A 114,407-nucleotide genomic window follows, 5' to 3' on the forward strand; every position below is an offset into this window, starting at 1 on the left:
TCGGCCGCGGAGCCCGCGAGTTAGGGACCTCTGGCAAGGCACTATGGCGGCTGCATTTCCCCTGGGCAAATGATCAATTCTGGACTGAGCCATGAGAAAATGTTGGGCTTGGAATCGCCGACAGCTCGGCATTGAGCATGCTTGACAAAAGGCTGCTCGAGACGCAGCCCATCGGCGATTACAGCTTCGTGAGCAGAGCAACGACGATGAAAGTGGACTTCACTGATCTTCTACTTGCGTTCGAATTCGTGAGCTTCGACGGAAGCGGCGTGAACAGGGCCTATCTGTGCAGAGAGACAGGCAAGATCTATTGGAAATCGCAGTGGGACGATGATGTCGAAGAACTGCCGGACGATCTCGGGGCTCCCGCGAAATACCTCGCCATTCCGGACAAGAGACAGCTCGATCTCGGCAAACCGTGGTGCTGAAATTCGCGCGCGACCACCTGCCGGACGACTACGATAAAGTCTGGGAGATTTTCAGCCGGTCAGGTGCCTATTCCCGCTTCAAGGACCTGTTGGCGTACCGGCACGCGGTTGATCGATGGCACGCCTTCGAGCAGGAAGCTACAGAGCAGGCTTTGAGGGACTGGTGTGAGCTTCATGAAATCGAGGTCGGCTGACGCGGAGCTATCGCAAAAGAACGCCCTTATTCCGCCGCTACCGCCATGCGCCGCACGCGCGTCATCATCGAGCGCAGTGCCGCCGGCTTGACCGGCTTGTTGATGACGGGCACGTCCATCGCCTGGGCGGCGGCGCGGACCTCGCCTGAACGGTCGGCGGTGATCAATATAGCGGCCGTCTCCGCGCCATGGATCGCGCGCAGCTTGCGGATAGTGTCGAGGCCGGTCTCGCCGTCGAGGTGGTAGTCGGCAAGCACGACGTCCGGCGCCGGCAGGATAGCGCGCTGTGCTTCGAACGCGGCCGAGCCCGCGAAAGTCCAGACCCGGCAATCCCACCGTTCGAGGAGCAGGCGCATGCCGTCGAGGATGCGCGGGTCGTTGTCGATGCAGAAGACTGCAAGCCCGTTGAGCGCTGCACCGGTATGCATCTCGGGCCTGGCCGCGACTGTTTGCGCGGGCTCGCACGCAGCCGCCGGCACGATGACAGAGAACTTCGTGCCCTTGCCTTTCTCCGAGAAAATCCTGATCTCGAGCCTGAGCACGCGCGCGATCCTGTCGACGATCGAGAGGCCGAGCCCCAACCCCTGCGCTTCGCGCGCGCCTTCGTCGAGGCGCGTGAACTCGCGGAACACGGTGCTGAGCTTCTCCGGCGCAATTCCGATGCCGGTATCGATGACCTGCAGCTCGACCAGCTCGCCGCGCCGGCGCACTCCGACGAGCACCCGACCCCTGCGGGTGTATTTGATCGCGTTGGAGACGAGATTCTGGACGAGGCGGCGCAAAAGGCTGCGATCCGTGTTCACGGCGATGGAAGAAGGAACGATGCGCAGCTCGAGCTTCTTTTCGGCCGCCATCGGCATGAAATCGGTCTCGATCTGCCGCATCAGCCCGCCAAGCTGGAACACGCTTTCAGACGGCTTCATGGCGCCGGCGTCGAGACGCGAGATGTCGAGCACTGCTCCGAGGATCGTCTCGACCGATTCCAGAGAGGACCCGATCCTCGTCGCCGCCTCGCCGACTTCGCCCTTGCCGGCCTTTTCCATGAGGGACGCGCAATAGAGCCGCGCCGCATTGAGGGGCTGGAGTATGTCGTGACCTGCTGCGGCAAGGAAGCGCGTCTTGCCGAGATTGGCTTCCTCGGCAAGCATCTGCGCCTGCGCGAGTTCCTCGTTGACGCGGGTGAGTTCGGCCGTGCGGCTCCTCACCCGCTGCTCCAGCGTCTCGTTGATGCGTTTCAGCGCGAGGTCAGCCCCCACACGCTGGGTAATGTCGGCATAGGTGGCGACCAGTCCGCCGTCCGGCATCGGATTGGACCTGATCTCGATGATGCGGCCAAGCGACTTCAGCTCGATCTGCCAGGGTCGTGCATTGAAATCCGTCAGTCGATCGAGCAGCGGAGCGATGGCATCGTGCCTGAGGTCGCCGCGTTCGGCCAGGAAGCGGAGCATATGGTCGAGCGAGACGCCCACCTGTCCCATCTTGTCCGGCAGGTCCAACAGCGCGCGATACTGCCTGTTCCAGCAGGTCAAGCGGAAGTCCTTGTCGAGGACGGTGATACCTTGCTCCATCTGGTCGAGTGCGATCTGCAGCAGATCGCGGTTGTGCTGGAGCGCCTCGGTAGCATCGTCGAGCAGGCGGAAGGCGTCCTTCGCGGTCTTGTCGTGCCGCTGGAAGAGCAGCGACAGGATCAGCCGCGCCGAGGCCGAGCCGACGGCGCTCGCAAGTAGTTGCTCGGAGAAGCGGACGAGATCCATGCTCGCGGGCTGGTTGCCGGCGAGCTTGCTTCCGCCGATGCTCGTCTCGAAGGTCTGGAACGAGCGCTCCGTCCGCTCTACCCCTAGAAATCGCGAGATTGTGTCCTTGAGGTCGTTGACCGTGACCGCGGTGCGAAAGCGCCGGAGCGACGGCACCGGATTGGCGTCGCGGGGCACGAAGATCGAGGCCTGGATGCGTTCCAGCGGGAGCGAAGCGCGCGACAGCGAGCCGAGCACGAAGAACAGCGTGTTGATCGCCAGGCTCCACAGCACGCCGTGGTTCAGCGGTTCGGCAACCGTCCCGAACAGGGCTTGCGGCCTGAGCGCTTCGATGCCGAAGAGGCCCTCCGTCAGCATCGATGTGTCGGGCGCGGAAAGCGACGGCAGCATCAGTGTATAGAACCAGACCAATATGCCGGCGGACATTCCAAGGACGGCCCCCCGCGCATTGGCGCGGCGCCAGATGAGGCCGCCGAACAAGGACGGCGCGAACTGCGCGATCGCCGCGAACGACATCAGCCCGATCGAGGCGAGGTGGGCATCGTTGGTGCTCTTGCGGTAGTACAGGAAGGCGACGAACAGGATGACGAAGATCGAGGCACGGCGGATGTTGAGGATAACGCTCGACCAGTCCTCGTTTTGGCCGCCGCTATGCTTGAGCAGCCGCCGCATGAAGAGCGGGATCACCAGATCGTTGGAGATCATGATCGACAGTGCCACGCTGGCGACGATGACCATGGCGGTTGCGGCCGAAAGCCCGCCGATGAAGGCGGCCATGGCAAGGAAATCGTAGCCATTGAGCAGCGGAAGCGACAGCACGTAGAGATCGGCACTGGTACGCTCGCCCACCTTCGCTGCGCCGGCGAAGGCGAGCGGGATGACGAACAGGTTGATCGCCACGAGATAGACGGGAAAGACCCAGCTCGCGGTCTTGAATTCGCTCTCGCTGCGGTTCTCCACGACGGTCACGTAGAACTGCCGCGGCAACATGATGACGGCGAAGCCGGAAAGGATCGTCGTTACAACCCAGGTGCCCAGAGAGGTGCGATACTCCACCGCCGCCTGCACTCTCGGGCTCGCCATCACCGCATCGACCAAGCCGGCCGGCGAGCCGAACAGGAAGAAGGTTGCCGTCGCGCCGACGGCAAGGAAGGCGGCGAGCTTGACGACCGATTCGACCGCGACCGCCAGGACCAGCCCATCCTGGTGTTCCGTCGCATCGGCATGACGCGTGCCGAAGAGTGAAGCGAATATCGCAAGCAGGATCGCGACCATCAGCGAGATGTCGTTGGCGAGCGGATCGAAATTCACCGGCATTTCCGAATAGTGCTCGACCATCAGGCTGACCGAGCCGGAGATCGCCTTGAGCTGCAGCGCGATATAGGGAATCGCGCCGATCACCGCGATCAACGTTGCGATCAGGCCGACATGAAAGCTCTTGCCGTAGCGGGCGCCGAGGAGGTCGGCGATCGAAGTGATCTTCTCGGCCTTGGCGAGCCGGATCACGCGCTGCAGGAGTGGCCTGCAGAACACGAAGACGAAGATCGGTCCGATATAGATCGTCAGGAATTCCGGGCCGCGCTCGGAGGCAAGGCCGACCGAGCCGAAGAAGGTCCAGGAGGTGCAGTAGATGGCGAGGCTGAGCGCATAGATGTAAGGCCGCGGCTTGCCGGCGCCGTGCGCGGCCGCACGGCGGTCGCCAATGCTCGCGATCGCAAAGAGCAGCGAGACATAGGCGATCGCGATGAGCGCGATAGCCAGGCCCTGCACGCCATTCCTCCCTTGACGTTGGCCAAGAACAGCTCCCTGGCGATGCTTGCTCGCCTGAAACTGTCATCCGAGCCGCACAATAGCGCCTCTCGCTCAACCGTGCCAATCGGCAGATCAACCCTAAGTCCTTCTTTCACGTCGCAGCCTTTTTGCTATGGTCGCCACGGCAGAGGTTTTGTCATGGCGAGATTCGCGATGCGCGGTCCGTTCGGCTTTTGGGAGGATACGATGCTGAAGGAATTCCAGGAATTCATTGCCAAAGGCAACGTCATGGACCTTGCCGTCGGTATCATTATCGGTGGCGCGTTCGGCCTGATCGTTAATTCACTGGTCAACGACATCGTCATGCCGATCGTCGGCGCGATCTTCGGCGGCTTCGACTTCTCGAACTACTTCCTGCCGCTCTCCCACAATGTGAATGCGACCTCGCTGGCAGAGGCGCGCAAGCAGGGCGCTGTGTTTGCCTATGGCAACTTCATCACGGTAGTCATCAATTTCCTGATCCTGGCATTCATCATCTTCCTCATGGTGAAGGCGGTGAACACGCTGCGCCGCCAGATTGAGCGGGAGAAGCCGGCTGAAAAACCCGCAGCGGCCCCGCCGGAAGATGTTCGGCTCCTCACCGAAATCCGGGATTTGCTGGCGAGGAAATAAGACAGGCGACATTTTCTCCTGCAAATTGCTGGCTGGGAGGCAGTTGGGATTACCGCGGATAGGCCCGCGGGACAGCGCCCCCCTCTGTCCTGCCGGACATCTCCCCCACAAGGGGGGAGATTGGACGGCCGCGATGATTTCGCCGACCTGCAGCGTTTGCGATTGTTGAAACCAACGATGACAGCCAATCTCCCCCCTTGTGGGGGAGATGTCCGGCAGGACAGAGGGGGGCAACGTAGGGCGCCAGGTCTTCCGATATCTCGGAAGAAGAAACGCCGCTACTTCGGCGTCTCGCCTCCGCCTGCACCAATCGATCTTCCTCGCCTAGCACCAGCCAAGCCGCTATTCGAACTTCACCAGCGAAATCCGGATCATGCCATGAGCATTCTCGATTCCCTCAGGGATGAAGCACGTCGCGCGCCGTCGAGCGGCATTGCGGCCGTATCGGCATACGGGCGTGGCCGGCCAGGCATTATCCCGCTCTGGGTTGGCGAAGGCGATCTCCCGACGCCGGGCTTCATTTCCGAAGCCGCTGAGAAGGCGCTGCGCGACGGTGAGACCTTCTACACCTATCAGGGCGGCATTCCGGAGCTGCGCGATGCGCTTGCCCGCTATCACACACGCCATTTCGGCCGGGCCTTCTCGAGCGAGGAGTTCCTGGTCGTCGGCGGCGGCATGCAGGCGATCCAGCTTGCGCTGCAGGCGACGGCAGGGGCCGGGGATGAAGTCCTCTATTTCTCGCCGGCCTGGCCGAACTTCCCGGCTGCGGCCGAGGTTGCCGGCGCACGGGCGATTCCCGTCGCATTACAGCGCTCGGGCAATGGCTGGTCCTGCGACGTCGAGCGCCTCACGGCCGCAGTCACCAGCCGCACGCGGGCGATTTTCGTCAATTCGCCGTCGAACCCGACCGGCTGGACGGCCGATCATGAGACTCTGAAGGCAATCCTCGATCTCGCCCGGCGCCGCAACCTCTGGATCATCGCGGACGAGATCTATTCGCTGTTCCACTACGGCGGCAGCCGAGCGCCGTCTTTTCTTGACGTGATGGAGCCGGAGGATCGCATCCTCTTCGTCAATACCTTCTCGAAGAATTGGGCCATGACCGGCTGGCGCATCGGCTGGATCGGCATTCATCCGTCACTCAAGACGGTATTCGAGAACCTGATCCAGTATTCGACGTCGGGCGTTGCGCAATTCATGCAGCGCGGCGCGGTCGCTGCCCTCGACAATGGCGACGAATTCGTCGCGGGCCAGATCGAGCGGGCGCGGCAGGCCCGCGATCTGGTCTGCGATATTCTCGGCAGAACGGGGAGGGCGCGCTTCAGCGTCCCGGCCGGCGCCTTTTACCTGTTCTTCTCGGTGGCGGGCATCTCCGATTCCCGGCAGGCGGCGCTCCAGATCATCGACGAAGCCAATGTCGGTCTGGCGCCCGGCACCGCATTCGGAAAAGGCGGCGAGGATTCCTTCAGGCTCTGCTACCTCCGCCGCCTCGACCAGGTCGAGGAGGCCGCGCAGCGCCTGGCAAAATGGATGATGGGCTGAAAGGCGCGGCGTCGGTGCCCCCTCCCCACAAGGGGGAGGGGGGCACAAGCGCCGCGCTGTTCACGGCAGCGCAGTGCCAGTGTTGGTCGCGGGACAGGATGCTGTCCAACTCGCCTCTTATTTCTCCACCACCCATACCGCCATCGAGCCCTGGCCCCGGTTGTTCCAGAGATAGTAGGGCAGGGCGGTGAGTTTTGCCGGTTCCTCGGCCGGCGGCTCGTCTCGGTAGAGCTTGCCCTTCCAGTCGTCGCCGCGAATGCGCGAGGCCTCGGCTGTGAGCGTCACCACGCCGTCGAAGAGATCGTTGCGCTGCTCGACCCTGATGTCCGACTGCCGCGGCAGTTTTAGCCGCTGCACCGGCCCGCCGGGATTGTCGGTCTCCTCGACACAGTAGAGGAGGGGGCCACGCTTCAGCGCCACGCGCCCGAGATCCGCGCGCACCGACGGATGAGCGTACATCCGCTCAGGCGGCATCGGCAGTTCGAGCTGGACCGTATCGCCTCGCTGCCAGCGCCGCGCGATGGTGAGGTAGCCGTTGACGCTGTTCGGCTCGACTGCGACGGCTTCGCCGTTGACTGATGCCTTCGCCCCGCGCGCCCAGCCCGGGATGCGCAGCTTCAGCGCAAATTCTGCCGACGCTTCCGGATAAACCTCTATGCAAATGTCGCCGGACCAGGGATAGCTGCTCACCTCGGTAAGCAGCACCTTACCGGATTTCAGCGCGACCTCGGTGGAGATCCCGCCATAGAGATGGAAGGCAACCGCATCCTCGCTTGCGGAGACGAAATAGCCGCCCACCGAGGCGACGAGCCGCGAGGCGTTCATCGTGCAGCACGGGCAGGTGTGCCAGAGCCAGCGGCTGTGCCGGCCGTCGCTGTCGAGCGGATTCGAGTAGAAGTAATGCTCGCCGTCGCGGGAAAGGCCGCCCAGCGCATTGTTGAACAGCGCCTGCTCCAGGACGTCTGCATATTTGCCGTCGAGGTCGAGATGCAGCATGCGCTGCGCCCAGAAGATCAGCGCCACGGAGGCGCAGGTCTCGGCATAGGCTGTCTCGTTGGGCAGGTCGTAATCCTCGGTGAAGCCTTCGTTCGCCGCCGCCGGTCCGAGCCCGGAGGTGATGTAGATCTTCGACGACATAACGTCCTTCCACAGCACCTCGCAGGCGTGTTTCAGGCTGTCGTCCTTCAGCTCGGCCGCGAGATCGGCCATGGCCGAATACATGTACATGGCGCGCACTGCGTGGCCAACGACCTTGTCCTGCTCGCGGACGGGCTTGTGGGACTGGTTGTATTCGTAGCTCTTTGCCCAGAATTTCTTAGGGTCCTCGCCGCGCGCGATTGCCTCCTGGTCGAAATAATGCGGCTGCCTTCCGCGCTCGTTGATGAAATAGGTGGCAAGGTCCAGCTGCTTCCTATCGCCGGTGAGCCGGTAGAGGCGGATCAGCGCCAGCTCGATCTCCTGGTGGCCACAATACCCGCGCTTCTGCCCCGGGCCCGTGCCGAAGGTCGCGCGCACATGGTCGACATAGCGTTCCAGAATATCGAGCAGGCGCCGCCGGCCGGTCGCCAGGAAATAGGCGATGCCGCCCTCGATCAGGTGGCCGAGATTGTAGAGCTCGTGATTGTCCCGCATGTTGGTCCAGCGGTTCTCGGGCTCGCGCTGCAGATACCAGCAGTTGAGATAGCCGTCCGGCGCCTGCGCCTTCTCGAGGTCATCGATGATCTTCTCGATCTTGGCCTCGATGTCCGGGTCGCGCCGGTGTGAAAGCGCATAGGAGGCCGCCTCGATCCATTTGCCAACATCGGAATCCCAGAACACCTGCACGGTGAAATCGTGGTCGTTGCGCGGAAAGCGCAAGGGCGGCGGCGGGTTCGGCAGGGTGAGCGATTCCAGAATGCCGTGAGCGCCAAGCTGGACATGCTGACTGGGGATCGTGCGTGTCAGCACCGTCTCCAGGCGCTCGCGCCAGAACTGGCCTTCGAGATGAACGTCCACGAAGCGCACCGGTAGAAACTTGCTCATTGCTTATCCTTAAGTGTCATCGCCCAGTCGACTCCCGCACCACCAGCGAGCAGGGACGGCGCTGCAGGCCACCGAGCTTCTCGCCGGAGATCATGTCGATCAGTCGCTCGCCGGCCTCGCGGCCGAGCGCCTTCAGGTTCATGTCGATGCTGGTGAGCGGAGGGCGCGCCGCAAGCGTCATCACGTCCCAATTGTCGAAGCCGACGATCGCCACGTCGGAGGGGACGTCGAGCCCCCGTTCGCGCAGCGCGTCGGCCGCGCCGCGCGCGATCTGGTCGTTGCCGCAGAACAGCGCGTCGGGGCTCTGGACCCTTCCGTCGAGGAGCCGCGCCACAGCCTCGCGGCCCCAGGCTTCCGACCAAACGCCCGGCAGGTAATAGGCATCATCCCGGGGGAGCCGGGCCGCCGCGAGCGCCGAGAAATAGCCGGCGCGGCGCAGCCGCACCGCCTCGAAATGCTCCGGCCCGGTGATGTGTGCGATGCGCTTGCGCCCCAGTTCCGCGAGATGTTGGACTGCCAGCACCGCGCCCCCTTCGTCGTCCGGAAGCAGCGACAGCGCGTCGGGATCGTCCGCATGGCTGAAGACATAGACGATGGGCAGGCCGTGCGCGAGGGGACCGATCGGCGGACGCTTGTCGGCGCGGCGCGCCGTCACGACGAGCCCGTCGACCCGTTTGCCGAGAAGCGATTCCACGTGCTGTGCCTCAAGCGCCGGATCGTCCGTTGCGTTGCACATGAAGACCTGCATGCGGCGGTCGGTCAGGCATTCCTCCAGCCCTTCCATGATCGGCATGGTGAAGCGGCCAAAGGAATCGGTGGAAATCAGCCCGACGGTGAAGCTCTGTTTGCGGTGCAGGCTCTGCGCCAGGCTGTTCGGTCGAAAGCCCAGCTCCTTGGCGACGGCTATGATGCGCTCGCGGGTTTCGAGGGCCAGATTGCCGCCTTTGTTGAGCGCCTTGGAGACGGTGCCGATGCTGACGCCGGCATGGCGCGCCACGTCGCGGATGGTCGGCCTCAGCCGCTCCGGTCCAGTGACTTCCGCGCTACTCTTCGTCTCGTCGTCCATCACTTCACCGCGCCGCTGAGGAAGCCGGAGACGTAGTAGCGCTGCAGAAGCACATAGATGGCGACGCAGGGCACGATGGCGATGATGATGCCCGCCTGCAGCGCGCCCCAGTCGACCGTGCCGAAGCGCCCGAGCCGGACGGCCACCAGCATGATCGGCACGGTGAACGAGGTCTCCCTGCCCATGAAGATCAGCGCTGCGATGAACTCGTTCCAGGACTGGATAAAGGCGAACAGCACTACGGTCACCATGCCCGGGCGTACCGCGGGCAGAAATACCTTCAGCAGCGCCTGCCAACTCGTGCAGCCATCCATGATGGCCGCCTCTTCGAGCTCGCGCGGCACGGACTCGAAGTTATGGCGCATCAGGTAGATGCTGAAGGGCAGTTGCAGGACGGTGTGAACGATTGCGAGCCCGACATGGCTGTTGGTGAGGCCGAGCGGGGCGAACATCAGGTAGAGCGGCGTCAGCAGCGCCTGATAGGGGATCATCAGGCTGGCGAGCAGGAACAGGAAGATGGCTTCCTTGCCGGGGATGCGGAAGCGCGCCAGCCCATAGCCGGCCGGCACGGAGAGTGCCAGGCAGAACAGGATTGTCAGAAAGGCGACCGAGAGGCTGTTGAAGACATAGGTCGGCAGGCCTGCCTGGTAGTTGTAGACCTTGATGTAGTTCGCCAGGCTCAACGCGTGAGGCAGGTAATTCGGCGGCACCGCCACGGCCTCCTGCGGCGTCTTGATGGAAGCGAAGAACGAGACGACCAGCGGAAACATCATCATGGCGATGATAACGAGGCAGACCGCAGCCACCAGGTAGCTGCTGCGGGCTTTCGCCGTGCCGAGAGCAACGCTCCGATTGGCGGTGAGCTCGTGGGGGATCGCCGTCATGTCCGCTCGCCTCGCCTGGTCAGCACGATCTGCGTCGCCGTGCCGAGCACGATGATGACGGTGAGGATCACCGAGAGCGCCGAGCCGTAGCCCAGTTTGAAGAAGACGAACGAGTTCTGGTATATCCAGTACACCGACGTGAATGTCCGCCCCTGCGGTCCGCCATTCGTCATGATGTAGAACTGCTCGAAGGCAAGCATGGAGCCGATCGCGCTGATCAGGGTCGCCAACACGATCGTGCGGTAGCTGAGCGGCAGCACGATGCGAGCGACGCGTTGCCAGTAGCCGGCGCCGTCGATCATTGCCGCCTCATTGATTTCCTTGTCGATGCCTTGGATGTTGGCGACGAACAGGATCATGCCGAAGCCGACCACCTTCCAGACCACCGAGATGATCACCGCCCAGAGCGCCAGATCGGCTCGGGTGAACCAGACGATCGGCTGCGACAGGATGCCGAGGTCGACGAGCACGCGGTTGAACAATCCGACCTGCTGGTCGAACAGCCACCACCAGAGCAGGCTCGACGTGCCGAGCCCGATTACCACGGGCAGGAAGATGACACCTCGGGTGAGTTTCTTGAGCGGCGTGTTCTCGGCGGTGAGCAGCGCCGCCAGGAAGCCGAGCCCCATGAGGATCGGCGTGATATAGAGCGTGTACTTGATCGTGAAGAGCAGCGACGTCCAGAAGGTCGCGTCGTTCCAGGCCCGGACATAGTTCTTGATGCCGTCGAAACGGGCGCCGCCGAGCAGCGACGCATTGGTGAGCGACAGCCAGACCAGCCGGCCGAGCGGATAGGCGACGAACACCGCCACAAAGAGGATCGCCGGCGCAAGATAGAGCAATCCGACATATTTGCCCTTGACTGCGTTCATGGCTGCTCTTGGTCCCGACATCGGCATCTTCGATGCCGGCGCGGCATGCCCCCCTGCCGCGCCGGTTGGCGAAGCCGCCGGCCCCCCCGGAGCCGCGGCTTCGTCCGGTATCACTCGCTGGCGATTCCCTTCATCGCCTCCTTGGCCTTCGCGACCGCACCCTTGACGTCGCCCTGGAACACGGCGGTCTGGATCATCTGGATCCATGGGCTCGAATTGCTGTTGACCATGTCGTTGAAGTGGAAAACCCAGGGGACATAGCCGAGGCCGATCGCTTCGGCGGTGGTCACTACGCGGGGGTCCTCGAAATACTTGTTCTTGGAGAGGTCGGCGCGCGAGGGCAGGATGTTGTTCTTGGCAAGCCCCTCGAGCTGCCCCTCGTCGCTGAGCTGCCAGGCGATGAACTGCTTGGCGACGTCGAGATTCTTGGAGCCCTTCGGAATCGCGACCACGTCGCCGCCGACGAAAGCCGACTTCTCGCCCGCCTTCAAGCCTGGCAGGAAGGTGACGCCGAAGTTCATGTCGGGCACGTCGCGCTTCAGGTCGGAAATCAGGAAGCCACCGGCGCCCTGGATGCCGATCTTGCCTGTCTTGAAGTTGCCGACGAAGTTCTGGCCGTTGTCGGCTTCCGCGCTCGCGGGGATCAGACCCTCGCTCCACATATCACGATAGAATTGCAGGACCTCCTCGACGCCCGGGCCCTGCAGCGGTTCTTCATCCGCGGTCTTCGGCAGGATCTTGGCGCCGCTCGCCACCATCATGGGCGACATGGTGAAGATGTTGCAGCCGGGGCAGGCGCCGGAGAACCAGAAGCCGTAGGTGTCGCCGCCCAGCGCACGGATCTTCTTCGCCGCCTCATGGATCTCGTCGAGTGTGGTCGGCCCCTTTTCGGGGTCGAGCCCGGCCTTCTTGAACAGGTCCTTGTTCCAGACCAGCACTGAAACGTCGGGCGTGAAGCCGGTGCCATAGACCTTGCCCTCATAGGTGGCTAGGTCCTTGTAGGCCTGAGCGACCTTGGCCTGGTTCGGATCGGCGTTCAGGAAGTCGGTCAAGTCTTCCAGGAACCCGGCACGCATGAAGTCCGGCATGTAGATCAGGTCGAAGGAGATGATGTCCGGCACGTCGCCTGCCTGCACGCCGGTGGCAAGCTTGGTCACCATCTGGTCGTCCGGAATCACCGTGAGCGTGATCTTGTCGTCGTGCTTCATGTTCCAGAGATCGACGAGGTGTTGCGCAGCATTGGCGCCGCTTGCGCGCACCCACATGCTGAGTTCGGCTGCAGAGGCGGCGAAGGCCCCCGCGGCAAGCATCGAAACGCCGAGCGCAAATGCGCCGGCAAGCTTCACCAGTCTCATGACTTCCTCCCAGTTTGCTGCCGGCTTCCTCTTCCCGGCAAAAGCTCCCCTTCCGCCGGAGACGATCCCGGAGGCGTTTTTGGCTTAGGAAAAGCTTTTCCTTACTCTACACGAGTCGATTTTGCCGACAAGAGGGAGATATCTTCAAAAAAGAAAGGGCAGCGCTGCCGTTTCAGGCGCGCTGCCCCCTTGCGGCCGCCGGAGCCCCCCTCTGTGGCTCCAGCGCCCCCCGCAATGAAACTTCACATCACCACGACCTTGGTACCGATATCTACGCGCTCGAAGAGGTCGACCACATCCTCGTTGCGCATGCGTATGCAGCCGGAAGAGACATTGGTGCCAATCGTCCAGGGCGCATTAGTGCCGTGGATGCGGTAGAGCGTGCTGCCCAGATAGAGCGCCCGCGCGCCGAGCGGGTTTTCAGGACCGCCGGCCATCATGACTGGAAGCATACGGCCTTTGGCGCGCTCACGCGCAATCATCTCGGCCGGCGGGCGCCACTCGGGCCACTGGGCCTTCCGGGTGATCTTCTCTGTGCCGCTCCAACCGAAGCCCTCTTTGCCCACGCCGACCCCATAGCGCCGCGCCTTGCCACCATTGAGCACCAAGTAAAGGAACTTCTCGCCGCTGTCGATGATGATGGTGCCGGGCTTTTCCTGGCCGTCATAAGCGACCTCGCGCGGCAGGAACTTCGGGTCAAGTTTCCGCTGCATCTCCTGCTTGGTGTACATCTGCGGCTGCGGCGGTACCGCGGCGGTCTCCACCGCGTCCGGCTGCGGCTGCCATCTGACACGAGGATAGGTCTGCGGCGGCAGCTGTTTGGTTCTGGTCTGCCATCCACTGGTCCTGGTTCCCGAGCCGTAGGTCTGATCGGGTATCTGCCTCGTTCGCGCCTGCCATCCCGAAACGGGGTTGCGGCGAAGCTGCATCACCCAGGGCGCGGCGAGGTCGGGGCTGACGATTACCGGCGGACGCTCCGCATAGCGGTCGCTCGCTTCAGCGGGCAGCACTGGGGCGGCAACGGCCGCGGCCAGGCCAAGGAACAGGGGAAGTCTCATCGAACGCACTCTGGACTCTATCGTCGGATCCACCGGGCAGAGGGAATGCGCCCAGCTTCGTGAAGCATGTTGGCGGAGCGGCTGCAACTGAAAGGTGAACGGAAATCGCTAAAAAGTCAGTTTGTCAGTAAAGCTTCCGGTGTGGTTACCGCCCGGTTCAGGAATCTGGTAAAGCCGCCGTAAATCATGCCGGGAGAGGACGATGGAAGCACAAAGCGACGGGCTGATCGCCGGATCGGACGGCGTGCTGCGCTGCGCCTGGGGGAGCAGCGACGAGCTTTATCGCCATTACCACGATCGCGAATGGGGGCGGCCGGTTGCCAGTGATCAGCGGCTGTTCGAGAAGATCTGCCTCGAGGGCTTCCAGTCGGGTCTTTCCTGGCTGACGATCCTGAGGAAGCGTGAGAATTTCCGCGAGGCATTCGCCGGCTTCGATTTCGAGCGCATCGCCTCCTTCACGGAGAAGGATGTCGAGCGGCTTCTGCAGAATGCCGGCATCATCCGTCACCGCGGCAAGATCGAATCGACCATCAACAATGCGCGGCGTGCGCGGGAACTCGCCGACGAGGCCGGCTCGCTCGCGGCCTGGTTCTGGAAATTCGAGCCCGAAGCGCATCAGCGACCGAAGCTGATCGACCGCGCCACGCTGATGACTATGCCGAAGACCGAGACCTCGACGCTGATATCGAAGGAACTGAAGAAACGCGGCTGGAGCTTCGTGGGCCCCACCACGGTCTATGCCTTCATGCAGGCAATGGGCCTCGTCAACGACCACCTCGAGGGCTGCGTGTGCCGGCGCGAGGTGGAGGAGGAAAGGGAGCGGTTCAAGCGTCCGGGGTAGGGAGGCATCGGGGACAGTTTACTTTTTTCCGCAGAAAGGCTGTGCCGTTTCAAAGCTGGCGCGAGCGGAAAAAAGAAAACTGTCCCCCGCGCACTGCCTCCAGCGCGGGTGCTGACGAGTATCCGGTAAACATTGCCGGGCCTCAGATCGGGCCGGTCGAGCCCAGGAACCACATTCCCGCCAGTGCTACGGCCACGGAAGCGACGACCGGATAGATGATCAGCACCGCGGCGAGCAGCGTGTTCACCGGACTGTAGATGCGTTCGTCGAGTTCGGACGCGTCGAACGAGCCAGGCTTCAGCTCGGCCGCCGGTCTCAAGCCGATCTTGTGGCAAATGTTGGAATTTGCCGCACGAAGCAGCCGCTTGATCTGCCTGCGACTGCCCGTTTTACGACCGTTCATAATAGGATGAAGTCTCATTTTGCCCGAATCCTTGGTTTTGTGCTCGCGGCGTTATTCTTAGCGCCATGTATCCGGGCAATGTCGCGGCAATCCGCCGTTTGTAACCGCCTTGCCGCCGTCCACCTGTCGGGGTAGGGAGACCCCGCGTTTTGCCGACCGGCAAACCCATTCTTCAACATGCCGCAAAGAACGAGCCGAACTCCGATGGCCGACAAATCAGAAAAAATGAAAGCGCGGCTGCCGCGCGGCTTCATCGACCGTTCGCCGGAGGACATCCGCGCCGCCGAGAAGATGATGGCGAAGATCAAGGAGGTTTTCGAGCTCTACGGCTTCGAGCCGGCGGACCAGCCGCTCATCGAATATACCGACGCGCTCGGCAAGTTCCTGCCGGACCAGGACCGCCCCAACGAAGGCGTGTTCTCCTTCCAGGACGATGACGAGCAGTGGCTGTCGCTGCGCTACGACCTGACCGCGCCCATGGCGCGCTTCGTGGCGGAGAATTTCGAGCGGCTGCCAAAGCCGTACCGCAACTACAAGGCGGGCTGGGTGTTCCGCAACGAGAAGCCGGGGCCGGGCCGCTTCCGGCAGTTCATGCAGTTCGATGCCGACACCGTCGGCACCCCGGGCGTCGCGGCTGATGCCGAGATGTGCATGATGATGGCCGACGTCATGGAAGCGCTCGGCATCAAGCGCGGCGACTATGTCATCCGTGTCAACAACCGCAAGGTGCTGGACGGCGTGCTGGAGGCAATCGGCCTCGGCGGCGACGAGAATGCCGGGCGCCGGCTGACGGTGCTGAGGGCGATCGACAAGCTGGACAAGTTCGGGCCGGAGGGCGTGCGCCTGCTGCTGGGCCCCGGCCGCTGGGACGGCGGCAAGGAAGGCGAGGGCGATTTTACAAAGGGCGCGGGGTTAAGTCCGGCGCAAGTGGAACGAGTTCTTTCCGGTGCAACGGCCGTCGGCGATCTGGCCGAATTAAAATCGGCACTGGCGGACGTCGAGGCTTGCAGGCAAGGCATCGAAGAGCTCGAGCAAATTCAGGCCCTCGTTCAAGCAGCTGATTACCGCGACGACCGCGTCAAGATCGATCCCTCCGTCGTCCGCGGCCTCGAATACTACACCGGCCCCGTCTTCGAGGCCGAGCTGCTGGCCGAGATTCCCAACGAGGAAGGCCAGATCGTCCGCTTCGGTTCGGTCGGCGGTGGCGGGCGCTATGATGGGCTGGTCTCGCGTTTCCGCGGTGAGCCGGTGCCTGCGACCGGCTTCTCGATCGGCGTCTCGCGGCTGATGACGGCGTTGAAGAACCTCGGCAAGCTCGACACGTCTGATGTCGTCGCGCCGGTGGTCGTGCTGGTCATGGACAGGGACACGGAAAGCCTCGGCCGTTACCAGAGGATGGTCTCCGAGCTGCGCCAGGCCGGCATCCGCGCCGAGATGTATCTAGGCGGCGCCGGCATGAAGGCGCAGATGAAATATGCCGACCGCCGCGGCTCGCCTTGCGTGGTGATCCAGGGCGGCGACGAGCGTGCTGCGGGGACGGTTCAGATCAAGGATCTCGTCGTCGGTGCCCGCCTTGCCGCCAACATCGCCGGCCATGACGAATACAAGGAGGCGCGGCCGGGCCAGGTGACTGTACCGGAGGGCGAGCTGGTGGCTGCCGTGAAGCGCATACGCGATGCGCAGGCGGAGGAGCGTCGTGGTAATTAGGAGAGGTCGCGCCCTACGTTGCCCCTCTCTGTCCTGCCGGACATCTCCCCCACAAGGGGGGAGATTGGACGGCCGCTCTGGTTTCGCTATTCGCCAAATTCGGAGATTGGCGAAACCATCAATGACAGCCAATCTCCCCCCTTGTGGGGGAGATGTCCGGCAGGACAGAGGGGGGCGCCGTAGAGCGCCGACGTGCGCGAGCTGGCACCTACCCCAATGACCCTCCTCGCGCTCGACCACATCCAGATCGCCATGCCGGCCGGGCGGGAAGCCGAGGCGCGCGCCTTCTATGCCGGCGTTCTGGGTTTCGAGGAACGCGCCAAACCAGCCAATCTGGCGCGGCGCGGCGGTTGCTGGTTCGAGGCGGGTGCAATCAAGGTCCATCTCGGCGTCGATCCGGACTTTCATCCGGCCGCTAAAGCCCATCCGGCGTTCCTGGTAGGGGACGTCGCGCTGCTGGCAAGCAAGGCGGAAAACGCTGGCTACAGGGTAGCCGACGACGAGCCGCTCGAAGGCTATGACAGGCTTTACGTCTACGACCCCTTCGGCAACCGCATCGAGCTGATGCAGCGGGTTGCGCCATGAGCCGAATTCCGGTCTTCGCTGCCGATATCCTCGCCCTCTTCGCCGCGCTCGGCGCAGAGCCGATCGACGTGCCGGTGCTGCAGCCCGCCGATCCCTTCCTCGACATGGCAGGCGAGGATCTGCGCCGCCGCATTTTCCTCACCGAGAGCGAGACGGGCGAGGCGCTCTGCCTCAGGCCCGAATTCACCATTCCCGTCTGCCTGGACCATATCGCCAGCCGCGCCGGCACGCCGCGCCGTTATGCCTATCTCGGCGAGGTGTTTCGTCAGCGCCGCGGCGGGGCGAACGAATTCTTCCAGGCTGGCATCGAGGACATCGGCGAGGAGAACGTCGCCGAGGCCGACGCGCGCTCGGTGGCCGATGCCGCTGCGCTGCTCGAGGTCACGCTGCCGGGCAGGGCGCTGACGGTCACGCTCGGCGACCAGGCCGTGTTCGAGGCAGTGCTTGCCGCGCTCGGCCTGCCGCGCGGCTGGCAGAAGCGGCTGGCGCGCGCATTCGGCGCGCCGGACCTTCTGGAGGCCGCGCTGACCGATCTGGCGCAGCCGGCGAATGGGAATGTGCCGGACCGGACCTCTCCCGGGATCGCTACTGGCAATCCTGCCGCACTTGCCGATGAGGTGCGCCAAATGATGGAAGCGGCCGGCTTCCCGACGAGCAGCGGCCGCACGCCCGAGGACATCGCGCGGCGGCTCATCGAGAAGGCCGAACTCGCCCGTGTGCGGCTGCCCGATTCGGCTTTTGCCGCGCTGAAGGCTTTCCTCGGCATACACGTGCCGCTCGATCGTGCCGTCGACACGCTGGCGGAGTTCGCCAAAGCTGCCGGGCTCAAGCTCGATGGCGGCCTGGAGCTGTTCTCGGCGCGTGCGAAGGCGATCGCCCGTCATGCTGGGCCAGCTGCCGAGATCCGCTACGACGCGGCTTTCGGCCGGCCGCTCGACTATTACACCGGCCTTGTATTCGAGATTTCCGCAACAGGTGGGGCACGCCCGCTTGTCGGCGGCGGCCGCTACGACCGGCTGCTCACGCTGCTCGGGGCGAAAGCGCCGATTCCCGGTGTCGGCTTTTCGATGTGGCTCGACCGTATCGATGAATTGCGCGGAGGCGGCCGATGACGCTGACGCTTGCACTACCCTCCAAGGGGCGGTTGCGGGATCAGGCGCTCGATCTTTTCGCCCGCGCCGGCCTTGCCGTCGAGCTCCCGGCTGACGAGCGCAAATATCGCGCACGGCTGGCCGGCCGCGCCGATGTCGAGGTGTCGTTCCTGTCGGCTTCCGAGATCGCCGGCGAGCTCGGCCTCGGCAATATCGACCTCGGCGTCACAGGTGAGGACCTGCTGCGCGAGACGCTGGCCGAGTGGGACGCTCGGGCCGAGATCACGGCGCGTCTCGGCTTCGGCCGCGCCGACGTAGTGGTTGCCGTGCCCGACGTCTGGCTCGACGTCGACACCATGGCCGATCTCGACGATGTCGCAGCCGATTTCCGCCAGCGCCACGGGCGCCGCCTCAGGATCGCCACCAAATATTGGCGGCTTACACAGCAGTTCTTTTCCCAAAAGCACGGCATTCAGGTCTACCGCATCGTCGAGAGCCTCGGCGCTACCGAAGGCGCACCGGCGGCCGGGTCGGCCGACGTCATCGTCGACATCACGACAACAGGATCGACACTGCGCGCCAACCACCTCAAGGTGCTGACGGACGGCGTGATCCTGCGCTCGCAGGCCTGCCTGGTTGCGGCGCGCAAGCAGCGGGGCGCGGGGGAGGCTGGGGTGATCAGGGAATTGGCTGAGAGGCTGGCGAAGGCGGCTGGGTGACCCGCCTTTGAGTGCCGCGCCCTACGGCGCCCCCCTCTGTCCTGCCGGACATCTCCCCCACAAGGGGGGAGATTGGCTGTCACTATTGATTTCGCCAATCTCGAACCTTGGCGATTGGCGAAACCAAACCGGCCGTCCAATCTCCCCCCTTGTGGGGGAGATGTCCGGCAGGACAGAGGGGGGCGCGACGGGCGAGACTTCGCGGGATTTTCGCTCTCCAGCCGAAATGCTAACCTCCGGCGCCCATGGGGAGGACGCCAAGATGGCCATCGATCAGCACGAGCGCGATCATGCGCCCCGCCACGCCGACACCTTCATCGCACCGCGCGAGGGCCTCTCGCACGTCTCGGGCGATCGCTCCGTCCCGCTGCTGCACAAGACCATTCCAGCACTCCTTGCCGACACGGTCGCCAGATACGGCCCACGCGAAGCGGCGGTTTTCGTCGAACAGGGCCGGCGCTTTACATGGGACGGACTGGCTGAGGCCGTCGATGCTTTTGCCGCCGGGCTGCTCAAGCTCGGCCTCAAGAAAGGCGATCGCATCGGCATCTGGTCGCCGAACCGTTGGGAATGGCTGGTCACGCAGTACGCTACCGCCCGCATCGGCCTGATCCTCGTCAACATCAACCCGGCCTACCGGCTCTCAGAGCTCGAATATGCGCTGAACAAGGTCGGTTGCCGTGCGCTGGTCACGGCCGTGAAGTTCAAGACGTCGGACTATCTCGGCATGATCCGCACGCTGGCGCCGGAGATCGATGCTGCAGAGCCCGGTGGGCTGAAGGCGGCGAAGCTGCCGGATCTCGAGATCGTCATCCGCATGGGCGAGGAGAAATCGCCAGGCCTGTTCAATTTCGAGGAAGTGATGGCGATGGGCGGTCCGGCGGAGCGGGCCCGGCTCGATGCGATCACGGCGAGCCTGGAGCCCGGCGACGCCATCAACATCCAGTTCACCTCCGGCACGACCGGCGCGCCGAAAGGGGCGACGCTCTCGCACGACAACATCGTCAACAACGGGAACAATGTCACAGCGGGCATGAGATTCACGGCCGACGACCGGCTGTGCATCCCGGTGCCGTTCTATCACTGCTTCGGCATGGTGATGGGCTCGCTCGGCTGCGTGTCCAAGGGTGCGACGATGGTGTTCCCGGGCGAAGGCTTCGATCCAGGCGCGACGCTGAAGGCGGTGTCGCAGGAGCGCTGCACGGGCCTCTACGGTGTGCCGACCATGTTCGTGGCGATGCTCGGCAATCCCGAGTTCAGGAATTTCGATCTCACCACGCTGCGCACCGGCATCATGGCCGGGGCCCCGTGTCCGATCGAGGTGATGAACAAGGTCGTTTCACTGATGCATATGTCCGAGGTAACGATCGCCTACGGAATGACGGAGACCAGCCCGGTTTCCTTCCAGAGTGCCACGGACGATCCGTCTGAGAAGCGCGTTTCCACCGTCGGCCGTATTCATCCGCATGTCGAGGTGAAGATCGTCGATGCCGACGGCAACATCGTGCCGGTCGGCGGGCGTGGTGAGCTCTGCACGCGCGGCTATTCCGTGATGAAGGGCTATTGGGACGACGAGGAGAAGACGCGTGAGGCGATCGACGCCGAAGGCTGGATGCACACCGGCGACCTCGCAACGATCGATGCGGATGGCTACTGCAACATCGTTGGCCGCGTGAAGGACATGGTGATCCGCGGCGGAGAGAACGTCTACCCGCGCGAGGTCGAGGAGTTCCTCTACAGGCACCCCAAGGTGAAGGAGGTGCAGGTGTTTGGCGTGCCGGACGAGAAATACGGCGAGGAGCTCTGCGCCTGGATCGTCACGCTGCCGGGCGAGACGATCACGGCGGAAGAGATCCGCACCTTCTGCGAGGGGCAGATCGCCCACTACAAGATCCCGCGCTACGTGCGACAGCAGACGGAACTGCCGATGACGGTGACCGGCAAGCCGCAGAAGTTCCTGATGCGCGAGGCGATGATCGACGAATTGGGGCTGGTGCAGGCGAAGACTGCTTAGAGCCGCTGCTTCTCGTTAGCGCGACCCACCTATCCAAATCTGGCTCTAAGGGCAGCAGCCGCCGCTACCACCCCCACATGGAATCCAGCGAAAGCCGGCCCGCCCCGAGCATCGCAAGCAAGATCATGCCGCCGGCGACGGCGACGTCCTTGAGCAGCGCCTGGTTGTGCGTGAAGGTGGCCGCCGGGTCTCCGCCGCCCTGGCCGTAGTGGCCGAGATAAGTCGCCACGATGGTGAATACGGCAAGCAGCACCGCGACTGCGCGGGTCTGGAGCCCGATCACCAGCAGGATGCCGGTAACAAGCTCGAAAATCCCGACGGCCCACGCCAGCACGGGCGCGGGCCCGAGGCCCAGCCCGGCAAAATAGCCTGCGGTTCCCTGAATATCGGCAAGCGCCGAATAGCCGCTCGCAAGGAACATCGCCGCGAGCAGCATGCGCGCGAGAAGTAGTAGTGCGCTCGATGCCATGCCGTACCTCGAGCCTATCGGTGCCTACCTGCCAGCCCCAGACTAACAACGAAAAAAGGCCCGGAATAGTCCGGGCCTTTTACAACCGCACTGAATGCAGCTCGGTCAGGCAGTAGCGAATGTCGCACCACGGCGCGCATCGATGGAAAGCGCGCCAGGCCCGTAGGTCGCGAGCACCAGGAAGCCGCCGGCCATCGCGAGATTCTTCTGGAAATTGATGAGCTGCATCAGGTCGGCGAAGTTGGTGTGGGCAACGAGCGCGCTCGCGACCGAGAAGACGGCCAGCAGCCACGCCGCAATCCGCGTCTGGAAGCCCAGGAGGATCGCAAGGCCGCCAACGAATTCGACGAGGCCGACCACGACTGCCGTCGCCGCGCCGCCCGGCAGGCCGTAGCTCGCGAAATAGCCGGCTGTTGCCGAAATGGCGGTCAACTTCTGGAAGCCGGAAAGGATGAAGATGATCGACAGCAGGATGCGGCCGATAAGGACGACGACATTGTTCATAGTGTTCTCCTCGCGGCTGGAATGCCTGCATCTCCCGTCTATCCGACGAAAACGCATTTGCGAACCGATTGTATCCGCGACGCTGCGTTCATGATTATCGAACGCAGCCCGCACCGTCGCAGATGGCGCGGGCTCCAGCGCACAGGACCGAACCGAAGGACCGCGTCAGCGAAAACTGCGCCGCCGTTTTCGGAAAAATCCGATCGATGAACAACGACTAGCCCGGATGGACCATGTCCTCCGGCCTTACGAGCCGGTCGTATTCCTCGCCGGTCACCAACCCGCTCTTCAAGGCTTCCTCGCGCAGGGTGGTGCCGTTCTTGTGCGCGGTCTTGGCGATCTTGGCGGCGTTGTCGTAGCCGATTTTCGGCGCGAGCGCCGTCACCAGCATCAAGGATCGTTCGAGGGCCGCCTTGATATTGTCTTCCCGCGCTTCGATGCCGACCACGCAATTGTCCGTGAAGGAGACCGACGCGTCCGCGAGAAGCTGCACTGACTGCAGGAAATTGTAGGCCATCAGCGGATTGTACACGTTGAGCTCGAAATGGCCCTGGCTGCCGGCAAAGGTGAGAGCGGTCTGGTTACCGAACACCTGCACGCAGACCTGAGTCATCGCTTCGCACTGGGTCGGGTTGACCTTGCCGGGCATGATGGACGAGCCGGGCTCGTTCTCCGGCAAGGCGAGCTCGCCAAGGCCCGAACGCGGGCCCGATCCGAGCAAGCGTATGTCATTGGCGATCTTGAACAGCGCCGCTGCCGCGGCATTGATCGCGCCGTGGCTGAACACCATCGAATCATGCGCGGCGAGCGCCTCGAACTTGTTCGGCGCGCTGACAAAGGAGATGCCGGTGATCTTGGCGATCTTGTCGGCGACCAGTTCGGCAAAGCCGACCGGCGCGTTGAGCCCGGTGCCGACTGCCGTGCCGCCTTGGGCGAGCTCGCAAAGTCCGGGCAGCGTCAGCTCGATACGCTTGATCGAAGAGGCGACCTGCGCGGCGTAGCCGGAGAATTCCTGGCCGAGCGTGAGCGGCGTCGCATCCTGAGTGTGCGTGCGGCCGATCTTGACGATATGAGCGAATTCCTTGGCCTTGGCGTCGAGTGCGCCATGCAGGTGCTTCAGCGCCGGCAACAGGTGATGAATCACCCGCTCCGCTGCGGCGATATGCATGGCCGTCGGATAGGTGTCGTTCGACGACTGGCTCATATTGACGTGGTCGTTCGGGTGCACCGGCTTCTTCGAGCCCATCACCCCGCCCAGCATCTCGATCGCCCGATTCGAGATCACCTCGTTGGCATTCATGTTGGACTGAGTGCCTGAGCCGGTTTGCCAGACCACCAGCGGGAAATGCTCGTCCAGCTTGCCATCGATCACTTCCCGAGCGGCCTTCACGATCACTTCACCGAGCTTCGGGTCGAGCCGTCCGAGCTCCATATTGGCCTCTGCCGCGGCGCGCTTGACGATGCCGAGTGCACGCACGATCGACGCGGGTTGCTTCTCCCAGCCAATTTTGAAGTTGCCGAGCGAGCGCTGCGCCTGCGCGCCCCAGTAGCGGTCGGCCGCCACTTCGATGGGGCCGAAAGTATCCGTCTCGGTTCTGGTCTTCTTTTCTGCGCTCGCCACCACTGCCTCCGCCATTCGGAACGGCAGTGGCCTATCGCAGGCTCGGCACCCCTTCAAGCGGTCAATTGTTGAGGGGCAGGATCAAATCGTTTGAGTTCCCAGGGGAAAGGCTCAGCCCCGCCAATCGACGGCGGGGCTGCGCTTGTTGAGCATCTTGCCTCAGCAATTGCCGGCCGACTGATCCGTGGAGCAGCCCTTTGTCTTGCCCTGTGCTCCGGGAGCAGCACCTTCCGGCTTCATGCTGTGCTCGGCGCCCCCCTGTGCGCCATTGCGCTTGCCGCCGGAGATCGCGCCGGTCGTTTCCTCGGACGGGCTTTGCTGGAGCTTGCGTGGGCCCTTGCCAGGGGCGCTCTGAGCCTCACGGGGCCCTTGCCCCTCCGCCTGACTCTGGTCGGCAGCCGCACCCTTGTTGCTCTTCTCAAGGTTCTGCGCGCCCTGGTTCCCTTCAGCGGGTTGCTTCTTCAGCTTCTTCTGAGCCGATTTGGCAGCCCCGTTCTCCTCAGTGGTGCCCTGAGCTTGGCCACCCTGATCCGATTTGGCGGCGGGAGCCTGACCTGACTGGGTTTCGCCAGCGCCTTGCTCGATCTTGCGCTTGGTCTTGGACTGCTCCTGTCTGGCCTGCCCCTGCTCCTCGGCCGTGCCGTTCGACTTGGCCGACCCGGACTGCTCCTGACCGGTTGCGCCCTTTGCGGTCTTGTTCTGCCCTTCGAGCTTCTTGGTGCTTGCCGTGGCGCCGTTCTCCTCTCCGGTCGCGCCCTTTGCGGCCTTGTTTTGCTCTTCGAGCTTTTTGGTGCTCGCCGTGGCGTTGTTCTCCTGACCGGTTGCGCCCTTGGCGGACTTGTTCTGCTCTTCGATCTTCTTGTTGGTCAACGCGCCGCCGTTCTCCTCACCGGTCGTGCCCTTTGCGGACTTTTCCTGGTTGGTCGCCTGACCCGGGGCCGTGGCGTTTGGCTGCTCCGTGCCGGCCTGATTGCCGGTGGTCGCGTTGCCGCCGGCCCGCTGGCCACCGGTCGCCTGGCCGGTACCGGAGGGTTGCTCGTTAGGCAATTTCTGCTGGCCGCGTTGTATGCTGCCCGTCGTCTCGATGTTCTGGCCGACAGTCGGAGCCTTCACCTGTTTCGGCTCAACGGCCTTGGTTGGCGCCACATCATTGCTCGGCTTGGCGAGCTGGCCCTCGAAGGCAACGACTGTACCCTGACGGGCTGCCTGCCGCGCCTGGATGGGGTCGTTCACGACCTGGACTTTGGTCGTCTTCACCTCTTGCCCACTCTCCTGCCGGATGAAATCGACGTCGATCACGTTGTTCACGACGACGTTGTTCTGCACCTCGACAGGGCCAACCACCTGGGTCTCTTCGTATGGGGTTTCGTCACGAATGATCACGGTCGCGAGGTCCGGTTTCAGGAATTCGCGCGCCCGCACGAAATGCCAGTAGCCGCGTGGCGGCTCTTGCGACGAGATCTGTGTGGTTACAGCAAAGCCTTCGCCTTCCGGCGGAAGCGGGGCCCATCCAACCGTGTCATGGCCGCGTCGCCAGCTGACCCAGGCCGGAGCCCAGGTCGTTCCGGGAACCCAGAACCAGCCGATGTCCGGATCATAGCCCCACCGGCCATAGTGATAGACTGCCCAGGCAAATGGCTCGTCCGACACGAATGTCCAACCAAAGCGGTCTGTATGCGCCCAGTGTCCATGGGTATAAGGCGCCCAATCGCTGGACACGTTGCTCGGCACCCAGACATAGCGGTATGTCGGGTGCTTGACCCATTCTCCCTGATCGCTCAGCGTATCAAAGAAGACGTTGATGGAGACGTTCTTTTCCTGCGCCTGCACGGCAGCAGCGCCGAGCGGCAAATTTCCTGGTTGAGCGACCGGAAGCGACAGAAGCGCCGCCGCGGCGACGCCTGTTAGCAGATTTCTCAAGGCCATCTTCGGCTCTCCTTCGACTACGATCCCTCAAGATCGGAACGATGGCTGATCGCATTGGTTCCGGCTTGCTGGATGCTGGCTGACCGGATTTTTCTCGCTATGGTGGCATTGCCTGGAGGAGAGATCGGATCCCCGGACCGGACGGCTCAAGCGGGCTTCCCTGCAGCCCGTGGGCGCCTATCTTAGGCCTGAGCTCAGGAGGAGGTCTTATGAACGCTGCAACTTCGTCGCGCCCGCTTGCGGGCAAGGTTGCGCTCGTCACAGGCGCATCGTCCGGCATCGGAGAGGCGACCGCCGCGGCGCTCGCAGTCGCGGGCGCCAACGTGGCAGCTGTGGCGCGCCGCCGCGACCGCCTCGAAGCACTCGCCGGGAAGTTCGAAGAAGCCGGCGGCGCTGTCCTGCAACTTGTTGTCGATGTCACGGAGCCGGCCGAAATCGATCGCATCGTCGAGAAGACCGTGAGCGAGTGGGGCCGCCTGGATATCCTCGTGAACAATGCAGGCGTCATGTTGCTGTCGCCGCTTGCCGAGGCCCGCCGTGAGGACCTCCGGCATATGGTCGAGCTCAACCTGACAGCGTTGATGGATCTCACCCGGGTAGCGCTGCCGCATCTCAGGAAAAGCCAGGGTCATATCGTCAATATCGCCTCCGTCGCCGGCCGCGTCGCAAATGCCGGCGCATCAGGCTATGCGGCGACGAAGTTCGGCGTAGTCGCGTTTTCGGAAGCCGTGCGGCGCGAGGTCTATTCCGACAAGGTGCGCGTGACGGTGATCGAGCCCGGCCTGGTTCTCACCGAGCTCGGCGACCACATCACCAATCCTGCCATGAAAGCAGGCTTGGAGCAGCGCAAGACGGCGATGGAGGGGATGCTCTCCGAGGATATCGCGGCCGCCGTGCTTTATGCGGTGACGCAGCCGCCGCGCGTGAGCGTCAACGAGATACTCATCCGCCCGACTGATCAGGAGCGCTGACTCCGCAAAAGCAGCCGACATTGACTATGCCTCCGGGCGCGCATAATATGTAACCAAATGGATACGCATTATGCAGGCTGCTGAACAGGAGCGCTCCGTCTTCCGGGCGATCGCCGATCCCACTCGCAGAGCGATCCTGGATCGGTTGCGGCGAGGGCCGGCGCCGGTCAACGAGCTCGCATCGGAATTCTCGCAAAGCCGGCCTGCGATCTCAAAGCATCTTCGAATTTTGCGCGAGGCGCGGGTCGTCTCAGAGGAGCGTTCCGGCCGCGAGCGGCTCTATCGTCTGGAACCGGAGCAACTGAGGGAGATTGCCGACTGGATCCTCCCTTACCGCGCCTTCTGGCAGGTGAGCCTAGGGAATCTGAAAACCTATCTGGAGAGCGAGAAATGAGCGACGGCCAGCCCCGCGCCATAGCCGATGTCTCGGCTGGACTGATCCTTGCCACGGTGACGATCGCAGCTAGCCCCGAGCGCGTGTTCCACGCGCTCACCGATCCGACGGAGCTGCCGCGCTGGTGGGGTTCCGACGAGCTCTATCGCACGACGAACCATGTCGCGGATGTCCGGCCCGGCGGTAAGTGGCGCTCCGAAGGCAAGGGCTCCGATGGCGAGCCATTCGCCGTCGAGGGCGAGTATCTCGAGATCGATCCGCCGCGCAGATTGGTGATGACATGGAAGCCGGGCTGGGACGAGGGAAGTGTCACCACCGTCACCTATCTGCTCGAGCCGACCGCGAACGGAACCAAGCTGACGCTTCGCCACGAAGGCTTCGGCGAAACGGCATCGTCCTGCTCCAATCATGCGACCGGCTGGCCGCTTGTGTTCGAGTGGCTGCGCGCCTATCTCGAGCCTCAAGCTGCCCTGCAAGTTTTTTTCTGCCGCCTGAAACCGCCGCGCCCCGATTTCGCAACAACGTTGACGGAGAAGGAGGCGGCCGCGATGAAGGCGCATGGCGAGTATCTGAAGGGCCTCCTCAGCGGCGGCACCGCCGTGCTGTTCGGCCCGGTTGCCGACCCCGCCGGCATCTGGGGCCTCGGGATTTTCAAGGCCTCGGACGAAGGCAAGATGCGTGCGATCAGCGAAGCCGATCCGGCCATCAAAGCAGGCATCGGGCTACGCTATGAGATACTGCCGATGATCGCGGCTGTGATGTAGGGCCTTGCACCGGGCGACCTCTGGTCGGCCCCTGACCCTAGGCCAAAAAAAAGTGCCCCTGGGCGAAAAAAGTGCGCCCTCGGAATCCTTGCGAACTCCGGGGGCGCCTTATCCATGGCTTTCCAGTTGGATTTCTCCAGCGAATTGCCTTGGATGCGAACCAACGCCCCATCCGCGATCCGGTTCCAAGGCGAAGCAAAAAAATTAGCCAGCTTCTGTCCTCTCAGTCGGCTTTTGAACCTGCCTCTGAAACAAAAAGCTCCACCAGCCCCAACGAAAAGGGCGGCATCGCTGCCGCCCTTCGTGTGATGGTCTCGGACAGGCTGGACTTAGAAGTCCATGCCACCCATGCCGCCCATGCCGCCGCCCGGCATAGCCGGAGCCGCTTCCTTCTTCGGAGCCTCGGCGATCATGGCCTCGGTGGTCACCAGCAGGCCGGCGACCGACGCAGCGTCCTGGAGCGCGGTGCGCACGACCTTGACCGGGTCGACGATGCCCATGGTGATCATGTCGCCATACTCGCCGGTCTGGGCGTTGTAGCCGAAGGTCGCGCCCTTGTTCTCGAGGATCTTGCCCGCAACGATCGAAGCCTCTGCGCCGGCATTAGCAGCGATCTGGCGAGCCGGGGCCTGGATGGCGCGCTTCACGATGGCGATGCCCGCATCCTGGTCCGCATTGACGCCCTTGGCCTTGATCGCCTGGGTGGCGCGCAGCAGTGCGACGCCGCCGCCGGCGACAATGCCTTCCTCGACGGCCGCGCGGGTCGCGTTGAGGGCGTCATCGACGCGGTCCTTCTTCTCCTTGACCTCGACCTCGGTCGCGCCGCCGACGCGGATCACCGCGACGCCGCCAGCGAGCTTGGCAAGACGCTCCTGCAGCTTCTCACGATCGTAGTCCGAGGTGGTCTCCTCGATCTGCTGCTTGATCTGGGCGACGCGGCCCTGGATCTCGGCCTTCTTGCCGGCGCCGTCGACGATCGTGGTGTTCTCCTTCTCGATGCGCACCTTCTTGGCGCGGCCGAGCATGGCGAGCGTCACGTTCTCGAGCTTGATGCCGAGGTCTTCCGAGATCACCTGACCGCCGGTCAGGATCGCGATGTCCTCGAGCATGGCCTTGCGGCGATCACCGAAGCCCGGAGCCTTGACGGCAGCGATCTTCAGGCCGCCGCGCAGCTTGTTCACGACGAGTGTGGCAAGCGCCTCGCCCTCGACGTCCTCGGCGACGATCAGCAGCGGCTTGCCGGACTGAACGACGGCCTCGAGAACCGGCAGCATCGACTGCAGGTTGGAGAGCTTCTTCTCGTGGAGCAGGATGTAGGCGTCCTCGAGCTCCGCGATCATCTTGTCGGGGTTGGTGATGAAGTACGGCGACAGATAGCCGCGGTCGAACTGCATGCCTTCGACGACCTCGAGCTCGGTCTCGGCGGTCTTGGCCTCTTCGACCGTGATCACGCCCTCGTTGCCGACCTTCTGCATCGCCTCGGCGATCATGCCGCCGATCGACTCTTCGCCGTTGGCCGAGATCGTGCCGACCTGCGCGACCTCTTCCGAGGTCTTGATCTTCTTCGCTTTCTTGACGAGGTCGGCGACCACGTCTGCCACGGCGAGATCGATGCCGCGCTTGAGGTCCATCGGGTTCATGCCGGCGGCAACCGCCTTGGCGCCTTCCTGCACGATCGACTGAGCGAGCACGGTCGCGGTCGTGGTGCCGTCGCCGGCCACGTCATTGGTCTTCGAGGCAACCTCGCGGACCATCTGCGCACCCATGTTCTCGAACTTGTCGGAAAGCTCGATTTCCTTGGCGACGGTGACGCCGTCCTTGGTGATGCGCGGCGCGCCGAACGACTTGTCGATGACGACGTTGCGGCCCTTGGGGCCGAGGGTGACCTTCACCGCGTCGGCGAGGATGTTGACGCCGTTGAGCATGCGCTCGCGAGCATCGCGGGAGAATCTTACGTCTTTAGCAGCCATGTTGCTTCAGCTCCTGGGTTACCAGAAAATCAGATTGGATGGTGAAGTGAGGGCGATCAGCCGATGATGCCCATGATGTCGGATTCCTTCATGATCAGAAGGTCCTCGCCATTGAGCTTCACCTCGGTGCCCGACCACTTGCCGAAGAGCACGCGGTCGCCGGTCTTGACGTCCAGCGGAACGAGCTTGCCGGCCTCGTCGCGAGCGCCCGAGCCGACAGCGATGATCTCACCTTCCTGCGGCTTCTCCTTGGCCGTATCCGGGATGATGATGCCGCCTTTGGTCTTTTCCTCGGATTCGACCCGGCGGACGACCACGCGGTCATGAAGCGGGCGGAACTTCGTCTTTGCCATATTGCTTTCCTCGGTGGGATGATATTGAAGATGTCCTCCGTCCGGACAGCCGGACCTTGTTAGCACTCATCGGGGGAGAGTGCTAACGTGCCGCGCAAATAGTCGCTAGCTTTCACGCTGTCAAGGCGACGCGGACCGCATTGCTCACAATAGCCGCCCCCAAGGTTAATCTTGGCCTTGACCGCGGGGTGGGGATGGCCTGGACGAGAGTGGATTGCGACGACTGGCGACCTGCGGAGATCGGCTCGGGTTGGCCGATCGGCTCTGAAAGGAACACGGCTTTGGCCGGCGGCAGGGCGCGATGAAGAACTACGACCTCGCTGTTGTGGGCGCCGGCATCGTCGGAATGGGCGCCGCGCTTGCCGCGGCCCGCAAGGGCAGGAGGGTCGCAGTCATCGAGCGCGACGCGAGCTGTGTCGGCGCGTCGATTCGCAACTTCGGTTTCATCACCGTGTCCGGACAGCGCAGAGGCACCCACTGGCAGCGAGCAAAGCGAAGCCGCGACGTCTGGGCAGAGATCGCGCCGAAGGCCGGCATCGAAATCGTCCATAGTGGGACGACAATCCTGGCGCGGCGCGCGGAGGCAGTTGCCGTAGCCGACGCATTCCTGCGCACCGAAATGGGCGAGGGCTGCCGTCTTCTCTCGGCGAATGAAGCGGGCGAGCTAGCCCCAATTCTGCGGCGTGCGAGGGGAGCGGAGATCCTTTACAGCCCGCACGAACTGCGCGTGGAGTCGCATACGGCGATCGGCAAGCTCGCTAAATGGCTTCAGTCGGAGATGAAGGTCGACTTCTACTGGTCGACTGCCGTACATGAGATCGCCTTGCCGTGGATCCTCACCAGCCGCGCCGAGATTAACGCCGATACCTGCATCGTTTGTCCCGGACATGACCTTTCGACGCTTTATGCAGAGCGGCTGGGCAAGGCTCAACTCGAGATCTGCACGCTCCAGATGCTGAGGGTCACGGCGTCCTCGCCGCCCCCGCTCCACGCGGCGGTAATGTCGGATCTGAGCCTCGGCCGATATGACGGCTTCGCCGAGCTGCCCGAGGCCGCACCCTTGAAGGCAAGGCTCGCACGGGAGGAAACGGAGGCGCTGGCGGCCGGCGTTCATCTCATCGTCGTGCGCTCCGGCGACGGCTCGCTGGTCGTCGGCGACAGTCATATCTATGGCGACGCACCAAAGCCCTTCGCGTCCGACCGCTACGACATGCTGATTCTCGCCGAAATGGAGAAGGTGCTCGATATTTCTGGCTGGTCGGTCAGCGAACGTTGGACTGGTAGCTACGCTTCGTCGAAAACGGATGTGGTCTTCACCGATGCGCCGGAGGAGCATGTGCGTATCGTCTTGGTGACCGGCGGGACGGGTGCCTCGACGGGCTTCGCGCTCGGTGAGGAAGTCGTCGGCAGTCTGGGACTGTGAGAAATGCGGGCTAGGTTCAAGGCTGTGGTTTTTGACTGGGCCGGCACAATGATCGATTTCGGCTCATTCGCGCCGATGGGCGTCTTCGTCAGGACCTTCAGGGAATTCGGAGTGGACGTCACGATCGCCGAGGCGCGTGGCCCGATGGGCCTGCCGAAATGGCACCATATACGGGCGATGCTCGACGAACCGCGGATCGCCGCCGAATGGGCGAAAGTGCATGGCGCAGAGCCGACGGACCGCGATGCCGACGCAATCTATGAGGTGTTCGTGCCCATGAATGAAGAGGTCGTAGCGGACTATGCCACGCTCGTGCCTGGAGCGCTCGATACCGTGCTGGCGCTCCGCGCGAGAGGGCTGAAGATCGGCTCGACCACCGGCTACACGCGCTCGATCATGGAACGGGTGATGCCGCTGGCAGCGGCGCAAGGTTATCGGCCGGACTGCGTGATCTGCGCGGACGACATGCGACGCGGCCGGCCGTCGCCGATGAATATGTACCAGTGCTTCATCGAACTCGACGTCTGGCCGGCCTCGGCTGTCATCAAGGTCGACGACACGGAGCCCGGCATTGCCGAAGGCGTCGCTGCCGGTTGTCTGACTGTCGGTGTCGCACTTTCGGGAAATGCCGTCGGCAAGACGCCGGAACAGCTCTCGGCGCTTTCACCGGCTGACCTTGCCCGGTTGCGCAAGGGCGCGACAGCGAGGCTGAAGACCGCCGGCGCCGACCATGTCATCGACACGGTCGCCGATCTGCCGGATCTCCTGGAGCGACTCGAACAAGCTTAAGACGGTCTGCTTTCAGGCCCAGACATCTCTGCGGGCTGCGACAATTGCGCATTGCACCTATGCGCGGGCTGCAATTGAATAGTGAGCACGCTTATAATATATCTCGCTCATGACTTCTGAAGGCACCGATAGGCTCGGGTTTCTAATCCACGACGCCCAGCGCCTGATGCGCAAGCGCTTCGAGGCGCGTGCTGCAGATTATGGCTTGTCGTCTGCGCAGTGGCGGCTCTTGGCCAGGCTGGTCAAGGACGAGGGTGCGCCGCAAGCTCGGCTCGCGGAATTTCTCGAAATCGAGCCGATCAGCGTTTCCCGCCTGCTCGACCGCATGGAGGCGGGGGGGTGGATCACCCGGCGGCAGGACGCGAACGACCGCCGCATCCGTATGATCTTCCCGACCGACAAGAGCCGGGCGGCTTTCGCGGCCGTGAAGGGCATTGCCGGGGAAGTTTACGAAGAGGCGCTGACCGGGCTTTCCGGCGAGGAGCGCCGCGCTCTGGTCCATGGGTTGGTGCGGATAGTCGAAAACCTTTCGGTCGGCGAGATGCCGTCCATCGAACATACGAAAGTCAAAGGGGCTGTATCATGAACGCAGTGGCCAAAGTTGAACAGGAGACCGCCGAGGCAGCGCCGACGCCTCTTCCGGTGACGGCGGTTCAGGCGGTCGAGCCACGGCCAATCGCACCGCGGCCCAAGCGCAGGCGTTGGCTGCGCCTGGTTCTGATGGTGTCTGTCCCGCTGCTGCTGGCCGCCGGCGGCGGCTATTTCTGGGTGACCGGGGGCCGCTATCAGCAGACCGACAACGCCAATGTCCGTCAGTCCAAGGTCACGATCGCATCGGATACGTCCGGGCGCGTCGTCGACGTGAATATCGCCGAGAACGTGCCGGTGAAGAGGGGCGAGGTGCTCTTCAACATCGATCCGGAGCCTTACAAGATTGCCTTGGCGCAGGCGGATGCTTCGCTAGCAGCCGCCCGCCTGGGAGTCGAGCAGCTGCGCGCCGCCTACAGCCAGGCCGTGGCGCAGGAGCGCATGGCCGCCAACGAAGTCGATTACCTGAAGACACAGCTCAAGCGACAGACCGAGCTTGACGCAAAGGGCGTCAATACGAAATCCGCGCTCGACGAGGCGACACATAATCTCGCCAAGGCTGAGGACGAGCATGCGGCCGCGCTGCAGGCCGTCGCCGCCGCCCGCGCGGCGATCGGCGGCGACCCGGACATCCCGACCGACAAGCATCCTTCGGTCCTCGCCGCGCTTGCGGCGCGCGACAACGCCGCCTGGAACCTCTCCCAGACGACCGTGCGCGCCCCGGCTGACGGCGTGATCTCGCAGTCGACCGCCTTCAAGGCAGGCCAATATGTGACGGCCGGCACGCCGCTCTTCAGCCTGGTCGAGACGGGCGAGACCTGGCTCGAAGCGAACTTCAAGGAGACGCAGCTCACCAAGATGAAGCCGGGCCAGGAGGCGGAGGTGGTGGTCGATACCTATCCCGGCCATACCTTCCGCGCCGTGGTGGAAAGCATCGGCGCCGGCACCGGCGCTGAATTCTCGCTGCTGCCGGCGCAAAACGCCACGGGCAACTGGGTGAAGGTCACACAACGCATTCCCGTGCGGCTGAAGGTTCAGGACCCCGACGCGGCCTTTGCCTTGCGCACCGGCATGAGTGCGGACGTCTCCGTCGACACGGGCCATAGCCGCGGCTTCGCGAGCCTGTTCGGAACGGCCCACGCCGCGCAGTAGCAGGTCTCTCCGGGCAGTCCTCTTGCGGATTAGACCGAAAGGCGCAGCGGAACAAAAGGATAGAGCGGCGTTGCGCCGCTCTATCTCACAGGAACAAGGCAATGAGTCAGGCCGAACCCTTCAAGGAAGTCCCACATCGCGGGCTGATCACGCTTTCGCTCATGCTGGCGACCATCATGCAGGCGCTCGACACGACGATCGCCAACGTCGCGCTGCCGAACATGACGGGCGACCTTGGCGCATCCCAGGATACGATCACCTGGGTGCTGACCTCATACATCGTCGCTGCCGCGATCATGACTCCGATGACCGGCTGGCTTTCCGACCGCATCGGCCGTCGCGAGCTGTTCCTCGTTACAGTGATCGGCTTCACCATCGCATCGATGCTTTGCGGAATGGCCTGGGATCTGAATTCCGCCGTCGCATTCCGCCTCCTGCAGGGCATGTTCGGCGCGGCCCTCGTGCCGCTTTCGCAAACCGTGCTGTTGGACATCAATCCCAAGGAGAAGCACGGCCAGGCCATGGCTATGTGGGGTGCCGGCATTATGGTCGGCCCCATCGCCGGCCCGGTGCTCGGCGGCTGGCTCACCGACACCTTCAATTGGCGCTACACTTTTTTCGTCAACCTGCCGGTCGGCATTCTGGCCTTCCTCATCGCTGCCGCTTATTTGCCACGTGTTCCCAAGCGGCTGCGAGGCTTCGACTTTTTCGGCTTCCTGATGCTCTCGATCGCAGTCGGGGCGTTGCAGCTGATGCTCGATCGCGGCGAGCAGATCGACTGGTTTGCATCACCCGAGATCTGGATCGAGCTTGGCCTGGCGATCGCGGGCCTTTGGGTCTTCATCGTCCATCTGCTCACGGGCAAGAACACCTTCATCGACCCGAAGATCTTCCTCGACCGCAATTTCGCGACGGGGCTCCTCTTCATCTTCGTAATCGGCATCATCCTGTTCTCGGGCCTGGCGCTGCTGCCGCCCATGCTTTCGAACCTCTTCAATCATCCGACGGTCACGACGGGCATCGTGATGGCGCCGCGGGGTGTCGGAACGATGATCTCGATGCTCCTGGTCGGAAGGCTGGTGCGTATTGTCGATGCGCGGATTTTGGTCATTGCCGGTCTGCTCCTCACCGCATCCTCGCTCTACGACATGACGGGCTTCTCGCCGCAGATGGATGATTACCTGATCGTCACCAGCGGCGTCATCCAGGGCCTTGGGCTCGGTCTCGTCTTCGTGCCTCTGTCGACGATCGCTTTCGCAACACTGGAGCCGCGGTTCCGCGCCGATGCGGCCAGTCTGTTCAGCCTGGTACGCAACATCGGCTCGGGTATCGGCATCTCGATCGTCACGGTGGTGCTGACGCAAAGCGCACAGATCAATCACACCGAAGTCGGGGCGGCGATCAACCCGTTCAATCCGAACCTCTGGGCGGTGTCGCCGTCGGCGGCCTCGGGCAACCTCACCGCGCTCGCGCAGCTCGATCAGCTCGTGAACCAGCAGGCGATGATGATTTCCTACGTCAACGACTTCTGGCTGATGATGCTGGTGACGCTTCTGGCAATCCCGCTGGCCCTCATGCTGCGCAAGCCGAAGACGATGCCGATGGCAGGCAGCGCTCCCGCCGTTCACGCCGACTGAGCGGCGGTCGAAGTCTCAGCCGACGATCCTGAGATTGGACAGCTCGTCGGCGATTTCCTTGAACTTTTCGGCGAGATTGCTGCCAGTCGCGTTCCAGAACAGCTTGGCGGGCTTGCCCGCCGCATCCTTTCGGAAGCGCGAGTCGGACGCGCATTTCGTCAGCGCCTGGATGGCCTTGTTCTCGCTTGAGTTGCTGGTCGAGAGGTCGAGCGAGACGGTCATGACCAGCACATTGGCGGCCTTCGCGTTGGCGCACACCTTCGCCAGATGGTCGTCCAGAGCGGCGGTGTAGTTGCTGTTCGTATAGTTGAATTGTCCTGCACTCGTGCCGAGCAGGAGCCGACCGACGCTGCCTCCATTATAGCCGGGCTGCAAATAGCCATAGGCCGCATAAGTGGACTTGTTGCCGGCAGGGTCGGAGGAGGGGACCGAATAGGTGTTCGCGCCGTCGGTCAGCACGATGACCACCTTGTCATTGCCCTTCTCATTGTCCGGCCGTCCCTCCGTGAAAGGCTCGCCATGGGAAACAGTCCGCCAGCCCCAGGCGAGGCCTTCCGGAACGTTGGTGTTACCGTTCGGCTTCATGCGGTCGATCGCGGCAGTGAGGGCAGTGAGCCCTTCGGGGGTGGTTACGTCGGTGAGCGGCGTGATGGGCTCCGTTGTGCAGCTGTAGTTCGGACCGGCTCCCGCAGGCAGAACCGGCGCGTCGATCGGCCTCGGCATGAAATACTTGGCCATGTTCGTCTCGCGCGTCCGGCCGGTCGTGCTGGATGGGTCGTCGTTCCACCAGCTATTCGCAGCCCCATACTTCACCGGATTGGCTTCCTTGGGATCCTGCGTCACCTTCCAATGGTTGCCGGGTTCATCGGGCGCGAACATCGGCACGAACATGCTGGCGGGATCGCCAAAGCCGATGCCGGTGTTGTTGGAGCCGCCGGAAGCGGGGGCGTCGTTCACATTGTAGGGATAGGGCCGGGCTTCCACGCAGCCCTGCCAGCTCGCGAATGGCCCGTATGTGTCGATGTAGTCGTACTCGTCGTGCCTGCTCGTGCAGACATGCTTTTTGTCGTACTCGTCGCAAACAGTGCGTTTGCTGCCGGCCACGCGCTCATGGCTGGTGACGACCTTCATGTCCTGGTAGAGCGCGAACCGCGTGAGGGTCTCGCCCTCTTGACCGCCCCAGCCGCTCCCCTTCTTGTACCAGATGCCGCCGATTTTCTCGGCGCGCTTGTTCGGGTCACTGAGCGTCGTCCAATCGAAATTCTCGTGGTGAATGGGAGAAAGGCCATCGATATCGATCCAGGACGCTCCGGCATTCTGTGGGCCGACATTCACGGATGCCGCGAATGGAACGAGCGAGAACTGGACCGGCTTGTTCACTTGCTTGATGAGCTTTGCTTGATCCGCCAAGGTGCTGACGAGCTGCTTGGCGGCCGCCTTGAGGAGCTCGATGCGTTTCTGGCCGGCCGCGGAGTAGTTGTCCATTGACCCGGAATTGTCGAGGACCAGCGCGACTTCGAGCGTATTCTTCAAACGGATTTCGCTCTTGGTAGTGAAATTGATGTCAGCGTCCGCCACGCCTTCCGTCTGGCCGATGAGTGTGGCAAAGGCTGGAAAGAAGAGGGGCTTGTAGTTGAGCCGGGCGGCCAGTTTCAGCGTGCCGCCGCCGTTCTGCTTGGTCGGCAGCGTGACGGTAAGCGCGGTGTCCGCGGGCTTCACATGCGAAAGGTTCGCCTCGAAGAACTTCTTGGCATAGGCCTTGAGCTCGTCGTCGGACGCACCCGTCACGACTTGCCGGGCCGTCGCAATTCCGGCCGCGTCGAGCGCATTCGCGACCGCCTGCTTCTGCCGGTTCATCTCCGAATAGTCGACAGCCATGGCGACGGCGCCCATCAACGGCACCATCGCGACCGCCGTCATCAGGGCATAGTTGCCCCGACGGTCCGCCAAAAATTTGCGCATCGCTTTCGCGACCCCAAGCCGGCATTTTCCAGAATGAAGAATTGCAGAAAGCTTTGAACGAGCCGTGAGGGAAACTTTTCGAATTTTCCCCCGCTCGTTCACAATCGAGTAACCCAGCGCTATCTGCTGGGCGACTTGCCAGCGGCCCTTGACCCGCTACTTTTGGTCGCTGCGCGCAACAGATGCGAACCGTTTGACTTTCCCGAGAGGGTGGCGCATGGACGCGACGGGCTGCAAAAATTCCGCCCAACCCCATCGACAGAGACAGGAACCATGAACCCCGACGGTCGAAGTTCGACTTTCAGAATAAGGCTCTGCGCCGGGGGTTGACGCATCGGCTCCGGCGCGAAAAGCGCATGAAGGAGCAAGCGATGCTGCGTCTTTTCGTCCGAAGCAACGATCATCTCGAGGTTGCCGCCTGCGATCTCGCCGGCATTCCGGCACGGCCCGAGGGTGCGGCGTGGTATGACCTCCTGAAGCCCACTCCGGAAGAAGAGCGCTTCGTCGGAGAAAGCCTGGGCATCGACATTCCCACGCGTGAGGAGATGCAGGACATCGAGCCGTCGGCCCGCCTCTACAAGGAAGCCGGCGCCGAGTTCATGACCATAACGGCGATGACCAGGCTCGACACGGACGAGCCGGTGAAGACCCCGGTAACCTTCGTGCTGAGGGACAATATCCTCATCACGGTGCGCTATGCCGATCCTAAGCCTTTCAAGCTCTACGCCATGCGCGCGGCCAAGCCTGGCGGCATCATCCTCGCCGGAGGCGAGGCTGTGATGATCGGTCTTCTCGAAGCCTTCATCGACCGCCTGGCCCACGTGCTGGAGAACGCCAGCGATGAGATCGACGTGATCTCGCACGAGGTTTTCCGCACGCGCGCCGGCGAAAAGCAAAGGCCGCAGGATCTCCAGTCGGTGATCGAGAGCATCGGACGCAAGGGCGAGCTCTTGACGATGGCCCGTGAAAGCCTGCTCAGCATCATCCGGCTGACCAGCTTCCATCAGGTCGGAGGCGAGGGCAAGAAGGCGACGGCTGCGTTCCGGCAGGAAGTGAAGACGCTGCAGCGTGACGCCACGGCGCTTGCCGACCACGCTGCCTATCTGTCGAGCAAGGTGAACTTCCTGCTCGACGCAACGCTCGGGCTCATCAATCTCGAGCAGAACCAGATCATCAAGATCTTCACAGTGGCTTCGGTCGCCTTCCTGCCGCCTACGCTGGTCGCCTCGATCTACGGCATGAACTTCAACAGCATGCCGGAGCTGCACTGGGACTTCGGCTATCCCTTGGCAATCATGATCATGATCTTCTCGGCAATCCTGCCATTCGCCTATTTCAAGCGGCGCGGCTGGCTCTGAGTGGCGGCAGATGAAATGACAAAGGCCCGATAGAGCGGCGTGCGTTCAGGTTGGATCGCCACGCCGCTCTATCTCTTTGTTTATGCATCGGATTTATCCGAAAACCGCTTCACACTTTTCGGTCCGATGCTCTAGAGAGCAGGCCTTTGCTTATCTCGGACGTCAGTTTGCGGGTCAGCCGACGATGCGCAGGTTCGAAAGCTCGCTGGCGATATCCTTGAACGTATCGGAGAGATTGCCTCCGGTCGTGTTCCAATAGAGCTTGACCGGGTTGCCGCTCGAATCCTTGCGGAAGCGGGAATCCGAAGCGCAGGCCTTCAGCGCGTTGATAGCTTTGTTCTCCGAGGTCACGCTGGTCCTGAGGTCCAGCGACACGGTCATGACGATGATGCCGGCCGCCTTGGCATTGTTGCACAGCGTCGCGAACTGCTGGTCCATCGCCTTGGTGTAGTTCGTGCTGGAATAATCGGCCGTATTGACCGATGTGCCCTGAAAGATGCGCGACGTGGAGTAGCCCAGGGTTTTAAGGCCGGCATAGCCCAGGGCTGCGTAGGTGGACCTATTATTGGCACCAGAGGAGTCATTGACGGCAGAGTAAGTATTGGCGCCGTCCGTCACTACGATGACGACTTTGTCGTTGCCCTTCTCTGTTTCTGGCCTGCCTTCGCTGAAGGGTGGCCCATGCGAGAGGACGCGCCATCCCCAGGCCATTCCTTCCGGGACGTTGGTATTGCCGGTAGGTGTCATTGCGTCGATGGAGTTCTTGATTGCGGTTTTACCCGCCACAGTGCTGACGTCCGTCAGAGGCGTGATTGGGCTCGTGGTGCAGCCCAAATTTGGGCCCTCGTCCATTCCAGCTGGCGTTGTCCTGTAGGGGGCGACGAATCCACCCGACCCGATGTCGAAATATTTTCCAGGGTACTGCTGCTTGGCTAAAGGGGTGCCGGTAGGGAGTACATCGTCCCAATAATATTTTGTTCCATTATATGTGAATAGGTACCAGTTGTTATTGGCGCCGCTGGTCTCATCCGGTGCAAACATTGGTACGAATAGGGTCGCGGGATTAGAGGCAGTCGGGGCCGTATCGTCGATGTTGTACGGATAGGGCCTTGCCTCCACGCATCCATACCATTTCGTGTATTTATCCTTCGTGGTTTGCAAGTTGTTCGTATAATACTTCATGGACTCAAAAATGGAAAAGCGAGTTACGGTTTGATTCTTCTCAGAAGAACTCCAGCTCTTTCCCGTCTTTTGGTAAACTCCATTAACCAAGGTTACTTCATAACCGCTTGGCATGCTCTTCCAGTTAAAATTCTCATGATGGACCGGTGAAAGACCGTTCAAGTCCAGCCAAGTAGCCTTGTCATCGTAGTACTTAGGTCCGACATTGACCGACGCCGAAAATGGCACGAGGCCGAATTGCACTGGCTTGTTGATCTGCTTCATCAGCGCGGCCTGGCCGGCGATCGTGTCGACAAGCTGTTTGGAGGCATCCTTGAGAAGGTCGATACGCTTCTGGCCGGAGCCGGTACCCTTGTCGTTCATCGATCCCGAATTGTCGAGGACCAGCGCCACTTCGAGCGTGTTCTTCAGCCGGACCTCGGAACATGCCGAAAAGTCCTGGTCGGTAGGGCCGGCTCGGCCGATCAGCTTGGCGAATGTCGGGAAGAAGAACGGCTTGTAGACAAGCGAGGCGCAGAGCTTGAGCGTGCCTCCGCCCGTATTGTTCTGCGGCAGCAGGACAGAGAGCGTGGCGTTGGCCCGATCGACCGAATTGAGATTGGCCTCGAAGAATTTCCTGGCATAGGCCTTGGCTTCGTCGTCGGTGACGCCTTCGATGATGCGGTGCGCGGTGGCGGTACCGGCCGCGTCGAGCGCATTCAGTGTCTGCTGCCGCTGCTTGGACATTTCCGTGTAGTCGACCGCAAGCGCAAGCGCGCCCATGATCGGCACGATTGCGATTGCCGTCATGAGCGAGAAATTGCCGCTGTCGTTGCGGAAAAACCTGCGGAACATGCCTTGGGCCCCCTGCAAACCCGGTTCGCAGCGGCCAAATTCGCACAAACCCGTGAATCACCCGTTTTCTCGGAAGATTAAAAGACTCTAATGCACTTCAAGCCCGGTTAACTATCGCTTCGGCCCAGGATCACTGCCTGCATGCCACTCATTCTGCTTCAGCCGGATCAGCTCCGGGCGAGCCGGCCGGGACGGTTGCCGGCCTCAGGCTTCAGCAGCTTCGGCCCGCCGAAGCGTGGCCCGGACATCAGGTCGATGCCGAGGTCGAGGAGGGCCACTGCGTCCTCGTCGGTCGCGACCTTGGTGGCGATGATCGCCAGCTTGGCGGCACTCGCCTGCTCGACGATCATCATTGCAGGCGTAAGCTTGCGGCGCTGGCGCTCGCGATCGAGCAACCTGTCGACGGATAGCTTCAGATACGCCGCTTCACCATAGCTCGGCTGGTCAGGCCCATCCGCTTCGTTCCAGCCTTCGACGGCGAACCCGACTCCCGTCGCCGCCAGGAGATCGAGTGCCTGCCGATGCCGGCTGGACCGATCGGAGAGATGAGCTGGCACCGACAACACGCACAATTGTGCAACGTTCGGATCTGACTGCAGCAGGTCGATCGCGCCGCCCAGTTCATCACGGTGGGACAGCAGCGCCTCGGATATGGCGACATGCAGCGGCAGGCTCACAGCACCAGGCCGTTTGCGGCCCGCCTGCAGCGCTGCAGTGAGCAGGATGCGCTCGAACGCCGCCGCCCTTGCCTGCTGGGATTGCTTGGCGGGCCGGCCGAGCTCAATGCGTTCCCCGCCTTCGAGTGGCAAGCTCGCATAGACATCGAACCCTATCGCTGCGCCGCCCGACACCGAGACGATCGGCTGCAGCGCTATTTCGAATTTGCCGGCGTCGATCGCTTTTTTGTAAGCGGCGGCGACCGAGTTCCCACCTGGATCGGACGACGCCTGCGGAACCGGTTCCTGCGACATGCCGCGGGTGCCCCGTACGGATGGATGAGGCACCACGTTGCCGGCATTTTCCACGCGTCTCCTGTCGCCGGCGTCGGGCGTTCCGACGCGTTCGGAGAGTTTGTCCATCTCCTGCATCACCCGGTCGGCCATGTCACCGAGAGTGGCCGCGTCCTTGTCGGTCCGCTCGGAAACATCCCGCAGCGCCATGTCGATCGAGCGGGCAAGAAGGTGGACGTCGGCTCTCAGTCTTGAAAGATGCATGGTGGCCCGCAGCGCCACTGCCGCCGCGACGAGCGCAATGACAAGCGCGAGTAGCGTGACGATTGGCTCCATGTCGGGAAGATAGCCGCCAACGGGCGATCGCGAAATGAGATATGTCGCCGCGCATAGCAGAGCGGCGCCGACGCCGGCGATAGCCAGTCGAAGCATCGAGCAGTCCCCTGGTGGGCGGAATTCGCGGCTTCGAACAAGACAAGCGCCGCCCCTTCGCGATATTGTTTCGCATAGAGGGCGGTTGCAGTTAAGCGAAAGCTGGTGACAGGGTGAACGGCTTCGGTTAATGGCCGGGCTCCTTTGCGTCCGCTCGCGGGCCGCCGTTGCAACCAGGAAATCGCAGGACAGGGAATGGCCGAGCTGCCGCCGATCATCCGCGCGTTGGAAGACATTGCGCCGCGTTACCAGGCAATCCTGTGCGACGTCTGGGGCGTCGTTCATAACGGGGAACGGTCGTTTCCGGCTGCCAGTTCGGCACTGGCGCTCGCGCGAGAGCAGGGGATTGCCGTGGTGCTGATCACCAACGCGCCGCGGCCGAGTGCGGATGTGATCGCGCAACTGAAGTTGCTCGGCGTCCCCGATGCCGCATATGATGCGATCGTCACCTCCGGCGATGTGACCCGAGACCTGATCGCAGAAGGCCCGCGCCGGGTCTATCACCTCGGTCCCGAGCGGGACCGAACGATCTATGACGGGCTGGAGGTCGAGCTGGTCGAGGAGTTCGATGCAAGCGGTGTCGTCTGCACCGGGCTGTTCGAGGATGAGGTGGAAACGCCGGAGGACTATGCCGCGACGTTGCGTCGCTTGCGCGCCCGCGACTTGCCCTTCATCTGCGCCAATCCCGACATTGTCGTCGAGCGGGGCGAGCGCCTGATCTGGTGTGCCGGCGCTCTGGCGCGCGACTACGCGCTGCTCGGCGGTCGTACGCTGATTTCGGGAAAGCCGCACCGGCCGATCTACGAGGCTGCGCTGAAGATGGCGGGCAAGGCGCTTGGCCGCGAAGTCGGCGTGAACGACACGCTCGCCATCGGCGATGGCATGCTGACCGACGTGAAGGGCGCCGACGACAACGGTATCGACGTGCTCTATGTCTCGGGCGGCATCCATGCGAAGGAGTATGGCGGGGTCGAAAAGCCGGATCCCAAGCTGCTCGCCGCCTTCCTCGAGGCGCATGGCCGACAACCCGTCGCGATCATCCCGACATTGCGGTAGGAATGCGGCAGGGATGACGACCACGCAATTCCAGCGCGTTTCCGGAGATGCGGCGGTTCCCGCCGAACTCAGGGGCGGCGTGGTCGCGATCGGCAACTTCGACGGCGTGCATCGCGGCCACCAGGCGGTTCTCCAGCGGGCGCTGGAAGAGGCCGCACGCCGTGGTGTACCTGCACTGGTGCTGACTTTCGAGCCGCATCCACGCACGGTATTTCGTCCAGATGTCCCGCTCTTCATCCTGACCCCGCCCGCCGTCAAGGCGCGCCTCCTCGCGAGGCTCGGCTTTGATGCGGTGGTCGAGCAGCCCTTCACTCGCGAATTCGCGGGGCAAAGCGCCGAGGAGTTCGTAACGCGTATTCTCGACCGCAACCTCGGGATCAGCCACGCCGTGACCGGCTTCGACTTTCATTTCGGCAAGAACCGGCAGGGTGGCCCGGCGTTCCTGATGCAATCCGGCGAACGGCACGGCTTTGCTGTCACGCTGGTCGATCCCTTCCGCGACGAGGGCGCAGAGATTGTCTCGTCGAGCCGCATCCGTGTCCTGCTCAGGGAAGGCGATGTGGTGCAGGCCGCCGGCTTGCTCGGCTACCGCTTCACGGTCGAGGAAACGGTCGTGCGCGGCAAGCAGCTTGGCCGAACGCTGGGCTTTCCGACCGCCAACATGAAACTTGCCGACACGACGGAACTGAAGCACGGCATCTATGCGGTGCGGTTGAGGCGTGCGAATGGAACGCTGCACGACGGCGTGGCGAGCTTCGGGCGCCGGCCGACCGTCGACGAGCACGGCGTGACGCTGCTCGAAACCTTCGTGTTCGATTTTTCCGGCGACCTCTATGGGGAGACTTGCGAGGTTTCGTTCTTTGGCTACCTGCGCGGGGAGGAGAGGTTCGACGGGCTCGACGCTCTGACAGCGCAGATGAAGCGGGACGAGGCCGAGGCAAAGGCGCTGCTTTCAGGCGTTCGGCCGTTGTCCGAACTCGACGCGAGGATCGCGTTTTAGGCTGATCTCGCCTTGTGTTTGTAGGTCGTCAAGCGATTTGCAGAACACATTGAGCGCAACAGCCCACGGCAATCTTCCTCACTTAAATCAAATTTTACCGAACTTCGCGACAAGCGCGCCATTTGCTGCCGGCTTCACTCGCCGGCACCAGGGCTTGGGGCTTGATGCGAAATCTCCTTATCCGTCCGGCGTTTGCCGGCGCCTTCATGCTCGTGCTGCCGGCCGCGGCGTCTGCCGAGGGCCGCTGGTTCTCCGGCAACTGGTATCTTGAGGTCGGCGCCACCGGCTTCACCGCGCCGAAATTCGACGGTGACGACAGCTACAAATTCGCCCTATCCCCGATCATCTCGCTCGGCAAGGCCGGCAACGAAGCGCGCTTCTCTTCGCGCAACGACGGCATCTCATTGGGGCTGATCGACACCGGAAACTTTCGCGCCGGCCCGGTCGGCAGGATTGTGCTGTCGCGCGACAGCGGCGATTCGGATGATCTCGAGGGGCTTGACCCCATTGAGGTCGGTGTCGAGGTCGGCGGCTTTGCCGAATTCTACCCGACCGACTGGCTGCGCCTCCGCGGCGAGCTTCGGCGCGGCTTCAATGCGCATGACGGGGTCGTCGGCGATATCAACATCGATGCCTTTAGGGACGTCACGCCGGAAGTGCGCCTTTCGGGCGGCCCGAGACTGTCCTTCGCCTCGGCCGAATATTTCGATGCCTATTACGGCGTCGACGCGGCGGAGGCCACCGCGTCAGGCCTCAGCCCCTACTCGCCGGGCGGCGGATTGAAGTCCTACGGCGTCGGCGGCGCGGTCGACTGGAAGACGACCGAGAAGCTGACGACCAGCCTCTTTGCCGAATATTCACGGCTGACCGGTCCGGCGGCGGACTCCAGCCTCGTGCGCGAGCGCGGCTCGCCGAACCAGTATCTTCTCGGAGTTTCCGCGACCTACCGGTTCGATTTTCAGCTTTGAAGCTGGAGCAGGATGAATTGAAGTAATTCATCCTGCTCCAGCGCCTTGTCTTTGCAGCATGATCTTGTCCGAAACCTCTGCAACTTTTTGCTTCGCTGACCTTCGGTTCGGGATCATGCTCTGGTTCACCGCTTCAGTGCAAAACCGAGCGTCGTCAGTGTCGCGCCCTGGAACAAAAGGTCGATGGCCAGGAATATGCCGAGCACGAAGAGGCTGTTGACCGGCCAGCCGAGCGCGATGATCACGCCGACAAGGGTGGTGACCACGCCGGCGGCGACCATCCAGCCCCAATTTGCTTCGGGCCTGTGCTCGAAGCCGATCCAGATGCGTATCACGCCGGCAGCTACGAGCGCTGCCGCCAGAAGCAGCGTCAGCACCGCGGAGGCGAGGATCGGGTTCATGAAGGCGAAGATGCCCGCCAGGGCGTAGAGAATGCCGCTGAACAGCCACCAGGCGAAGCGGCCCCAGCTTGCCACGCCAAAAGCGTGGATAACCTGGAAAGCGCCGGCGATCAGCATGAGCGCACCGACGTAGAAGACCGACACAACCGTGGCCAGGAACAGGTTCAGCATGGCAAGCAGGCCGGCGATCAGCATCAATATGCCGAGCGCAACGAACCAGCCCCATTTGGATCGCAGTTCAGAGATGACGCCGAGCCCTCTGGGGCGGTCGGCCGGGTGTTCGGATGTGGTTGCCATGGTAACCTCCTCCCATGTGGCTCACCCGGAGCGCCGGAAGAGACCGGGAGCGCCGGATGCATCCGTTGTGGTACCGCAAGTCTACTCTGACTTTGGCCGTTTGGGCACTGCCTTTCGGCAATCTGCGCCCACGCCAGGTTGCAACGGAGCGGCGGCTTTCCTGTTCCGCGTGCCGGATGACATCTTTTCATTGTTCGCCGGCTCGGTTAAAAGCCATTTCGATGAAGATGCTCGCCCTCTTCGCGACCGCGATACGAATTACCGGCCCGGCCTCACGGGCGGTTTGACGCTGCCCGGAGGTCCGGGACGCTGCGCACTGGCGCTTTCTCCATTTCATGATAGGTGACGGCCGCGCGTTTTAAGCGCGTTGCGCCGCTGGCACTGGTAAGGCAATGACCGAGACCATCGAAAAACTCGACTATTCGAAGACGCTCTACCTGCCGCGCACGGATTTTCCGATGCGCGCCGGCTTGCCCGAGAAGGAGCCGCAGCTCGTCAAGCGCTGGCAGGAAATGAAGCTCTACAAGAGGCTGCGCGAGGACGCGAAGGGCAGGCCGCTCTACGTGCTCCATGACGGGCCGCCCTACGCCAACGGCAACATCCATATCGGGCATGCGCTGAACAAGGTGCTGAAGGACATCATCAACCGCTCCTTCCAGATGCGTGGCTTCGATGCCAATTACGTGCCCGGCTGGGACTGCCACGGCCTGCCGATCGAGTGGAAGATCGAGGAGCAATACCGTGCCAAGGGCAAGGAGAAGCCCGACTTTGCCGACGGCAATGCCATCAACGCGTTCCGCAAGGAGTGCCGCGACTTTGCCGCGCACTGGATCAAGGTGCAGACCGGCGAGTTCCAACGGCTCGGCGTCGAGGGGGATTTCGACAACCCCTATACGACGATGGCCTTCCATGCGGAGGCTCGTATCGCTGGAGAGCTCCTGAAATTCGCCATGTCCGGCCAGCTCTACCGCGGCTCCAAGCCGGTGATGTGGAGCGTGGTCGAGCGCACCGCTCTCGCCGAGGCCGAGGTCGAGTACCAGGACTATGAGAGCGATACGATCTGGGCGAAATTTCCTGTCATGGCGCCCAATCCAAATGCCGTGCAGTCCGATTTGACTTCAGCATGCGTCGTCATCTGGACGACGACGCCTTGGACGATCCCCGGCAACCGGGCGGTCAGCTTCTCGCCGCGCGTCGACTACGGACTGTATGAGGTCACTGCGGCCGAGAACGATTTCGGTCCTCAACCGGGCGAGAAGTTGATCTTCGCCGACAGGCTGGCCGAGGAGTCGTTCGCCAAGGCAAAGCTCGAGTTCAAGCGGCTGCGCTTCGTCGGGGCAGACGATCTGGCGAGGCTGACGCTTGCCCACCCGCTCAAAGGCCTCGCCGGCGGCTATGAGTTCTGCGTCCCCATGCTCCCCGGCGATCATGTCACCGATGACGCCGGCACCGGTTTCGTACACACCGCGCCTGGCCATGGCCGCGAGGACTTCGACGTCTGGATGGAGCATGCCCGGGAGCTCGCCGCGCGCGGCATCGACACGTCGATCCCGTTCACGGTCGACGATGCCGGCTATTTCACCAAGGATGCGCCGGGCTTCGGCCCGGACCGGCCGGGCGGCGCCGCTCGAGTGATCGACGACAACGGCAAGAAGGGCGACGCCAACAAGGCCGTCATCGATGCGCTCATCGCCAAGGGCATGCTGTTCGCGCGCGGGCGGCTGAAGCACCAATATCCGCATTCCTGGCGCTCCAAGAAGCCGGTCATCTTCCGCAACACGCCGCAATGGTTCGTCTATATGGACAAGCCGCTCGGCGACGGCACGACGCTTCGCTCAAGGGCGCTGGCGGCGATCGATGCGACGCGCTTCGTGCCGGCCGGCGGCCAGACAAGGCTGCGCTCCATGATCGAGGAGCGGCCCGACTGGGTGCTTTCGCGCCAGCGAGCCTGGGGCGTGCCGATCGCCGTCTTCGCTGACGAGAGCGGTGAGGTGCTCAAGGACGAGGCCGTCAACCAGCGCATCACGGAAGCGTTCGAGAAAGAAGGTGCCGATGCCTGGTTCGCCGAGGGCGCGCGCGAGCGGTTCCTCGGATCACGCGCCAACGAGCCGTGGAAGCAGGTCAAGGACATCCTCGACGTCTGGTTCGATTCCGGCTCGACGCACACCTTCACGCTGGAAGACAGGCCGGACCTGAAATGGCCAGCTGACGTCTATCTTGAAGGCTCGGACCAGCATCGCGGCTGGTTCCACTCCTCGCTGCTCGAAAGCTGCGGCACGCGCGGCCGCGCGCCATACGACGCGGTCGTCACCCATGGTTTCACCATGGACGAGGAAGGCCGCAAGATGTCGAAGTCGCTCGGCAATACGGTCGTGCCGCAGGACGTGATCAAGCAATCCGGCGCCGACATCCTGAGGCTGTGGGTCGCCACGACTGATTATTGGGAGGATCAGCGGCTCGGCAAGAACATCTTGCAGACCAACATCGATGCCTACCGGAAGCTGCGTAACACGATGCGCTGGATGCTCGGCACGCTTGCGCATGACGAGGGCGAGGACGTGCCGCTGGCCAGCATGCCCGAGCTGGAGCGGCTGATGCTGCACCGGCTCGCCGAGTTGGAACAGGTCGTTCAGGCCGGCTACGACGCCTTCGATTTCAAGCGCATCGCCAAGGCGCTGCTCGACTTCATGGTGGTCGATCTGTCGGCCTTCTATTTCGACATCCGCAAGGATGCGCTCTACTGCGATGCGCCGTCGAGCGTGCGCCGCAAGGCATCGGTCCAGGTGGTCCGCCATCTTTTCGATTGCCTGGTGAAGTGGTGGGCGCCGATGCTGCCCTTCACCATGGAAGAGGCCTGGCTCGACCGGCGTCCCGACGCGCAGTCCGTGCATCTCGAGCAGTTCCCCGTCGTTCCGGCCGAGTGGAGGGCCGATGCGCTGGCCGAGAAATGGCGCAAGGTCCGGCAGGTTCGGCGCGTCGTCACCGGCGCGCTGGAGATCGAGCGCGCCAAGAAGGTGATCGGCTCTTCGCTGGAGGCTGCGCCGGTGGTTCACGTCACCGATCCCGAGTTGCGCGCCGCGCTCGACGGCCTCGATCTGGCCGAAATCGCGATCACGAGCGACATCACCGTGACAGACGCCCCGGCGCCGGCCGGGGCTTTCACGCTCGACGAGGTGAAGGGCGTCGCCGTTGTCCCCGGGCTGGCGACAGGGGTCAAATGCGCGCGTTCCTGGCGCTTCACGCACGACGTCGGATCCGATCCCGAATTCCCCGATGTCTCCGCCCGCGATGCGGCTGCGCTCCGCGAGCTCATTGCGCTCGGCCGCATCTGAACGCTGCGGGGCGGCCGAATTCCCGCTCCGCCAGGCTGACATTGCCGAGGCGGATCGTCTGGTTTAAAAGACGGTTCCGCCCGGCGGCCACGTTGTCGCCGGATTTTTAAGCAATGAGCGGGACAATGCCGGCCTCTTGGGAGAGGGACAGGCACGCCGAGAGGTGGGGTAAAGAGTGGGACTGATGCAAGATCGTTGGAATGCGCGCTGGCGACTTGTTGCCGGTGCAGCGCTTGTCGGCGCCGCGGGACTGGCGTCCGGCTGCATGAGCTCGCCGACCTACGGCACAGACAAGACCGCGAGCGCTCAGCTGATGTCTGACCTCGGCGGCATCACGTCGTTCCGCGACAAGCAGAAGCCGGCGATCGATTATACGCCGCGGCCCGATCTGGTGAAGTCGGCGAAGCGCGGCGAGACGCTGCCGCCGCCACAGGACAACGTCACCACAGCCAGCGCGAACTGGCCCGAATCGCCCGAGCAGCGGCTGGCGCGCGTCCGTGCCGAGGCTGATGCCAATGTCGATAATCCACAGTATCAGTCGTCGGTGGTGCCGGATGTTTCGCTTGCGCAGAAAGACAATTTCAAGAAGCCCGGACAGGCTTGGCGAAGCTTCGAGGCCGGCAACGACGACACCAGGACGGCGACGACGTCGGATTCAGCGAAGCGGGCGGAGTACAAGAAACGCCTCCAGGAAACCCAGCAGGGCGATCCGAACAAGCGCAAATATCTAAGCGAGCCGCCGACCGAGTACCGCCAGGCCTATGCCGATGCGCCGCAAGGCGAGGTCGGTGAGGACGAGTACAGGAAGGAGCGGCGCCTGAAGCGCGCTGCCACCAAGAACAGGACCTGGTGGGACGACATCAACCCGTTCTGACCCTACATGATCCCGAACCGAAGGTCAGCGCAGCAAAAAGTTGCGGACTTTTCGGACAAGATCATGCTGCAAAAACAAAGAGCTGGAGTAGGATGGATCACCCCGCTTCAATTCATCCTACTCTAGCTACGGCGTCTTTCCCGAAAAAAGCTGCGCAGCATGTCGGCGGAGCGCGTCTCGGCGAGGCCTGAATAGATTTCGGGCACATGGTGGCAGGTAGGTGCGGTGAAGAAGCGGACGCCGCTCACCACGGCTCCGCCCTTTTCGTCGACCGCGCCGAAATAGAGCCGCCGGATGCGAGCGAAGGAGATCGCTGCAGCGCACATTGTGCAAGGCTCGAGCGTCACGTAAAGGTCTGCCCCGCTCAGCCGCTCCGCTGAGAGCTTGGCCGCCGCCTCACGGATGACGAGCATCTCGGCATGCGCGGTCGGGTCGTTTTGCTCTCGCGTACGGTTTCCGGCCCGGGCGACAGGCTCGTGGTCGAGGGCGATGACAGCGCCGATCGGGACCTCGCCGCGCAAAGCGGCGGCCTCGGCCTCGGCTAGCGCGATCGCCATGAAATCCGGCCGCTTCATGCGGTCACATTGTCCTCGCAGTCAACAATCGTTGCTGATAACTAGCCGCCCGGAAAGGCGAACGCCACATGGCAGACAAGGATAACGACAAACGAAACGAGAGGCGCGGTCCGAAGCGGGCAGGCGAAAAGCCGTTCGCCAAGCGGGGCGACCGACCCGGCTTCGCCGGCAAGCCTTCCGGCGGCAAATCGTTCGCAGAACGTCGCAGCGAAGCGGGGGGCGAGCGCCCGGCCCGCCGGTTCGGCAAGGGCTCGAGCGAGGGCCGCAAGAGCTTCAAGCCGTTTACAGAACGTCGCGACGAAGCCGGCGGCGAGCGCCCGGCCCGAACATATGGCAAGGGTTCCAGCGAGGGCCGCAAGAGCTTCAGGCCGTTCGCGGAACGTCGCGACGAAGCCGGCGGCGGTGAGCGCCCGGCCCGTGCCTTCGGCAGGGGCTCCGGTGAGGGCCGCAAGAGCTTCAGACCGTTTGCAGAACGTGGCGACGAAGGCGGTGAGCGCCCGGCCCGTGCCTTCGGCAGGGGCTCCGGTGAGGGCCGCAAGAGCTTCAGACCGTTTGCAGAACGTGGCGACGAAGGCGGTGAGCGCCCGGCCCGCCCCTTCGGCAAGGGTTCGAGCGAAGGCCGCAAGAGCTTCAAGAAGCCGGGTCAACCACGATCGGGCTCTAGCCGGCACGAACGCACGGACGGTGACAAGCCATTTGGGCGCAGCGCGCAGCGGGGCCCGCGCCCAGCCGCCTCCTTTGGCGGCAACCGGCCGTCGAATGAGACGGGCGAGGTCGCTGTCCAATCTACAGAACGCATCGCCAAGCGGCTGGCGCGTGCCGGTATAGCGTCGCGGCGGGACGCCGAAGCTTTGATTGTCGACGGACGGGTCAAGGTGAATGGGGTCGTGCTGACTTCGCCCGCAGTCAATGTGACGGCCTCCGACCGCATCGAGCTCGACGGGACCGAAATCCCGCCGGTCGAGCGCACGCGGTTGTTCCTGTTCCATAAGCCGGCAGGCGTGGTGACGACCAATCGCGACCCCGAGGGAAGACGTACCGTGTTCGACGTGCTGCCGGAAGACCTGCCGCGGCTCATCACGGTCGGCCGTCTCGATATAAACACCGAGGGTCTGCTGCTTCTCACCAATGATGGCGGTTTGGCGCGGGTGCTGGAGCTTCCCTCCACCGGGTGGCTGCGCCGCTACCGGGTGCGCGTACACGGCAAGGTGAACGCTGAGGCGCTTGCCGGCCTGAAGCAAGGGATCGCCGTCGACGGCGTCTTCTACGGCAGCGTCGAGGCTTCGCTCGACCGTGAGCAGGGCTCGAATGCCTGGCTCACGATCGGCCTGCGCGAAGGCAAGAACCGCGAGGTCAAGAACATACTCGGCGCGCTCGGACTCGAAGTGACCCGCCTGATCCGCATCTCCTATGGCCCGTTCCAGCTCGGCGACCTTGCGGAGGGTGCCCTCCAGGAGCTCAAGGGCCGTACCCTGCGTGACCAGTTGGGCGAGCGGCTGATCGAGGAGGCTGGCGCCAATTTCGACGCGCCTGTCGTGACGCCCTTCTCGAACAAGCCCGTGCGCGTCGGCGAGGAACCGAATCCGGACCGTCCTGCACGGCCCAGGATCGTGCGCGACGGCATTCAGGGCAAGATCGGCGAGGGCGGCCTCATCAAGCAGCGCCGCCGCGACCGCGGCGATGAACGTGCCTCGCTGCTCTCACGGCTGACCACAAAGCCCGACTCCAGAGGGAGCAAAGGCGGCAAGGACAAGCCCTTCGGCGGCCCGGGTACGGAAAAGGCCGGCCAACGGCAGGAGCCGCCTCGCGCAAGGACTTCCAATGTGTGGATGGCGCCAGGCGCAAGACCCCAAGGCAAGAAGACGCCCGATACGTCGGCGCCCCCCGCTCCCCGCCTGAGCCCGTCGAAGGCACGAGGCGAGGATAAGGGTGAGGGGCAGCGCCCGCGCTTCAAGAAAAGAACTGAGGCGCAGGGGGAGCAAGGCGCCTCATCAATCCGTGACGGACGTTCTCCTCGCGGGCGGACAGAAGGACAAGGCAAGGGGAAGGGCAGGGGCGGTGCGGATCGTCGGCGGTGAATTCCGCGGCCGACCGCTGGCGACGCCGCGCAGCAATGCCATTCGCCCGACCACCGATCGCACGCGCGAGGCGCTCTTCAACATTCTGTCCCACCGCTTTGCCGACAAGCTCGAAGGCGCACGCGTGCTGGACCTTTTCGCAGGCACCGGCGCGCTTGGCCTGGAGGCCCTTTCTCGTGGCGCGAGCTTCGCGCTCTTCGTCGAAGAATCCGCCGAAGGGCGCGGCCTGATCCGCACCAATGTCGAGAGCCTAGGATTGACCGGTCGCAGCAAGATCTTTCGCCGCGACGCGACCGACCTCGGCGAGGTCGGCACCATGCAGCCCTTTGGCCTGCTTTTTGCCGACCCGCCCTATGGCAAGGGCCTCGGCGAACGTGCTTTGCGCTCGGCGAAGGCCGGCGGCTGGCTCGTTCCCGGCGCGCTTTGCATCGTCGAGGAAAGCGCTGCCGCGCCCTTTGATCTCAGCTCCGGCTTCTCGATCGCCGATGAGCGGGGTTATGGCGATACGGTGATCCGCATCATCGAGACCGCGTGAGTTCGGCCGCTTTCGCAAAACGCCCGACTTCGGCCGCTTTTGCGAAAGATGACGAACAATTCATTTGGCCAAACGGCAAGCTGACCTGTAACCCCGGCCGCCGTCTCCAACTTCCCGGGAGCCTGAAAATGACGAGCATTGCGGACGCCGTTCGCTGGACCAGACACCGATGCATCACTGCTGCGCTCTTGACCTTTGCGCTGGCGATTTCCAGCGTCGCCTCCGCCGCTGACCAACCCAAGGACAGCGATGTCGACGAGTTCATGCTCGACAACGGCATGGAAGTGGTCATCATCCCGGACCATCGCGCGCCTGTGGTCACCCACATGGTGTGGTACAAGATCGGCAGCGCCGACGAGCCGCCCGGGAAATCCGGCATCGCGCATTTCTTCGAGCATCTGATGTTCAAGGGCACGACGAACCACAAGCCCGGCGAGTTCATGGCCAAGGTCGCCGAGATCGGCGGCCAGCAGAATGCCTTCACGTCTTACGATTACACGGCCTTCTACGAGACGGTCTCGCCGGATGCGCTCGAGACCATGATGAGTTTCGAGGCGGATCGCATGCGCAACCTGATCCTGACGGACGACGTGATCAAAACGGAGCGGGATGTCGTGCTGGAAGAGCGCCGCGCCCGAATTGAGACGAGCCCTGAGGCGCTGCTTTCGGAAGAAATCAATGCGACGCTTTACCAGAACCAGCCATATCGCATCCCGGTGATCGGCTGGATGCACGAGATGGAGCAGTTGAACCGCGCCGACGCGGTCGCCTTCTACGACAGGTACTACGCGCCCAACAATGCGGTGCTCGTGGTGGCCGGCGATGTCGACGCCCAGACGGTGAAAGCACTTGCCGAGAAAACCTACGGCAAGGTGGCGCGTGGTCCGGACCTGCCGCCGCGTATCCGTCCGACCGAGCCGGAGCAGAACACCAAACGTACCGTGACGATGCGCGATGCGCGCGTCAGCGTGCCGAGCTTCCAGAAATCCTGGGTCGTGCCCTCCTATCACACTGCCAAGGATGGCGAGGCCGAGGCTCTCGACGTTCTGTCCGAAATCCTCGGCGGAGGGACGATGAGCCGCATATACCAGGAGCTCGTCGTCAAAACCGGCATAGCTTCCAGCGCCGGCGCCAGCTACTCGGGAACTTATCTCGACGACACCAGCTTTACGATCTATGGCGCCCCGCGCGGCGAGGCCGGCATCGAACAGGTCGAGACTGCCATCGATGCCGAGATCAGGAAGATCGTCAGGGACGGGGTCACCGAGAGCGAGCTGGAAAAGGCGAAGAACCGCTTCGTGCGGGCTATGATCTTCGCGCGCGACAGCCAGTCGGGAATGGCCAACATCTACGGTGCAGCGCTGACGACGGGCTCGACCGTGAAAGACCTCGCGGAATGGCCGGAGCGCATCAAGGCGGTGACGGCCGACCAGGTGAAAGCCGTCGCCGCGAAATACCTCAACCCCGACCGCTCGGTCGCCGGCTATCTGCTGCCGCCCGAGTCGGCTGAAAACTGAGATTGGATTAGCAGACGATGAATGCGCTTCGGCAGAACGCCTTCACCCATGTTGCCGTCACAGCCTTGCTGGCCGTCATTTTCCTGACGCTGCCGGCGATCATGCCGGCACGTGCTGCGGTGACCATCCAGCAGGTCAAATCCGAGCACGGCATCACAGCCTGGCTGGTCGAGGACTATTCGGTTCCGATCATCTCGATAAAGTTCGCCTTTCGCGGCGGCACGACGCAGGATCCTGTCGACAAGGAAGGCCTCGTCAACCTGATGACGGGCCTTTTCGACGAGGGCGCCGGCGACATTGAAAGCGAAGCTTTCCAGAACCGCCTCGACGATGCCGGCGCCGAGATGAGCTTCGATGCCGGGAGGGACGCGCTTTACGGCTCGATGCGCATGCTGGCGGAACAAAAGGACGAGGCTCTGGAGCTGCTGAGGCTTGCGGTCGAGAAGCCGCGCTTCGACCAGGCGCCGTTCGATCGCATTCGTAGCCAGGTCGTCGCGGGCATCATGGCCAATGCCCATGATCCCGAAACCACCGCCCGGCTCTCCTGGTCGAAGGCTCTCTATGGCGATCATCCCTACTCGCGCCAGGACGAAGGCACTCGGGAATCGCTCGCCAGGATCACCCCGGATGACCTGAAGGCTCTCCACGGCAAGCTCTTTGCGCGCGACAATCTGATTATCGGGGTTGTCGGCGCAATTGATGCGGAGACGCTGAAGAAAGAGCTCGACAAGCTCTTCGGCGGGCTGCCGGAGAAATCCGAGCTGACGACGGTAACCGACGTCGAGCCCAAGCTCGGGCACGAGATCGACGTCACCTACGATCTGTCGCAAACGACGCTGCGCTTTGCCTACCCCGGAGTGTCGCGTGACCAGCCGGAATACTTCGCCGCGTATCTGATGAACCATATCCTTGGCGGGGGCACCTTCACGTCACGGCTCTTCCAGGAGGTGCGCGAAAAGCGCGGTCTGGCCTACGGTGTCGCCTCCGGACTGGTAAACTATGATCACTCGGCAGTGCTCGCCATCTCGACAGCCACTCGGCCCGACCGAGCGGCGGAAACGGTGCAGGTGATCCGCGACGAGGTCAAGCGCATGGCCGAACAAGGTGTTACGGCCGAAGAACTTGCCGCTGCCAAGAAGTACGTGATCGGCGCTTACGCCATCAACAATCTCAACGACTCGGCGTCGATCGCCAATACGCTGGTGGGATTGCAGCTGGACAAGCTCGGGGCGGACTATATGGAACGTCGGGTCGATCTGATCAATACCGTCACGCTTGACGAGGTGCAGGCTGAGGCGCGAAAGCTGCTCTCGGTCGCCCCCACCATAATGGTGCTCGGACAGGCGCTCGACGGAGGGAAAGGTTGACAAAAACAGCCGCTGCGGCGCCGATCGCGAAACCCGAGGGTGGACCGAGCTTCGCCGTGGCGCTGGGCGGCGGTGGTGCTCGCGGTCTAGCCCACATCCATGTCATCGAGGTGTTGAACGAGCTCGGTATTCGCCCGACTGCGATCGCGGGTTCGTCGATCGGCGCGATCATGGGCGCCGGAATGGCCGCCGGCATGACCGGCAAGGAAATCCACGCATATGCCCGCTCGGTGCTGAGCAAACGCTCCGAGGTTGCGAGCCGCATGTGGCGGGCAAGGCCCGACAGCTTTCGCGAAATGATGGAGGGCGGCTTTCGCGTCGGCCAGTTCAACATAGAGCGCATCCTCCGAGCGTTTCTGCCTTCGGATATCCCGAACGAATTCGCCAAGCTCGAAATCCCGCTCAAGGTCACCGCGACCGATTTCTTCGGCCACGGGCTCGCGGTTCTCGACAGCGGCGATCTGTTTTCCGCACTGGCCGCCTCGGCAGCAATTCCGGCCGTATTTCGTCCAGTTGCCCGCGACGGGCGGCTCTATATCGACGGCGGCATCTATAATCCCGTGCCTTTCGATCTCGTGAGTGGGGCGGCCGACCTGGTGATCGCCATCGATGTGGTGGGCGCCCCGGTCGAGGGCCGCAAGCGGCTCACGGGCATAGAGCTCGTGTTCGGTGCGAGCCAACTCATGATGCAGTCGATCATCGCCACGAAACTGAACCAGATGCAGCCGGCCGTGTTCCTGCGCCCGCCGGTCTCCGGTTTCCGTGTGCTCGATTTCCTGAAGATCGACTCGGTGCTTGCCGAGACCGCTGCGCTGAAGGAGCAGCTGAAGCGAGCGATCGACCATGCGGTCGACGCCAGCGAACGACATCGCAAGGCGGGCTGACGCGGCTACGGCATGATCCCGAACCGAAGGTCAGCGGCAGCAAAAAGTTGCAGACTTTTCGGATAAGATCATGCGGCGAAACAAACTGCTAGACCAGGGTGAACGCTTCCCGTTCATCCTGCTCTACGGCAACGTCGCGGCCTTGCCGGTCGAGAATGGTGAATTCGCCGCCGGCGGGAGGGGAGGGCTCGCCTCTTCCTTCTTCGGGAGCGCCCTTTCCCTGATGCCGGCGAGCGTCCGGAAACAGACGGCCATGGAGACGACGCCGAAGATCACGGCGCCGAGGCCGCGCCCGGCAAGCACGCCGTTGGCGCCGAAATAATGCGCGCCGACCCAGGCGAAGGGGATGATGCCGAGCGTCGAGCGGGCCCAATTGAAGACGGTCGAATAGGTTGGGTAGCCGAGATTGTTGAAGGCCGCGCTCGACACGAAGATCGCGCCGTCGAACACGAAGCACCCTGCCACGAACACGCAGAAGAAGATGACCAGCTCGCGGGCCAGGCCAGTCGCGCCGAACAGCGAAGCTATGGGAACGGAAAGCAGCGCAAGCAGTGCCCAGACGGCAAGCACGTAGACGATCGTCACGGTCAGGCTGTCACGCATCGTCTGGGTCAGGCGATCGAAACGCCGAGCGCCGAAATTCTGGCCGATGATCGGGCCGACCGCGCCGGATAGCGAAAAAATGACGCCGAAGGCGACGGGGATGATGCGGCCTATGATCGTCCAGCCTGCGACGGCATCGTCGCCGAAGCGGGCGATCTCGGCTGTGACGAAGGCGTTGCCTACCGGCGTGGCGATCTGCGTGGCCAACGCCGGCAGGCCGATCGAGAAGAACGGCCGTGCTGCCGCGACGAGCCGCTTCCAGTCAGGCAATGCGATCAGCCTGTGGACGTAATGTGCGCCGTAGATCCCGATGGCCAAGAGCACGCAACGCGACAGCACGGTCGAGATTGCCGCCCCCTCGAGGCCCAATTTCAGGCCGAAGATGAGAATTGGGTCGAGGATCGCGGCAGCGATGCCGCCGCCAAGCGTCACATACATGGCGCGCCGCGCGTCGCCGACGCCGCGCAATATGCCGGTCGTGCACATGCCGAGCGCAACGATCGGGGTCGACGGTATGACGATGTCGAGGAAACGCGCCGAGAGCGTCAGCGTCTCGCCCGTTGCGCCGAGCAGAGCGAGCAGCTCGTGCAGGAAGGGCCAGATGGCTAAGGTGACCGCAGCCGTCACCAGCGCCATGAACACCATCGAGGCGCCGGCGAGCCGCGCCGCCTCCGGCCGATCACCGCGGCCGAGCGCGCGAGAGACCAGCGCCGAGCAGGCTATGGTGAACCCGATCGCGAAAGAGATGGTGAAGAAGAGCAGCGTTGCCGCGAAGCCGACCGCCGCGGCGAGCGACTGTATGCCGAGCAGCGAGATGTAGAACAGGTTCAGGGCGTCGACGATGAAGATCGCAACAAGACCGACCGAACCCGTCGCCGTCATGACGATGACGTGACGCATCGTGGAGCCGGTGACGAATTTGGCCGGATGGGAGGAGGTAAAGGTCATTGTGCCGGTCTTTTCGCCGCCGATCTTCCGCGCAGCAATGGCCCTCGACACGCAAAGACCTGCTCCAGCGGGCGAAAGGGCCTCGCGGCCCTCCCTTCAGCTCTGGGCTGGCTCTGCAACTTTAGCGGATTGGGCCTCCTCTGTCCGGCCTTCCTTGTCAAGCCGCTTTGCTTCGCGTGTGGGCTTGATGAGAGGCTCCGGCGTGACAGGTTTGGTGACGAAGCGGTCGTAGCCGGCCTGGATACCTTCGACGGCTTGCAGCGCCAGCCGTTCTTCGTCGCGGCGACGGACGTCCTCGAGGATCTCGGCCGCCGTGCCTTCGTCCATGCCAAGCCCCTGTAGCGTCTCGCGCCCGAAGCGCAGGCCGGACTCGAAGGTCTCGCGCAGCTCGTATTCCACACCCCTCGCTCTCAACTCCAGCGTATGGGCGCGATCGTAGGACCGCACATACAGCCTGGCGTCCGGGAATTCGCTCTGAATGAGTTCGACGATGCGGTCGGTGGTTTCTCGCCTGTTGGTGCATACGGCGACGATCTTTGCACGGCGGATGCCGGAGGCCTCCAGCACCTCCTTGCGAGTACCGTCGCCGAAATAGAGGCGAAAACCGAATTTGGCGGCGCTCCGGACCCGTTCCGCCGAATGGTCTATGATGGTGACGCTGGTTCCGCCGGTAAGCAGGATTTGTGCGGCGATCTGGCCAAAACGCGAGAAGCCGATCATCAGCACGTCGGCGCCAGCCCCGTCGAAATCCTCTTCCAGCTCTTCCGCGACCGGCGGCGCTAGGAACAAACGGGTGGCAGGCACGAAGACCGGCGTCATCGCCATCGACAAGCTCACGATCGCGATGAGCATGGAGGCGGTCTCCAGCGGGAATATTGACGCCGAAGCTGCGGCGGAGAACAGAACGAAGGCGAACTCGCCGCCCTGCGGCAGCAGGAAGGCGATGCGCACGGCATCGTCGCGATTGCAGCCGAACAGGCGGCATACGCCGTAGATCGAGGCACCCTTCACGACCATCAGGATCGGCACGGCAATGAGTATCTTTGCCCAGTTCGCGATCACCACGCCGAGATCCAACGAGAGGCCGACAGCCATGAAGAACAAGCCGAGCAGAATGCCGCGGAACGGCTCGATATCGGCTTCGAGCTCGTGACGATAGGACGATTCGGCCAGCATCACGCCTGCAACGAAGGCGCCCATCGCCATGGAGAGACCGGCGAGCTGCATCAGCGTTGCCGACCCGAGCACGACGAGAAGCGCTGCGGCGATCATTGCCTCCTTGGCGCCGGTGTTGGCTATCACCCGGAAGAGCGGATTGAGCAGGTAGCGGCCGGCTACGAGCAGAGCGGCGATCGCCGCGATCGCGACCAGGAACTGCTGGAAGCCTGGTTGGGAAGTGTGGGCGCTCTCGGGGGCGAACAGCGGAATGAGCGCCAGCAGCGGCACGATCGCCAGGTCCTGAAAGAGCAGAATGGAGAAGGCTGTCTGGCCGTAATGCGTGTTGGTCGAACCCTCCTGGTCGAGGATCTGCAAGGCAAAGGCAGTTGAGGAGAGGGCCATACCGAAGCCGATGATCGTGGCGCCCCCCACCGTGAGCCCGACGAACAGATAGCCGAGAAGGGCGAGGATCAGGCCGGTGGCCAACACCTGGCTCAGACCAAGCCCGAAGATCGAGCGGCGCAGGCTCCACAGCCGTGAAGGTTTCAGCTCGAGACCGATGATGAAAAGCAGGAAGACGATGCCGAGCTCGGCGACATGCAGGATCTCCTCACCGCCGGTGATCAGCCGCGCCGCAGGACCGATGGCGATGCCGGCCGCGAGATAGCCGAGCACCGTGCCGAGGCCGATGCGCTTGAAGAGCGGGGCCGCAACCACGGCGCCCCCGAGCAGAAGGAGAGCTTCGGAATAGATTGTCGGCTCCGCTGCCACTGCCATGCATGATTCCTCTTGTTTGGGATGGCCAATTCCGGTTGACCAGGGATGGCCAAAGGGCAGCCGGTCGGCAAACCCTTCGCCCGCACCCATTGCACAAGCATGGCCGGAACAATAGATGGTGCTCAATGCCGTTTTTCGCAAAGCGGCTGCATCGCTTACGCACCGTAAGGAAAATCCCATGTCGAACAGCGTCGATGCCTCCAAGCTTGTCGATCGCGTCGCCGCACTCGTCGAGGCCGCGAAGAAGGCTGGCGCCGATGCGGCGGATGCTGTCGCAGTGAGGGGCCGCTCGAGCAGTGTTTCCGTGCGGCTCGGCAAGGTCGAATCGACGCAGTCGGCCGAAAGCGACGACATTTCGCTGCGCGTCTTCGTCGGGCAGCGGGTGGCAAGCGTCTCGGCAACTGCCGCTTCCGATGCAAAGACGCTCGCGGAGCGGGCTGTGGCGATGGCGCGGGTTTCGCCCGAGGATCCCTTCCAGGGGCTGGCCGACCCCTCGCTGCTCGCTACGTCGGTGCGCGATCTCGATCTCCTCGACAATACCGAGGTTCCAAGCGACCGGCTCAAGGAGGACGCGCTTGCGGCAGAAGAAGCCGCGCTCGCCGTGAAAGGCGTGACCAACTCGAGCGGCAGTGGCGCCAGCGCCGGCCTCGGCGGGCTGGTGCTTGCCACTTCCCATGGCTTCCTTGGACAATATGTCGGCTCACGCTTCTCGCGTTCGACGAGCGTCGTCGCCGGCGAGGGGACGGGCATGGAGCGCGACTACGAATTCTCCTCGCGCATCCATTTCGCCGACCTGGACTCGCCCGAGGAGATCGGCCGCAAGGCCGGTGAGCGCACAGTGCGCCGGCTCAATGCCCGGAAGGTCAAGACCGGGCAGGTGACGGTGGTTTTCGAGCCGCGCGTCGCGCGTGGCATTGCCGGGCATTTGGCAGGCGCGATCAACGGCGCCGCGGTGGCGCGCAGGACGAGCTTCCTGCGCGACATGATGGGCAAGCAGGTGGCGTCGAGCGTGGTCACCGTTACGGACGATCCGCTGCGCATGCGCGGGCCTGCTTCGCGGCCCTTCGATGGCGAGGGCATCGAAGGCGAGGCGCTCGAAATGGTCAAGGATGGAATTCTGCAGCACTGGTTCCTGTCGACCTCGGCAGCCCGCGAGCTTGGCCTCAAGACGAACGGTCGCGGCGCACGCTCCGGGACGTCGGTTTCGCCGACCTCGACCAACATCGCGATCGAGCCGGGCGAAAAGACGCCGGAGGAACTGATCGGCGCCATCAAATCGGGCTTCTATGTGACCGAGGTGTTCGGCCAGGGGGTCAACATGGTGACGGGCGAATATAGTCGCGGCGCATCCGGCTTCTGGATCGAGAATGGAGAAATCACCTACCCGGTCTCGGAGGTCACGATCGCCTCGAACCTGAAGGACATGTTCCTGGCGATCACGCCCGCCAGCGACATCGACCGCAATTTCGGCACGGCAGCGCCGACCTTGGTCATCGAGGGCATGACGCTTGCCGGAAACTAGAGAATTCACGCCTGCCGATGATCTCGCACTGATCAAGGATGCGGCGAGGGAAGCCGGTCGCATCGCGCTGAGCTTCTTCGGGAAAAGCCCGGAAGTCTGGATGAAGGGCGGCACTTCGCCGGTGAGCGAGGCCGACTACGCGGTCGACCGCTACCTTCGCGAGATACTGACGGCGGCGCGTCCCACCTATGGCTGGCTCTCGGAAGAGACAACAGACGAGCTGGAAAGGCGTGCCGCTCGCCGCACGTTTGTCGTCGATCCTATCGACGGCACCCGCGCCTTTCTCGACGGGCAGCCGACCTGGTGCGTCAGCGTCGCCATCGTCGAGGAAGGCCGACCGCTCACGGGCGTGCTCGACTGCCCGGCAAAGCAGGAGCTTTTCGTTGCGACGCTCCGGGGCGGCGCGACGAAGAATGGTCGGCCGCTCCAGGTCAATCCGCCGCGCGAGCCGGCCCTCATCGCCGGGCCTAAGGCGATGCTTGCTTCTGCAAGTCTCGATCGACGCGTCAACCGCGCCCCTTACATTCCTTCGCTCGCCTATCGCGTCGCGATGGTGGCGGAAGGCGCACTCGACGCTACCTTCATCAAGCCCAATTCGCATGACTGGGATCTGGCGGCCGCCGAGCTGATCCTTACCGAAGCAGGAGGCCGGCTTTTCGGGCCCACCGGCAATCCTCCGGTCTATGCCTCGGCCGATCCCAGTCACGGCGCTCTCGTTGCCGGCAGCGGACCATTGCTGCGGTCTATGGTCGGGGCGCTCGCCGCAATGTCGGCGTCGACTGTCTGAAAAGGTTTTGCAGCCGGCGATTTTGGTCTAATTGTCCGGCACGTCTGCAAACACGATTCAAGGCACCCCATGAGCGGCGCGCACGGGAAGAAACAATTACTGCACCTGGTGTTCGGCGGCGAGCTGACGAAGCTCACCGGAACCGAATTCCGCAATCTCGAGGAACTCGACATCGTCGGGATTTTCCCCGATTACAAGAGCGCCGAGGCGGCCTGGAAGGCGAAAGCCCAGGCAACCGTGGACAACGCCCATATGCGCTATTTCATCGTTCACCTGCACCGGCTCCTCGATCCCGAGAGCGGCAGCAAAATCTGACATGACGGATGGGGTGGAGAGGCCGGCCGCTGCTTCGCGGCCGATATCGAAGGGGCGCCGCGATGGCCGGCTGCGCGCTGCCTGGCGGGCGATCCGCCGGCCGCTGATGCAGTCGAACCTGTTCAAGCAGACGCTGGCGTCGTTGCTGGCCGGGGCCCTCTGGCTTATCCGGTGGACGAACCCGCTGAAGCACAAGGAGTTCGACATCGCCGAGGCTTACGCCAGACACACGCCGACGATTATCGCGCTCTGGCACGGCCAGCATCTTCTCATTCCGTTCTATTATCCGCGTGGCAAGGCTCTCATCGTCATGGTTTCGCGAAGCGCCGACGCCGAGATGAACGCTCTTGTCGTCGAAAAGATCGGCTTCAAGGCGGTTCGCGGATCAGGCGGACGCGACAGCTCGCGGCATCTGGAGAAGGGCGGAGCGCGGGCCTTGATTGCCTTGAAAAAGGCGCTCGACGCCGGCAACAACGTCGCCATGATAGCAGACATTCCGCACGGTACCCCCCGTGATGCCGGGTTAGGCATCATCACACTCGCCCGCCTGTCCGGCCGCCCGATCCTGCCCGTGGCGCTCGCAACCAGCCGCCGTAAGGTCATCGAGAAGAGCTGGGACAAGACCACCATCAGCCTGCCCTTCGGCCATGCCTCGATCGCGATGGGCGAGCCGGTCATGGTGCCAGCCGGAGCCGATGATGCTCTGATGGAAGAGAAGAGGCGGGAGCTCACCGCATCGCTCAACGCCGCGACTGAGCGTGCCTATTCCAGGGCGGATGGACAGGCATGAGCGAAATGTTGGCCCGCACAGTCCTTTCCGTCTACCGGTGGGCCGGTGCGGTCGCCTATCCGTTCATCGGCACTTATGTCGCCTGGCGTGCCGCGAAGGGCAAGGAGGAGTCGAGTCGCCGGCGTGAGCGTTACGGGCTTACCTCCCGCCGCCGCCCCGCCGGGCCGCTGGTATGGATGCATGCCGCGAGCGTCGGCGAAACCAATGCCGTGGTGCCTCTGATCGAACGCATCCTCGAGAACGATATCAACGTCGTGCTCACCACCGGCACTGTCACCTCGGCCAAGGTTGCCGAAGCGCGGCTCGGTCGCCGCATCATCCATCAGTACGTGCCGCTCGACCTCAAGCCGGCCGTCAGCAACTTCCTAGACCACTGGAAGCCCGACCTCGCCATCATCGCCGAATCAGAGATTTGGCCGATGACGATCCTGGAACTCGGCGCGCGTCGCGTGCCGCAGGTTCTGGTCAACGGCCGGCTTTCCGATCGCTCCTACGCGTCGTGGAAGAAGCGCGCCTTTCTCGCGGAAGCCCTGTTCGAGAATCTCGCCCATGTCGTTGCCCAGAGCGAGACCGACGGCGAGCGCTTCGCCTCGCTCGGGGCAAGGCCGGTAACCGTTTCCGGCAACCTTAAGATCGACACGACCCCGCCGCCGGCGAACGAAGCTGCGCTTACCGAGCTGAAGCGGCAGATCGGCGTTCGCCGCACCTGGGCCGCCGTTTCCACCCATGACGGCGAGGAGGTCATTGCGGGAGAGGTACATGGGCTGCTCAAGCAAGGCCATCCAGGGCTGTTGACGATCATCGTGCCGCGCCACCCCGAGCGTGCCGAAGCGATCGTCAAGACGCTCAACGCACAGGGGCTGAAGGTCGCGCGACGAAGCCTCGAGGAGCCGATACAGTCGGATACGGACGTTCTGCTGGGCGACACGATCGGCGAAATGGGTCTCTATCTGAGACTTACCGAGATCGCTTTCGTCGGCCGCTCGTTGACCGCCGAAGGCGGGCAGAACCCGGTCGAGCCAGCGATGCTCAACACAGCCGTGCTTGCCGGCGTCAATGTGCAGAATTTCCGAGACACTTACCAGCGGTTGATCGAAGGCGGCGGTGCCAAGCTCGTTCGCGATCGGGACATGCTCGCGGGCGCCGTCAACTATCTCCTCAAGAACCCGGCGGTGCGTCGCGACATGATCGCAGCCGGCGCCGCCGCGGTCGAGGAGATGCGCGGCGCGCTCGACCGCACCTTCCGTGCGCTCGATCCGTTCATTCAGCCTCTGATGGTGACATCACGGCTCAAGAACGGCAGCGGGAATCCTGCCTGATGGCCAGTGAAGCGCCGCCTTTCTGGTGGGAAAAGCCGGATTGGCGCGCTTATGCGCTCTACCCCGCCTCTGTGGTCTATGGTGCGGTCGCCCGGCGGCGCATGACTCGCGCCCGGCGCGAGAAGATCGATGTGCCTGTCCTTTGCGTCGGCAATTTCACGGTAGGTGGAGCAGGCAAGACTCCGGTGGCGATAGCGCTCGCCGAACAGGCCAAGCGCATGCAGCTTTCACCCGGCTTCCTGTCGCGCGGCTTCGGGGGCAATTTTTCGGTCCCGCATGTGGTGGACGCCGATCACGACAGTGCGCGCTATGTCGGGGACGAGCCGCTGCTGCTTGCCGAGCACGCGCCGGTCGTGGTGACGCGCGACCGTGCCGCTGGCGCCAGGCTGCTCACCTCGCGCGGCTGCGACCTCATCATCATGGACGACGGCTTCCAGAGCGCCCGCATCCATATGGACTATGCGCTCCTGGTGATCGACGGTCGGCGCGGTCTCGGCAATGGCCATGTCATCCCAGGCGGACCGGTGCGTGCGCCTCTGGTCCATCAGCTTCGCTTTGCGCAGGCGGTGCTGAAGGTCGGCGACGGAGATGCTGCGAACGCCATCATCCGCATGGGCTCGCGCGCCGGGCGAGCGATCTACGAGGCGCATGCCGAGATACGCGATCCCGAGCGATTCGCCGGACGCCGATTCCTGGCCTTTGCGGGAATAGGCGACCCCGAAAAGTTCTTTCGCAGCGTCGTTCAGTCCGGCGGCAAGGTCGAGATGACGTGCAGCTTCCCCGACCACCACTTCTTCGCGGAAGAGGATCTAGCAGAGCTGATCGCAGTGGCGGGGCAAAACGAGCTTGAGCTGATCACCACTGCCAAGGATGCCGTCCGCTTGCGACATGGCACGGAGCATGAGCGGGAGTTCGCCTCCCGCCTTTCAGTGCTCGAGATCGAGCTCATCTTCGAGGTCGAGCATGCGCCCCGTGCGATTATCGAAGCCACGCTGAAGGAATGGCGCGATCGGCGCCACAGGCGCTGATGGAGACTAGAAAGCGACCTTCAGGCCGAGCTTGCCGGCGAGGGTGGTGCTGTCGCTCGACCATTTTCCGCGGATTTCGGTCGAAAGGGTTGATCGCTCCGACATCTTCAGATTGAAGCCGCCGTAAAGCGCCGCGGAGAAGTCCGCGTCCTCGAAGTCCACCCTGACGCCGTCGATGCTCGCCTTATTTGTATAGCCGAAGCGTTGCTGGAGCTCAGTACGGACGTAAGGGCTGAAGGTCATGCTGTTTTCGAGCCGATAGTCGGCATAGATGCCCGGCTCCAGCTTGACTGCGCCGAACGAGATGCGGCTTTCCCCGAACTGGGTGCCGCCGCTGTCCACATAGTCGCCACCGGTGAAGGTGACGCCGAGCAGCCCGCCGCGCATGTCGAAGCGCAGCCTCTCGTTCAGCACGAATATGTGGCCGACAGAAGCGGTCGCGGCGTAGCCCTGCGTGTCGTATTCGCCCGTCGTGCCGAGGAGGTCGTTGGTCGTGTCCGTGCTGCCGATGAAGGCGAGCGCCGAGACGAGCGCGTAATTGGCGTTCTGGCGGAAGAGCCCATAGCTGCCGAACATGCCGCTACGGTTCGTCGAGCTGCCGCTGTCGGTGAAGCTCTGAAAGCCGCCATTGTCCACATCGGCCTGCGCATAGCCGCCGAACACGCCGAAGTTCAGTCCGTATTGCTGATCGAGCTCGAAGGCCTTGGCTGCGTTGAAATCGAGATTGACTGCCGCCGAGAACTCGTGGACCCCGAAGCTTGGGCCGACGCCGGTCAGTCCGCCGCTGCTGATGTCGAAGCCGCTGTGCTCGGTGTGCGCAAGCTGGCCGGAGGCGAACACGGTCAAAGTGTCCGTGAGGGCTGAGGCCTGCACGCCGTTGATGAGGCCGAGATTGTACATGATGGCATCGTTATTGATGCCGTCGAGCGCATCGAGCGCGGTATCCACGGTGGCCACGTCGATTGCATTCTGGGGCGCGAGAGCGAATTGCGCCCCGATGGGGGTCGCTCGCAGAAGAAGGTCGCCGCCCGGACCGAACACCAGCTGGTAGACGAACACCGTCCCGGGCGCGCCGGGCGCCCCGGGGATGACGATACTGCTCGCGCCCGCGATGACGAAATTGCCGACGATCGGGCTGTTGGTGATGATGATGGGAATGTCGGTCGCCTGCGAGAACTGCGGCGTGCCGAGAAGGTTGACGAGGATCGTGTTGGTGCCGGCCGCGGAGAAGGCGCCTGCCACGATATGGTCGGCCTGCAGGGTCTGCTGGTTGACGTCGAAGCCGAGGGTCGCGTTGTTAAGAGTGATGCCGCCGAGCGTGAGGACGTCGCCGGTCACGCCGTTGATCATGCTGATGGTCGAGTTCGTGACATTGACTGTGCCGCTCGGCATGATGACGTTGCCGTTGATGAAGAGCGTCGATCCATTGAGCAGCGTCAGCGCATCGATGCCGATCGCGCCCGTGCTGAAGCCGAGCGTCGAGGCGTTCGCCTGCACGTTGTCGAAGCCGGAGAAGACCTGGAAGCTGGATCCACCCCGGGCCAGGTCGGTGTTGGTTATGAACGCATTGGCGCTGGTGCCGCTGAAGACGACGCCGTTGGTCAGGCTGATCGGATTGGGCGACAGCGAATCATTGATGACGAGCGTGTCGGGGCCGATGCCGGTAAGGTTGCCGCCGATGGTGCCGCCGTAAAGCCGAATGGTCTCACCCGTCACATTGCCCGAAATACTGCCGCCGGAAATGGTGATCACATCGATGCCGTTATCGCCCTCGACATCGCCGTTGATCACCCCGCCGGAAATCGCGATTTGATCGTTTCCGCTACCGGCAAAGAGCGAGCCGTTGATGGTGCCGCCGCCGATCGTGTAGGTATTTCCTCCGCCCTGGCCGACTATGTTGCCATTTACGGTGCCGCCGGTCATCTGGAGAGTGTTGGCGGTGCCCTCGAGGAACACGGCCATGACGCTTGGGTCCGTACCTATCGTTCCGCCCAGAATACGGACGCTGTTGTTGCTTCCGCCGCCGGTCTCGATAGCTGCGCTTACGCCGGCAACCCCGGTTATCAACGCATTGCCGGACACTTCGAATGTGTCGCGGTCGGGGCCGCCGAGAACCGATCCGTAGATCGTGCCTCCGCTCATCGTGAATGTGTTGTTGCCGGGGCCGAGGGCCACTGTCGCCGGAGCGTCGACAGCTCCGATCGTGCCGCCCAGGACATGCACATTATCGTCACCCGCGCCTGCATCGATCCCGAATATGACGGTGCCGCCTGTGTCGACCGTGATTTCGTCATTTCCCGCGCCGCCGATGACCGCGCCGTAGAGGATCGCGTCGGTGCCTGATCCGCCGATCGTGAATGCGTCGTTTCCGTCTCCGAGATCGACGTCGACCCGTCCGGTTGGACTTCCGATCTCACCCCTGATGAAGGTGAAACGGTCGGCGCCCCCAAGTGTCTGAATGGATCCTGCCGATTGGGTCAAAGTGCGGCCGCCAAAGGGGGTCGTTACTGGTACGACCTCGACACCAGTTGCACTGATCGTCTCCCCATTGATGGTTATCGTGTCGCCGCCGTCGCCCGCGTAGGCGGCCGGATCACCCGGCCCAACAGTGACGATGCTTGTGGCAAAAGGCGCTGTCAGACCACTCGTGTTGAGGAAGCATCCGACATCGACCGAGGTGATCTGCGTGGTGCCGGAAGCCGTTGCCTCACATGCCGCAGCGGGGGAAGAAATCAGGCAACCAGCGGCGATCAGCGCAAGCGCCGAGACAGTACCCAAATGGCGCGGCTTCGCGCATTTGTTAAGCATGTTCGGGTGTCCCCCACCTGCTTTGCCGAACGCTGCCATAACAGCTTTGGCCCTGCAATCTCAATTCTCCCGAAGTAAATGAGCCAAGTATCTTTGAGTAGCCCGAGTTGCAATTTTGCAGCTGTTCGGGTGCGCGTGACGTCTATCCATGGAGCTGGCGGCGGGACCGTAGTGGCCGGGAGCAAATCCTCGTATAGAATCTGCCACGGATATTTCTAGGAATCGCAATGCGCGCGCCGGAATGGCTCAAAGAGGTGAAGCCACTGATCCTGACTCCTTGCTTTGGGGGCTTGGTCACCGCTGAATATGCGACCAGCGCTTTGAAGCTGACGGGGGCCATGATTGCCAGAGGCATGACCGGAAGGATCAACTTGTGGCCAGGGTCGAGCCTGATCACCCAGACGCGCAACGACGCACTGGCCTATTTTCTCTCCGATTCCAGCCTGACACATGTGATCTGGATCGATGCCGACATAGGCTTTGAGCCCGATTCAGCGCTACGCCTTTTGCTGACGGACAAGGATGTAGTTGCCGGTGCCTATCCGCAGAAGCGATTTTGGCCGGTGTCACAGGACCTCTATGCGCGTCTAACCCCGCGCGAACGCGTTGCCGCACAGCTCCGATATCCCGTCAACGGTTTGAAGGCGGATGGCTCGATGTTGCCCTTGCAAGTGGATGAAGACGGATTGCTTGAGGTCACAGAGGCTCCCGCCGGGTTCATGTGCATCCGGCGCACCGTCCTTGAGAAGATGATAACGGCGTATCCAACCTTGAAGTACGTGCCGGATGGACCACCAGACCCGGTAAAAGAGGCGCATTGCTACCGCTTCTTCGACGTCATGGTGGAGCCCGAGACAAATCGTTACCTTTCGGAGGATTTTGCCTTCTGCAGGCGATGGCGGGACCTCGGGGGAAAGATATTCATCGACACGACCGCCTGCCTCAGGCACGTAGGTACTCATGTTTATGAGGGCGACTTTGCTGCGGCATTAAGGGTCGCACCCGCCAATGCGGTGGGCGGGCCGCCGAACTGGTCCCACGGCAGAAAGCCGTAGCCGGGCGGCTGGGCCCATAGTTGCAGTAATGACCACGCGCGCGCTATCGCGTCGCCGCAGACCAACCATATTTCTCAACCATGTCGCGGTAGCGGAGCCGGACCCGAAGCTCTCCCAGCCTGTATTCCATCGATTTCGCTGCTCCGACCAGGTGGACGATGTTGATTTCTTCGTAGGGGAAGGAAGGTGCCGTCAGACGGCCGCTTGCCAGATCGAGCCTGGGGACAGCATGCTGCACCAGCCAATTGTCGACCGCCCGAAGAGGGTAGGGCCTGAGAGCTCCCGAGTAGATCAGGCGATGCAGCGGGATCTGATCGGAAAAGAACCGGTTCTCCTGATCTTGCAGCTTGTCCCTTATTTCTCCCAGGAGATTGGCCCAGCGCTCCCAAAGAGGTGACTGTGCCGCCGCACCGAACACCCCTGCATTGATCATCGGATAGCGAAAATATTGCCGCCGAACATCGGCCCCGAAGATCAGGTCGTACACTCGCACGGTGTAATTGTCGGGATAGAGACATCCCCAATAATTCGGGTCCAACTGCGGATGGACGCAAATATCTGCCAAGTGCACGTGATCGACGATATGAGCTATTCCGGCAGAGTTCTGCACCCAGGTGTCGCTGTCCAGCCAGACATATGTGTCATAGCCAGGGAAGAACTCGGGCAGCCGAGGCTTGATGGCGAGATAGGCCACTGCGAAGCCTTCGTTCTCTTTCAGTTGAGCCCCCCCGTTGGACGCGACCCTTACCTCATCGGCCATATTGACGAGGGCGGCGGGCGCGGCGTTCTCGCCGACCTGGATGAACCCGATCTTGAAGGCGCGCTCCTTCAACCGGTGCAAGGATCGGAGCAGGTCTTCCGCCAGAGCAAAATGTGCGGCGTCGCAGGCAGTCGCTACGATGGTACGCTTCAAGGCAGACTCCTTCGTCTCCAAATTGCCTGGGGAGCGTTCGTGGGCTTGCCCAAAAGGCAAATGCCGTCGTTCACCAGCTGCGGCCAACGAGGTCATAGTCTGTCCTAGGCCGCGGTGGGGTGCTAGTGCGGAGCAGGGCCCGAAATAGCTCGTGTGTCTATTCTGCCGGCGAGGCGAGTGCTGCCCTATATCTGCCGGGATTTTTGCTGTAGAAATTCTTCAAGTCTGTGGAACGAGAGGTCCGGACTGGTAACCGCGAAAATCGAGCACGCTGACATGACATATCGCTGCCAGTTCTTGCTGCGCTTTCCGTTGCTGCCGCTTTTCCTTGTCCTCCTTTCGGTGGGGGCTCAGGCTGCGACCGAAACGGTCCCGACTTCCGTTATGCACAACCGATTGGCGATCGTGATCGGCAACACCGACTACAAGAGCACGCGTATCGAGGACCTTCCGAACGCAAGGAACGATGCGACCAAGCTTGCGGACAGCCTGAAGCGGCTGAATTTCGATGTGCTGTTGGGTACTGACCTCTCGACTAACGGTTTCGAGGAACTGTTTCGCCAGGCTGACGCCAGGCTACCGACCGTGAGCGCGGTCCTGATCTTTTATTCCGGTCACGGTTTCCAGCTACAGGGGCAGAACTATCTGCTGCCCACCGATGCTTCCGATCCCGAAAGCCTCGAAAAGGTTATGGGTCGCGTCATCAAGCTGAACGACGTGATCGCGCGTTTCTCCAGCCGCGACCGGCAGACCTTCGTGTTCCTGGACGCCTGCCGCGACAACCCTCTGGGTAGTGGCACCAACGCCCCGGCCGGTCTGGCCCAGGTCGAAGTGGGGGAGAATGCGTTCATTGCCTTCGCTACCCAGCCGGGCAACGTGGCTGTCGATGGCGTGGGCGACAACAGTCCCTTTACCCAGGCGCTCATAGACAGCATCGAACTTCCAGGCCTGAGTATCTCGGACATGATGATCCGTGTTCGTAACGAGACCGAGAAGCAGACGCTCGGCCGGCAGGTCCCATGGGATCAGTCCAATCTGCGCGAGCAGTTCTATTTTACCGAGCAGCAAGTGCTTGATCCGGTGCAACTGAGCACCAGCCTTTCGCTCATCCTGGCCGACCCTATCGCCAAGCAGAAATTGCAGGCGGAGCTTGCCTCGAACGATCTGCAGACCGCCGTGGTCCTGGTTGGCAAGACCATGCGATCCGTCGCGGTTTCGCCACCCTCGACCGCCCCGAGCCAACCCAGCGCTACTCAGCTGGCCAGTCTTTCCGGCACGGAGGGTATCGAGAGCGCCCGCAAGAGTGCAGTGTCCGGGATCGAAACGCTGATAGACACCTCGGCGGCCCAGCAGGGTGAAGACAAGGCAAAAGACCTTGCCCGCAGCATCCAGACGGAACTGCGGCGGGTGGGCTGCTATCGATCGGTCGTCGATGGCGACTGGGGCAAGGGCTCTGAGCGCGCCTTGACGGACTATTACAAGAACACCAACCAGCAGGTGGCCTCGACCGGGCCGACCGTTCAGTTGCTCAGCGATCTCTTCCTGCGCTCCGGTCGCATCTGCAAACAGCCGGTCGTCATAAAGAAGGTCAAGGCGGCGGTTCTGGCGGACGATAGCGAAGGCTCGAACTCCGCCACCGCAGGCAAAGGCAAGAAACCCGGCAAGCGCGCGTCCCGTCCGGCCGCTGCCCCGCCGCCGGACATCAGCGGCGGCATCGGCATCGGCGGCGTATTCTGAACCAGCTAGAGGCTTCCTGCTCTAGCTCGGCGCAACGTGAGTCAGCGAGGGGTTGGCCTCAAGTTCCCGCTTCAGCGAGACGGACGCATTGATATAGGGCTCCTGCCGAGCCACGCTCCAGTAGCGCAGCTCGTCGAGCGGGATTGGATCGCCGGTCACCGCGCAACGCACGAACGAACCCGGGCTCGTCACCTGGAAATCGCCGTCGAGATAACGAATGCGGGCCTCGCGCGCGCCCGGACCTTCAAAGCGGTTCATAGTCTCTGTCTTTCAAACGATTTCTTCGGCCATAAAACGGCTGGAACGTCAAGCGAGGGGAATGCTCGTGACGCTACTCAGCGCCTCCCGAACAGTCTCTCGATATCGCTGAGCTTGAGCTCGATATAGGTCGGCCGGCCGTGATTACAGGTTCCCGAGCCCGGCGTCGCCTCCATTTGCCGAAGCAACGCGTTCATTTCTTCTGGCTTGAGTTGCCGCCCCGACCGCACCGAACCGTGGCAGGCCATGGTCGCGGCGATACGGTCGAGCCGGGCCTGCAAGGTCTCGACAGTATCGTTGTCGGCGATCTCGTCTGCAAGGTCGCGAATGAGCGCCGCAGCGTCGATCTCGCCCAGCATGGCCGGCGTCTCGCGCACTGCGATCGCACCCGGACCGAAGCGCTCGATCGAGAGGCCGAAGCGCTTGAGCGTTTCGGCATGGGCCGAAAGCCGCGCCACATCATCCTCCGGCAGGTCGACGATTTCCGGAAGGAGCAGCATCTGCGCGGCGAGGGGACGGATGCGCATCGCCTGCTTCAGCGCCTCGTAGACAAGCCGTTCATGGGCGGCATGCTGGTCGACGATGACGAGCGACTCGCGGGTTTGCGCCACGATATAATTCTCGTGAATCTGCGCCCGTGCAGCGCCCAGGCTCATCTGGACGAGCGCTTCGTCGACGGCCGCGGAGCCGGCGCGCGCATCGCCGCTGTCCAGCGGCCCGGCATCGAACTCAGCCTGCGTAGGCTCGCCGAACCCGGTCTCTAGAGGGCGCGAGGGCGATCGTGCATAGTCGAAGCCAGCGCTTGCGGCGCGGAACAAGGGATTGAATGTCCGGTGGCCGTTGGCCGGCCCCGGATGGGAATAGGCGGGGTGGCCGGTGCGGAAGGCATTCAGCATCGCCTCGGCGCCGGTGGTCGCGGGCCGGATGCCGGCCGAAGCAAGCGCCTCCCGGATTGCACCTATGATCAATCCGCGCACCAGCCCGGGGTCGCGGAAGCGCACATCCGCCTTCGCAGGATGCACGTTGACATCGACATCCGCTGGATTGAGCGTGAGGAAGAGCACAGTGACAGCGTGGCGGTCGCGTGGCAATGCGTCGGAAAATGCCCCGCGGATCGCGCCTGCGATAAGCTTGTCGCGCACCGGCCGCCCATTGACATAGGCATATTGCTGCAACGCATTGGCGCGAGAAAAGCTCGGCAGCGAGATGCGGCCCTCGAGGCGGATCCCCTCGCGCTCCGCATCGACCATGATCGAGTTATCAGCAAAATCCGCACCGACCACGTCCGCGATGCGCTTGAGCCGGCCTCCCGGGCTATCGTCGGCGGGAAGATAGTCCTGGCCGGCACGGTCGCTGCCGGCAAGAGTAAAGCGCACCGCGGGGAAGGCGATGGCGACTCGTTTGATCACATCGGCAATCGCAGAGCCTTCCGCCCGTTCGCCTTTCATGAATTTCAGACGCGCCGGCGTCGAGAAGAACAGGTCGCGTACCTCGACCGTCGTGCCCCGATTGGCGGCGGCCGGGCGCACCGGCGAGAGCTCGCCTGCCTGGACGCGGATCTCGGTCGCGCTATCCGCGCTTGCCGTGCGCGAGCGGATCGAAAGCTTCGACACCGAGCCGATAGACGGAAGCGCCTCGCCACGGAAGCCGAGCGAGCGAATGTCGTGAATGTCGTCGGAGAGCTTCGACGTGCAGTGACGCGCGACAGCCAGCTCCAATTCGCCGGGCGCGATGCCTGATCCGTCGTCGCTCACACGGATCAGTGACAACCCGCCGCCCGAGGTCACGACCTCGATCTTGGTCGCGCCCGCGTCGAGCGCATTTTCGACGAGCTCCTTCACCACGCTCGCGGGCCGCTCGATCACCTCGCCTGCGGCGATCTGGTTGATCATCGTTTCGGAAAGCTGGCGGATGGGCATGTGCGAATAATAGCGGATTCGAGCAGGGAGTGGAGAGAATATGGCGAGGCATCTGTTATTTCACGCAGCCGGCCCGCGGCTTTTCTGTCCGTTCCTCCAACAGTAGCGCATAAGCTTCGCGATCGCTTACACCTTGGAACTTCGTCCCGGCGTCATGGAAAAGCCGCTATGACTGATGCGTGGTATGAGGGATATCATCCTCCAGGGGGCATCATGAAACCGACGCCTTTCATTTCCGCCGCCATATTGGCGGCGACGCTTTCTGCCGCCCATGCCGGCGAGGCCGTCAATGCCGTTCGTCCATTTTACACCAATTTGGCATCGGAGGTGGATCCGCAGTTCCGCTGGAAATTCGTCAATCCCGCCAAGTCGAAGCTCGAGGGGAACGACAGGCTCTTGAGCGATGGCGAGACCTGTATCGACTGGATCCTGTCGATCGACGCGCAAGACTATGATGCAGAGGTGCTGGCGAAGACCCTGCAGCTTTCCGAGAAAGGGGACGGCGACAAGGCGACAGTCACGGCCACATTCTATTTGGCTGAGAACCAGCCGGGTCCGGCGGGAGAAGTCGTCTGGTCGCTGGAGAAGGTCGACGGTGCCTGGAAAGTCTCTGATATTGCTTCGAAACCGGGAGGCTGGAAGCTCAGCGAGCTCGACTGCAACTGACGACCCGTGCTGCGTTGAGATGCATTCCTCATCAGCCGAGCGACGGCGGAGGGATGTCCTGTTCGTCAGCTCCGGGAGGTTGCATGAGCAGGAAGAAAGTAGCTCTGGCTGACGCGTGGTATTAATGACACTATAGTGTGACTGCGAAAGTCGCGGAGCTTTCGGCCAAACAAAAGCGCTGGAGCCGAACGCATTGTCCCACTAAAAGGTCGCGCTGCTCAACTGCCGATTTTGGGGGATCTATGAAACCGACGTTTTTCATTGCTGCCGCCATGCTGGTGGCGATGCTTTCTGCCGCGTATGCCGGCGGGCCGGCCGATGCCGTGCGCCCATTTTACGACAAGGTGGGATACGAGACGGATCCGGAGTTCCGCGCGAAGTTCGTCGACCCAGCGAAGTCGAAGCTCGAGGAAAACGACAAGCTCTCGGGCAATGGCGAAGAAGTGGGCTGCATCGATTGGGCTCTATCGATCGACGCGCAAGACTATGATGAACAGGAACTGGCAAAGACGCTGAAACTTTCCGAGAAGGAGGACGGCGACAAGGCGACGGTCACGGCCACATTCAACCTGTTCGAGAACCAGGATTCGGCGGGCGAAGTCATCTGGTCACTGCAGAAGGCCGGCGGCGAATGGAAAATCTCCGATATCGCATCGAAGACGGGAGACTGGAAACTCAGCTCGCTCGACTGCCAATGACGCCGCTGCCGGCTTTCGGCGGCCCAGGCAGATTCGGCAGAACCGTTTCACGATCTGAGAGCCTGCGACAATTCCAGGAAACCAAGCGGACTTTCGTAGGACACCCCACGAAGGTCTGCCTGGCTGCTGTTCTGCTCTTCGCCTTGCCGGGTCATGCCCTTGCCGGCGAGGCGACCGACGCGGTGAGGGCCTTTTACGATCATCCTGGGCTCGAGCTCGAACCGTCGGCCCGAGACCGCTTCGTCGACCCGGCCCGCAAGGTTCTTGACCAGAATGATGCCATCAAGGCCAGCGGCAGCCCGGAAGGCTGCCTCGATCCCAATCTGCCCTTCGACGACACGGATTACGATCTTGCCGAGGTGACGAAGTCGCTCAAGTTCGCCGAACTTGTGAAGGGCGAAGACGCCAAGGTCGTCGTGGCATTCAAGGTGGCCGATGGTGTGGCGCGGCTCGAATGGAAGCTCAGGAATGTCGACGGCAAATGGAAGGTCGCCGACATCATCTCGATGACCAAGGATTGGGCGCTGAGCCAGTTCAATTGCGAATAGGCTCAGGATGAGCGGCTACTAGAATTCATCCTGCTCTGGCCTCAATCAGCCTCGCCCTCGGTAAGGCGGCACTCCCGTCTCCGGCACCCATGCATCCTTGGGCGGTTCGCCCGTCTGCCAGAACACGTCGATCGGAATGCCGCCGCGCGGATACCAGTAGCCCGCGATCCTCAGCCATAACGGTTTCGTCGCTTGGACGACGCGCCGGCCGATCATCAAGGTGCATTCCTCGTGGAAAGCCCCATGATTGCGGAACGAGGTGAGGAACAGCTTCAGCGATTTCGATTCGACGAGCAGCGCGTCGGGCGCATAGTCGATCACGATGTGCGCGAAGTCCGGCTGACCGGTCACAGGGCAGAGCGAGGTGAATTCTGGGCAGGTGAAGCGCACAATGGCCGGCGCCCCGTCGCCACGCTCGATCGGCACGGTTTCCAGCACCGCCTCTTCAGGCGAGGCGGGCTGCGCCGTTTGATGGCCGAGCTGGTTGAGCTTTGTAGTGTCTGTCATGGTCGCTACCGATTGGCGCGCCTTATAGACTTCGGTGGAGCGGAATGCACCCCTCCCGAACTCATACGTGAACATCGCCGTAGGACAACTCCCCCGCCGGTTCCGTGCTGCGGAACGTGGCATACGCCACCCAGCAGTAGAAGACGAAGACGATGACCACGACAAGCCAGCCGGGCAGCGGACCGAGGCTGGCGTTGCCGATGATCTCTTGCAGGGAGCCGGCCACATCGCGGCTTACGCCCAGGTTCTGAAGCTTTGGCGTGGATATCTTCAAAATCCAGGCGAGAAGCAGGATCAGGAACATCCACGCATAGTTTCGCCGCAGTCTGCGCGACATTGCCGCCCGAAGGCTCATCAGGAACTTCGGCCGACGCAAGTCCTCGCCCAAGGACTGCGTCCAGCTCTCCTTGATTTCATCGGCCGGTGCCAGCATTTGGGCAAAGTAGTTCCGCTCGATCAACCGCACGCGGCGCCGGTAGACATCGAAGAACCGGTACCGCCTCGCTTCGATCAACAGAAGCAGCAATACCAGGATCATGGCGAACAGAAGCACGCCATGATGCGCCGACGGAGTTGAGAGCGACAGCGAGAGCATCGCCGCGACGCCCGTGATGGCCCAGTTGGTCGTCCGGTCGATGCGGTCTCTCCAACCCGCCATTCGGGCGATCTCCGCACGGTGGTAATGCGCGAGCGCGGTTATGAACTCGGAGGATGTAGTCGGAAGTGGCGGTGCTACAAAATTTCCCAGGAATTGTTCGGCTGCTGCCTGCTCTTCTTGTGTCGGTTCCATTTGCCACCTCCCAACGGCAAACGTGCGAACCGGTATTGTAGCGCGGTCTCGGCGGCCGGCGCAGCTATTCCTTGGGTCAGAACATGCGGGCGATCGCCATGCAGGCTACCGTGACCACCAACAGGCGTGCCGCGATACGCTCGCCCTTCGCCATTTGCGCACGCAGCTCACTCTCCTGAGCCGCGTTCGCGCCGGGGAGCTGCCGCTGGGCACGGCCCACAAAGGCGCCGAGCACACCTGCCGCGGCAAACGCCGCGACGATGCCAATGGCAAGCACGGTTTCCATGCCGCCGAAATAGGCACCGTGGAAGAAGTACCAGAGCAGCGCACCGGTGAGCATGGCGAGCCCGGCAGCTCCCATTTGCGGGCGGAAGAATTTTTCGGCCCGAATTTCGGGTGCGCGAGCGAGCGTCATGGTGCTGCCTGCCCAGAACACGCCGGCCAGTACATGCAACCCAAGGACGCCGATAAAGACATATTGCATGACATCTGCTCCTCGTGACACCTGAATATGTTATGTTAGATATCTAACAGTTCGATGTCAATCGTTTCGCGCCCGTGCTATCCTTCGCGCATGATCTCGTCTGAACGCAGTCCCATAGGCCTTACGCTGGCCAGCACCGCCAAGCTCGTCAGCAGGGCATTCGATGAGGCATTGGCCGCTGCCGGAGGGAGCTTGCCAGTCTGGCTGGCATTGCTGTCCGTGAAGACGCAGAAGCTTGCGAACCAGCGGAAGATAGCTGCCGGCATCGGTATTCAGGGCGCGACCTTGACGCATCACCTGAATGGGATGGAGGCGGAGGGACTGCTTGTTCGCCGTCGTGACCCCGCCAACCGTCGCACCCACCAGATCGAGCTGACGCAGGCAGGTGAAGCGCTGTTCCTGCGTTTGCGCGAGGCCGCGATCGCTTTCGACAAGCAGTTGCGGGCCGGCCTTGGCGAAGACGAGATCGCCGATCTCGATCGACTGCTGAGAAGGTTGCGCGCCAATGTGGGCGAGCCGGGCTGATGGTCGCCGTCTCTGCCGGGATTTGCTCCGGCGGGAAAATCGGGTCTTCTTTCCGGGGCTGGTGGGTTGTTTCGCCGCCCATGCGCATTTTTGAGAAGGACGATGCGTGAAGAGCTATAGGGTCATCTTGAGCTCGGCTTTTGACCGGTCTTGCAGACCGCGCTACAGAGCACCCCCGAAACCGGTTCGTCCGGCCAAAATGTGGACCTCACGATGAACATCGAAACCAAGCCCGCAACCGCCGCTTCCTTTGCCTGGAACGACCCTTTCCTGCTGGAGGATCAGCTCACCGAAGACGAGCGCATGATCCGCGACGCAGCCGCAAGCTTTGCTGCCGACAAGCTCGCCCCCCGCGTCGAGGAAGCTTACATCGAAGAGAAGACAGATCCTTCGATTTTCCGGGAGATGGGAGGGGCAGGCCTGCTCGGCATCACGATTCCGGAGGAATATGGCGGCTTGGGCGCCGGCTATGTCACTTACGGCCTGGTTGCCCGCGAGGTTGAGCGTGTCGATTCCGGCTACCGCTCGATGATGAGCGTGCAGTCCTCGCTAGTGATGTATCCCATTCACGCCTATGGCTCGGAAGATCAGCGCAGGAAATACCTGCCGAAGCTCGCTTCCGGCGAGTGGATAGGTTGCTTTGGCCTGACCGAGCCCGATGCCGGTTCAGATCCCGGCGGCATGAAGACTCGCGCCGAAAAGACGCCTTCGGGCTACCGCCTCAACGGCTCCAAGATGTGGATATCGAACGCGCCGATCGCCGATGTGTTCGTGGTCTGGGCGAAGTCGGCTGCGCATGACAATCAGATCAGGGGCTTTGTCCTGGAAAAGGGCACCAAGGGCCTCTCGGCGCCGAAGATCGGCGGCAAGCTCAGCCTGCGCGCCTCGATCACCGGCGAGGTCGTGATGGAAAATGTCGAGGTCGGTGAAGATGCCCTGCTGCCCAACGTCTCAGGCCTGAAGGGCCCATTCGGCTGCCTCAACCGCGCCCGCTACGGCATTTCCTGGGGCGCCATGGGAGCTGCCGAGGACTGTTGGTTTCGTGCCCGCCAGTACGGCCTCGATCGCAAGCAGTTCGGCAAGCCTCTGGCCGCGACCCAACTCTTCCAGAAGAAGCTTGCCGACATGCAGACCGAGATCGCGCTCGGCCTGCAGGCCTCACTGCGGGTCGGCCGGCTGATGGACGAAGGAAAGTTCGCGCCCGAGATGATTTCCATCGTCAAGCGCAACAATTGTGGCAAGGCGCTGGATATTGCGCGACAGGCCCGCGACATGCATGGCGGGAACGGTATCCAGATCGGCTATCACGTCATGCGCCACGCGCAGAACCTTGAAACCGTCAATACCTATGAGGGCACGCACGATGTCCATGCCCTCATTCTTGGCCGTGCGCAGACAGGGCTGCAGGCCTTCTTCTGAAGCTGCCACACTAATCCTGCCCGCCGCCTGCGCGGCGGGCTGAGACTCACATCCCGCTCGCCGTCTCGATCACGCGTGCGCGTGAGGGATATGACGGTGGCCCCAGACTGCCCAGGCCGCAACGGCAGCGACGAGTATCCCCAGGATCACGTGGGTCCACATCGCGTGTGTATCGGCGGCAAATCTGAGCACCCATGGCGAGACGATCAGCCATAGGCCGAGCACAAAATTTATCCATTCCTCCCATTCCGCGAATGCCGAGAGCGTAGCGATCGAAAGGATGGCGATCACGACGCCGATAATCCAGGCATTCCACGAGGCGTGAGTGTCGGTTCCAAATCCGACGACCCAGGGGGAGATGAACAATAAGACCGCCAGAACCAGGTTGATCCAGTCCTGTGCCGTCCGGTCTTCCGTCAGGGAGTTAGCCATGACAACCTCCATATTCCATATGAAGCTGACCAAAGCTTTGATTTCGCGCACAAACGCGCTTAGATATTGATTTAATTCGCTTGTGCGCCGGTTCAAGTGGTGGGGGTCGGCAGGCAAGCCCACCTTTCAGCCCAAACACATGTTTTGGCGTCCGGCAGACAGCCGTTCGTCTGCTATAGAACAACAGGGCATCGCATCCGTTCCCCCGCACGGCGTCGATTTTGCAATAGCCATGCAAGCTGGGAAGCGGCAACAAGGGGCAAGGCAGAAGGATCGAGCGATCCATGAACGAAGCTTTTCTTTCCCATCTCTCCAACGAGCTGGAGGGGCTGAAATCCGCCGGACTCTACAAATCCGAGCGCGTCATCACTTCGATGCAGTCCGGCGAGATCGAGCTGGCGGGCGGTCAAGAAGTCCTCAATTTCTGCGCCAACAACTATCTCGGCCTCGCCGATAGCGCGGAGTTGCGGAACTCAGCCAAGGCTGCGCTCGATCGCTACGGCTACGGAATGGCATCGGTGCGCTTCATCTGCGGCACGCAGGAGGAGCACAAGGCGCTCGAGGCCAGGATCTCTGGCTTCCTCGGCATGGAGGACACCATCCTCTACTCCTCCTGCTTCGACGCCAATGGCGGCCTGTTCGAGACGCTGCTCGGCGAGGAAGACGCGGTCATCTCGGACGCGCTGAACCACGCCTCCATCATTGATGGGATCCGGCTTTCCAAGGCGCGCCGCTATCGCTACGCCAACAACGACATGGCCGACCTGGAGGCACGGCTGAAGGAGACCGCGGACGCCCGTTTCCGGCTGATCGCCACGGACGGCGTCTTCTCGATGGATGGCATCATCGCCGATCTGAAGGGCATCTGCGACCTTGCCGAGAAATACGATGCGATGGTGATGGTCGACGACAGCCACGCCGTCGGCTTCGTCGGGAAGCACGGCCGCGGCTCGCCCGAGCATTGCGGCGTCGAGGGCCGCGTCGACATCATCACCGGTACACTCGGCAAGGCGCTGGGCGGGGCGTCGGGCGGCTACACGGCTGGTAGGGCGCAAGTGGTGGACTGGCTGCGCCAGCGATCGCGGCCCTATCTCTTCTCCAACACACTGGCGCCAGCGATCGCCGGGGCCTCGCTGAAAGTATTCGAGCTGATCGACAAGGGCGATGGACTGCGAGAGCGCCTCTACGCGAATGCGGCTCGCTTCCGCGAGAACATGACGAAGGCAGGTTTCAGGCTGGCCGGGGCAGGTCATCCCATCATCCCGGTCATGCTGGGCGATGCTCAGCTGGCGCAAGATATGGCCGCCAAGATGCTCGAGCGCGGAATCTACGTGATCGGCTTCTCCTTCCCGGTCGTGCCGAAGGGCCAGGCCCGCATCCGCACGCAGATGTCGGCCGCACATTCCATCGCCGATGTCGATCGCGCGGTGGCCGCATTCGTCGAGGTCGGGCGTGAGCTTGGAGTGATATGATGTCCAACATGATGCGCGCCCTGGTGAAGGCGAAAGCCGAGCCGGGCATCTGGATGCAGCAAGTGCCCGTTCCCGAGATCGGCCCCAATGACGTGCTGATCAAGGTCAGGAAAACCGCGATCTGCGGCACCGACGTGCATATCTATAATTGGGACCAGTGGGCTCAGAAGACCGTGCCTGTGCCGATGGTTACCGGCCATGAATTTGTCGGCACGGTCGCCGATTTCGGCTCGGCCGTGACGGAATACAAGCTCGGCCAGCGTGTCTCCGGCGAAGGCCACATCGTCTGCGGCCACTGTCGCAACTGCCGTGCCGGGCGAGGGCATCTTTGCCGCAACACACTCGGGGTCGGCGTCAATCGGCCGGGTGCCTTTGCCGAGTATCTGTCGATCCCGCAGCACAATGTCGTGCCGATCCCCGACGACGTTCCGGACGAGATTGCCGCGATCTTCGATCCGCTGGGCAACGCCGTGCATACGGCGCTCTCCTTCGACCTGGTCGGCGAGGACGTGCTGGTGACCGGCGCCGGGCCCATCGGCATCATGGGGGCATTGGTGGCGCAGGTGGTCGGCGCGCGCAAAGTGGTCATCACCGACATCAATCCGCACCGCCTGGCGCTCGCAAAGAAGCTCGGCATCCATCACGTCGTGGACGCGTCGAAGGAGAACCTTCGCGACGTGATGCGGGAGGAGGGGATGAGGGAAGGCTTCGACGTCGGGCTGGAAATGTCAGGGTCCGCCGGCGCCTTCCGCGACATGATCGACGTGATGAACAATGGCGGCAAGATCGCCATTCTAGGCATCGCACCGACCGGCTTCGAGATCGACTGGAACAAGGTCATCTTCAAGATGCTCACGCTCAAGGGCATCTACGGCCGCGAGATGTTCGAGACCTGGTACAAGATGATCGCGCTGGTGCAGGGCCCGCTCGACGTCTCCGGCCTGATCACCCATCGGATCGGCGTCGACGATTACATCGCCGGCTTCGAGGCCATGAAGAGCGGGAATTCCGGCAAGGTGGTGATGGACTGGTGAGGATCGACGCTCACTCCACCTGATCACTCTGAAGGTCATCGAGCATGCGAACGATGACCGGGCGCATCGGCGGCAGCTTGTTGGTTACGATATCCCAGAGCAGGCTCGCGTCGAGCCGATGGTACTCGTGTCGGAGAAAGTTCCCTATTCCTCGAATCCGGAGCCAATCCACCTCCGGGTAGCGCTGAGGAACTGATCCGGCAAGGCGCGCGCGGCTTCCGAAATGATTTCTAGCGCTCTCTCAACCACGCGAATGGCGACATAGTTGTCATGGTAGCCGCGGTAGTCCATGCCCTCGATTACGGTTGAAACTCCGTCAATCTCCTCAAGGATGTGCAGAAGCCGGGCGCGTGGATTTGCCGTCGCCGCCATTAGAAAACACGAACAGCTTCGCGCTCGACATAAGGGCGAACATGTCTGTCGATGCCTTCGCGAGTGCTGAACCCGATTTGCTGATCTGGCAGCGCGGCTTTGAGCGTTTCGTAACTGTCCATGAATTCATCGAAGCCAAACATCTTATCTCGATCCGGATCGACGAATACATCTATGTCAGATGTCGGCTTGGCGGCATCCCGAGCGTGAGATCCGAAAAGGAACAACGCCGCGATGCCTCGGGAGCGCAGCGCAGGTTCGGTTGATTTGAGGCGGCGGATTACTTCGTCCCGTTTCATGGCAACAATATAGCGGCCCAGAAATGGTGAGGCGAGTCGGACAATTGCCGGCCGTATCAGGCTGGAACTGCGCGGAACTGGATGGAAGCTTCCGTGAAAATATGCGGCTCCAACGCTTTCACTGCTCCGCCGGCATGTTCCCCTGAAGCGGGAGTTCGGCAAATTCGAGTGCCCCGAGCGCCATCATGACGGCGTCCCTTTGCTTTTCATCGAGCTTCGCGAGCAGTCGCGCCTGGAACGCGTTCGCAACCGGCACCATCTCGCGATAGACACCGCGCCCCGCCTTGGTGAGCGCCAGATGCTCGACCCGGCGGTCGGCATCATCGGTCTTGCGTGTCAGCCACCCGTGGCGCTCCAATTCGACGACGGCGCGGCTCACCTTGGTCTTGTGCATGGAAGAATGCGTTCCGATCTCGGTCGCCGTCATGGTCGGAAATTCGCCGAGCGTCGCGAGCACCCGCCATTCGGGCCGCGTCAGCCCGTACCGCTCGCGGTAGAGCTTCGAGAAATCGCGGCTCACGGCCTCGGCGAGGCGATTGAGCCGGTAAGGCAGGAAATCTTCCAGCGACAGGATCGGTTCGTCGGCCATTTGCGTTTCGGTGCTGCTTCATCCCCAAGCGAGCTTCAAATGGCTCGCCAGCCCAAAACCCGGAAGGGCGAATATCGGTTGTTAGTTACATTTTTCGATGGTTACATTCGCAACTATCTAGCGTCAACTCGGGAGGAAGCCATGCCGCTTTCCTATATGCCGGGCTTCGGCAACGACTTCGAGACGGAGGCCTTGCCGGGTGCGCTGCCGCAAGGCCAGAACTCGCCGCAGCGGCCTGCCTACGGGCTCTATGCCGAGCAACTTTCCGGTTCGCCCTTCACCGCCCCACGCGGCGCCAATGAGCGCTCCTGGCTCTATCGCATCCGGCCGAGTGTCCGTCATGGCGTACGTTTTCATGGCGCCGAGCAGCCGCTCTGGAAAAGTGCGCCCAATCTCGGCGACAACGAATTACCGCTCGGCCAGCTGCGCTGGGATCCGACGCCGCTTCCGGAAGAGCCGACGGACTTCATCCGCGGCGTCAGAACCATGACTGCGGCCGGCGATATCTTCGGCCAGGCCGGAATGGCAGCGCATGTCTATGTCGCCAATCGCTCGATGGCCGACGACCATTTCTTCAACGCCGATGGCGAGATGCTGTTCGTGCCGCAGGAGGGCGGCATCACCCTCGTCACCGAGATGGGGCGGATTGGCCTCATCCCCGGCGAGATCGCCGTCATCCCGCGCGGCATGGTCTTCAAGGTAGAGCTTACCGGCGCCGCCGCTCGCGGCTATATCTGCGAGAACTACGGCGCCAAGTTCACGTTGCCGGATCGCGGCCCGATCGGCGCCAACTGCCTCGCCAACCCGCGCGACTTCAAGACGCCCGTCGCCTGGTTCGAGGAGAGCGACAGGCCTTGTCGATTGATCGCCAAGTGGTGCGGCCGCTTCTACGAGACCGAGCTTCCGCATTCGCCGCTCGACGTCGTCGCCTGGCACGGTAATTATGCCCCTTACAAATACGACCTTTCGACTTTCTCGCCTGTCGGCGCGATCCTGTTCGATCATCCCGACCCGTCGATCTTCACCGTGCTGTCCTCGCCGTCCGGCGAGGCGGGCACGGCCAATGTCGACTTCATCATTTTCCCGCCGCGCTGGCTGGTTGCCGAGCACACTTTCAGACCACCCTGGTATCACCGCAACGTCATGAGCGAGTTCATGGGGCTGATCCGAGGCAAGTACGATGCCAAGGAGGAGGGCTTCGCGCCGGGCGGCATAAGCCTCCACAACATGATGCTGCCGCACGGGCCGGACGCGGACGCCTACAAGAAGGCGACAAGTGTGGAGTTGAAGCCGGCGAAGCTCGATGACACCATGGCCTTCATGTTCGAGACTCGCTTTCCGCAGCATCTCACGCGCTATGCCGCAGAAGCCGGCACGCTTCAGCACGATTATGCGGACTGCTGGAGCGGTCTCAGGAAGCACTTCAACGGCACACCGGAAGGCGATTGGTCTTGAATAGTGAATGGTGAATAGTGAATGGTGAAACAAACTCTCCCTATCTCGGCTCACCATTCACCACTTCACTATTCACCATTCACATAAAAAGGGGAGGCAACTGGATGAAACTAGCGACGCTCAAGGACGGAACGCGCGACGGGAGACTGGCTATCGTCTCACGCGACCTGATACGCTACACCGACGCTTCCTTCCTCGCACCGACGCTGCAGGCCGCTCTCGACGACTGGCAGCGGATCGCCCCCCATCTTGCCGCTCTCGCCGAGTCGCTCGAGCACGGCGCCGTGCCGTCGTCGCGCTTCCATGAACATGACGCGCACTCGCCCCTGCCGCGCGCGTATCAGTGGGCCGACGGTTCCGCGTATGTCAATCATGTCGAGCTCGTGCGCAAATCGCGCGGCGCGGAAATGCCTGCGGATTTTCTCACTAATCCGCTGATGTACCAGGGCGGCTCGGACTCCTTTCTTGGCCCGCGCGATCCCATCGTCATGGCTGATGAAGCCTGGGGCATCGATTTCGAGGGCGAGGTGGCGGTCATCACCGGCGATGTGCCGATGGGCACGAGCGCAGATGAGGCAAGGGGCCTGATCCGGCTCGTGATGCTGGCCAACGACGTCAGCCTGCGTGCGTTGGCGCCGGGCGAGATCGCCAAGGGTTTCGGCTTCTTTCAGGCGAAGCCATCGTCGGCCTTCTCGCCGGTCGCCGTCACGCCCGACGAGCTGGCCGACGCCTGGGACGGCGGCAAGGTGAGCCTGCCGCTCAGCGTCGACCTGAACGGCAAGCCGTTCGGACGCGCCAATGCCGGCGTCGACATGACCTTCGATTTCCCGCGGCTGATCGCGCATGCCGCCAAAACACGCCCTCTCGGCGCCGGCACCATCATCGGCTCGGGCACGGTGTCGAACAAGCTCGAGGGCGGGCCCGGCAGGCCGGTCGCCGAGGGCGGCTCGGGCTATAGCTGTATTGTCGAGATGCGCACGGTCGAAACCCTGCTCAATGGCGGGCCGAAGACGCCGTTCCTCAGATATGGCGATACGGTCCGCATCGAGATGAAGGATCGGGCCGGCCATTCGGTTTTCGGGGCGATCGAGCAGACGGTCGAGAGGGGCTGACATGGACCTCCTCAGTCACAATATCCGCATGGCTGAGAACAATCGCTGGTCCAACGATCGACTCTACCGCGCCGTTTCGGCGCTCCAGCCCGGCGAGTTCGAGGCTGAGCGCGTCAGCTTCTTCCCCTCGATCAAGGAGACGCTGAATCATATTCTCGCTGTCGATCACCTCTACCTCGATTTCCTTGAAGAAGCTGGCATCGGCGCCGACGCCTTTGACAGGTTCGAAGCATTCGATGATCAGCAACTCCTCGCCGAAGCGCAGTCAAAATCCGACGAGCGCCTCATCGCCTTCTGCCGATCGCTCGGGCCCGGCGATCTAGATCGCAGGGTAATCACGGACCGCCGCGAGGATGGAAAGATCCCCGAGCGCATCGGTGACCTGCTCGCGCATCTCTTCCTTCACCAGATTCACCATCGCGGCCAGGTGCATGCGATGCTGTCGGGAACCTCGGTCAAGCCGCCGCAGCTCGATGAGTTCTTGCTTGACTACGACCTGAAGCTGCGGCGGGAGGAAATGGAGCGGCTGGGGCTGGCGCGATAGGGCCGCTACTCGGCCGCCTGCACCTTTATAACGCCGCGGCGGATCTGATCTTCCTCGATGGATTCGAAGAGCGCGCGGAAGTTGCCCTCGCCGAAGCCCTCGTCGCCCTTCCTCTGTATGAACTCGAAGAAGATCGGGCCGATCACCGTCTTTGAGAAGATCTGCAGCAGCACTTTGGTCATGCCGCCGCCGACCACGCCCTCGCCGTCGATCAATATGCCATGCTTCTTCATGCGGTCGATCGGCTCCTCATGGCCTTTCACGCGCGCATGGGACATCTCGTAATAGGTGTCGGGCGGGCCGGGCATGAACTTCAGCCCGTTGTCGTGCAGCCTGTCGGTCGCGTCATAGATGTTTTCGGTGCCGACCGCGATGTGCTGGATGCCTTCGCCCTTATAGCGCTTCAGATATTCGGCAATCTGGCTGGTCTCGTCCTTAGACTCATTGAGCGGGATGCGGATCTTGCCGCAGGGCGACGTGATGGCGCGGCTCACCAGCCCGGTGATCCTGCCGTCAATGTCGAAATAATGGATCTGCTTGAAGCCGAACAATTCGCGGTAGAACGCCCACCATTTGTCCATGTTGCCGCGATAGACGTTGTGGGTCAGGTGGTCCAGATAGTAGAAGCCGACGCCTTCCGGCTTCGGGTCGCGCGGTCCGGTCCATTCGAACTCGGCGTCATAGGGTGAGCCCTTCTGGCCGTAGCGATCGACGAAATAGAGCAGCGATCCTCCGATGCCGACGATCGCCGGCACGTCCAGCATCTTGTCCTTGCCTTCGTAAGGCGTGGCGCCTTTGGAAACTGCATGCTCGAACGCATGATGTGCGTCGACCACGCGCCATGCCATCGAGGGTGCACAGGGACCGTGCCTCTCGACGAACGCAACCGCATGCGAACCAGGCTCGGCATTGAGGATGTAGTTGATCTCGCCCTGGCGCCAAACCGAAATGTTCTTCGTCCGGTGCCGGGCCACCTGCGTGTAGCCCATGCGCTCGAAGAGAACAGCCAGTTGCGCGGGCTCAGGATGCGCAAATTCGACGAATTCGAAGCCGTCGGTTCCTGCGGGATTGGCTTCGCTGATTTCCGGGGGCGGTCCGTCGTGCGGGAAGGGGCCCATGATTTCCTCCGTTTGCGGCGCGGACGCTGCAAGGATCACATTTCGCCCACTATAACGCGCCATCCCTGCGCCATGGTTGCAATCAATGGCGCAAGATGCTGTGATTATGCACAAATCGTGCATAGACTGGTGGAGAAGCGGCGTGGTGGCGCAGATTGATCAGTTTGACCGCAAGATACTAGCGCTGCTGCAGGAGGACGCCCGGCTCACCAACGGCGATCTCTCGGAGCGCGTCAACCTTTCGCCATCGCAATGCTCACGGCGCCGTCAGCGGCTCGAGGACGAGGGGTTCATCCGCGCCTATCGCGCCGTGCTCGATCGCGATCGGCTGGGCTTCTCACTCGTCAATATGGTGACGGTGACACTCGCCACCCACAACCGCGACAATGCCCGCCGTTTCGCCGAGCTCGTGTCGCGCTTGCCGGAAGTGCAGGAGGCGCACGCGCTCACCGGCGAGATGGACTACATATTGAAAGTGATCACACCCGATCTGAAATCGCTGGCGGAATTCGTCAATGACGTTCTGCTGCCGCACGAATCCGTGCAGCACGTGAAGACAGCGATCGTTCTGCAGACGCTGAAGGAGAGCGCGGCGCTGCCGCTCGGATGAGCCGTTGCAGAGGGGAATGGACCCGCAGCATTTCGGATCCGCCAATCTCAACATCGAGATTTGCGGCAAGCTAAGATGCCAGGCTCCCCCTTCTCCCACAAGGGGCGAAGGGGGAGCCTGGCATTTTGCGTCTCAGCCAATCTCCAAGGTCAGCGATTTGCGCCTGCCTTAATCAAGAGACAGAACCGCTGGTCTGCCCCTCAGCCCTCCTTCACCTGCTTCGCCGCCGCATAGATATTCGTCGAACGTGCGCCGGAACGACAGAAGGCGAAGACAGGTCCCGGGATCTCGTCTAGCGCCTCGACCATTTTGCGCACGTCCTCGTCGGTCATCTGGCCGCTGGTGAAGGGAATGTGTCGAAAGATGAGGTCGGCAGCCGCAGCGGCGACCGCGATCTCCTGTGCTGTCGGTTGACCGGGCTGCTCGTCGTCGGGCCGGTTGCAGATGATGCTTCTGAACCCGGCCTCCTTGATGGCCTGGACATCCTCTGCAGTGATCTGACCGGAAACGGCGTAATCATCGGCGATCGGGCGGTATTCCATGGCAATCCTCTTGCTCACATTCGGCTCCGAATATGGCGACTGTCATGCCATTTGGCGATCAGCGGAGCAACTGGCGCGCCGTCTCATTGCAGGGCTGCCGCAACAATACGATGCTCATGTCGATCACATCGCCGAAAAATAATCACTGATAGTGAAGGCCGCGCAGGAAGCCGCCCACCAGGCCGGCGACGGCGTCCGGCTGTTCCGCGCAGGGAATGTGCCCCGCATTGGGAATGATGCGGAATTCCGAATTGCGGATGAGGTTGGCCATCGAGCGCACCAAGTCTGGCGGCGTTGAGCCGTCCTGCTCGCCCACGATACAAAGCGTCGGCACGATGAGCGCGCGGGTCGATTCCGTCAGGTCGGCATCGCGAACCGATGCGCAGGTGCCAACATATCCATCGACAGGAGTGCGCGTGAACATGGCGACATAGCCGGCATAGTCAGGATTGTCCGGCTTGCGGAATTGGGTGGTGAACCAGAGCGGCATCACGCGCTCGACCAGCACGCCCAAGCCCTTGCGGGCAACGAGATCGATGCGATCGTCCCAGCTTTCGCGGGTGCCGATCTTATGGGCGGTGTCCGAAAGCACGAGCGCGGCCACCCGCTCCGGATGCAGCGCGGCGAGTCCCTGCGCGATCTGGCCGCCGACAGAGAGGCCGACCACAGCCGTGCGCCGGATCCCGAGATGGTCCAGCAGCCCGGCAAGATCCGCCACATGGTCGGTAAGAGGGTAGGGCGGAGGCGGGGCCTCGGAGAGCCCGTGGCCGCGCTTGTCGTAGCGGATCATGCGATATTGGTTGCCGAGACGCTCGACGACCTTGTCCCAGATGCGCAGGTCGGTACCCAATGAATTGATGAAGATCAGCGGCGGCCGGTCTGTCGGGCCGCTCGCTTCATAGTGAAGCACGATGCCGTTTGCGCGTGCGAAAGCCATGGCGCGAACTCCTCCGGATTATGGCAGAGGATGTGGCAAGGAGAGCTGGGGGTCAATTCTGGCTGGCTTCAACTCCCGAGGATCGCACCTTTGATGGTGGCGATGTTGTGCTTCATCAGGTCGATGTAGGTCGAAGCCGGGCCGTCCGCCGGTGACAGGGCGTCGGAATAGAGCGTGCCGCCGATCTTCAGGCCGGTTTCCGAAGCGATCTGTTCGATCAGCCGCTGGTTTGTGATGTTCTCTACGAAGACCGCCGCGGCCTTCTCCTGTCTGACCTGATCGATCAGCTTGGCAACGTCGGCGGCCGAAGGCTCGGCCTCGGTCGAGATACCTTCCGGTGCGTGGAAGGTCAGACCGTATTCGTGCTCAAAATAGCCGAACGCGTCATGCGAGGTGATGATCGTTCGTTTCTCCGGGGGGATCGAGGCGACTGCATCCTTCACCTCCTTCTCCAGTGCACCGAGCCTGTCCGTGTAGTTGGCTGCATTCGCCTTGTAGGTCTCGCAGCCCGCGGCATCTGCCGCACAGAAGGCGTCGACGATATTGGCGACGTATATCCTGGCATTGGCGATGGCCTGGAATGCATGCGGATCGATGTTGCCATGGTCATGTGCCTCGCCGGCATTTGCCGTAGCATCGCCCTCGTCCTCATCGGCAAACTCGGGCTTGAACTCGATCGGGGTGATGCCCTTCGTCAGTTCGACGACGGTTGCCTTGGTGCCGCTTGTTTCCACGAGCCGCTGCAGGAAGCCTTCAAAGTGCAGCCCGTTGACCAGCACGACATCGGCTTTGGCCATCGCCTTGGCATCGGCCGGAGAGGGCTCGTAGACATGCGCATCGCCGTCAGGCCCGACGATCGTGGTGATCTTCACGTTGTCGCCGCCGACGTTCTTGGCGAAGTCGCCGATGATGGAAAAGCTCGCCACTACGTCGAGCGTCTTGGCTTCCGCCGCGGCAAACCCAACCGGACTTAATGTTATAACGCTCATCAAGGCGACGAGACGAAGCGATTTCAGCATTGCATGCTCCTCTTGGTTGGATCAGGCGGTCAGGTGGCGGTGGCGACGCACCCGCGTGTTGAGGATGCCGCGCACACCGAAGACAATGGAAAGGCCATAGACCGCGCCGGCCGACAGAATGATCGCCGGGCCGGACGGTAGCGAGGCATGGTAGGAAATGAGCAGGCCGGCCACGCAGGAGCCGAAGCCGATCAGGACGGCAAGCAGGCACATCGGCCCGACGCGCACGGTCCAGAAGCGGGCAGCCGCAGCAGGCAGCATCATCAGACCGACGGAAAGCAGCGTACCAAGCGCCTGGAAGCCACCGACCAGATTGAGCACGACAAGGCCGAGGAAAATGAAATGCACAGGCGTGCCAAGCCGGCTCACCGACCGCAAGAAGAGAGGATCCATGCTCTCGGCCACGAGCGCGCGCCAGAAGAGCACAAGGACGGCAAGCGTCACCGCCGCGATGATTCCGATCAGCGAGAGAGCCTCGTCATTGAGCGCGAGGACGGTGCCGAACAGCACATGCATCAGGTCGACGCTCGAGCCGCGGATCGACACTATGAGGACGCCGACCGCAAGCGAGATCAGATAGAAGGCCGCCATGGAGGCGTCTTCCCTCTGGATCGTGAATTGAGAGACGAGCCCCGCGCCCATCGCAACCACCACGCCGGCGATCAGCCCGCCGATGGTCATAGGTATGATCTGCAGGCCATAGAGCAGGAAGCCGGCGGCCGCGCCCGGCAGGATCGCGTGCGCCATGGCGTCGCCCATCAGGCTCATGCGCCGCAGCATCAGGAACACGCCGACCGGGCAGCCTGCGACCGAGAGCATCATGCAGCCGAGCAGCGCGCGCTGCATGAAACCGTAGTCGACGAATGGGGCGATCAGCAACTCATACATGGACGTCACGCCGCATGCGAACCGGAATGGCTATGCTCGTCCCCACGACCATGGTGATGGACTGCAGCCTCCGCATCGTCATGCTCTTCCGGTTCGCACCACGGTGCATCCTCGTGCCAGGCCTCGTCGAAGCGTCGGGCGCGCAGCAGGTTCTCAGGTTTCAGCGCCTCCCTGGTGTCACCCCAGGCGACCTTCTGCCGCGCTAGAAGCAGCGTCTGGGGGAAATGCTCTCGCACCAGGTTGATGTCGTGGACGACGACCATGATCGTGCGCTTCTCGCCATGCCAGCGCTTGATCAATGCGACGAGGTCGACAACCGTCTTGGCATCGATCGCATTGAACGGCTCGTCGAGCAGGATGATCTCGGCGTCCTGGACCAGGACGCGCGCGAACAGCGCCCGCTGCAACTGCCCACCGGATAGCGTATCGATCGGCCGTTTGTCGAAGCCTTCCAGGCCGACCGCCATCAGAGCCCTTGCGACGGCCTCACGGTCTTCGGGCCTGTAGCGGCCGAGCAGGCCGCGTCGTGGCCAGAGCCCCAGCGAGACCAGGTCCAGGACGCGCGCCGGGAAAGAACGGTCGAGTTCCGACTGTTGCGGCAAATAAGCGATGCGAGCGCCGCGCGCGTTGACGATCTCGCCGTCCATCGGTTTCAAGACGCCGACGATACCCTTCATCAGGGTCGACTTGCCGGAGCCGTTTGCTCCCACCACAGCCGTCAAGGACCCGGCATCGACGGTGCCGGACAGATGATGCACCGCCGGATGCCTGTTATAGCCCAGCGTGAGATCGCGAAAGATCAGGCAGGGTTGCGTCATCGGGCGGGCTCGGGATCCTTGTTGCCGATCGCTTCGTTGCTACTGATATGTAATATTATTACACAAGTCAACACTCGGGCCATTGCCCGATCCCGAGCGTGGCGCAATCAAACTTGCCAGCGCGCCTCTTTCAAATCGAAGCCAGCCATGTGAGACCTGCCGGCGTTTGGAGCCTGATCCGGAACCGAAGGTCAGCGCAGCTGAAGATGCAGAGTTTTCGGACAAGATCTCGCTGAAAAAAACAAAGCGCTGAATCGGAACAGAGGTAGGAGACCGTCGGCTTGATGGATCAGATCAGCACCGATGTGGCGATCGTCGGAGCAGGCATCGCCGGCGCCGGCCTTGCGGCTGAGCTTGCCGGTGACTTCAGCGTCGTGCTCATCGAGCGGGAAAGCCGCCCCGGCTATCATTCGACGGGCCGCTCGGCGGCGATCTTCATCCAGAACTATGGCAATTCGGTCATCCGATCGCTGAGCCGCGCGAGCCGACCGCGATTCGAGGCGGCTGATCCGACACTCTTTCCCAGCCCATTGCTGAAGCGGCGCGGGATGCTCACCATCGCCGACGCCGATAGCCTTGCCGCGCTCGAATCACATCTCAAGCAGTCGGCTGGACTGCAGCAAATCTCGGTAGACCAAGCCTGCTCGCTGATGCCGCTCATCAGGCGCGACCGGCTGGTCGCCGCGGCATTTGAGCCTGATGCGTTGGATATCGATGTCGCCGCACTTCACCAGGGCTGGCTGAAGAAGGCCAAGGCCGGCGGGGCACGACTCGTGACGGATGCCGAGCTTTTCAACGCACGGCGCGTTGGGGGCCGCTGGGTGATCGAAACCCGAGCCGGCACGATCGACGCCGCCATCGTCGTCGATGCTGCCGGCGCCTGGGCGGATTCGGTAGCAGAGGCCTGCGGGGTCGCGCCGCTTACTATCCGGCCATTGAGGCGAAGCATCGCCGTGCTGCCGGCGCCGGCCGGGCATGACGTTTCGCGCTGGCCGCTGGTCGACGACGCCGCGGAGCGTTGGTACATGAAGCCGGAGAGCGGGCGCCTGCTGGTCTCGCCGGCCGATGAGGACCCGGTCGAGCCGCATGACGCGTTCGTCGACGACATGGTGCTCGCCGAAGGCCTCGATCGCTTCGAGCGGGCGATCGACCTGCCGGTCACGCGCGTCGAGACGCGCTGGGCCGGCCTGCGCAGCTTTCCGCCGGACCGTACGCCGGTGGCTGGGTTCGACAGCACTGCGGAAGGCTTTTTCTGGCTGGCCGGGCAGGGCGGTTACGGCATCCAGACCTCACCGGCCTTGTCACGACTCGCCGGGCAGTTGATAAGGCGAGCATCCATTCCGGATGACCTCGCAGCGGTCGTGCCAGCCCTGTCACCAGACCGCTTCCGCAACTGATTTCCAGCAAATTCGAAAGAGGAGAAGCCATGACCATTCGTCGTATCGAAGCCGGGCCGCGCATGAGCCAGGCCGTTGTCCACGGCAACACCGTCTATCTCGCCGGCCAGGTCGGCACAGCGGGCAAGAGCGTGGCCGAGCAGACCAAGGACATCCTTGTGGCCGTCGAGCGGCTTTTGAAGGAGGCTGGTAGCGACAAGTCCAAGATCCTGCAGGCCATCATCTGGCTCGCCGACATGAACGACTTCGCCGAGATGAATTCGGTCTGGGACAAGTGGATCGACGGCAAGGACGCGCCCGCCCGCGCGACCGGTGAGGCCAAGCTGGCAACGCCGGAATACAAGGTCGAGATCATCATCACCGCAGCGTTGTAGGCAGCTAAGCTCGCCGTTTGCTCCGTAGGGAGTTTTTGAGCGGCGTGCGTTCAAGTTGAATCGCTACGCCGCTCTATCTCTTCGTTTAATCGATTGTCACAAAGAGCTGCGCTCTTTTCGGTCCAGGGCTCTAGGCCCGAAAGATGCTCGCCAACATCTTCGCTTCCTGAGTTCCGGGGACCCCGAGGTCGCGCACGCTGCTCATGTGATTGCTGCCCGGAAGGGTGCCTTTCGATACTGCCAAGCCTTGGCTCCCGAGAAGTTTTGCAAACTCGTCCGCTTGAGCGTGGAAGGGCGCCGTTTCATCGGCCCCGACGAGGATCTTGACGCTTACGCTCTTGTCGAAGCGGTGGTTGAGCGGCGAGAATTCCGCGGCTTCCTCGTCGGTGATGCCAATCTCGGCTGCCAGGAAGGAATTCTGCAGCGGCTTCAGATCATAGAGCCCGCCGAGCAGCAGTGCCCCTTTGATTTCCGATGGTGAGTTGCCCTCGTCGAAAAGCATGGTCGCAAGATGCGCTCCGGCGGAATGGCCGCTCACGGTCAAGCTGCCAGGATCGCCGCCGTATCCGGCGATATGGTCGAGCACCCATTTCTTGGCACGACGCACTTGATCGACGATTGCCGCCATCCTCACCATCGGCATGAGCGCGTAGTCGACGATGACTGCCATGGCGCCGGCCCGCGTCACTGTGTCGGCGATATAGGAGTAGTCGCGCTTGGAGAACATTCGCCAATAGCCGCCATGGATGAACATGTGCACCGGGAGAGCCTGGCGCTCCCCTGCGGGAAAGAACAGGTCGACCGTCTCTGCCGCTCCCGGGCCGTATGGGACGTCGGCGGCCCTCGCGATTGTCGCGCGCGCCGCTTCGCTGCGGCGAACGATCTCCTGCACGATCCTATCGAAGTCGGCGACGTGGTCGCGGATTCGAAATGGGTCCAGTTGCATTCCGGCGCTCACATCGTCACGGCGAGGTACTTCATCTCCATGAACTCCGCGATGCCGTGATGCTGTCCCCCTTCACGGCCGAGACCGCTTTGCTTGACCCCACCGAAGGGCGCGGCCGGGTCCGACATGAGACCCCGGTTGAGCGCGATCATTCCTGACTCGATCTTCGAGGCCACGCGCATTCCACGGGCCAGATCGCGCGTGTAGATATAAGCGGCGAGGCCATATTCAGTGTCGTTCGCGCGTTCGATGACATCACCTTCATCCTCAAAACGCGAGATCGGCGCCACCGGTCCGAATATCTCCTCATGCGCCATTTCCGCATCTGCAGGAACTTCGCAAAGCACGGTCGGCGGATAAAAATATCCCTTTCTGTCGAGAACCGATCCTCCGCACAGGACGCGGGCTCCGCGTGCCACGGCGTCCTTGACGAGCCGGTCGATCTTGTCGACGGCCTTCCTAGTGATCATCGGGCCGCATTCGACTTCGGCCTCGGTGCCGGCGCCTACCTTGAGCGCAGCCATCCGCTCACGGAGCCCTTGGGAAAAGGCCTCGTAAATGCCGGATTGCACGTAGAGGCGGTTTGCGGCGGTGCAGGCCTCGCCGGCATTGCGCATTTTCGCGACCATCGCGCCGTCGAGCGCAGCGTCGAGATCTGCATCATCGAATACGATGAATGGTGCGTTCCCTCCGAGCTCCATGGAGCAGGAGACGACATGCTTCGCTGCCTCGGCCAACAGCAGGCGCCCGACCGCTGTCGAGCCGGTGAAGGACAGTTTCCGCACGCGCGGGTCGGCAAGCATGGCAGCGGTCACAGGACCCGGGTCGGAGGTCGTCAGCACGTTCACCACCCCAGGCGGCACGCCTGCCTCTTCGTAGATCGCGGCAAGCGCATAGGCAGTCAGTGGGGTTTCGCTGGCAGGCTTGAGAATCACCGTGCAGCCCGCCGCCAGCGCCGGAGCGATCTTGCGCGTCGCCATGGCGGCCGGAAAATTCCAGGGTGTGATCAGCACACAGATGCCGATCGGCTGATAGTCCACCACGATCCGGTTCGTTCCAGAGGGCGCGATACCGAACTCCCCGGTGATGCGCACGGCTTCTTCCGCGTTCCATCGAAAGAACTCGGCCGCGTAGGCGACCTCGCCCCGCGCATCGCGCAATGCCTTGCCGTTCTCCATCGAGATCAAGGTGGCAAGGGTCTCCGAGCGCTCCACCATCAGCTCGAAACACCTTCTCAGAATTTCCGAGCGCTTTCGAGGTGGCGTCGCGCGCCATCCGCTTGCCGCCCTGGCTGCTGCGTCCACGGCTGCAACAGCATCGGCAGGCGTTGCGTCCGGAACCGCGGCAAATACCGCTTCCGTGGAAGGGTTGACGACCTCGATCACGCGGCCATTCGATGACGGTCGCCGCTGCCCATCGATATAGAGACCATGCGAAAAGGCGCGGAAGTCCGACATGTCCTGATCGTCTGATAAGGTCATTTGGGACATGTTCATGTTAGTTTCCCCTTGATCGTTTCAGTTCGAGCTCGAGGCGATGTCGCCGTCATAGGCCGCCTTCACCAGCCGTCGCATGGCGGCAGGGTCGAATGGGCGAGGATTGTTCTTGATGAGCCGTTCGATGCCGAGCGCCTGATCGGCGGTCCAGTCGACCTTGTCGGCAGGCAAGCCCAGCTCGGCGAGGGTCGGCGCGATACCGATCGCCCGAAACAGTCGGGCGATCTCGTCGATGGTGGCGCGAGCCTTCTCGTCCACAGTACGGTATCCGCCCTGAAGGCCCAAGGCGGTGCCGATTTCGGCGATCTCTTCGGCGGCGGCGGCGCGGTTATAGTTCATCACGTAGGGCAGCATGGTCGCAACGCCGAGGCCGTGTGGCGTGTGCGTCAGTGCGCCGACGGGGTACTGCACCGCGTGCGCTGCCGCCGTCCCGGCCGTGCCGAATGCGCAGCCGGCCGTCAAAGCACCCATCATGACGTCGGCGCGTGCATCCTCATCGGCCCCGTTGCGACAGGCTCTTTCCAGGCTTCGCCCCAGGAGCCTGATCGCAAGCAGCGCAAAATGGTCGGTCAATGCGCTCTTGCCGATGAAGACGTGCTGCTGCGCGAGGCTGGGGTCAGCGCCGCGCTTCACCGCAGTGAAGGCTTCGATGGCGTGCGTTAGGGCGTCGGCTCCGGCAATTGCCGTTAGCGAGGGAGGACATGTGATCGTCAGGTCCGGATCGCAAACGGCAACCGCGGCTATGAGGTGTGGGCTGGAAATTCCAACCTTCAGCATTCGATCGGGGTCCGAGATAACGGCGACAGGAGTCACTTCCGACCCGGTGCCCGCCGTCGTCGGCACGGCAATCACAGGAAGTATCGGCCCGGGTACCTTGAACTCGCCATAGTAGTCCTGAAGCCTCCCGCCGTGACTAATGATGAGCGCGGCACACTTGGCCATGTCCAGGCAGCTGCCGCCGCCGATCCCGATCACCATGTCGGGTTTGAAATCTCGTGCTTGCTGCGCGCATACTGCAACAGTGTCGCGCGGCACATCGGGAAGCACCTGATCGTAGACCATGACGTCGATCGACGCGGACTTCAGCGCCGCGATGATCTCGGCGAAGACCGCCGTCCCGGCAAACCGCTCGTCTGTGCAGATGAACGCGCGGCGCCCGTATCTGGCAGCCACGCCGGCCAGCACGTGACGTTGGCCTTTTCCGAACAGGATTTCGCGCGGCAATCGAATAGCGGCGAAAAGCGTCATGCTGAATGTCCTTCGAAAACTGATGTGCGGGAAAGTGCATGGAGATCGCGCCAGAGCTGCGGCTCGATTTCGAAACCCTGCTCAAGTGCGATTGCGCGGCGCAGGGCAGCGCCGTCACCCGGAATGCTTACGGGCTGCTCAGGGTCGGCTGGCGGGGAACGGCGGATGAGTTCAAGATAGGCTGAAAGCTTCGCGGCCAAATCCGGTGCATGGCCCAAGTGGATGGCGATGAGGACATCGCCTTTGTTGCAGACGAATTCGGCGTCGAGCGTGCCGCGGACATTTGGTGCAAGTTCGGAACCGGCCAGCGCGGCGACGACAAGTTCGACCGCCAGGCCAAGCCCATAACCCTTGGCCCCGCCGAACGGAGCGATCGATCCCTGCTTGGCAGCTGCAGCACTGCTGGTGGGCCGGCCTGCGGCATCGCGCGCCCAGCCCGACGGGAGCGGCATGCCGTTCGCCGCATAGTGGTGGATCTTGCCCATGGAGACGGTGCTTGTCGCAAGGTCGAGAACCATCGGCCGTTCGGCAGTCGGCACCGCTATCGCGATGGGATTGGTGCCGAGCATGGCGCGCGTGCCGCCGTGGGGATGCACCAGCGCTTCACTGGAAGACATAGCAATACCAATGCAGCCCCAACTCGCGATCTGCTCGACATAGCAGGCCAGCATTCCGAGATGGTTGCTGTTGCGGATCGCGGCCAGGGCGACACCTGATGTCGCCACGCGCGTTTCCAGATGCCGTAGCGCGGCGAAGGCAATAACGGGGCCGAGGCCGTTCATGCCATCCACTTCCAGGGCTGCATCCGACCGCCAACTCGCCATTCCTTCCGTTCGCGGATCGGTCAGCCCTCTCTCGATTCGGGTCAGGAGCCGAGGCAGGCGCTGCAGGCCGTGCGAAGGATGGCCTCTCAGTTCGGCCTCGACCAATATGTCCGATTGCAGCAGGGCACATTTCGCCGGAGTGTCGCGCCCTTCCAGCAGCCCCATTGACAAGGCCAACGCTTCGTCCCGTGTAACTTTCACGCACTATCCTGTATAAAATCGTATACGATATAGGATTGCATTGGGCGAAGCATCGTGTTAGCGGTGGTTCCTGTCAAGAGGCAAAAAATGCAGAACTCGGACTTGGTAGCCCCGAAAGAGTCGGTAGCCGGCACCGGCAGGATCCAGCGATCGAACAGCCTGGTTGAGGACGTCTATGAGGCGATCTTCGCACAGCTGATGTCGCTCAAGATCGCTCCCGGATCCCGCATCACCGTCGACAGCCTGGTCAAGGAGTTCAACGTCTCCCACACGCCCATCCGCGAGGCGCTAGGGCGGCTCGAGGGCGAAGGCCTGGTCGTGAAAACGCATCTCATCGGCTATCGCGCCGCCCCGCAGATCACCAAGCGCCGTTTTGACGAACTCTATGAACTGCGCCTCCTGCTGGAGCCTTATGCGGCTGCAAGGGCCGCCGTCTCCCTTGATGAGGCCAGGCTGCTCGTCCTGCAGGAAGCGGCGGGGGTCATGGCTCGCCGGGAGGGCAAAGACGAGCGCCTCCGCTATTCGAACTTCGCCCGGCAGGATGGGATCTTCCATGACAAGATCCTGGAGTTCGCCAATAACGAGCTCATCCGTGAGACGCTCAGTCACCAGCACGCGCACTTCCACATTTTTCGCCTGATGTATCATTCGCGGGTGACCGAGGAGGCGCTGGATGAGCATGAGGCTATCCTCGCGGCTTTCACTGCGGGCGATCCCGCCGCCGCCGAGCGGGCGATGCGCGTGCATATCGAGAATTCGCGCGATCGCCTGTTGCCTGCATTCGACTAGGGCGATTTTCGATGTCCATTGCCGCGCGCATCGAAGCGGACGCCGAAGCCGCGTCCAAAGAAGTCGGTGAACGCAGATCGGTCGAACCGGTGCTGCGGGCAGATCGGCTCTCAAAGCAGTTCGGCTCGGTCACCGTGCTCTCGGACGTCACGCTCGACATCATGCCGGGCGAGATCCATGCGATCATCGGCGAGAACGGAGCGGGCAAGACGACGCTCATGCGTCTGCTGGCGGGCTATGTCGAGCCGACGCAGGGTAGCTTGTCGATGGCCGGTGGACGCGTGAGCTTCACGAAGCCTGACCAGGCGCAGGCTGCCGGCATCGCCCTCGTTCACCAGGAGATCCTGCTTGCCGATGCCTTGACTGTTGCCGACAACCTCTTCCTCGGTCGGGAACTGTCTCGCCGCGGCGTTGTCGACGATCGCACGATGAAGCGTCTCGCAGCCAGGAAGCTCGCCGAGATCGGCTGCGAGGTATCGCCGACCGCCTTGGTACGCGACATTGCGCTGGCCGACCGCCAGCTCGTTCAGATCGCTCGCGCGCTTCTCGACGATTACCGTGTCGTGATTTTCGACGAGCCGACTGCGGTCCTGACCGGCGAAGAGGTAGAGCGGCTCTTGGGGATCATCTTCCAGCTCAAGGCGAGGGGGATTGCTGTTCTCTACATCAGCCATCGGCTCGATGAGGTGCAGCGGCTGGCCGACAAGGTCACCGTGTTGCGCGACGGCAAGATGATCGGGACCTACCCGGGCCATACCTTGAGCCAGATGGAGATGGCGCGGGTCATGGTGGGCCGCGAGCTCGCTGCGCTTTACCCTCAAAAGCATGCCGTCCTGGCCCGACAGCCGGTGCTCAGCGTGCGGAACGCGTCGGTTCCCGGCTATGTCGACAACGTGTCCTTCACCTTGCATAAGGGTGAAATCCTGGGTTTTGCCGGGATGATCGGGGCCGGCCGGACCGAATTGTTCGAGGGCATGTTGGGCCTCAGGCCGGGGACGGCGCAGGTCGAGCTCAACGGATCCGCAATCCGCATAGGCTCACAGCGCGAAGCGATCGATGCCGGCATCGGCTATCTGACCGAGGATCGCAAGGGCAAGGGGCTGCTCCTCCAGGAGCGCCTTGCGCCGAATCTCACGCTTTCGGCTCTCGGCCGTTTTCATCCCGGTCTGCTCGTTCGCCGCCGCCGGGAGAAGAAGGCGCTCGCGGAGGCGGTCGCCAGATATGACATCCGGATGAAAAGCCTCGATGCGAAAGCGGGGCAGCTTTCGGGTGGAAACCAGCAGAAGCTCCTGTTGGCCAAGGTGCTGCTGACCGACCCGTCGATTGTGATCATCGACGAGCCGACGCGTGGCGTCGACATCGCCAACAAAGCCCAGATCTACGCCTTCATCCAGCACCTCGTCAGTGAGGGCAGGAGCTGTATCGTCATCTCCTCGGAGATGCAGGAGCTGATCGGTATCTGCCACAGAATCCTGGTCATGCGCGAAGGAAGAATTAGTGGGGAGGTCTCGGGCGACGAGATGACCGAGAGCAACATCGCGCTGCTCGCAACCAGCGAAAAGGGCCATCACACGGTCCAGGGAGAGAAGACGTGACGGCAATTACCGATTCGATGCCAGACCGAACCGAGAGGCGGTTCGACTTCTCGTGGTCGGATGCCGGTCCCTTCCTCGCTTTGGCCGCCTTGCTGGTCGTCGGCTTTCTCATCAACCCGGACTTTCTTTCAGCGACCAACCTCAGCAACGTGGTCACGCGCAGCGCCTTCGTTGCGATCATCGCCGTTGGCGCAACTTTCGTGATTTCGTCAGGCGGCCTCGACCTTTCGGTAGGCTCGATGGTCGCCTTCATCACCGGCATGACCATCATGTTCATGAACATGATGGCTCCCAGACTCGGCCTCGGCGCGATCCCCGCCGGCATCGCAATTGCGCTGGCCTGCGGCCTGCTCTGCGGCCTGGCCAACGGATTGATCGTGACCGTCGGCAAGATTGAGCCGTTCATCGCCACCCTCGGCACGATGGGCATATTCCGCGCCCTGATCACCTACCTGACCGACGGCGGCACGATCCCGATCGACAGGTCCCTCCGCGATGCTTATCGCCCGGTCTATTTCGGCACAGTGGCTGGGATTCCGATCCCGATCCTCATCTCGGCGCTCGTGGCGGCCGCCGGCGCCTTCATTCTCTACAAGACGAAATACGGGCGCCACTGCGCGGCGGTAGGCGCGAACGAGGATGTGGCGCGGTATTCCGGAATCTCGGTCATCAGGACGCGCACCATCGCCTATGTGATCCAAGGGGCGTGCGTGGCCGTTGCTGCAATCTGTTACGTGCCGCGGCTCGGCGCGGCCACGCCCACCACCGGACTGCTTTGGGAATTGCAGGTCATAACCGCCGTCGTCATCGGGGGAACCGCGCTGCGTGGCGGCAAGGGTCGCGTCTGGGGAACCATTGCCGGCGCCGTGATCCTGGAACTCATCGCCAATCTGATGGTGCTGTCCGACTTCGTGTCGGAGTACCTCGTCGCCGCCGTTCAGGGCGTAATCATCATCATCGCCATGCTTGTGCAGAGGCTGTCGAAATAGCCCGCTCCGGACCAGGCGGGCGCATGTGTTGTAGGGTCCATATCTCTGGGAGGTATCTCATGTTGAGCAGAAGATTGGTTGCAGCTGCCGTGGCCGGCTTGCTTGTGACAACGGCCGGCCATGCACTTGCAGCCGACAAGAAGGTGGTCGCGGTGTCGATTCCGGCCGCAGATCATGGCTGGACGGCTGGCGTCGTCTATCACGCCCAGGCCGCGGCAAAAGAACTGAATGCCGCATTTCCCGACGTCGAAGTCATCGTGAAGACCTCCCCGTCGGCCGCGGCGCAGGTAAGCGCCCTGGAGGACCTGTCCGCCGGCCGCAATCTGGATGCCTTGGTCATCCTGCCCTATTCGTCCGAAGAGCTCACGACGCCGGTCAAGACCGTCAAGGACTCCGGAACGTTCGTCACGGTCGTGGACCGCGGCCTGAATGATCCGACGATTCAGGACCTTTACGTCGCGGGCGACAATATCGCCGTCGGCAAGACGACAGCGAAGTTCCTGGTCGACAAGCTCGGTGGGAAGGGCAACCTCGTCGTCCTGCGCGGCATTCCGACCGTCATCGATGACGAACGCATCAAGGGCTTCGAGGACGGCATCAAGGACAGCGAACTCAAGATCCTTGATATCCAGTATGCCAATTGGAACAGCGACGACGCCTTCAAGCTGATGCAGGACTATCTGGCAAAATATCCGCAGATCGACGCCGTGTGGGCCAACGACGACGACATGCTGCTGGGCGTTTTGGAAGCGGTCAAGCAGTCGGGGCGCACCGACATCAAATATGCGCTTGGTGGCAACGGCATGAAGGACGTCGTCAAGAAGGTGATCGACGGCGATCCGATGACGCCGATCGAGACGCCTTATCCGCCGTCCATGATCAAGACCGCCATGTACATGACGGTGGCAAATCTTATCGGTCAAGCACCCGTCCGCGGCGCTGTGAAGCTCGATGCGCCGCTAATCACACAAGCCAATGCTCAGGAATACTATTTTCCTGAGTCCCCGTTCTGAGATACCCAAACTTGCAGGGCGCTCGCGCGCCTTGCTTTTCCCAATCCGGAGAGGAGGAAGAAACATGCCAGGTAAGAAGATACTTATGCTCACCGGTGAGTTCACCGAAGAATACGAGATCTACGTCTTTCAGCAGGCCATGGAGGCTGTCGGGCATACTGTGCACGTCGTTTGTCCCGACAAGAACGCGGGAGACTTGATCAAGACATCGTTGCACGATTTCGAGGGTGACCAGACCTACACCGAGAAGCTCGGGCACTACGCTCTGATCAACAAGACGTTCTCGGAAGCGGAAAAGCAGCTCGATCAGTACCATGCGGTCTACTGTGCTGGCGGGCGCGGCCCGGAGTACATCCGCACTGACAAGCGCGTGCAGACAATAGTCCGGCATTTCCACGAGACGAAGAAGCCAATCTTCACGATTTGCCATGGCGTCCAGATCCTGGTCGCGGTGGACGGCGTCGTTCGCGGCAAGAAAGTCGGCGCGCTGGGGGCATGCGAACCGGAGGTCACTCTCGCCGGCGGCACGTACATCGACCTTTCGCCGACTGAGGCCTATGTCGACGGAACCATGGTGTCGGCCAAGGGCTGGACTGCGCTCGCCGCATTCATCCGCGAATGCTTAAAAGTGCTCGGAACCGAGATTCGTCATTCCTAGCGCATCGAACTGCGAACGGATTTCGAGGAAGTCCGGCGCGCAAACAAAGACATGGAGCGGCGTAGCCAACCAACTTGATGCACGCCGCTCCAAAGCATTCTGCTTTTACTTGACGCATGCGTCAGCAACAATGCCAATTGGACCGAGGGGATTGCCAGCGGCTCTAAGTTTGACCGTTGCGCTGCCCCTCATCAGCCTGCCGGCATCTTCTCCCCGTAGAACGGGGAGAAGCACGACTGCCACTTTGATTTCGCCAATCGCTGAGGTTGCAGAACGCGCACTTCAATGCGGCCGGCTCCCTTCTTCCCGTTTACGGGGAGAAGTGCCCGGCGGGCGATGAGGGGCAGCGCCAACGGTCAAAATCTACCATCGCCGGCATCAGCCTCAGCACTGAAAATCGTCCCACAATTCACGACAATTCACGTGGGAAGGGGGGGCTGCGTCCCTGAGCGGCCCGGTCAGGCCGCCTCGCTCGGCACGGAGATGCGGCTCAGCCTGCGGACATCCTCGTCCGTGAGGAGTCCGCCGGCGCGCAGCAGCGCCGCGAAGCGACCGTTGCTCGAGGCGAGCTCATCGAACCGGCCGGTCTCGACCAGGCGGCCCTGATCCATGAAGATGATACGGTCGGCGTCGCGCACGGTGGTCAGCCGGTGTGCGATGATGAAGGTCGTGCGACCCTGCCGCAGCTGGTCGATGGCCTGCTTGACCCGGGCCTCGGTTTCGACGTCGAGCGCGCTCGTTGCCTCGTCGAGCACCAGGATCGGTGCGTTCTTGAGGATGGCGCGTGCGATAGCGATGCGCTGGCGCTCCCCGCCGGAGAGCTGCGCGCCGCGCTCGCCCACGACCGAGTCATAGCCGGCGCTCTTCGCAAGGATGAAGTCGTGGGCCGACGCTGCCTCGGCGGCGGCGTGCACCTGGTCGTAGCTGGCTTCGGCGCAGCCGATGCGGATATTCTGCTCGATCGAGCGGTTGAACAGGCCGGCGTCTTGGAACACCGTGGCGATCGACTGACGGAGCGAGCGGCGCGATACCGTGCGGGTATCGATGCCGTCGATCAGGATGCGGCCATCCGTCGGGTCAAAGACACGCTGGAGAAGGTTGATGAGCGTGGTCTTGCCCGCGCCGGTCGGTCCGACGATCGCGACTGTCTCGCCTGCACCGACCTCGAAGGAGATGTTGCTAACGCCATGGCCCGAGTTCGGGAAGGCGAAGCTCACGTTCTCGAAGCGGATGTGTCCGGTGACATTCTCAAGATCGCGTGCGCCGTCGGGCTCGTCGGCCTCTGAGAAGGAATCCTCGAGCTTGTAGAAGTCCTCGAGCCGTGCGCGCGCGTCGGAAACCTGGTTGACGAAGGCACTGATCTGGTCGAGCCGGCTGATCAGCAGCGCAGCGAAACCTGTGAAGGTGACGATGTCGCCGATGCGGAGCTCGCCATAGGTGACCAAGTAGGCGCCTATCAGCAGGACGGCCATCATCGAGATGCCGGACGCCAGCCGATGCAGCGCGGCAGCGATGGCCCACCAGTCGAGCACCGGATACTGTGCCTTGATGAGGTCACGCGAGAATTCCTTGAGAGCGCGCGTCTCCTCGTTGATCCTGTTGTAGCTCTGCAGCACCGTCACGTTGTTGATGCTGTCCGTGACGAGGTCGAAGACGCGGTGATAGTGGCCTTCCACCGACGCCTGGCCACGCTTGGTCTTGTGCGTCACCAGCCGGCCGATCATGACATAGGCGATGCCGAGCAGGATGAGCACGCAGGACAGGCGGAGGTCGAGTGAAATGGCGGTAGGCACCAGGAGCACAAGGGCTACTGCCGTGGTCAGGTGCTGGCGCATGAACTCGAGCCACAGCCCGAACATCGACTCGACTGCGCGAAGAAGAGTATGCAGCACGTGCGAGGTGCCGTGCTTGTGATGCCAGGCGAGCGGCATCGAGATCACCCGCTCGAACGACTCGACCAGCACGCCGGCGCGGCGGGCATGTGCCATGCGGTCGGCGCCGCGGGCGATCAGCACGTAGGAGATGATGTTGAACGTGCCGAGGCTCGCCCAAAGCCACACGCTAAGGGTCAGGCCCTCCTTCGCAGATATCGCATCGATGATGCGGCCGAGCAGGATAGGCTCGGCGATCGTCACGATCGCAAGCACGATATTGGCAACGCTGATCAGAAGAACCCGGTTCTTGACTGGGGCAAGGTGCCGAAGAGCTCTGAAATAGATTTCAAACAAAGACACGGTGTACCCCGCAGCGATTTGTGCACTGCACTATCGAACGACACCTATCGTTCGACGCGCCGCAATACAATGCCCCGGTGCAGGTCGGGTTCCTTGGCCAGGGACACGTTTTAAGTACGGCGCGTAACGTCTCGTGATCTTCTAACCGACTGAATTTAAAGAAAAATGGCCCATCTGCGGCGAAATTGTGGCGTCCGGGCCAGTGCGGCCCTGTCGCAGTGGCTACTTAGGGCGACCGCAAGTAATTCCAAGATGGCGGCGAGGCAGGAATCCACTTCGACCTGCCCCGCTTTGCGACACTGGGCCGCACGCCTACGCCAGCCTTACTCTAACCTCGAAATCGCCGTCGCCTGAAAGCTCGAACGCGCAGTGCTCGAGCCGCCGGCCGCCGAATTCCATGACAGGCTCGCTGGCGCTCGGATCGCGCTCGACCACGATCCGATACGTACCGCCATCGAGCTTCAGGGTTGCGGCGAAGCCGTTCCATCCGGGCGGAAGCGCCGGCTTGACCGAGACCGTATTGCCCGCCCTGCGGATGCCGAGGATCGCTTCGACCGCCGCGCGGTAGAGCCAGCCGGCTGAGCCCGTGTACCAGGTCCAGCCGCCGCGGCCGGCAAGCGGACCGACCGAATAGATGTCGGCCGCCACCACATATGGCTCTACCCGGTAGCGATCCGCAGCGGCCTGGTCGAGCGCATGATTGGCCGGCATCAGCATGCGGAAGCACCGCCATGCCTCATCGGCCAGCCCGAGCTCGGCGAGCGCAATGACGAACCAGATCGCTCCGTGCGTGTACTGTCCGCCGTTCTCGCGAACGCCCGGCGGGTAGCTCTTGATGTAGCCGGGATCGTGCTCGGTCTTGTCGAAGGGTGGGGTGAAGAGCTTGATGATCTGGAGCTCGTCGTCGGCCAGCATCCTCAGGCCCGAGCGCATGGCAGTCAGCGCTCGCTCGGGGCCGCCCTGGCCCGAAAGGACGCTCCACGCCTGGGCGATGGCGTCGATGCGGCATTCCTCCGAAAGGCGCGAGCCGAGCGGCGTGCCATCGTCATAGCTGCCGCGCCGGTACCACTCGCCGTCCCAACCCGCTGCCTCCAGCGCCTTCTTCAGGTTCTTGGCATGTTTGCGCCAGGCATCGTCGCGTTGCTTGTCGCCGGCCGCCTTTGCAAATGGCCGGAAGTCGGTGAGCGCCCTGGCGAGCAGCCAGCCGAGCCAGACGCTCTCGCCTTTGCCCTTTTCGCCGACGCGGTTCATGCCGTCGTTCCAGTCGCCGCCAAGGATCAACGGCAGGCCGCTTGCCCCTGTGCGCTTGATTGCAAGGTCGAGCGCGCGTGCGCAATGCTCGTAGAGCGTCGCCTTGGTCTTGGATATCTCGGGCGTGTAGAACGCGTCATGCTCGCCGGGCTTGAGCTGCGGCCCTTCGATGTAGGTGGTTTCCTCCGCCAGGATCGCCTCGTCGCCCGTGACGGCGATGTAGTGCGCCGTCGCGTAGGCCAGCCAGACGAGGTCGTCGGAGATCATGGTCCGCACACCCGCGCCGGTACGCGGCAGCCACCAGTGCTGCACGTCGCCCTCGGGGAACTGTCGCGACGCCGCGGTGAGAATTTGCTCACGGGCGAGAGAAGGATCATGCAGCAAGAACGCCAGCGTGTCCTGGAGCTGGTCGCGGAAGCCGAAGGCGCCACTCGCCTGATAGAAGGCCGTGCGCGCACGGATACGACAGGCGAGGGCCTGATACGGCAGCCACCGGTTCACCACGGCATTGAAGGCGGGATCGGGCGTCTCGACCTGAAGCGTGCCGAGGAAATGGTCCCACGTCTGCTGCGCTTCCGCGAGACGCTCGCCGAAATCCCGGTCTCGATGGCGTTCGACCAATGCGCTTGCCCCGCCGGGGGAGTCTGCGTCGCCGAGAAGGAAGAGCAATGAAGCCTCGCCGCCCGGCGAGATTTCCAGGTCGTGCGCGAGCGCAGCGCATGGATCGCGGCCTGCCTCGACGGTGCCAGGAAGTGTCGCCCCTGTCGTCACGGCCGTCGGCCATTCGACGCTGCCGCTGCCGATGAATGTGGAGCGGTCGGTCGTCACCGACTGCGCGGCCGTGTCGCCCGCCAGGAACGCCACGCGTTCGCTGAAATCGAGTGCATAGGGATTGTGCGCCAGCAGAGCGCCCGTTCTTTCATCCTGCGACGGCAGGATGAAAGGCGCTGTCCTGGTGCGATTGGTGCCCAGCACCCACTCGGCGTAGGCATATACTCTGAGGCTTACCGAGCTTGGGCCGTTGTTCCTGATCGTCAGCCGGGAGATCTTCACCGGATCGGCCGGGTCGACGACCTGCGTCAGCTCGGTATCGATGTTGCCGTGCGTGGCGCTGAAGATGCTGTAGCCTTGGCCGTGGCGAGCCTCGTAAGTTGCCGCCGCATCACGTACGACCGCCGCGAAGGGCGAAAAAGCTCGTCCGGAGCCCTGGTCATGGATGTAGATCGCCTCGCCGGAGCGGTTGCGGACAGGATCGTTGGACCATGGCGTCAGCTGGAAGTCGCGGCTGTTGCGGCTCCAGGTAAAGGACGCGCCTTCGGCCGAAGTGTGGAAGCCGAAGGAACGGTTCGAGATCACGTTGATCCACGGATGCGGGGTTGTGCGATTGCCGGCGAGCCGCACGACATATTCGCGCCCGCCCTTAGCGAAGCCGCCATAGCCGTTCCAGAAGGCGAGGTCGGACCCGTCGGGCTCTACCTCCGGGATCTCGGAGGCGACGGCAAGCGGGCGTGCGACGGACGGGACGGGTTCGCCCTCCTCTGTGGCGGGGAACTTCACCTGCAGCTCGCCGAGCTCGGCGCGCTCTATCTGGTCGAATATCGGGCCGTTGCGGGTGTGCAGCACGATCGCCCCGGCAGAAAGCAGTGTCCGGTAAGTGCGCTCGTCCATGAGGTCGCGCCGCACCGCAAATATGTGCTGGCGGGGACCCTGTTCGCCGCTGCGGATGCGGCTGTTGTCGCATAGCCGCTCAATGGCCTGCTGCAGGTCCTGCACATAGGATGAAGCCTGCTCGTTGAGGATGGCGAGGTCGGCGACCACGCCCCTAGCGCGTAGATATTCCTGCATTCTCAGCGCGGAGGCGACGATCTCGAGGTCGGAGACGTCGCTGATCCTGAGCACGAAAATCGGAAAATCGCCGGAGATGCTGGTCGGCCACAGCGCCGATTGCTGGCTGAGCCCGGCGGCGAGCGCCTCCGACGGCAAGCGGACCGAATTGTCGGGATAGAGGAGATAGCGCATGAGGCGCTGAACGTTCGCCGCCTCGGCAAGCGTCAGCCCGATATGCCTGGTTTGCACCTGCGAGCGGGTCCAGGACAGCATGTTCTGGCGCTGGAAGCTCTCCGGATGCTGCATGCGCGCCATGGTTTCCTCGACTTCCTGGCGCGTCTTGCCGACCACTGTCCAGAAGGTCACCGAAACCTTCTTGCGGGCGGGGACGCGGACCTGCCGCCTGAGCGACAGGATCGGGTCGAGCACGAAACCAGCATTGCCGGAGAGCCGCGCACCCGGCTGCAGCACCGCCGGATCCATGATGGTCCGGCCGCGGCCGATGAAGGCGCGGCGGTCGGTCTCGGCCTCGGTGAAGCGCGACGAGCCGGAACTGTCTTCGACGAAATGGGCGAGCTCGACCGGCGGTTCGCTCGGCGAATACGGCCGTCGCCGGGCAAAGATGACGCGGTTCTCCGGTCCGATCTCCGTCTCGACGAACATTTTCGAGAATGCCGGATGCGCATTGTCCGTTGCTTCCGGAGCAAGCACCAGCTCGGCGTAGGAGGTCACTTCGATGAAGCGGTTGGTATCCCCGTCGTTCCAGATCGTAACGCGCCGCCCTTCGCCATCGCCCTCGCTGATGACGATGCTCTCGACCTCCGTCCGCAATGTGCCGACGGTCTTGAAGAAGCAGGCCTTCTCGTCACTGAAATGGGCCCTTGTCTTCTCGCCCTCGACGGCCTTGGGCTCGGCAGTGGCCGACCACCACTCGCCGCTCTCGGCATCGCGAAGGAAGAGGAATGTGCCCATGCGGTCTTCGGTCGGATCCGCGTGCCAGCGCGTGATCGCGACATCGCCGTAGCGGCTGTAACCGGCGCCGGTCGCCGTGACCATCACCGAATACTGGCCGTTGGACATAACGCTCGTGGCCTTCAACGCGCGTGCCGGATCCGGGATAGAGCGGCTATCCGGGCTGTCGGAGACAACGTCGAAGGCGCCGCGCTCCAGGACCTCGGTGCGCACCGCTGTCGTCTGGATGTTGCGCGGTGCTTTCTCCTGCAGAAGCAGTTCGGCCGACTCGATCACCGGGTCGCTATGGAAGCGCTCGCGCATGCGGCCTTCGAAGATGACGTTGGCGATCGCGGCCACCACCATGCCCTGGTGGTGCGCATAGTAGTTGTAGACGACAGCGTGATTGCTGCCCTCCGGTACCCGCTGCGGCGTGAAGTCGATCGCGTCGTAGAAGCCGAAATGGCCAAGGCCGCCGATCGAGCGCAGCCACTCGAGATTCTGCACGGCGTCGCGCGGCCTGAATTGCGAGGCGAGCACGGTCGCATATGGCGCGATCACCGTATTCTGTGCCAACCCTCGCTTGAGGCCGAGCCCCGGCACGCCGAAATTCGTGTACTGGTAGGTCATCTCACGGTCGCGCGCATTGAATGCCGCTTCCGAAATGCCCCACGGAATGCCCTTGGAGCGTCCGTACTGGATCTGCCGCTTGATGATCAGATTGCTGGTCTGGTTGAGGATGCCGCCCTGTGGCTCCTTCATGACAAGCGGCGGCATCAGATATTCGAACATCGAACCGGACCACGACATCAGAGCGCCGGAAAAGCCGATCTCGACGATGGGCCGACCGAGCCGGAACCAGTGGTTGGTCGGGATATCGCCCTTGGCGATCGCAAAAAGGCTGGCGAGCCGCGCTTCGGAGGCAAGCAGGTCGTAGCATGCCTCGTCGAGCTGCCGATCCTCGACCCGATAGCCGATCGAGAGCAGGTTGCGGTCACGCCGCAAGAGGAACGAGAAATCCATTCGGAAAGCGATGAGGCGGGCTCGCTCGCGCAGCTTCACCAGCTTGCCACGCATCGCCTCGATGGCGCGCTCGTCGAAATGCGAGTCGCTGACATGCGCTTCAGCCGTCACCTCGAGCTTCGATGCCCAGCGCGACAGATCCTCGCTCAGGCTCGAGCCGATCTCCTGATGGATCGCCGTGGCCAGCTTGCGGATCTCGCCGGCGAGCACGACAAGGTTGAGCGTGCGGATCGCCGCCGTCTCCGGTTCATTGCGGACCGTGTCGATTGCTCGGCGTATGCCTGAAATGCGCTCGCGCAGCCGTTGGCGGAGCGGCCTGAGCTGGCGGCGGTCGTCGGGCAGCGCCGCCAGGCTCTCTTCAAGGATCATCACGACGTCGAGCAGGCCGTGGAAGTCGCCTTCCAGGAAGGCGGCGGGCGCCATCGCCCATTCGTTGCAGGCGGCCGAGACGGCGACCAGATGGCCGGCGAGATTGCCGCTGTCGACGGCCGACACATAAGCAGGAAGCAGCGGCTTCAGCGTTCGCGTCTCGTACCAGTTGTAGAGATGGCCGCGATATGTCTCGAGCTTTTCGATCGTTCCGATCGTCGCCTCCAGCCTTTGGACCGCGTCGGCGAGGCTGATCCAGCCGAAATCGCGAGCCGACACTACCGACAGGAGATAGACGCCGATGTTGGTCGCGGAGGTTCGCGGCGCAATCAGCGGCGTAGGGGTCTCCTGGTAGTTGTCCGGCGGCAGGTGATTGTGTTCTTCCGTGGTGAAGGTCTCGAAGTAAAGCCATGTGCGGCGGCCATAGGCACGCAGCTTCGCCTTGTCGGCTTCGGCGACGATCAGCCGGTCTTCGGTTTCGGCCGAGCGGCTGAACAGCCAGGCAAAGGCAGGCGACGCCGTCCAGAACAACGCGAAGATGAACGCCACGCCTGCGCCGCTCGAGCCTGCCGCGAGCGGTATCGCGAGCCCGACCAGCGCGATGACCACCGCGCCGTACATCAGGCTGTAGTAGCCTGAGAGCGTGTTTTTGCCGAGCTTGAAGGCCTGCGATGCCGTGCGCCATTCGAGCAGATGCTTACGGCTGACGAACACGCGGTAGAGCGTGCGTCCGATGGCATCGGCCATCAGCCAGGCCGTATGGGCAAGCAGCACGACACGCATCGCAACCTGTGCGGTCGCGACGGCGAACTCGCGCAGCAGCGCGCTGAAATGGCCGCGCACTGTAGCATCGCGGTCCTTCGGCACGATCGCATCGATGACGTCATAAGTCGGCGCCATGAACAGCATCAGGATCAGCAATGCCTGGAACTGGGCGGCAAGATCGAAGGGCAGCGCGGTCCAACCGGCGATCGACGCCATCACCCATGAGATCGGGGTGAGCGTGCGGCGTAAATTGTCGACCATCTTCCAGCGAGACAGGGGAGGGACGCCCGGCGGCTGCCCGAAAATATAGCCGAGCAACTGCCAGTCGCCGCGCGCCCAGCGGTGCTGGCGCGAGGCGTCGACGTCGTAGCGGGTCGGATAGTCTTCGACGAGCTCGACATCCGTGACGAGCGCCGCATGCGCGAAGGCGCCTTCGAGCAGGTCATGGCTCAGCACCTCGTTCTCGGCAATACGGCCCTTGATGGACCATTCGACGGCATCGACGTGATAGATGCCCTTG

98 protein-coding genes and 1 pseudogene (1 of these 99 cut by a window edge) are annotated in these 114,407 nt (G+C 62.8%); 55 read left to right on the forward strand and 44 right to left on the reverse strand.

Annotated features, from left to right (window positions below; genetic code table 11):
* Window positions 1–137: 137 nt before the first annotated feature.
* Both SAZ10_RS20095 and SAZ10_RS20100 read left to right on the forward strand, forming a co-directional pair.
* Entirely contained in the window at window positions 138–428 is a 291-nt protein-coding gene (locus tag SAZ10_RS20095) for a hypothetical protein (RefSeq protein WP_318611140.1), read from the forward strand.
* Window positions 422–622, forward strand: coding sequence for a hypothetical protein (locus SAZ10_RS20100; RefSeq protein ID WP_318611141.1), 201 nt, complete (start codon window positions 422–424; stop codon window positions 620–622). The genes SAZ10_RS20095 and SAZ10_RS20100 overlap by 7 nt, the downstream gene beginning before the upstream one ends.
* Before the next feature lie 26 nt (window positions 623–648).
* Here SAZ10_RS20100 and SAZ10_RS20105 read toward each other — a convergent pair whose 3' ends face one another.
* Window positions 649–4,146: a PAS-domain containing protein gene (locus SAZ10_RS20105; RefSeq protein ID WP_318611142.1), complete on the reverse strand. Its 3,498-nt coding sequence runs from the start codon at window positions 4,144–4,146 to the stop codon at window positions 649–651.
* Between the two features lie 228 nt (window positions 4,147–4,374).
* On the opposite strand from SAZ10_RS20105, the gene mscL reads away from it, so the two are divergent.
* Window positions 4,375–4,800 (forward strand): large conductance mechanosensitive channel protein MscL, encoded by a 426-nt coding sequence (mscL, locus tag SAZ10_RS20110; RefSeq protein WP_318611328.1) that lies wholly within the window; start codon window positions 4,375–4,377, stop codon window positions 4,798–4,800.
* Between the two features lie 378 nt (window positions 4,801–5,178).
* The gene (locus SAZ10_RS20115) at window positions 5,179–6,342 is read left to right on the forward strand and encodes a pyridoxal phosphate-dependent aminotransferase (RefSeq protein ID WP_318611143.1); all 1,164 of its coding nucleotides are present in this window, start codon (window positions 5,179–5,181) and stop codon (window positions 6,340–6,342) included.
* Between the two features lie 117 nt (window positions 6,343–6,459).
* On the opposite strand, the gene SAZ10_RS20120 is transcribed toward SAZ10_RS20115, so the two are convergent.
* The 6 genes from SAZ10_RS20120 to SAZ10_RS20145 form a co-directional block, all read right to left on the reverse strand.
* Entirely contained in the window at window positions 6,460–8,364 is a 1,905-nt protein-coding gene (locus tag SAZ10_RS20120) for a glycoside hydrolase family 127 protein (RefSeq protein WP_318611144.1), read from the reverse strand.
* Between the two features lie 16 nt (window positions 8,365–8,380).
* A complete protein-coding gene (locus tag SAZ10_RS20125; RefSeq protein WP_318611145.1) occupies window positions 8,381–9,430 on the reverse strand; it encodes a LacI family DNA-binding transcriptional regulator in 1,050 nt (349 codons plus the stop codon).
* A complete protein-coding gene (locus SAZ10_RS20130; RefSeq protein ID WP_318611146.1) occupies window positions 9,430–10,314 on the reverse strand; it encodes a carbohydrate ABC transporter permease in 885 nt (294 codons plus the stop codon). The genes SAZ10_RS20125 and SAZ10_RS20130 overlap by 1 nt, the downstream gene beginning before the upstream one ends.
* Window positions 10,311–11,186: a sugar ABC transporter permease gene (locus tag SAZ10_RS20135; RefSeq protein WP_318611147.1), complete on the reverse strand. Its 876-nt coding sequence runs from the start codon at window positions 11,184–11,186 to the stop codon at window positions 10,311–10,313. Before SAZ10_RS20135 ends, SAZ10_RS20130 begins: the two co-directional genes overlap by 4 nt.
* Window positions 11,187–11,296: 110 nt before the next feature.
* On the reverse strand, window positions 11,297–12,541 hold the full coding sequence (locus SAZ10_RS20140; RefSeq protein ID WP_318611148.1) for a sugar ABC transporter substrate-binding protein: 1,245 nt from the start codon (window positions 12,539–12,541) through the stop codon (window positions 11,297–11,299).
* Between the two features lie 242 nt (window positions 12,542–12,783).
* Window positions 12,784–13,599, reverse strand: coding sequence for a L,D-transpeptidase (locus SAZ10_RS20145; protein WP_318611149.1), 816 nt, complete (start codon window positions 13,597–13,599; stop codon window positions 12,784–12,786).
* A 202-nt stretch (window positions 13,600–13,801) separates the two neighbouring features.
* Between SAZ10_RS20145 and SAZ10_RS20150 the strand changes: the two genes are divergently transcribed.
* Window positions 13,802–14,440, forward strand: a complete 639-nt coding sequence (locus SAZ10_RS20150; RefSeq protein WP_318611150.1) for a DNA-3-methyladenine glycosylase I — start codon at window positions 13,802–13,804, stop codon at window positions 14,438–14,440.
* Window positions 14,441–14,582: 142 nt separating this feature from the next.
* Here SAZ10_RS20150 and SAZ10_RS20155 read toward each other — a convergent pair whose 3' ends face one another.
* The gene (locus SAZ10_RS20155) at window positions 14,583–14,861 is read right to left on the reverse strand and encodes a hypothetical protein (RefSeq protein WP_318611151.1); all 279 of its coding nucleotides are present in this window, start codon (window positions 14,859–14,861) and stop codon (window positions 14,583–14,585) included.
* Between the two features lie 186 nt (window positions 14,862–15,047).
* Here SAZ10_RS20155 and hisS point away from each other — a divergent pair, with 186 nt between their 5' ends.
* The 5 genes from hisS to SAZ10_RS20180 all read left to right on the forward strand — a co-directional run bounded on the left by hisS (window position 15,048) and on the right by SAZ10_RS20180 (window position 20,959).
* Entirely contained in the window at window positions 15,048–16,550 is a 1,503-nt protein-coding gene (gene hisS / locus SAZ10_RS20160) for a histidine--tRNA ligase (protein WP_318611152.1), read from the forward strand.
* Between the two features lie 216 nt (window positions 16,551–16,766).
* Window positions 16,767–17,135 (forward strand): VOC family protein, encoded by a 369-nt coding sequence (locus SAZ10_RS20165; protein WP_318611153.1) that lies wholly within the window; start codon window positions 16,767–16,769, stop codon window positions 17,133–17,135.
* On the forward strand, window positions 17,132–18,247 hold the full coding sequence (locus tag SAZ10_RS20170; protein WP_318611154.1) for an ATP phosphoribosyltransferase regulatory subunit: 1,116 nt from the start codon (window positions 17,132–17,134) through the stop codon (window positions 18,245–18,247). The genes SAZ10_RS20165 and SAZ10_RS20170 overlap by 4 nt, the downstream gene beginning before the upstream one ends.
* Window positions 18,244–18,945 (forward strand): ATP phosphoribosyltransferase, encoded by a 702-nt coding sequence (gene hisG / locus SAZ10_RS20175; protein ID WP_318611155.1) that lies wholly within the window; start codon window positions 18,244–18,246, stop codon window positions 18,943–18,945. The genes SAZ10_RS20170 and hisG overlap by 4 nt, the downstream gene beginning before the upstream one ends.
* 262 nt (window positions 18,946–19,207) lie before the next feature.
* On the forward strand, window positions 19,208–20,959 hold the full coding sequence (locus tag SAZ10_RS20180; protein ID WP_318611156.1) for an AMP-binding protein: 1,752 nt from the start codon (window positions 19,208–19,210) through the stop codon (window positions 20,957–20,959).
* 64 nt (window positions 20,960–21,023) lie between these two features.
* On the opposite strand, the gene SAZ10_RS20185 is transcribed toward SAZ10_RS20180, so the two are convergent.
* The 4 genes from SAZ10_RS20185 to SAZ10_RS20200 form a co-directional block, all read right to left on the reverse strand.
* Window positions 21,024–21,428 carry a DoxX family protein gene (locus SAZ10_RS20185; RefSeq protein ID WP_318611157.1) on the reverse strand — a complete coding sequence of 135 codons (405 nt, stop codon included), beginning with the start codon at window positions 21,426–21,428 and terminating at the stop codon, window positions 21,024–21,026.
* Between the two features lie 105 nt (window positions 21,429–21,533).
* On the reverse strand, window positions 21,534–21,932 hold the full coding sequence (locus tag SAZ10_RS20190; protein WP_318611158.1) for a DoxX family protein: 399 nt from the start codon (window positions 21,930–21,932) through the stop codon (window positions 21,534–21,536).
* A gap of 217 nt (window positions 21,933–22,149) precedes the next feature.
* The gene (fumC, locus tag SAZ10_RS20195) at window positions 22,150–23,553 is read right to left on the reverse strand and encodes a class II fumarate hydratase (protein WP_318611159.1); all 1,404 of its coding nucleotides are present in this window, start codon (window positions 23,551–23,553) and stop codon (window positions 22,150–22,152) included.
* A gap of 159 nt (window positions 23,554–23,712) precedes the next feature.
* Window positions 23,713–25,479 (reverse strand): DUF6600 domain-containing protein, encoded by a 1,767-nt coding sequence (locus tag SAZ10_RS20200; RefSeq protein ID WP_318611160.1) that lies wholly within the window; start codon window positions 25,477–25,479, stop codon window positions 23,713–23,715.
* A gap of 209 nt (window positions 25,480–25,688) precedes the next feature.
* On the opposite strand from SAZ10_RS20200, the gene SAZ10_RS20205 reads away from it, so the two are divergent.
* The 3 genes from SAZ10_RS20205 to SAZ10_RS20215 all read left to right on the forward strand — a co-directional run bounded on the left by SAZ10_RS20205 (window position 25,689) and on the right by SAZ10_RS20215 (window position 27,608).
* Window positions 25,689–26,450, forward strand: a complete 762-nt coding sequence (locus SAZ10_RS20205; protein ID WP_318611161.1) for an SDR family NAD(P)-dependent oxidoreductase — start codon at window positions 25,689–25,691, stop codon at window positions 26,448–26,450.
* A 70-nt stretch (window positions 26,451–26,520) separates the two neighbouring features.
* Window positions 26,521–26,844 carry a metalloregulator ArsR/SmtB family transcription factor gene (locus tag SAZ10_RS20210; protein ID WP_318611162.1) on the forward strand — a complete coding sequence of 108 codons (324 nt, stop codon included), beginning with the start codon at window positions 26,521–26,523 and terminating at the stop codon, window positions 26,842–26,844.
* Window positions 26,841–27,608, forward strand: coding sequence for an SRPBCC domain-containing protein (locus tag SAZ10_RS20215; RefSeq protein WP_318611163.1), 768 nt, complete (start codon window positions 26,841–26,843; stop codon window positions 27,606–27,608). Before SAZ10_RS20210 ends, SAZ10_RS20215 begins: the two co-directional genes overlap by 4 nt.
* A gap of 329 nt (window positions 27,609–27,937) precedes the next feature.
* Here the strand turns inward: SAZ10_RS20215 and groL are convergent, their stop codons facing one another.
* Together groL and groES are read right to left on the reverse strand one after the other, a co-directional pair.
* Window positions 27,938–29,578 carry a chaperonin GroEL gene (groL, locus tag SAZ10_RS20220; RefSeq protein WP_318611164.1) on the reverse strand — a complete coding sequence of 547 codons (1,641 nt, stop codon included), beginning with the start codon at window positions 29,576–29,578 and terminating at the stop codon, window positions 27,938–27,940.
* 56 nt (window positions 29,579–29,634) lie between these two features.
* Window positions 29,635–29,931 carry a co-chaperone GroES gene (gene groES, locus SAZ10_RS20225; RefSeq protein ID WP_318611165.1) on the reverse strand — a complete coding sequence of 99 codons (297 nt, stop codon included), beginning with the start codon at window positions 29,929–29,931 and terminating at the stop codon, window positions 29,635–29,637.
* A 301-nt stretch (window positions 29,932–30,232) separates the two neighbouring features.
* Between groES and SAZ10_RS20230 the strand changes: the two genes are divergently transcribed.
* The 5 genes from SAZ10_RS20230 (at window position 30,233) to SAZ10_RS20250 (ending at window position 35,520) form a co-directional block, all read left to right on the forward strand.
* A complete protein-coding gene (locus tag SAZ10_RS20230) occupies window positions 30,233–31,354 on the forward strand; it encodes a TIGR03364 family FAD-dependent oxidoreductase (protein ID WP_318611166.1) in 1,122 nt (373 codons plus the stop codon).
* A 3-nt stretch (window positions 31,355–31,357) separates the two neighbouring features.
* Complete coding sequence (phnX, locus tag SAZ10_RS20235) at window positions 31,358–32,143, forward strand: phosphonoacetaldehyde hydrolase (protein WP_318611167.1); 786 nt, start codon at window positions 31,358–31,360, stop codon at window positions 32,141–32,143.
* Between the two features lie 109 nt (window positions 32,144–32,252).
* On the forward strand, window positions 32,253–32,729 hold the full coding sequence (locus SAZ10_RS20240) for a MarR family transcriptional regulator (protein WP_318611168.1): 477 nt from the start codon (window positions 32,253–32,255) through the stop codon (window positions 32,727–32,729).
* Window positions 32,726–33,883, forward strand: coding sequence for an HlyD family secretion protein (locus SAZ10_RS20245; RefSeq protein WP_318611169.1), 1,158 nt, complete (start codon window positions 32,726–32,728; stop codon window positions 33,881–33,883). The genes SAZ10_RS20240 and SAZ10_RS20245 overlap by 4 nt, the downstream gene beginning before the upstream one ends.
* A gap of 101 nt (window positions 33,884–33,984) precedes the next feature.
* Complete coding sequence (locus SAZ10_RS20250; RefSeq protein WP_318611170.1) at window positions 33,985–35,520, forward strand: DHA2 family efflux MFS transporter permease subunit; 1,536 nt, start codon at window positions 33,985–33,987, stop codon at window positions 35,518–35,520.
* A gap of 15 nt (window positions 35,521–35,535) precedes the next feature.
* Here the strand turns inward: SAZ10_RS20250 and SAZ10_RS20255 are convergent, their stop codons facing one another.
* Window positions 35,536–37,482 (reverse strand): pilus assembly protein, encoded by a 1,947-nt coding sequence (locus SAZ10_RS20255; protein ID WP_318611171.1) that lies wholly within the window; start codon window positions 37,480–37,482, stop codon window positions 35,536–35,538.
* Window positions 37,483–37,853: 371 nt separating this feature from the next.
* On the opposite strand from SAZ10_RS20255, the gene SAZ10_RS20260 reads away from it, so the two are divergent.
* Window positions 37,854–38,840, forward strand: coding sequence for a magnesium transporter CorA family protein (locus tag SAZ10_RS20260; protein ID WP_318611172.1), 987 nt, complete (start codon window positions 37,854–37,856; stop codon window positions 38,838–38,840).
* A gap of 174 nt (window positions 38,841–39,014) precedes the next feature.
* Here the strand turns inward: SAZ10_RS20260 and SAZ10_RS20265 are convergent, their stop codons facing one another.
* Together SAZ10_RS20265 and SAZ10_RS20270 are read right to left on the reverse strand one after the other, a co-directional pair.
* The gene (locus SAZ10_RS20265) at window positions 39,015–40,856 is read right to left on the reverse strand and encodes a pilus assembly protein TadG-related protein (protein ID WP_318611173.1); all 1,842 of its coding nucleotides are present in this window, start codon (window positions 40,854–40,856) and stop codon (window positions 39,015–39,017) included.
* 167 nt (window positions 40,857–41,023) lie between these two features.
* Window positions 41,024–42,238: an EAL domain-containing protein gene (locus SAZ10_RS20270; protein ID WP_318611174.1), complete on the reverse strand. Its 1,215-nt coding sequence runs from the start codon at window positions 42,236–42,238 to the stop codon at window positions 41,024–41,026.
* A gap of 195 nt (window positions 42,239–42,433) precedes the next feature.
* On the opposite strand from SAZ10_RS20270, the gene SAZ10_RS20275 reads away from it, so the two are divergent.
* The 3 genes from SAZ10_RS20275 to SAZ10_RS20285 all read left to right on the forward strand — a co-directional run bounded on the left by SAZ10_RS20275 (window position 42,434) and on the right by SAZ10_RS20285 (window position 45,262).
* Window positions 42,434–43,294, forward strand: a complete 861-nt coding sequence (locus tag SAZ10_RS20275) for a TIGR01459 family HAD-type hydrolase (RefSeq protein ID WP_318611175.1) — start codon at window positions 42,434–42,436, stop codon at window positions 43,292–43,294.
* A 13-nt stretch (window positions 43,295–43,307) separates the two neighbouring features.
* The gene (locus SAZ10_RS20280) at window positions 43,308–44,294 is read left to right on the forward strand and encodes a bifunctional riboflavin kinase/FAD synthetase (protein ID WP_318611176.1); all 987 of its coding nucleotides are present in this window, start codon (window positions 43,308–43,310) and stop codon (window positions 44,292–44,294) included.
* Between the two features lie 164 nt (window positions 44,295–44,458).
* Complete coding sequence (locus SAZ10_RS20285) at window positions 44,459–45,262, forward strand: MipA/OmpV family protein (protein WP_318611177.1); 804 nt, start codon at window positions 44,459–44,461, stop codon at window positions 45,260–45,262.
* Between the two features lie 125 nt (window positions 45,263–45,387).
* Here SAZ10_RS20285 and SAZ10_RS20290 read toward each other — a convergent pair whose 3' ends face one another.
* Complete coding sequence (locus tag SAZ10_RS20290) at window positions 45,388–45,960, reverse strand: HdeD family acid-resistance protein (protein WP_318611178.1); 573 nt, start codon at window positions 45,958–45,960, stop codon at window positions 45,388–45,390.
* Window positions 45,961–46,352: 392 nt separating this feature from the next.
* Here SAZ10_RS20290 and ileS point away from each other — a divergent pair, with 392 nt between their 5' ends.
* Both ileS and SAZ10_RS20300 read left to right on the forward strand, forming a co-directional pair.
* Window positions 46,353–49,292: an isoleucine--tRNA ligase gene (gene ileS / locus SAZ10_RS20295; protein ID WP_318611179.1), complete on the forward strand. Its 2,940-nt coding sequence runs from the start codon at window positions 46,353–46,355 to the stop codon at window positions 49,290–49,292.
* 184 nt (window positions 49,293–49,476) lie between these two features.
* Complete coding sequence (locus SAZ10_RS20300) at window positions 49,477–50,166, forward strand: hypothetical protein (RefSeq protein WP_318611180.1); 690 nt, start codon at window positions 49,477–49,479, stop codon at window positions 50,164–50,166.
* 122 nt (window positions 50,167–50,288) lie between these two features.
* On the opposite strand, the gene SAZ10_RS20305 is transcribed toward SAZ10_RS20300, so the two are convergent.
* The gene (locus SAZ10_RS20305) at window positions 50,289–50,741 is read right to left on the reverse strand and encodes a nucleoside deaminase (RefSeq protein WP_318611181.1); all 453 of its coding nucleotides are present in this window, start codon (window positions 50,739–50,741) and stop codon (window positions 50,289–50,291) included.
* A gap of 68 nt (window positions 50,742–50,809) precedes the next feature.
* Here SAZ10_RS20305 and SAZ10_RS20310 point away from each other — a divergent pair, with 68 nt between their 5' ends.
* The 5 genes from SAZ10_RS20310 (at window position 50,810) to SAZ10_RS20330 (ending at window position 57,122) form a co-directional block, all read left to right on the forward strand.
* Window positions 50,810–52,819 (forward strand): pseudouridine synthase, encoded by a 2,010-nt coding sequence (locus tag SAZ10_RS20310; protein WP_318611182.1) that lies wholly within the window; start codon window positions 50,810–50,812, stop codon window positions 52,817–52,819.
* Window positions 52,800–53,354, forward strand: a complete 555-nt coding sequence (rsmD, locus tag SAZ10_RS20315) for a 16S rRNA (guanine(966)-N(2))-methyltransferase RsmD (RefSeq protein WP_318611183.1) — start codon at window positions 52,800–52,802, stop codon at window positions 53,352–53,354. Before SAZ10_RS20310 ends, rsmD begins: the two co-directional genes overlap by 20 nt.
* Before the next feature lie 128 nt (window positions 53,355–53,482).
* Complete coding sequence (locus SAZ10_RS20320) at window positions 53,483–54,871, forward strand: pitrilysin family protein (protein WP_318611184.1); 1,389 nt, start codon at window positions 53,483–53,485, stop codon at window positions 54,869–54,871.
* A gap of 17 nt (window positions 54,872–54,888) precedes the next feature.
* Window positions 54,889–56,238 carry a pitrilysin family protein gene (locus tag SAZ10_RS20325; RefSeq protein ID WP_318611185.1) on the forward strand — a complete coding sequence of 450 codons (1,350 nt, stop codon included), beginning with the start codon at window positions 54,889–54,891 and terminating at the stop codon, window positions 56,236–56,238.
* Window positions 56,235–57,122 carry a patatin-like phospholipase family protein gene (locus tag SAZ10_RS20330; protein ID WP_318611186.1) on the forward strand — a complete coding sequence of 296 codons (888 nt, stop codon included), beginning with the start codon at window positions 56,235–56,237 and terminating at the stop codon, window positions 57,120–57,122. Before SAZ10_RS20325 ends, SAZ10_RS20330 begins: the two co-directional genes overlap by 4 nt.
* Before the next feature lie 123 nt (window positions 57,123–57,245).
* On the opposite strand, the gene SAZ10_RS20335 is transcribed toward SAZ10_RS20330, so the two are convergent.
* Together SAZ10_RS20335 and SAZ10_RS20340 are read right to left on the reverse strand one after the other, a co-directional pair.
* Window positions 57,246–58,724 (reverse strand): MATE family efflux transporter, encoded by a 1,479-nt coding sequence (locus SAZ10_RS20335; protein ID WP_318611187.1) that lies wholly within the window; start codon window positions 58,722–58,724, stop codon window positions 57,246–57,248.
* A gap of 45 nt (window positions 58,725–58,769) precedes the next feature.
* On the reverse strand, window positions 58,770–60,608 hold the full coding sequence (locus tag SAZ10_RS20340; RefSeq protein ID WP_318611188.1) for a monovalent cation:proton antiporter-2 (CPA2) family protein: 1,839 nt from the start codon (window positions 60,606–60,608) through the stop codon (window positions 58,770–58,772).
* 178 nt (window positions 60,609–60,786) lie between these two features.
* On the opposite strand from SAZ10_RS20340, the gene SAZ10_RS20345 reads away from it, so the two are divergent.
* From SAZ10_RS20345 to lpxK, 6 genes are all read left to right on the forward strand, one after another.
* Window positions 60,787–62,130: a TldD/PmbA family protein gene (locus tag SAZ10_RS20345; protein ID WP_318611189.1), complete on the forward strand. Its 1,344-nt coding sequence runs from the start codon at window positions 60,787–60,789 to the stop codon at window positions 62,128–62,130.
* The gene (locus SAZ10_RS20350) at window positions 62,117–62,917 is read left to right on the forward strand and encodes a 3'(2'),5'-bisphosphate nucleotidase CysQ (RefSeq protein WP_318611190.1); all 801 of its coding nucleotides are present in this window, start codon (window positions 62,117–62,119) and stop codon (window positions 62,915–62,917) included. Before SAZ10_RS20345 ends, SAZ10_RS20350 begins: the two co-directional genes overlap by 14 nt.
* A 69-nt stretch (window positions 62,918–62,986) precedes the next feature.
* The gene (locus SAZ10_RS20355; RefSeq protein ID WP_318611191.1) at window positions 62,987–63,232 is read left to right on the forward strand and encodes a DUF4170 domain-containing protein; all 246 of its coding nucleotides are present in this window, start codon (window positions 62,987–62,989) and stop codon (window positions 63,230–63,232) included.
* Window position 63,233: 1 nt separating this feature from the next.
* Window positions 63,234–64,022, forward strand: a complete 789-nt coding sequence (locus SAZ10_RS20360; protein WP_412535253.1) for a lysophospholipid acyltransferase family protein — start codon at window positions 63,234–63,236, stop codon at window positions 64,020–64,022.
* The gene (gene waaA / locus SAZ10_RS20365) at window positions 64,019–65,341 is read left to right on the forward strand and encodes a lipid IV(A) 3-deoxy-D-manno-octulosonic acid transferase (RefSeq protein ID WP_318611192.1); all 1,323 of its coding nucleotides are present in this window, start codon (window positions 64,019–64,021) and stop codon (window positions 65,339–65,341) included. The genes SAZ10_RS20360 and waaA overlap by 4 nt, the downstream gene beginning before the upstream one ends.
* Complete coding sequence (lpxK, locus tag SAZ10_RS20370) at window positions 65,341–66,369, forward strand: tetraacyldisaccharide 4'-kinase (RefSeq protein ID WP_318611193.1); 1,029 nt, start codon at window positions 65,341–65,343, stop codon at window positions 66,367–66,369. Before waaA ends, lpxK begins: the two co-directional genes overlap by 1 nt.
* 6 nt (window positions 66,370–66,375) lie before the next feature.
* Here the strand turns inward: lpxK and SAZ10_RS20375 are convergent, their stop codons facing one another.
* Window positions 66,376–69,177, reverse strand: a complete 2,802-nt coding sequence (locus SAZ10_RS20375; protein ID WP_318611194.1) for an autotransporter — start codon at window positions 69,175–69,177, stop codon at window positions 66,376–66,378.
* A 227-nt stretch (window positions 69,178–69,404) separates the two neighbouring features.
* On the opposite strand from SAZ10_RS20375, the gene SAZ10_RS20380 reads away from it, so the two are divergent.
* Window positions 69,405–70,232 (forward strand): hypothetical protein, encoded by an 828-nt coding sequence (locus SAZ10_RS20380; protein WP_318611195.1) that lies wholly within the window; start codon window positions 69,405–69,407, stop codon window positions 70,230–70,232.
* A gap of 43 nt (window positions 70,233–70,275) precedes the next feature.
* On the opposite strand, the gene SAZ10_RS20385 is transcribed toward SAZ10_RS20380, so the two are convergent.
* On the reverse strand, window positions 70,276–71,145 hold the full coding sequence (locus tag SAZ10_RS20385) for a hypothetical protein (RefSeq protein ID WP_318611196.1): 870 nt from the start codon (window positions 71,143–71,145) through the stop codon (window positions 70,276–70,278).
* A 177-nt stretch (window positions 71,146–71,322) separates the two neighbouring features.
* Here SAZ10_RS20385 and SAZ10_RS20390 point away from each other — a divergent pair, with 177 nt between their 5' ends.
* Complete coding sequence (locus tag SAZ10_RS20390) at window positions 71,323–72,882, forward strand: caspase family protein (RefSeq protein ID WP_318611197.1); 1,560 nt, start codon at window positions 71,323–71,325, stop codon at window positions 72,880–72,882.
* Window positions 72,883–72,903: 21 nt separating this feature from the next.
* Here the strand turns inward: SAZ10_RS20390 and SAZ10_RS20395 are convergent, their stop codons facing one another.
* Together SAZ10_RS20395 and mutL are read right to left on the reverse strand one after the other, a co-directional pair.
* On the reverse strand, window positions 72,904–73,140 hold the full coding sequence (locus SAZ10_RS20395; RefSeq protein WP_318611198.1) for a DUF2093 domain-containing protein: 237 nt from the start codon (window positions 73,138–73,140) through the stop codon (window positions 72,904–72,906).
* Between the two features lie 77 nt (window positions 73,141–73,217).
* Window positions 73,218–75,059, reverse strand: coding sequence for a DNA mismatch repair endonuclease MutL (mutL, locus tag SAZ10_RS20400; RefSeq protein WP_318611199.1), 1,842 nt, complete (start codon window positions 75,057–75,059; stop codon window positions 73,218–73,220).
* A gap of 213 nt (window positions 75,060–75,272) precedes the next feature.
* Between mutL and SAZ10_RS20405 the strand changes: the two genes are divergently transcribed.
* The 3 genes from SAZ10_RS20405 to SAZ10_RS20415 all read left to right on the forward strand — a co-directional run bounded on the left by SAZ10_RS20405 (window position 75,273) and on the right by SAZ10_RS20415 (window position 76,971).
* On the forward strand, window positions 75,273–75,725 hold the full coding sequence (locus SAZ10_RS20405) for a hypothetical protein (RefSeq protein WP_318611200.1): 453 nt from the start codon (window positions 75,273–75,275) through the stop codon (window positions 75,723–75,725).
* A 242-nt stretch (window positions 75,726–75,967) separates the two neighbouring features.
* The gene (locus SAZ10_RS20410; RefSeq protein WP_318611201.1) at window positions 75,968–76,423 is read left to right on the forward strand and encodes a DUF3828 domain-containing protein; all 456 of its coding nucleotides are present in this window, start codon (window positions 75,968–75,970) and stop codon (window positions 76,421–76,423) included.
* Between the two features lie 143 nt (window positions 76,424–76,566).
* Complete coding sequence (locus SAZ10_RS20415; protein ID WP_318611202.1) at window positions 76,567–76,971, forward strand: hypothetical protein; 405 nt, start codon at window positions 76,567–76,569, stop codon at window positions 76,969–76,971.
* Between the two features lie 45 nt (window positions 76,972–77,016).
* Here the strand turns inward: SAZ10_RS20415 and queF are convergent, their stop codons facing one another.
* From queF to SAZ10_RS20430, 3 genes are all read right to left on the reverse strand, one after another.
* A complete protein-coding gene (queF, locus tag SAZ10_RS20420) occupies window positions 77,017–77,478 on the reverse strand; it encodes a preQ(1) synthase (RefSeq protein ID WP_318611203.1) in 462 nt (153 codons plus the stop codon).
* 61 nt (window positions 77,479–77,539) lie between these two features.
* Window positions 77,540–78,268 carry a DUF2270 domain-containing protein gene (locus SAZ10_RS20425; RefSeq protein WP_318611204.1) on the reverse strand — a complete coding sequence of 243 codons (729 nt, stop codon included), beginning with the start codon at window positions 78,266–78,268 and terminating at the stop codon, window positions 77,540–77,542.
* A gap of 76 nt (window positions 78,269–78,344) precedes the next feature.
* On the reverse strand, window positions 78,345–78,752 hold the full coding sequence (locus tag SAZ10_RS20430) for a hypothetical protein (RefSeq protein ID WP_318611205.1): 408 nt from the start codon (window positions 78,750–78,752) through the stop codon (window positions 78,345–78,347).
* A gap of 192 nt (window positions 78,753–78,944) precedes the next feature.
* Between SAZ10_RS20430 and SAZ10_RS20435 the strand changes: the two genes are divergently transcribed.
* A complete protein-coding gene (locus SAZ10_RS20435; RefSeq protein ID WP_318611206.1) occupies window positions 78,945–79,277 on the forward strand; it encodes a MarR family winged helix-turn-helix transcriptional regulator in 333 nt (110 codons plus the stop codon).
* Between the two features lie 213 nt (window positions 79,278–79,490).
* On the forward strand, window positions 79,491–80,696 hold the full coding sequence (locus SAZ10_RS20440) for an acyl-CoA dehydrogenase (protein WP_318611207.1): 1,206 nt from the start codon (window positions 79,491–79,493) through the stop codon (window positions 80,694–80,696).
* Between the two features lie 69 nt (window positions 80,697–80,765).
* Here SAZ10_RS20440 and SAZ10_RS20445 read toward each other — a convergent pair whose 3' ends face one another.
* Window positions 80,766–81,128 carry an SPW repeat protein gene (locus tag SAZ10_RS20445; RefSeq protein WP_318611208.1) on the reverse strand — a complete coding sequence of 121 codons (363 nt, stop codon included), beginning with the start codon at window positions 81,126–81,128 and terminating at the stop codon, window positions 80,766–80,768.
* A gap of 284 nt (window positions 81,129–81,412) precedes the next feature.
* Here SAZ10_RS20445 and SAZ10_RS20450 point away from each other — a divergent pair, with 284 nt between their 5' ends.
* Together SAZ10_RS20450 and tdh are read left to right on the forward strand one after the other, a co-directional pair.
* Window positions 81,413–82,600: a glycine C-acetyltransferase gene (locus SAZ10_RS20450; RefSeq protein WP_318611209.1), complete on the forward strand. Its 1,188-nt coding sequence runs from the start codon at window positions 81,413–81,415 to the stop codon at window positions 82,598–82,600.
* On the forward strand, window positions 82,600–83,634 hold the full coding sequence (gene tdh / locus SAZ10_RS20455; protein WP_318611330.1) for an L-threonine 3-dehydrogenase: 1,035 nt from the start codon (window positions 82,600–82,602) through the stop codon (window positions 83,632–83,634). The genes SAZ10_RS20450 and tdh overlap by 1 nt, the downstream gene beginning before the upstream one ends.
* Window positions 83,635–83,644: 10 nt before the next feature.
* Here tdh and SAZ10_RS33640 read toward each other — a convergent pair.
* The 3 genes and pseudogenes from SAZ10_RS33640 to SAZ10_RS20465 form a co-directional block, all read right to left on the reverse strand.
* A pseudogene (locus SAZ10_RS33640) lies at window positions 83,645–84,006 on the reverse strand (DUF86 domain-containing protein).
* Entirely contained in the window at window positions 84,006–84,305 is a 300-nt protein-coding gene (locus SAZ10_RS20460; RefSeq protein ID WP_318611210.1) for a nucleotidyltransferase family protein, read from the reverse strand. Before SAZ10_RS20460 ends, SAZ10_RS33640 begins: the two are co-directional and overlap by 1 nt.
* Window positions 84,306–84,423: 118 nt before the next feature.
* Window positions 84,424–84,894: a MarR family transcriptional regulator gene (locus SAZ10_RS20465; protein WP_318611211.1), complete on the reverse strand. Its 471-nt coding sequence runs from the start codon at window positions 84,892–84,894 to the stop codon at window positions 84,424–84,426.
* A 141-nt stretch (window positions 84,895–85,035) separates the two neighbouring features.
* Between SAZ10_RS20465 and hmgA the strand changes: the two genes are divergently transcribed.
* The 3 genes from hmgA (at window position 85,036) to SAZ10_RS20480 (ending at window position 88,005) form a co-directional block, all read left to right on the forward strand.
* A complete protein-coding gene (hmgA, locus tag SAZ10_RS20470) occupies window positions 85,036–86,349 on the forward strand; it encodes a homogentisate 1,2-dioxygenase (RefSeq protein WP_318611212.1) in 1,314 nt (437 codons plus the stop codon).
* 104 nt (window positions 86,350–86,453) lie between these two features.
* Window positions 86,454–87,461: a fumarylacetoacetate hydrolase family protein gene (locus SAZ10_RS20475; protein WP_318611213.1), complete on the forward strand. Its 1,008-nt coding sequence runs from the start codon at window positions 86,454–86,456 to the stop codon at window positions 87,459–87,461.
* A 1-nt stretch (window position 87,462) separates the two neighbouring features.
* Complete coding sequence (locus SAZ10_RS20480) at window positions 87,463–88,005, forward strand: DinB family protein (RefSeq protein WP_318611214.1); 543 nt, start codon at window positions 87,463–87,465, stop codon at window positions 88,003–88,005.
* Between the two features lie 5 nt (window positions 88,006–88,010).
* Here the strand turns inward: SAZ10_RS20480 and hppD are convergent, their stop codons facing one another.
* Window positions 88,011–89,123: a 4-hydroxyphenylpyruvate dioxygenase gene (gene hppD / locus SAZ10_RS20485; protein ID WP_318611215.1), complete on the reverse strand. Its 1,113-nt coding sequence runs from the start codon at window positions 89,121–89,123 to the stop codon at window positions 88,011–88,013.
* A 142-nt stretch (window positions 89,124–89,265) separates the two neighbouring features.
* Here hppD and SAZ10_RS20490 point away from each other — a divergent pair, with 142 nt between their 5' ends.
* Window positions 89,266–89,733 (forward strand): Lrp/AsnC family transcriptional regulator, encoded by a 468-nt coding sequence (locus tag SAZ10_RS20490; RefSeq protein ID WP_412535254.1) that lies wholly within the window; start codon window positions 89,266–89,268, stop codon window positions 89,731–89,733.
* Window positions 89,734–89,933: 200 nt separating this feature from the next.
* Here SAZ10_RS20490 and SAZ10_RS20495 read toward each other — a convergent pair whose 3' ends face one another.
* The 5 genes from SAZ10_RS20495 to aztA form a co-directional block, all read right to left on the reverse strand.
* Window positions 89,934–90,275 (reverse strand): TIGR01244 family sulfur transferase, encoded by a 342-nt coding sequence (locus tag SAZ10_RS20495; protein WP_318611331.1) that lies wholly within the window; start codon window positions 90,273–90,275, stop codon window positions 89,934–89,936.
* A 142-nt stretch (window positions 90,276–90,417) separates the two neighbouring features.
* The gene (pcaD, locus tag SAZ10_RS20500; RefSeq protein WP_318611217.1) at window positions 90,418–91,212 is read right to left on the reverse strand and encodes a 3-oxoadipate enol-lactonase; all 795 of its coding nucleotides are present in this window, start codon (window positions 91,210–91,212) and stop codon (window positions 90,418–90,420) included.
* 68 nt (window positions 91,213–91,280) lie between these two features.
* A complete protein-coding gene (gene aztC / locus SAZ10_RS20505) occupies window positions 91,281–92,231 on the reverse strand; it encodes a zinc ABC transporter substrate-binding protein AztC (RefSeq protein WP_318611218.1) in 951 nt (316 codons plus the stop codon).
* 21 nt (window positions 92,232–92,252) lie between these two features.
* On the reverse strand, window positions 92,253–93,119 hold the full coding sequence (gene aztB / locus SAZ10_RS20510; RefSeq protein WP_318611219.1) for a zinc ABC transporter permease AztB: 867 nt from the start codon (window positions 93,117–93,119) through the stop codon (window positions 92,253–92,255).
* 5 nt (window positions 93,120–93,124) lie between these two features.
* On the reverse strand, window positions 93,125–93,937 hold the full coding sequence (aztA, locus tag SAZ10_RS20515; RefSeq protein WP_318611220.1) for a zinc ABC transporter ATP-binding protein AztA: 813 nt from the start codon (window positions 93,935–93,937) through the stop codon (window positions 93,125–93,127).
* A gap of 284 nt (window positions 93,938–94,221) precedes the next feature.
* Here aztA and SAZ10_RS20520 point away from each other — a divergent pair, with 284 nt between their 5' ends.
* Both SAZ10_RS20520 and SAZ10_RS20525 read left to right on the forward strand, forming a co-directional pair.
* The gene (locus tag SAZ10_RS20520) at window positions 94,222–95,334 is read left to right on the forward strand and encodes an FAD-binding oxidoreductase (protein WP_318611221.1); all 1,113 of its coding nucleotides are present in this window, start codon (window positions 94,222–94,224) and stop codon (window positions 95,332–95,334) included.
* A gap of 29 nt (window positions 95,335–95,363) precedes the next feature.
* Window positions 95,364–95,708, forward strand: a complete 345-nt coding sequence (locus SAZ10_RS20525; protein ID WP_318611222.1) for a RidA family protein — start codon at window positions 95,364–95,366, stop codon at window positions 95,706–95,708.
* A 130-nt stretch (window positions 95,709–95,838) separates the two neighbouring features.
* Here the strand turns inward: SAZ10_RS20525 and SAZ10_RS20530 are convergent, their stop codons facing one another.
* From SAZ10_RS20530 to SAZ10_RS20545, 4 genes are read right to left on the reverse strand one after another with little or no spacing between them, the layout of a single operon-like run.
* The gene (locus SAZ10_RS20530) at window positions 95,839–96,654 is read right to left on the reverse strand and encodes an alpha/beta hydrolase (protein WP_318611223.1); all 816 of its coding nucleotides are present in this window, start codon (window positions 96,652–96,654) and stop codon (window positions 95,839–95,841) included.
* A gap of 8 nt (window positions 96,655–96,662) precedes the next feature.
* On the reverse strand, window positions 96,663–98,150 hold the full coding sequence (locus tag SAZ10_RS20535) for an NAD-dependent succinate-semialdehyde dehydrogenase (RefSeq protein ID WP_318611224.1): 1,488 nt from the start codon (window positions 98,148–98,150) through the stop codon (window positions 96,663–96,665).
* Between the two features lie 21 nt (window positions 98,151–98,171).
* A complete protein-coding gene (locus SAZ10_RS20540) occupies window positions 98,172–99,398 on the reverse strand; it encodes an iron-containing alcohol dehydrogenase (RefSeq protein ID WP_318611225.1) in 1,227 nt (408 codons plus the stop codon).
* Entirely contained in the window at window positions 99,395–100,423 is a 1,029-nt protein-coding gene (locus tag SAZ10_RS20545) for an Ldh family oxidoreductase (RefSeq protein WP_318611226.1), read from the reverse strand. The genes SAZ10_RS20540 and SAZ10_RS20545 overlap by 4 nt, the downstream gene beginning before the upstream one ends.
* An 87-nt stretch (window positions 100,424–100,510) precedes the next feature.
* Between SAZ10_RS20545 and SAZ10_RS20550 the strand changes: the two genes are divergently transcribed.
* The 5 genes from SAZ10_RS20550 (at window position 100,511) to SAZ10_RS20570 (ending at window position 105,467) form a co-directional block, all read left to right on the forward strand.
* On the forward strand, window positions 100,511–101,212 hold the full coding sequence (locus SAZ10_RS20550; RefSeq protein WP_412535255.1) for a GntR family transcriptional regulator: 702 nt from the start codon (window positions 100,511–100,513) through the stop codon (window positions 101,210–101,212).
* Window positions 101,213–101,223: 11 nt separating this feature from the next.
* On the forward strand, window positions 101,224–102,807 hold the full coding sequence (locus SAZ10_RS20555) for a sugar ABC transporter ATP-binding protein (protein WP_318611227.1): 1,584 nt from the start codon (window positions 101,224–101,226) through the stop codon (window positions 102,805–102,807).
* A gap of 17 nt (window positions 102,808–102,824) precedes the next feature.
* Entirely contained in the window at window positions 102,825–103,796 is a 972-nt protein-coding gene (locus SAZ10_RS20560) for an ABC transporter permease (RefSeq protein ID WP_318611333.1), read from the forward strand.
* 59 nt (window positions 103,797–103,855) lie between these two features.
* Window positions 103,856–104,809, forward strand: a complete 954-nt coding sequence (locus SAZ10_RS20565; RefSeq protein ID WP_318611228.1) for a substrate-binding domain-containing protein — start codon at window positions 103,856–103,858, stop codon at window positions 104,807–104,809.
* A 64-nt stretch (window positions 104,810–104,873) separates the two neighbouring features.
* Window positions 104,874–105,467 carry a DJ-1/PfpI family protein gene (locus tag SAZ10_RS20570; protein ID WP_318611229.1) on the forward strand — a complete coding sequence of 198 codons (594 nt, stop codon included), beginning with the start codon at window positions 104,874–104,876 and terminating at the stop codon, window positions 105,465–105,467.
* Window positions 105,468–105,925: 458 nt separating this feature from the next.
* On the opposite strand, the gene SAZ10_RS20575 is transcribed toward SAZ10_RS20570, so the two are convergent.
* On the reverse strand, window positions 105,926–107,701 hold the full coding sequence (locus SAZ10_RS20575; protein WP_318611230.1) for a glucan ABC transporter ATP-binding protein/ permease: 1,776 nt from the start codon (window positions 107,699–107,701) through the stop codon (window positions 105,926–105,928).
* Between the two features lie 312 nt (window positions 107,702–108,013).
* On the reverse strand, window positions 108,014–114,407 hold the 3' portion of the coding sequence (locus tag SAZ10_RS20580) for a GH36-type glycosyl hydrolase domain-containing protein (RefSeq protein ID WP_318611231.1). The gene runs 2,126 nt beyond the window's last position; only the last 6,394 of its 8,520 coding nucleotides appear in the window; its start codon lies beyond the right edge, outside the window; the stop codon is at window positions 108,014–108,016.

This window comes from Mesorhizobium sp. BAC0120 (genome assembly GCF_033542235.1).
Lineage (GTDB): Bacteria > Pseudomonadota > Alphaproteobacteria > Rhizobiales > Rhizobiaceae > JAWRCU01.

Bases quoted from the DNA above. Each gene is read 5' to 3' on its own strand.
- SAZ10_RS20240 (WP_318611168.1), top strand. From the start codon at position 32,253: ATGACTTCTGAAGGCACCGATAGGCTCGGGTTTCTAATCCACGACGCC.
- SAZ10_RS20150 (WP_318611150.1), top strand. From the start codon at position 13,802: ATGGAAGCACAAAGCGACGGGCTGATCGCCGGATCGGACGGCGTGCTG.
- SAZ10_RS20530 (WP_318611223.1), bottom strand. From the start codon at position 96,654: ATGCAACTGGACCCATTTCGAATCCGCGACCACGTCGCCGACTTCGAT.
- aztC (WP_318611218.1), bottom strand. From the start codon at position 92,231: ATGCTGAAATCGCTTCGTCTCGTCGCCTTGATGAGCGTTATAACATTA.
- SAZ10_RS20285 (WP_318611177.1), top strand. From the start codon at position 44,459: ATGCGAAATCTCCTTATCCGTCCGGCGTTTGCCGGCGCCTTCATGCTC.
- SAZ10_RS20125 (WP_318611145.1), bottom strand. From the start codon at position 9,430: ATGGACGACGAGACGAAGAGTAGCGCGGAAGTCACTGGACCGGAGCGG.
- SAZ10_RS20430 (WP_318611205.1), bottom strand. From the start codon at position 78,752: ATGCAATATGTCTTTATCGGCGTCCTTGGGTTGCATGTACTGGCCGGC.
- SAZ10_RS20200 (WP_318611160.1), bottom strand. From the start codon at position 25,479: ATGGCCTTGAGAAATCTGCTAACAGGCGTCGCCGCGGCGGCGCTTCTG.
- SAZ10_RS20130 (WP_318611146.1), bottom strand. From the start codon at position 10,314: ATGACGGCGATCCCCCACGAGCTCACCGCCAATCGGAGCGTTGCTCTC.
- hppD (WP_318611215.1), bottom strand. From the start codon at position 89,123: ATGGGCCCCTTCCCGCACGACGGACCGCCCCCGGAAATCAGCGAAGCC.
- SAZ10_RS20230 (WP_318611166.1), top strand. From the start codon at position 30,233: ATGAAGAACTACGACCTCGCTGTTGTGGGCGCCGGCATCGTCGGAATG.
- SAZ10_RS20185 (WP_318611157.1), bottom strand. From the start codon at position 21,428: ATGGCATCGAGCGCACTACTACTTCTCGCGCGCATGCTGCTCGCGGCG.
- SAZ10_RS20345 (WP_318611189.1), top strand. From the start codon at position 60,787: ATGTCGAACAGCGTCGATGCCTCCAAGCTTGTCGATCGCGTCGCCGCA.
- SAZ10_RS20250 (WP_318611170.1), top strand. From the start codon at position 33,985: ATGAGTCAGGCCGAACCCTTCAAGGAAGTCCCACATCGCGGGCTGATC.
- SAZ10_RS20325 (WP_318611185.1), top strand. From the start codon at position 54,889: ATGAATGCGCTTCGGCAGAACGCCTTCACCCATGTTGCCGTCACAGCC.
- SAZ10_RS20525 (WP_318611222.1), top strand. From the start codon at position 95,364: ATGACCATTCGTCGTATCGAAGCCGGGCCGCGCATGAGCCAGGCCGTT.
- SAZ10_RS20460 (WP_318611210.1), bottom strand. From the start codon at position 84,305: ATGAAACGGGACGAAGTAATCCGCCGCCTCAAATCAACCGAACCTGCG.
- SAZ10_RS20465 (WP_318611211.1), bottom strand. From the start codon at position 84,894: ATGGCCGACGAACCGATCCTGTCGCTGGAAGATTTCCTGCCTTACCGG.
- SAZ10_RS20565 (WP_318611228.1), top strand. From the start codon at position 103,856: ATGTTGAGCAGAAGATTGGTTGCAGCTGCCGTGGCCGGCTTGCTTGTG.
- SAZ10_RS20570 (WP_318611229.1), top strand. From the start codon at position 104,874: ATGCCAGGTAAGAAGATACTTATGCTCACCGGTGAGTTCACCGAAGAA.
- SAZ10_RS20140 (WP_318611148.1), bottom strand. From the start codon at position 12,541: ATGAGACTGGTGAAGCTTGCCGGCGCATTTGCGCTCGGCGTTTCGATG.
- SAZ10_RS20155 (WP_318611151.1), bottom strand. From the start codon at position 14,861: ATGAGACTTCATCCTATTATGAACGGTCGTAAAACGGGCAGTCGCAGG.
- tdh (WP_318611330.1), top strand. From the start codon at position 82,600: ATGTCCAACATGATGCGCGCCCTGGTGAAGGCGAAAGCCGAGCCGGGC.
- SAZ10_RS20205 (WP_318611161.1), top strand. From the start codon at position 25,689: ATGAACGCTGCAACTTCGTCGCGCCCGCTTGCGGGCAAGGTTGCGCTC.
- SAZ10_RS20495 (WP_318611331.1), bottom strand. From the start codon at position 90,275: ATGGAATACCGCCCGATCGCCGATGATTACGCCGTTTCCGGTCAGATC.
- phnX (WP_318611167.1), top strand. From the start codon at position 31,358: ATGCGGGCTAGGTTCAAGGCTGTGGTTTTTGACTGGGCCGGCACAATG.
- SAZ10_RS20190 (WP_318611158.1), bottom strand. From the start codon at position 21,932: ATGAACAATGTCGTCGTCCTTATCGGCCGCATCCTGCTGTCGATCATC.
- SAZ10_RS20245 (WP_318611169.1), top strand. From the start codon at position 32,726: ATGAACGCAGTGGCCAAAGTTGAACAGGAGACCGCCGAGGCAGCGCCG.
- SAZ10_RS20375 (WP_318611194.1), bottom strand. From the start codon at position 69,177: ATGCTTAACAAATGCGCGAAGCCGCGCCATTTGGGTACTGTCTCGGCG.
- hisS (WP_318611152.1), top strand. From the start codon at position 15,048: ATGGCCGACAAATCAGAAAAAATGAAAGCGCGGCTGCCGCGCGGCTTC.
- mutL (WP_318611199.1), bottom strand. From the start codon at position 75,059: ATGCCCATCCGCCAGCTTTCCGAAACGATGATCAACCAGATCGCCGCA.
- waaA (WP_318611192.1), top strand. From the start codon at position 64,019: ATGAGCGAAATGTTGGCCCGCACAGTCCTTTCCGTCTACCGGTGGGCC.
- SAZ10_RS20305 (WP_318611181.1), bottom strand. From the start codon at position 50,741: ATGAAGCGGCCGGATTTCATGGCGATCGCGCTAGCCGAGGCCGAGGCC.
- SAZ10_RS20310 (WP_318611182.1), top strand. From the start codon at position 50,810: ATGGCAGACAAGGATAACGACAAACGAAACGAGAGGCGCGGTCCGAAG.
- aztA (WP_318611220.1), bottom strand. From the start codon at position 93,937: ATGACGCAACCCTGCCTGATCTTTCGCGATCTCACGCTGGGCTATAAC.
- SAZ10_RS20095 (WP_318611140.1), top strand. From the start codon at position 138: ATGCTTGACAAAAGGCTGCTCGAGACGCAGCCCATCGGCGATTACAGC.
- SAZ10_RS20180 (WP_318611156.1), top strand. From the start codon at position 19,208: ATGGCCATCGATCAGCACGAGCGCGATCATGCGCCCCGCCACGCCGAC.
- SAZ10_RS20135 (WP_318611147.1), bottom strand. From the start codon at position 11,186: ATGAACGCAGTCAAGGGCAAATATGTCGGATTGCTCTATCTTGCGCCG.
- SAZ10_RS20425 (WP_318611204.1), bottom strand. From the start codon at position 78,268: ATGGAACCGACACAAGAAGAGCAGGCAGCAGCCGAACAATTCCTGGGA.
- SAZ10_RS20360 (WP_412535253.1), top strand. From the start codon at position 63,234: ATGACGGATGGGGTGGAGAGGCCGGCCGCTGCTTCGCGGCCGATATCG.
- SAZ10_RS20165 (WP_318611153.1), top strand. From the start codon at position 16,767: ATGACCCTCCTCGCGCTCGACCACATCCAGATCGCCATGCCGGCCGGG.
- SAZ10_RS20450 (WP_318611209.1), top strand. From the start codon at position 81,413: ATGAACGAAGCTTTTCTTTCCCATCTCTCCAACGAGCTGGAGGGGCTG.
- SAZ10_RS20410 (WP_318611201.1), top strand. From the start codon at position 75,968: ATGAAACCGACGTTTTTCATTGCTGCCGCCATGCTGGTGGCGATGCTT.
- mscL (WP_318611328.1), top strand. From the start codon at position 4,375: ATGCTGAAGGAATTCCAGGAATTCATTGCCAAAGGCAACGTCATGGAC.
- SAZ10_RS20270 (WP_318611174.1), bottom strand. From the start codon at position 42,238: ATGCTTCGACTGGCTATCGCCGGCGTCGGCGCCGCTCTGCTATGCGCG.
- SAZ10_RS20480 (WP_318611214.1), top strand. From the start codon at position 87,463: ATGGACCTCCTCAGTCACAATATCCGCATGGCTGAGAACAATCGCTGG.
- SAZ10_RS20550 (WP_412535255.1), top strand. From the start codon at position 100,511: ATGCAGAACTCGGACTTGGTAGCCCCGAAAGAGTCGGTAGCCGGCACC.
- SAZ10_RS20170 (WP_318611154.1), top strand. From the start codon at position 17,132: ATGAGCCGAATTCCGGTCTTCGCTGCCGATATCCTCGCCCTCTTCGCC.
- SAZ10_RS20440 (WP_318611207.1), top strand. From the start codon at position 79,491: ATGAACATCGAAACCAAGCCCGCAACCGCCGCTTCCTTTGCCTGGAAC.
- SAZ10_RS20275 (WP_318611175.1), top strand. From the start codon at position 42,434: ATGGCCGAGCTGCCGCCGATCATCCGCGCGTTGGAAGACATTGCGCCG.
- SAZ10_RS20115 (WP_318611143.1), top strand. From the start codon at position 5,179: ATGAGCATTCTCGATTCCCTCAGGGATGAAGCACGTCGCGCGCCGTCG.
- SAZ10_RS20380 (WP_318611195.1), top strand. From the start codon at position 69,405: ATGCGCGCGCCGGAATGGCTCAAAGAGGTGAAGCCACTGATCCTGACT.
- SAZ10_RS20540 (WP_318611225.1), bottom strand. From the start codon at position 99,398: ATGACGCTTTTCGCCGCTATTCGATTGCCGCGCGAAATCCTGTTCGGA.
- SAZ10_RS20395 (WP_318611198.1), bottom strand. From the start codon at position 73,140: ATGAACCGCTTTGAAGGTCCGGGCGCGCGCGAGGCCCGCATTCGTTAT.
- SAZ10_RS20355 (WP_318611191.1), top strand. From the start codon at position 62,987: ATGAGCGGCGCGCACGGGAAGAAACAATTACTGCACCTGGTGTTCGGC.
- SAZ10_RS20475 (WP_318611213.1), top strand. From the start codon at position 86,454: ATGAAACTAGCGACGCTCAAGGACGGAACGCGCGACGGGAGACTGGCT.
- groL (WP_318611164.1), bottom strand. From the start codon at position 29,578: ATGGCTGCTAAAGACGTAAGATTCTCCCGCGATGCTCGCGAGCGCATG.
- SAZ10_RS20445 (WP_318611208.1), bottom strand. From the start codon at position 81,128: ATGGCTAACTCCCTGACGGAAGACCGGACGGCACAGGACTGGATCAAC.
- pcaD (WP_318611217.1), bottom strand. From the start codon at position 91,212: ATGGCTTTCGCACGCGCAAACGGCATCGTGCTTCACTATGAAGCGAGC.
- SAZ10_RS20320 (WP_318611184.1), top strand. From the start codon at position 53,483: ATGACGAGCATTGCGGACGCCGTTCGCTGGACCAGACACCGATGCATC.
- SAZ10_RS20300 (WP_318611180.1), top strand. From the start codon at position 49,477: ATGCAAGATCGTTGGAATGCGCGCTGGCGACTTGTTGCCGGTGCAGCG.
- groES (WP_318611165.1), bottom strand. From the start codon at position 29,931: ATGGCAAAGACGAAGTTCCGCCCGCTTCATGACCGCGTGGTCGTCCGC.
- hisG (WP_318611155.1), top strand. From the start codon at position 18,244: ATGACGCTGACGCTTGCACTACCCTCCAAGGGGCGGTTGCGGGATCAG.
- SAZ10_RS20520 (WP_318611221.1), top strand. From the start codon at position 94,222: ATGGATCAGATCAGCACCGATGTGGCGATCGTCGGAGCAGGCATCGCC.
- SAZ10_RS20555 (WP_318611227.1), top strand. From the start codon at position 101,224: ATGTCCATTGCCGCGCGCATCGAAGCGGACGCCGAAGCCGCGTCCAAA.
- SAZ10_RS20260 (WP_318611172.1), top strand. From the start codon at position 37,854: ATGCTGCGTCTTTTCGTCCGAAGCAACGATCATCTCGAGGTTGCCGCC.
- queF (WP_318611203.1), bottom strand. From the start codon at position 77,478: ATGACAGACACTACAAAGCTCAACCAGCTCGGCCATCAAACGGCGCAG.
- lpxK (WP_318611193.1), top strand. From the start codon at position 65,341: ATGGCCAGTGAAGCGCCGCCTTTCTGGTGGGAAAAGCCGGATTGGCGC.
- SAZ10_RS20145 (WP_318611149.1), bottom strand. From the start codon at position 13,599: ATGAGACTTCCCCTGTTCCTTGGCCTGGCCGCGGCCGTTGCCGCCCCA.
- SAZ10_RS20535 (WP_318611224.1), bottom strand. From the start codon at position 98,150: ATGAACATGTCCCAAATGACCTTATCAGACGATCAGGACATGTCGGAC.
- hmgA (WP_318611212.1), top strand. From the start codon at position 85,036: ATGCCGCTTTCCTATATGCCGGGCTTCGGCAACGACTTCGAGACGGAG.
- ileS (WP_318611179.1), top strand. From the start codon at position 46,353: ATGACCGAGACCATCGAAAAACTCGACTATTCGAAGACGCTCTACCTG.
- SAZ10_RS20265 (WP_318611173.1), bottom strand. From the start codon at position 40,856: ATGTTCCGCAGGTTTTTCCGCAACGACAGCGGCAATTTCTCGCTCATG.
- SAZ10_RS20210 (WP_318611162.1), top strand. From the start codon at position 26,521: ATGCAGGCTGCTGAACAGGAGCGCTCCGTCTTCCGGGCGATCGCCGAT.
- SAZ10_RS20405 (WP_318611200.1), top strand. From the start codon at position 75,273: ATGAAACCGACGCCTTTCATTTCCGCCGCCATATTGGCGGCGACGCTT.
- aztB (WP_318611219.1), bottom strand. From the start codon at position 93,119: ATGTATGAGTTGCTGATCGCCCCATTCGTCGACTACGGTTTCATGCAG.
- SAZ10_RS20120 (WP_318611144.1), bottom strand. From the start codon at position 8,364: ATGAGCAAGTTTCTACCGGTGCGCTTCGTGGACGTTCATCTCGAAGGC.
- SAZ10_RS20560 (WP_318611333.1), top strand. From the start codon at position 102,825: ATGCCAGACCGAACCGAGAGGCGGTTCGACTTCTCGTGGTCGGATGCC.
- SAZ10_RS20215 (WP_318611163.1), top strand. From the start codon at position 26,841: ATGAGCGACGGCCAGCCCCGCGCCATAGCCGATGTCTCGGCTGGACTG.
- SAZ10_RS20255 (WP_318611171.1), bottom strand. From the start codon at position 37,482: ATGCGCAAATTTTTGGCGGACCGTCGGGGCAACTATGCCCTGATGACG.
- SAZ10_RS20340 (WP_318611188.1), bottom strand. From the start codon at position 60,608: ATGGCAGTGGCAGCGGAGCCGACAATCTATTCCGAAGCTCTCCTTCTG.
- SAZ10_RS20280 (WP_318611176.1), top strand. From the start codon at position 43,308: ATGACGACCACGCAATTCCAGCGCGTTTCCGGAGATGCGGCGGTTCCC.
- SAZ10_RS20290 (WP_318611178.1), bottom strand. From the start codon at position 45,960: ATGGCAACCACATCCGAACACCCGGCCGACCGCCCCAGAGGGCTCGGC.